Annotated in this window: 103 protein-coding genes, 2 tRNA genes and 1 pseudogene (1 of these 106 running past the window's edge); 58 read left to right on the top strand and 48 right to left on the bottom strand. The window is 64.4% G+C overall.

Annotated features, from left to right (window positions below; translation table 11 throughout):
- Nucleotides 1-237 precede the first annotated feature (237 nt).
- From AB4037_RS21240 to AB4037_RS21300, 13 genes and pseudogenes are all read left to right on the top strand, one after another.
- On the top strand, nt 238-615 hold the full coding sequence (locus AB4037_RS21240; protein ID WP_441772852.1) for a cytidine deaminase-like fold-containing protein: 378 nt from the start codon (nt 238-240) through the stop codon (nt 613-615).
- Between the two features lie 169 nt (nt 616-784).
- Nucleotides 785-1,027: pseudogene (locus AB4037_RS21245) on the top strand (DUF6911 family protein); the annotation flags it as partial.
- Nucleotides 1,028-1,514: 487 nt separating this feature from the next.
- A complete protein-coding gene (locus tag AB4037_RS21250; RefSeq protein WP_441772853.1) occupies nt 1,515-1,880 on the top strand; it encodes a Bbp19 family protein in 366 nt (121 codons plus the stop codon).
- A complete protein-coding gene (locus tag AB4037_RS21255; protein ID WP_441772854.1) occupies nt 1,880-2,695 on the top strand; it encodes a hypothetical protein in 816 nt (271 codons plus the stop codon). The genes AB4037_RS21250 and AB4037_RS21255 overlap by 1 nt, the downstream gene beginning before the upstream one ends.
- Nucleotides 2,696-2,720: 25 nt before the next feature.
- Nucleotides 2,721-3,722, top strand: a complete 1,002-nt coding sequence (locus AB4037_RS21260) for a major capsid protein (RefSeq protein ID WP_434959384.1) — start codon at nt 2,721-2,723, stop codon at nt 3,720-3,722.
- Between the two features lie 232 nt (nt 3,723-3,954).
- Nucleotides 3,955-4,395, top strand: a complete 441-nt coding sequence (locus AB4037_RS21265) for a Bbp16 family capsid cement protein (RefSeq protein ID WP_441772855.1) — start codon at nt 3,955-3,957, stop codon at nt 4,393-4,395.
- Nucleotide 4,396: 1 nt separating this feature from the next.
- A complete protein-coding gene (locus AB4037_RS21270) occupies nt 4,397-4,696 on the top strand; it encodes a hypothetical protein (RefSeq protein WP_434959382.1) in 300 nt (99 codons plus the stop codon).
- 91 nt (nt 4,697-4,787) lie between these two features.
- Complete coding sequence (locus AB4037_RS21275) at nt 4,788-5,375, top strand: hypothetical protein (RefSeq protein ID WP_441772856.1); 588 nt, start codon at nt 4,788-4,790, stop codon at nt 5,373-5,375.
- Nucleotides 5,375-7,846, top strand: a complete 2,472-nt coding sequence (locus tag AB4037_RS21280; RefSeq protein ID WP_441772857.1) for a hypothetical protein — start codon at nt 5,375-5,377, stop codon at nt 7,844-7,846. Before AB4037_RS21275 ends, AB4037_RS21280 begins: the two co-directional genes overlap by 1 nt.
- Before the next feature lie 2 nt (nt 7,847-7,848).
- Entirely contained in the window at nt 7,849-8,370 is a 522-nt protein-coding gene (locus AB4037_RS21285; protein ID WP_441772858.1) for a hypothetical protein, read from the top strand.
- Between the two features lie 350 nt (nt 8,371-8,720).
- Complete coding sequence (locus AB4037_RS21290; RefSeq protein ID WP_441772859.1) at nt 8,721-11,201, top strand: beta strand repeat-containing protein; 2,481 nt, start codon at nt 8,721-8,723, stop codon at nt 11,199-11,201.
- Nucleotides 11,201-11,485, top strand: coding sequence for a hypothetical protein (locus AB4037_RS21295; RefSeq protein ID WP_441772860.1), 285 nt, complete (start codon nt 11,201-11,203; stop codon nt 11,483-11,485). The genes AB4037_RS21290 and AB4037_RS21295 overlap by 1 nt, the downstream gene beginning before the upstream one ends.
- A gap of 4 nt (nt 11,486-11,489) precedes the next feature.
- Nucleotides 11,490-12,137 (top strand): acetyltransferase, encoded by a 648-nt coding sequence (locus AB4037_RS21300; RefSeq protein WP_441772861.1) that lies wholly within the window; start codon nt 11,490-11,492, stop codon nt 12,135-12,137.
- Here AB4037_RS21300 and AB4037_RS21305 read toward each other — a convergent pair.
- Both AB4037_RS21305 and AB4037_RS21310 read right to left on the bottom strand, forming a co-directional pair.
- Nucleotides 12,131-12,979, bottom strand: coding sequence for a glycosyltransferase family 2 protein (locus tag AB4037_RS21305; RefSeq protein WP_441772862.1), 849 nt, complete (start codon nt 12,977-12,979; stop codon nt 12,131-12,133). The two genes, AB4037_RS21300 and AB4037_RS21305, sit on opposite strands and share 7 nt — an antisense overlap.
- Before the next feature lie 112 nt (nt 12,980-13,091).
- Entirely contained in the window at nt 13,092-13,772 is a 681-nt protein-coding gene (locus tag AB4037_RS21310) for a class I SAM-dependent methyltransferase (protein ID WP_441772863.1), read from the bottom strand.
- 144 nt (nt 13,773-13,916) lie between these two features.
- Between AB4037_RS21310 and AB4037_RS21315 the strand changes: the two genes are divergently transcribed.
- Nucleotides 13,917-14,828, top strand: coding sequence for a hypothetical protein (locus tag AB4037_RS21315; RefSeq protein WP_441772864.1), 912 nt, complete (start codon nt 13,917-13,919; stop codon nt 14,826-14,828).
- A gap of 173 nt (nt 14,829-15,001) precedes the next feature.
- On the opposite strand, the gene AB4037_RS21320 is transcribed toward AB4037_RS21315, so the two are convergent.
- Nucleotides 15,002-15,765 (bottom strand): IS5 family transposase gene (locus AB4037_RS21320; protein ID WP_441772865.1). Its coding sequence is split into 2 segments (ribosomal slippage): nt 15,002-15,433 and nt 15,436-15,765, totalling 762 coding nucleotides; the frame shifts between segments, so codons are not numbered across the junction.
- 357 nt (nt 15,766-16,122) lie between these two features.
- Here AB4037_RS21320 and AB4037_RS21325 point away from each other — a divergent pair.
- Genes AB4037_RS21325 through AB4037_RS21340 form a run of 4 tightly spaced genes read left to right on the top strand, consistent with a single transcriptional unit; the run spans nt 16,123 to nt 17,621 of the window.
- Entirely contained in the window at nt 16,123-16,926 is an 804-nt protein-coding gene (locus AB4037_RS21325; RefSeq protein WP_441772866.1) for a glycoside hydrolase family 108 protein, read from the top strand.
- Entirely contained in the window at nt 16,923-17,192 is a 270-nt protein-coding gene (locus AB4037_RS21330) for a hypothetical protein (protein ID WP_441772867.1), read from the top strand. Before AB4037_RS21325 ends, AB4037_RS21330 begins: the two co-directional genes overlap by 4 nt.
- Nucleotides 17,179-17,310, top strand: a complete 132-nt coding sequence (locus AB4037_RS21335; protein WP_441772868.1) for a hypothetical protein — start codon at nt 17,179-17,181, stop codon at nt 17,308-17,310. Before AB4037_RS21330 ends, AB4037_RS21335 begins: the two co-directional genes overlap by 14 nt.
- Nucleotides 17,307-17,621, top strand: coding sequence for a hypothetical protein (locus AB4037_RS21340; protein WP_441772869.1), 315 nt, complete (start codon nt 17,307-17,309; stop codon nt 17,619-17,621). Before AB4037_RS21335 ends, AB4037_RS21340 begins: the two co-directional genes overlap by 4 nt.
- A gap of 133 nt (nt 17,622-17,754) precedes the next feature.
- Here the strand turns inward: AB4037_RS21340 and AB4037_RS21345 are convergent.
- From AB4037_RS21345 to AB4037_RS21380, 8 genes are all read right to left on the bottom strand, one after another.
- A tRNA-Arg gene (locus AB4037_RS21345) sits at nt 17,755-17,831 on the bottom strand.
- Nucleotides 17,832-17,889: 58 nt separating this feature from the next.
- The gene (locus AB4037_RS21350) at nt 17,890-18,612 is read right to left on the bottom strand and encodes a DUF2461 domain-containing protein (RefSeq protein ID WP_441772870.1); all 723 of its coding nucleotides are present in this window, start codon (nt 18,610-18,612) and stop codon (nt 17,890-17,892) included.
- A 76-nt stretch (nt 18,613-18,688) separates the two neighbouring features.
- A complete protein-coding gene (locus tag AB4037_RS21355; protein WP_441772976.1) occupies nt 18,689-20,698 on the bottom strand; it encodes an ASKHA domain-containing protein in 2,010 nt (669 codons plus the stop codon).
- 206 nt (nt 20,699-20,904) lie between these two features.
- Entirely contained in the window at nt 20,905-21,804 is a 900-nt protein-coding gene (locus tag AB4037_RS21360) for a methyltetrahydrofolate cobalamin methyltransferase (protein ID WP_434959368.1), read from the bottom strand.
- Between the two features lie 142 nt (nt 21,805-21,946).
- Nucleotides 21,947-22,876: a prephenate/arogenate dehydrogenase family protein gene (locus AB4037_RS21365; protein ID WP_434959367.1), complete on the bottom strand. Its 930-nt coding sequence runs from the start codon at nt 22,874-22,876 to the stop codon at nt 21,947-21,949.
- Between the two features lie 200 nt (nt 22,877-23,076).
- Nucleotides 23,077-23,781, bottom strand: coding sequence for a glutathione S-transferase N-terminal domain-containing protein (locus AB4037_RS21370; protein ID WP_441772871.1), 705 nt, complete (start codon nt 23,779-23,781; stop codon nt 23,077-23,079).
- Between the two features lie 65 nt (nt 23,782-23,846).
- Nucleotides 23,847-24,938, bottom strand: a complete 1,092-nt coding sequence (locus AB4037_RS21375; protein WP_434959365.1) for a pyridoxal phosphate-dependent aminotransferase — start codon at nt 24,936-24,938, stop codon at nt 23,847-23,849.
- 17 nt (nt 24,939-24,955) lie between these two features.
- Nucleotides 24,956-25,750 carry a chorismate mutase gene (locus tag AB4037_RS21380; protein ID WP_441772872.1) on the bottom strand — a complete coding sequence of 265 codons (795 nt, stop codon included), beginning with the start codon at nt 25,748-25,750 and terminating at the stop codon, nt 24,956-24,958.
- 338 nt (nt 25,751-26,088) lie between these two features.
- Here AB4037_RS21380 and AB4037_RS21385 point away from each other — a divergent pair, with 338 nt between their 5' ends.
- On the top strand, nt 26,089-26,394 hold the full coding sequence (locus AB4037_RS21385; protein WP_441772873.1) for a hypothetical protein: 306 nt from the start codon (nt 26,089-26,091) through the stop codon (nt 26,392-26,394).
- Between the two features lie 150 nt (nt 26,395-26,544).
- Here the strand turns inward: AB4037_RS21385 and AB4037_RS21390 are convergent, their stop codons facing one another.
- From AB4037_RS21390 to AB4037_RS21400, 3 genes are all read right to left on the bottom strand, one after another.
- Nucleotides 26,545-27,906, bottom strand: coding sequence for an ABC1 kinase family protein (locus AB4037_RS21390; protein ID WP_434959362.1), 1,362 nt, complete (start codon nt 27,904-27,906; stop codon nt 26,545-26,547).
- A 107-nt stretch (nt 27,907-28,013) separates the two neighbouring features.
- Nucleotides 28,014-28,472, bottom strand: coding sequence for a YaiI/YqxD family protein (locus tag AB4037_RS21395; protein ID WP_441772874.1), 459 nt, complete (start codon nt 28,470-28,472; stop codon nt 28,014-28,016).
- Between the two features lie 89 nt (nt 28,473-28,561).
- Nucleotides 28,562-29,257, bottom strand: a complete 696-nt coding sequence (locus AB4037_RS21400) for a hypothetical protein (protein WP_441772875.1) — start codon at nt 29,255-29,257, stop codon at nt 28,562-28,564.
- Nucleotides 29,258-29,405: 148 nt separating this feature from the next.
- Between AB4037_RS21400 and AB4037_RS21405 the strand changes: the two genes are divergently transcribed.
- The 3 genes from AB4037_RS21405 to AB4037_RS21415 all read left to right on the top strand — a co-directional run bounded on the left by AB4037_RS21405 (nt 29,406) and on the right by AB4037_RS21415 (nt 33,304).
- Nucleotides 29,406-30,755: an RsmB/NOP family class I SAM-dependent RNA methyltransferase gene (locus AB4037_RS21405; protein ID WP_441772876.1), complete on the top strand. Its 1,350-nt coding sequence runs from the start codon at nt 29,406-29,408 to the stop codon at nt 30,753-30,755.
- A 423-nt stretch (nt 30,756-31,178) separates the two neighbouring features.
- Complete coding sequence (locus tag AB4037_RS21410; RefSeq protein ID WP_434959358.1) at nt 31,179-32,891, top strand: heparinase II/III family protein; 1,713 nt, start codon at nt 31,179-31,181, stop codon at nt 32,889-32,891.
- A gap of 5 nt (nt 32,892-32,896) precedes the next feature.
- The gene (locus AB4037_RS21415; RefSeq protein WP_441772877.1) at nt 32,897-33,304 is read left to right on the top strand and encodes a hypothetical protein; all 408 of its coding nucleotides are present in this window, start codon (nt 32,897-32,899) and stop codon (nt 33,302-33,304) included.
- A 262-nt stretch (nt 33,305-33,566) separates the two neighbouring features.
- On the opposite strand, the gene AB4037_RS21420 is transcribed toward AB4037_RS21415, so the two are convergent.
- Both AB4037_RS21420 and AB4037_RS21425 read right to left on the bottom strand, forming a co-directional pair.
- Nucleotides 33,567-35,405, bottom strand: a complete 1,839-nt coding sequence (locus tag AB4037_RS21420) for a UvrD-helicase domain-containing protein (RefSeq protein WP_441772878.1) — start codon at nt 35,403-35,405, stop codon at nt 33,567-33,569.
- Nucleotides 35,406-35,407: 2 nt separating this feature from the next.
- Nucleotides 35,408-37,510: an ATP-dependent nuclease gene (locus AB4037_RS21425; protein ID WP_441772879.1), complete on the bottom strand. Its 2,103-nt coding sequence runs from the start codon at nt 37,508-37,510 to the stop codon at nt 35,408-35,410.
- A gap of 471 nt (nt 37,511-37,981) precedes the next feature.
- On the opposite strand from AB4037_RS21425, the gene AB4037_RS21430 reads away from it, so the two are divergent.
- A complete protein-coding gene (locus AB4037_RS21430; protein WP_441772880.1) occupies nt 37,982-38,524 on the top strand; it encodes a deoxynucleoside kinase in 543 nt (180 codons plus the stop codon).
- Nucleotides 38,525-38,597: 73 nt separating this feature from the next.
- Nucleotides 38,598-39,404 (top strand): hypothetical protein, encoded by an 807-nt coding sequence (locus tag AB4037_RS21435; protein ID WP_441772881.1) that lies wholly within the window; start codon nt 38,598-38,600, stop codon nt 39,402-39,404.
- A gap of 204 nt (nt 39,405-39,608) precedes the next feature.
- Here the strand turns inward: AB4037_RS21435 and AB4037_RS21440 are convergent, their stop codons facing one another.
- Nucleotides 39,609-40,505, bottom strand: a complete 897-nt coding sequence (locus AB4037_RS21440) for a LysR family transcriptional regulator (RefSeq protein ID WP_441772882.1) — start codon at nt 40,503-40,505, stop codon at nt 39,609-39,611.
- 130 nt (nt 40,506-40,635) lie between these two features.
- On the opposite strand from AB4037_RS21440, the gene AB4037_RS21445 reads away from it, so the two are divergent.
- The 5 genes from AB4037_RS21445 (at nt 40,636) to AB4037_RS21465 (ending at nt 45,353) form a co-directional block, all read left to right on the top strand.
- Nucleotides 40,636-41,115, top strand: a complete 480-nt coding sequence (locus tag AB4037_RS21445) for a carboxymuconolactone decarboxylase family protein (protein WP_434959351.1) — start codon at nt 40,636-40,638, stop codon at nt 41,113-41,115.
- 183 nt (nt 41,116-41,298) lie between these two features.
- Nucleotides 41,299-42,216: an MBL fold metallo-hydrolase gene (locus tag AB4037_RS21450; RefSeq protein WP_441772883.1), complete on the top strand. Its 918-nt coding sequence runs from the start codon at nt 41,299-41,301 to the stop codon at nt 42,214-42,216.
- 314 nt (nt 42,217-42,530) lie between these two features.
- On the top strand, nt 42,531-43,283 hold the full coding sequence (locus tag AB4037_RS21455) for an SDR family oxidoreductase (protein ID WP_441772884.1): 753 nt from the start codon (nt 42,531-42,533) through the stop codon (nt 43,281-43,283).
- Between the two features lie 258 nt (nt 43,284-43,541).
- On the top strand, nt 43,542-43,952 hold the full coding sequence (locus AB4037_RS21460) for a cupin domain-containing protein (protein WP_434959348.1): 411 nt from the start codon (nt 43,542-43,544) through the stop codon (nt 43,950-43,952).
- 357 nt (nt 43,953-44,309) lie between these two features.
- Nucleotides 44,310-45,353, top strand: a complete 1,044-nt coding sequence (locus AB4037_RS21465) for a mechanosensitive ion channel family protein (protein ID WP_441772885.1) — start codon at nt 44,310-44,312, stop codon at nt 45,351-45,353.
- Here AB4037_RS21465 and AB4037_RS21470 read toward each other — a convergent pair.
- Entirely contained in the window at nt 45,259-45,747 is a 489-nt protein-coding gene (locus AB4037_RS21470) for an RrF2 family transcriptional regulator (RefSeq protein ID WP_441772886.1), read from the bottom strand. The two genes, AB4037_RS21465 and AB4037_RS21470, sit on opposite strands and share 95 nt — an antisense overlap.
- A gap of 239 nt (nt 45,748-45,986) precedes the next feature.
- Between AB4037_RS21470 and purH the strand changes: the two genes are divergently transcribed.
- The 4 genes from purH to AB4037_RS21490 all read left to right on the top strand — a co-directional run bounded on the left by purH (nt 45,987) and on the right by AB4037_RS21490 (nt 49,372).
- Nucleotides 45,987-47,576: a bifunctional phosphoribosylaminoimidazolecarboxamide formyltransferase/IMP cyclohydrolase gene (gene purH, locus AB4037_RS21475; RefSeq protein ID WP_441772887.1), complete on the top strand. Its 1,590-nt coding sequence runs from the start codon at nt 45,987-45,989 to the stop codon at nt 47,574-47,576.
- Between the two features lie 354 nt (nt 47,577-47,930).
- On the top strand, nt 47,931-48,395 hold the full coding sequence (locus tag AB4037_RS21480; RefSeq protein ID WP_441772888.1) for a hypothetical protein: 465 nt from the start codon (nt 47,931-47,933) through the stop codon (nt 48,393-48,395).
- Nucleotides 48,392-49,075 carry an OmpA family protein gene (locus AB4037_RS21485; RefSeq protein WP_441772889.1) on the top strand — a complete coding sequence of 228 codons (684 nt, stop codon included), beginning with the start codon at nt 48,392-48,394 and terminating at the stop codon, nt 49,073-49,075. Before AB4037_RS21480 ends, AB4037_RS21485 begins: the two co-directional genes overlap by 4 nt.
- Before the next feature lie 57 nt (nt 49,076-49,132).
- Entirely contained in the window at nt 49,133-49,372 is a 240-nt protein-coding gene (locus AB4037_RS21490; protein ID WP_434959343.1) for a hypothetical protein, read from the top strand.
- 14 nt (nt 49,373-49,386) lie between these two features.
- Here the strand turns inward: AB4037_RS21490 and AB4037_RS21495 are convergent, their stop codons facing one another.
- The 5 genes from AB4037_RS21495 to AB4037_RS21515 form a co-directional block, all read right to left on the bottom strand.
- Nucleotides 49,387-49,773 (bottom strand): VOC family protein, encoded by a 387-nt coding sequence (locus tag AB4037_RS21495; RefSeq protein ID WP_434959342.1) that lies wholly within the window; start codon nt 49,771-49,773, stop codon nt 49,387-49,389.
- A 112-nt stretch (nt 49,774-49,885) separates the two neighbouring features.
- A complete protein-coding gene (locus AB4037_RS21500; protein ID WP_434959341.1) occupies nt 49,886-50,251 on the bottom strand; it encodes a RidA family protein in 366 nt (121 codons plus the stop codon).
- A gap of 237 nt (nt 50,252-50,488) precedes the next feature.
- Nucleotides 50,489-51,328 carry a carbohydrate ABC transporter permease gene (locus AB4037_RS21505; protein ID WP_434959340.1) on the bottom strand — a complete coding sequence of 280 codons (840 nt, stop codon included), beginning with the start codon at nt 51,326-51,328 and terminating at the stop codon, nt 50,489-50,491.
- Nucleotides 51,325-52,194 (bottom strand): carbohydrate ABC transporter permease, encoded by an 870-nt coding sequence (locus AB4037_RS21510; protein ID WP_441772890.1) that lies wholly within the window; start codon nt 52,192-52,194, stop codon nt 51,325-51,327. The genes AB4037_RS21505 and AB4037_RS21510 overlap by 4 nt, the downstream gene beginning before the upstream one ends.
- Nucleotides 52,195-52,370: 176 nt before the next feature.
- Complete coding sequence (locus AB4037_RS21515) at nt 52,371-53,606, bottom strand: ABC transporter substrate-binding protein (protein WP_441772891.1); 1,236 nt, start codon at nt 53,604-53,606, stop codon at nt 52,371-52,373.
- A gap of 269 nt (nt 53,607-53,875) precedes the next feature.
- Here AB4037_RS21515 and AB4037_RS21520 point away from each other — a divergent pair, with 269 nt between their 5' ends.
- From AB4037_RS21520 to AB4037_RS21535, 4 genes are all read left to right on the top strand, one after another.
- Nucleotides 53,876-54,670 (top strand): SDR family oxidoreductase, encoded by a 795-nt coding sequence (locus tag AB4037_RS21520; RefSeq protein ID WP_434959337.1) that lies wholly within the window; start codon nt 53,876-53,878, stop codon nt 54,668-54,670.
- Between the two features lies 1 nt (nt 54,671).
- Nucleotides 54,672-55,739, top strand: coding sequence for an ABC transporter ATP-binding protein (locus AB4037_RS21525; protein ID WP_441772892.1), 1,068 nt, complete (start codon nt 54,672-54,674; stop codon nt 55,737-55,739).
- A 244-nt stretch (nt 55,740-55,983) separates the two neighbouring features.
- Nucleotides 55,984-56,472: a hypothetical protein gene (locus tag AB4037_RS21530; RefSeq protein ID WP_441772893.1), complete on the top strand. Its 489-nt coding sequence runs from the start codon at nt 55,984-55,986 to the stop codon at nt 56,470-56,472.
- Nucleotides 56,473-56,558: 86 nt separating this feature from the next.
- The gene (locus AB4037_RS21535; protein WP_441772894.1) at nt 56,559-56,972 is read left to right on the top strand and encodes a hypothetical protein; all 414 of its coding nucleotides are present in this window, start codon (nt 56,559-56,561) and stop codon (nt 56,970-56,972) included.
- A 51-nt stretch (nt 56,973-57,023) separates the two neighbouring features.
- Here the strand turns inward: AB4037_RS21535 and AB4037_RS21540 are convergent, their stop codons facing one another.
- The 7 genes from AB4037_RS21540 to AB4037_RS21570 form a co-directional block, all read right to left on the bottom strand.
- Nucleotides 57,024-58,595 carry a GMC family oxidoreductase gene (locus tag AB4037_RS21540; protein ID WP_434959334.1) on the bottom strand — a complete coding sequence of 524 codons (1,572 nt, stop codon included), beginning with the start codon at nt 58,593-58,595 and terminating at the stop codon, nt 57,024-57,026.
- 188 nt (nt 58,596-58,783) lie between these two features.
- Complete coding sequence (locus AB4037_RS21545; protein WP_434959333.1) at nt 58,784-59,320, bottom strand: twin-arginine translocation signal domain-containing protein; 537 nt, start codon at nt 59,318-59,320, stop codon at nt 58,784-58,786.
- 94 nt (nt 59,321-59,414) lie between these two features.
- Nucleotides 59,415-59,789: a VOC family protein gene (locus tag AB4037_RS21550; RefSeq protein WP_441772895.1), complete on the bottom strand. Its 375-nt coding sequence runs from the start codon at nt 59,787-59,789 to the stop codon at nt 59,415-59,417.
- A 30-nt stretch (nt 59,790-59,819) separates the two neighbouring features.
- Nucleotides 59,820-60,200, bottom strand: a complete 381-nt coding sequence (locus AB4037_RS21555; protein WP_434959331.1) for a c-type cytochrome — start codon at nt 60,198-60,200, stop codon at nt 59,820-59,822.
- A gap of 183 nt (nt 60,201-60,383) precedes the next feature.
- Entirely contained in the window at nt 60,384-60,695 is a 312-nt protein-coding gene (locus AB4037_RS21560; protein WP_068289590.1) for a ribbon-helix-helix domain-containing protein, read from the bottom strand.
- Between the two features lie 143 nt (nt 60,696-60,838).
- A complete protein-coding gene (locus AB4037_RS21565) occupies nt 60,839-62,251 on the bottom strand; it encodes an MFS transporter (RefSeq protein WP_434959330.1) in 1,413 nt (470 codons plus the stop codon).
- 137 nt (nt 62,252-62,388) lie between these two features.
- Complete coding sequence (locus AB4037_RS21570; protein ID WP_434959329.1) at nt 62,389-63,138, bottom strand: sulfite exporter TauE/SafE family protein; 750 nt, start codon at nt 63,136-63,138, stop codon at nt 62,389-62,391.
- An 82-nt stretch (nt 63,139-63,220) separates the two neighbouring features.
- Here AB4037_RS21570 and AB4037_RS21575 point away from each other — a divergent pair, with 82 nt between their 5' ends.
- Entirely contained in the window at nt 63,221-64,126 is a 906-nt protein-coding gene (locus AB4037_RS21575; RefSeq protein ID WP_441772896.1) for a LysR family transcriptional regulator, read from the top strand.
- 3 nt (nt 64,127-64,129) lie between these two features.
- On the opposite strand, the gene AB4037_RS21580 is transcribed toward AB4037_RS21575, so the two are convergent.
- Entirely contained in the window at nt 64,130-64,900 is a 771-nt protein-coding gene (locus AB4037_RS21580; RefSeq protein WP_441772897.1) for a hypothetical protein, read from the bottom strand.
- Between the two features lie 297 nt (nt 64,901-65,197).
- On the opposite strand from AB4037_RS21580, the gene AB4037_RS21585 reads away from it, so the two are divergent.
- Entirely contained in the window at nt 65,198-65,509 is a 312-nt protein-coding gene (locus AB4037_RS21585; RefSeq protein ID WP_441772898.1) for a hypothetical protein, read from the top strand.
- 198 nt (nt 65,510-65,707) lie between these two features.
- Here the strand turns inward: AB4037_RS21585 and AB4037_RS21590 are convergent.
- Nucleotides 65,708-65,783, bottom strand: a tRNA-Ala gene (locus tag AB4037_RS21590).
- Nucleotides 65,784-65,899: 116 nt separating this feature from the next.
- Between AB4037_RS21590 and cbiB the strand changes: the two genes are divergently transcribed.
- A complete protein-coding gene (gene cbiB, locus AB4037_RS21595; RefSeq protein ID WP_441772899.1) occupies nt 65,900-66,883 on the top strand; it encodes an adenosylcobinamide-phosphate synthase CbiB in 984 nt (327 codons plus the stop codon).
- Nucleotides 66,884-66,973: 90 nt separating this feature from the next.
- Here the strand turns inward: cbiB and AB4037_RS21600 are convergent, their stop codons facing one another.
- Together AB4037_RS21600 and AB4037_RS21605 are read right to left on the bottom strand one after the other, a co-directional pair.
- Nucleotides 66,974-68,437 (bottom strand): cobyric acid synthase, encoded by a 1,464-nt coding sequence (locus AB4037_RS21600; RefSeq protein ID WP_441772900.1) that lies wholly within the window; start codon nt 68,435-68,437, stop codon nt 66,974-66,976.
- A gap of 5 nt (nt 68,438-68,442) precedes the next feature.
- A complete protein-coding gene (locus AB4037_RS21605; protein ID WP_434959323.1) occupies nt 68,443-69,213 on the bottom strand; it encodes a class I SAM-dependent methyltransferase in 771 nt (256 codons plus the stop codon).
- A 241-nt stretch (nt 69,214-69,454) separates the two neighbouring features.
- Between AB4037_RS21605 and AB4037_RS21610 the strand changes: the two genes are divergently transcribed.
- The 6 genes from AB4037_RS21610 to AB4037_RS21635 all read left to right on the top strand — a co-directional run bounded on the left by AB4037_RS21610 (nt 69,455) and on the right by AB4037_RS21635 (nt 76,245).
- Nucleotides 69,455-72,118: a TIGR02302 family protein gene (locus AB4037_RS21610; protein WP_441772901.1), complete on the top strand. Its 2,664-nt coding sequence runs from the start codon at nt 69,455-69,457 to the stop codon at nt 72,116-72,118.
- A 246-nt stretch (nt 72,119-72,364) separates the two neighbouring features.
- Nucleotides 72,365-72,964, top strand: coding sequence for a DUF2585 domain-containing protein (locus AB4037_RS21615; RefSeq protein WP_434959321.1), 600 nt, complete (start codon nt 72,365-72,367; stop codon nt 72,962-72,964).
- 160 nt (nt 72,965-73,124) lie between these two features.
- Nucleotides 73,125-74,267, top strand: coding sequence for an MGDG synthase family glycosyltransferase (locus AB4037_RS21620; protein WP_434959320.1), 1,143 nt, complete (start codon nt 73,125-73,127; stop codon nt 74,265-74,267).
- Complete coding sequence (locus AB4037_RS21625; RefSeq protein WP_434959319.1) at nt 74,264-74,794, top strand: hypothetical protein; 531 nt, start codon at nt 74,264-74,266, stop codon at nt 74,792-74,794. Before AB4037_RS21620 ends, AB4037_RS21625 begins: the two co-directional genes overlap by 4 nt.
- A gap of 51 nt (nt 74,795-74,845) precedes the next feature.
- Entirely contained in the window at nt 74,846-75,541 is a 696-nt protein-coding gene (locus AB4037_RS21630) for a hypothetical protein (RefSeq protein ID WP_434959318.1), read from the top strand.
- Nucleotides 75,542-75,555: 14 nt separating this feature from the next.
- Nucleotides 75,556-76,245: a hypothetical protein gene (locus AB4037_RS21635; protein WP_441772902.1), complete on the top strand. Its 690-nt coding sequence runs from the start codon at nt 75,556-75,558 to the stop codon at nt 76,243-76,245.
- Between the two features lie 64 nt (nt 76,246-76,309).
- Here the strand turns inward: AB4037_RS21635 and AB4037_RS21640 are convergent, their stop codons facing one another.
- A complete protein-coding gene (locus tag AB4037_RS21640) occupies nt 76,310-78,736 on the bottom strand; it encodes a GcvT family protein (RefSeq protein WP_441772903.1) in 2,427 nt (808 codons plus the stop codon).
- A gap of 151 nt (nt 78,737-78,887) precedes the next feature.
- Nucleotides 78,888-80,441, bottom strand: a complete 1,554-nt coding sequence (locus AB4037_RS21645) for a trimethylamine methyltransferase family protein (RefSeq protein ID WP_441772904.1) — start codon at nt 80,439-80,441, stop codon at nt 78,888-78,890.
- Nucleotides 80,442-80,842: 401 nt separating this feature from the next.
- Here AB4037_RS21645 and AB4037_RS21650 point away from each other — a divergent pair, with 401 nt between their 5' ends.
- The 3 genes from AB4037_RS21650 (at nt 80,843) to AB4037_RS21660 (ending at nt 84,736) form a co-directional block, all read left to right on the top strand.
- A complete protein-coding gene (locus tag AB4037_RS21650) occupies nt 80,843-82,003 on the top strand; it encodes an iron-containing alcohol dehydrogenase (RefSeq protein ID WP_434959314.1) in 1,161 nt (386 codons plus the stop codon).
- Between the two features lie 104 nt (nt 82,004-82,107).
- Entirely contained in the window at nt 82,108-83,607 is a 1,500-nt protein-coding gene (locus AB4037_RS21655) for an aldehyde dehydrogenase (RefSeq protein ID WP_434959313.1), read from the top strand.
- Nucleotides 83,608-83,626: 19 nt separating this feature from the next.
- Nucleotides 83,627-84,736, top strand: a complete 1,110-nt coding sequence (locus AB4037_RS21660) for a mandelate racemase/muconate lactonizing enzyme family protein (RefSeq protein WP_434959312.1) — start codon at nt 83,627-83,629, stop codon at nt 84,734-84,736.
- Between the two features lie 11 nt (nt 84,737-84,747).
- Here AB4037_RS21660 and AB4037_RS21665 read toward each other — a convergent pair whose 3' ends face one another.
- Nucleotides 84,748-85,161 carry a hypothetical protein gene (locus AB4037_RS21665; RefSeq protein WP_434959311.1) on the bottom strand — a complete coding sequence of 138 codons (414 nt, stop codon included), beginning with the start codon at nt 85,159-85,161 and terminating at the stop codon, nt 84,748-84,750.
- 107 nt (nt 85,162-85,268) lie between these two features.
- Here AB4037_RS21665 and AB4037_RS21670 point away from each other — a divergent pair, with 107 nt between their 5' ends.
- Nucleotides 85,269-85,592, top strand: a complete 324-nt coding sequence (locus tag AB4037_RS21670) for an MmcQ/YjbR family DNA-binding protein (protein WP_441772905.1) — start codon at nt 85,269-85,271, stop codon at nt 85,590-85,592.
- Between the two features lie 86 nt (nt 85,593-85,678).
- Nucleotides 85,679-86,512 carry a hypothetical protein gene (locus AB4037_RS21675; protein ID WP_434959309.1) on the top strand — a complete coding sequence of 278 codons (834 nt, stop codon included), beginning with the start codon at nt 85,679-85,681 and terminating at the stop codon, nt 86,510-86,512.
- A 5-nt stretch (nt 86,513-86,517) separates the two neighbouring features.
- Here AB4037_RS21675 and AB4037_RS21680 read toward each other — a convergent pair whose 3' ends face one another.
- Both AB4037_RS21680 and AB4037_RS21685 read right to left on the bottom strand, forming a co-directional pair.
- Entirely contained in the window at nt 86,518-86,898 is a 381-nt protein-coding gene (locus AB4037_RS21680; protein WP_441772906.1) for a hypothetical protein, read from the bottom strand.
- 12 nt (nt 86,899-86,910) lie between these two features.
- A complete protein-coding gene (locus AB4037_RS21685) occupies nt 86,911-87,801 on the bottom strand; it encodes a DMT family transporter (protein ID WP_434959307.1) in 891 nt (296 codons plus the stop codon).
- 498 nt (nt 87,802-88,299) lie between these two features.
- On the opposite strand from AB4037_RS21685, the gene AB4037_RS21690 reads away from it, so the two are divergent.
- Both AB4037_RS21690 and AB4037_RS21695 read left to right on the top strand, forming a co-directional pair.
- Entirely contained in the window at nt 88,300-89,238 is a 939-nt protein-coding gene (locus tag AB4037_RS21690) for a LysR substrate-binding domain-containing protein (protein WP_434959306.1), read from the top strand.
- Between the two features lie 53 nt (nt 89,239-89,291).
- Nucleotides 89,292-90,467: an MFS transporter gene (locus AB4037_RS21695; protein ID WP_441772907.1), complete on the top strand. Its 1,176-nt coding sequence runs from the start codon at nt 89,292-89,294 to the stop codon at nt 90,465-90,467.
- A 70-nt stretch (nt 90,468-90,537) separates the two neighbouring features.
- Here AB4037_RS21695 and AB4037_RS21700 read toward each other — a convergent pair whose 3' ends face one another.
- The 5 genes from AB4037_RS21700 to AB4037_RS21720 all read right to left on the bottom strand — a co-directional run bounded on the left by AB4037_RS21700 (nt 90,538) and on the right by AB4037_RS21720 (nt 95,347).
- Complete coding sequence (locus AB4037_RS21700) at nt 90,538-91,491, bottom strand: glucokinase (protein WP_441772908.1); 954 nt, start codon at nt 91,489-91,491, stop codon at nt 90,538-90,540.
- Between the two features lie 249 nt (nt 91,492-91,740).
- Nucleotides 91,741-92,370, bottom strand: a complete 630-nt coding sequence (locus AB4037_RS21705) for a glutathione S-transferase family protein (protein ID WP_441772909.1) — start codon at nt 92,368-92,370, stop codon at nt 91,741-91,743.
- A gap of 365 nt (nt 92,371-92,735) precedes the next feature.
- Nucleotides 92,736-93,023, bottom strand: coding sequence for an aa3-type cytochrome c oxidase subunit IV (locus AB4037_RS21710; protein WP_434959303.1), 288 nt, complete (start codon nt 93,021-93,023; stop codon nt 92,736-92,738).
- A 98-nt stretch (nt 93,024-93,121) separates the two neighbouring features.
- Nucleotides 93,122-94,657, bottom strand: a complete 1,536-nt coding sequence (locus tag AB4037_RS21715; protein ID WP_441772910.1) for a trimethylamine methyltransferase family protein — start codon at nt 94,655-94,657, stop codon at nt 93,122-93,124.
- Nucleotides 94,658-94,759: 102 nt separating this feature from the next.
- Nucleotides 94,760-95,347 (bottom strand): hypothetical protein, encoded by a 588-nt coding sequence (locus AB4037_RS21720; RefSeq protein WP_434959301.1) that lies wholly within the window; start codon nt 95,345-95,347, stop codon nt 94,760-94,762.
- Nucleotides 95,348-95,452: 105 nt separating this feature from the next.
- Here AB4037_RS21720 and leuD point away from each other — a divergent pair, with 105 nt between their 5' ends.
- From leuD to htpX, 3 genes are all read left to right on the top strand, one after another.
- Nucleotides 95,453-96,058, top strand: coding sequence for a 3-isopropylmalate dehydratase small subunit (leuD, locus tag AB4037_RS21725; RefSeq protein ID WP_441772911.1), 606 nt, complete (start codon nt 95,453-95,455; stop codon nt 96,056-96,058).
- 475 nt (nt 96,059-96,533) lie between these two features.
- Entirely contained in the window at nt 96,534-97,232 is a 699-nt protein-coding gene (locus AB4037_RS21730; protein ID WP_441772912.1) for a L,D-transpeptidase, read from the top strand.
- A 217-nt stretch (nt 97,233-97,449) separates the two neighbouring features.
- A complete protein-coding gene (gene htpX, locus AB4037_RS21735) occupies nt 97,450-98,412 on the top strand; it encodes a zinc metalloprotease HtpX (RefSeq protein ID WP_434959756.1) in 963 nt (320 codons plus the stop codon).
- Between the two features lie 130 nt (nt 98,413-98,542).
- Here htpX and AB4037_RS21740 read toward each other — a convergent pair whose 3' ends face one another.
- From AB4037_RS21740 to AB4037_RS21755, 4 genes are all read right to left on the bottom strand, one after another.
- Entirely contained in the window at nt 98,543-99,094 is a 552-nt protein-coding gene (locus AB4037_RS21740) for an invasion associated locus B family protein (RefSeq protein WP_441772913.1), read from the bottom strand.
- A 23-nt stretch (nt 99,095-99,117) separates the two neighbouring features.
- Complete coding sequence (locus AB4037_RS21745; RefSeq protein WP_441772914.1) at nt 99,118-110,007, bottom strand: hypothetical protein; 10,890 nt, start codon at nt 110,005-110,007, stop codon at nt 99,118-99,120.
- Nucleotides 110,008-110,605: 598 nt separating this feature from the next.
- Nucleotides 110,606-112,714, bottom strand: a complete 2,109-nt coding sequence (locus AB4037_RS21750; protein ID WP_441772915.1) for a CHASE2 domain-containing protein — start codon at nt 112,712-112,714, stop codon at nt 110,606-110,608.
- On the bottom strand, nt 112,680-113,423 hold the full coding sequence (locus AB4037_RS21755) for a Crp/Fnr family transcriptional regulator (RefSeq protein ID WP_441772916.1): 744 nt from the start codon (nt 113,421-113,423) through the stop codon (nt 112,680-112,682). The genes AB4037_RS21750 and AB4037_RS21755 overlap by 35 nt, the downstream gene beginning before the upstream one ends.
- Before the next feature lie 179 nt (nt 113,424-113,602).
- Here AB4037_RS21755 and AB4037_RS21760 point away from each other — a divergent pair, with 179 nt between their 5' ends.
- Entirely contained in the window at nt 113,603-114,373 is a 771-nt protein-coding gene (locus tag AB4037_RS21760) for a ComF family protein (RefSeq protein ID WP_434959294.1), read from the top strand.
- A 19-nt stretch (nt 114,374-114,392) separates the two neighbouring features.
- Nucleotides 114,393-115,343, top strand: partial view of a DUF1963 domain-containing protein gene (locus AB4037_RS21765; protein ID WP_441772917.1) — the 5' portion only. 153 nt of this gene lie beyond the right edge of the window; only the first 951 of its 1,104 coding nucleotides appear in the window; its start codon is at nt 114,393-114,395; the stop codon falls past the right edge of the window.

A 115,343-nucleotide genomic window follows, 5' to 3' on the forward strand; every position in this document is an offset into this window, starting at 1 on the left:
GAGAGGCTGCATTCCTCCATCGGCTACAGGCCTCCCGATGAGTTCGAGCAAACCTTGACCCGCTCATCCGATCTCGTAAAAATCCATCCACAAAACCCTGTCACTCAAATTTGAGTGTCTCACTTCAGGGGTGCACTCCAGTGCATTCTATTCCTACCCGCTCGATGTAATGGAGCGCATCCCGGAATAAGATGGAGACCAGGGGTTCATTCCACCAGGCTTGGTGTCGCCAATAAAGTGCACTGTCACCGTAACCAGACCTCTAAGCCAGAGCAGCAGGAACCAGACGCAGATACATTGGCCGCCGATTCAATTCGCAAGAGAGGCAGAAGAGTTAATTGGAATGGCCGCCGGGCCAATGAGACCAGGAAGGACGCGCACGCAGAACTTGAAATTCTTCAGGAGCTATATCGCCAGGGACGTACCGAAGGCCGCAGTTTGAAGATGGTCGTTTCAGGCGAAAAAATATGCCCCTTCTGTCGAGAGGATCTTCCCGCGGCAGCTGAAGCTGCAGGGTTCGAAGAGTGGACTATCTTTGAGGAACTGTCGGGAAACACACTTTACTGGAAACGCGGCAGCGATCATTTCGTCGAACTAGAAGGTTACCCCCAATGACAGCCTCAGCCGAAGCTAGATTTAAACTATCATGGAATCTAAATGACGACCTATACGGCCGAAAAACTATTAAAAATCCATCCTGGTCGCAGATACGTGAAAAACTAGAATTACTTTATATTCAAAAATCTGGGACTGTATGCCTTGATTTTGGAAAAACTCTCCTACTGAAAAGGAAAAAATACTGAATATTGATGGGCAAGAGGGTTATTTTCATATTCTCTTTTTTGATGTCGTTAACGGGAAGCGTATTGAACGAGAGACATTCGACGAAGCACAACCCGGCGGGATGAAGGAACTCCCGGACGAGGATTGGGATGAGCGAAGTATTTTTCGCGACTTCGATTTTGCCTATCAGGTCTTCAAAGAATTTTTCGAAACCCAGAGCGTCTCCTCGCCACGAATCGCCTAGGCGGGCTGCCAACAGAGCGTTCAAGCCCTCTCAAACGCAGACCGTTGCTGAAATTGAGTGAACTGCCCCAGCAGCGACGACAAAATTTCAGAAATTTTGCCGACTACAGGATTGACGGAATTCGACCTTTATGGCATATTGGAAGCATAGGAAATTGCGCCCGGCTCACAAGGCCGGGCGCTTTGCATTTTGAGGCTGCCGGATAGCGCCCGGGGGCTCACACCCCTGGGCTGGTTGCGATCTTCCCCCCTGCACTCAAGGCGCGAAAATCCATGGCAAGGCGGCCGATCGCATAAACCAACAGAGCCGGCGAAAGGTCGATACCACGATCGTGTAGAGCGCGACATGGCCGTCGGCAGCATGCCCTTCCGGCCCTCTGCCCATCCCGCCTGGACGACCTCAACCAGGCGCGATCCCGTGGCCGTCTTCGAGGCCGTCCCCCGCCCCGCTCCGGCGGGTTTTTTGTTGCCCACATCGGAAACCCAGCATGCCCAATCCCTCCGGCGGCCCTGCGCGCGTCGCCCTTGCGATCAACTGGCTGGCGCTCGCCAGGCTGTTCCGGCGCGCCCGTGGCGACGAGGCCACGCTCAAGCTCGCCCTCGCCTATCACAACGTCTTCGATCCCCGGAGCGAGGACGTGCAGATCGTCCTCGCCGACCTCGCCGACTACACCGGTTTCTACCAGGTGAACGGGGAAGGCATCCCACCCGACGACCGCGCGTTTTCGGATGGTAAGCGAGCCGCCTTCGGGCGGCTTTTTCGTTTTCTCAACCTGACTGACGAGGAGAAGGCCGCGCTGGTGCAAGCCGCGCGCACCGAGGCCATCGCCAGTTCCAACCAAGGCATCATCTGATGACTGACGAGGCAAACCCTGGGGCCGCCATGGCGGGAACCCCGGACGGCGCCACCGTTCCCCCGGCCAACAACGGGTCGCCGGCCGGCGGCGCGACTGACTTCCTTGCGGGCCTGCAGAATGCGGAAAGCCGGCAATGGGTCGAAAGCAAAGGCTACAAGGCGCTAGATCCGCTGGTGGAGTCGGCGCGCCACGCCGACCGCATCCAGGCCGAGTACAACGAGTTCAAGGCCAAGGCCCTCACACCGCCGGCAGCCGACGCAAAGCTCGAGGACTGGCAGGCCTTCTATGCCAGGCTCGGCCGGCCCGAGACGGCCGAAGGCTATGAATTCCGCCTGCCCCAGGGCCTGCCCGAAGGCTTCGCCTATGACGGCCAGAGCGCCAGCGCCTATCGGGGCTGGGCACATGAGGCCGGCCTCACGCCGAGGCAGGCCCAATCCCTCCACGATCGCTTCGTGCAGCACCAGGCCGGACAGCAGTCGGCCTATGTGCAGGCCATCGTGCAGCGGGGCGAGGCCGCGCAATCGGCGCTGGTCAGGGCCTGGGGCGACACGAACACCGAGGCCTTCCGCCAGAACGTCGAGTTCGCCGACCGCTTCATCCGCCAGAACGGCGGCGAGGCGCTGATGGGCGAATTGAAGTCGAGCGGCCTGATCTCCCCCGATGGCTACGTGCTTTCCCCCGCCCTGGCCCAGGCCATGGCGAGGGCCGGCAAGGCGCTCTACGCGGAAGACCAGTTCGCAACCGGCGGTATGGCGGCCCAATCGCGCTCGGCAGCCGAGACCCTCTATCCGGTCGATCCGTTCCGGCGGTGAGACCTTTTCTCAAAGGAAGCAAACCATGGCCGTGATCGGCAATTCCTATCCTACGCTGGTTGATGTCACCAAGCGGCTCGACCCCAACGGCAAGCCCGCCGTGGTGGCCGAGCTCCTGTCCCAGCTCAACGAACCGCTGCAGGACATTCCCTGGATCGAGGGCAATCTGCCCACCGGCCACAAGACCACGATCCGCACCGGCCTGCCGCAGGCGACCTGGCGGCGCCTCAATTACGGCGTGCCGCCGGCCAAGAGCACCACGGCCCAGATCACCGATGTCTGCGGCATGCTGGAAACCTATTCGGTGATCGACAAGGACCTCGCCGATCTCAACGGCAACACCGCCGCCTTCCGCTTGACCGAGGACACCGCCTTCATCGAAGCGATGAACCAGCAATTCGCCCAGGCGCTGTTCTATGAATCGGTGGGCGTCAACCCCGATCGCATCACCGGCCTGTCGCCGCGCTATTCCAGCCTCACCGCCGGCAACGGCGTCAACGTCATCGATGCCGGCAGCACCGGCGCCTCCAACACCTCGATCTGGCTGGTGGTGTGGGGGCCGAACACCCTGCACGGCATCTATCCCAAGGGCACCACGGCCGGGCTCACCCACCAGGACGTCACCACCTCGGCGCCGATCCTGGACCCCAATGGCGGGCGCTACCAAGCCTACCAGACCAAGTATCAGTGGAAGTGCGGGCTGACCGTGCGCGACTGGCGCTATGCCGTGCGCATCGCCAATATCGACACCACCACCGCGGCCGGCGGCCTGCAGTCGGCGACGCCGCCCAACCTCTACCGGCTGATGGTCAGGGCCATCAACAAGATCCCCTCGCTCAAGATGGGCAGGCCCGCCTTCTATGTGAACCGGGCGGTGAAGACCTGGGGCGACATCCAGGCCATGGAAAAGTCCACCCTCGCCTTCCAGACGGTGACGGACGCTCAGGGCCAGCCCTTCCTCAGCTTCCGCGGCATCCCGGTGCGGCTGACCGACCAGCTCCTCAACACCGAGGCCCGCGTGGTCTGAGATCCGCTGACTTTCCAGAATGAGGCGCTCAATCCTTCCCCGGCTGCGGGGAAGTCCGGAACATCTTCGCAAACGAAGATGTTCCTTCCATCGCTGCACGGCAGCGATGGAAGGGGGAGGGTGACGCCACGCTCCCCCACCCGGCCCTTCGGGCCACCCTCCCCGAAACCGGGGAGGGATTGCCGCGCTTCACGCGTCTTTCTCTTTCCTTCCCATCATTGGAGCCATGTCCATGATCCTGGACCAGCAACTTCTGCTGTCGGACAAGCAGGCGATCACCGCCAGCGCCGTCTCGACCAATACCATCGATCTCACCCAGGCCCGCGATCCCGGCCCCGGCGACAGCCTGGAACTGGTGATCCGCGTCAACACCGCGCTCACCGGCGGCACCTCCGTGCAGTTCGCCTATGTCACCTCGGCCAGTGCGGATCTGTCATCCCCCAATGTGATCGCGCAGACGCCGGCCATCCCGGCCGCCAGCCTCACCGCCGGTTCGGAATGGCTGCGCGTGCAGGTGCCGGCCCTTTCGCTCGATGCCCAGCGCCAGCGCTATCTCGGCGTGCAGTACACCGTGGCCGGCACCTTCGCCGCCGGCACGGTGACGGCAGGCCTCGTCGCCGACCGCGAGGCGATCGTCAACTACCCCTCCGGCCTGAATGTGGGGGGCTTCTGAAATGGCGCGCTATCTCGTCAAGGCCAAGGCCTATGTCGACGGCCGCATCGTCGAGGCGGATGAGGAAGTCGAGCTCGTCGGCAAGGTGCGCGAAGAGGACGAGCATCTCGAGCTCATCCCGGACAAGGCCAATGAGCGCGAGGCCAGGAACGAGGCCGAGGCGGTCGACGCCGCCATCCGGGCGGAGGCGATCAAGGCCAAGCTCGTCGACGATGCCGGCAGCGCGATCGACGAAGCGACACCGATCGAGATCGTGAACCGTCGGCTCGCCGAATACAAGCAGGCCAACGCCTTTCGGTAAGCCCCAGGCGTTCAAAACCAGACCGGGCGGCGCGCGGAGCCTCGCAGCCGCGCCGCCCGACGACACCGATTTTCGCGGCCTGGAGGCCCTCATGTCCGTCAATCTCTCGATCACCGAGATCTGCAATCTCGCGCTCGATTATCTCGACGAGGTGCCTTTGGCCTCCATCGACGACAATTCGGCCGTGGCGCGCTGGTTCCGGCGCAATTTCTGGCCGATGGCCTGGAGCCTGATGCGCCGCCACCCGTGGAATTTCGCCATGGCTCGCACCCTGCTGCCGGCATCGGCCACACCGCCCGCTTTCGGCTGGACTTTTGCCTACGACCTGCCCGTGGATTGCCTGCGGGTGATGGCGCTGACGGTCGATGGCACCGAGAACGCCAGGAGCATTCCGCACAAGGTCGAGGGCAGCCAGATCCTCACCGACGAACCGGCCCCGCGCCCCGTCCGCTATGTCAGGCGCGTCGAGAATACCGGCCAGTTCGACCAGCAATTCACCGACGTGCTTGCCATGGCCCTGGCGCAGAAGGCGGCGCATTTCATCACCGGCAAGGCCTCCTATGCCGAGTCTCTTGGGCAGAAGACGCAAGCAGCCCTTTCCGAGGCGCAGGCGATCGATGCCCTGGAAGGCACGCCGGATGACATCGAAGACGATTTCTGGATCGAGGCTCGTTCCTGATGGGCGCTTATGAACTCAAGCCGGTCTTCTCGCGTGGCGAGCTTTCCCCCAAGCTGCACAGCCGCGCCGATCTCGAGCATTTCAAGACCGGGCTGAAGGAATGCCAGAATTTCATGGTGATGCGCCAGGGCGGCCTCACCCGCCGCCCCGGCACGCAATTCGTGCAGGAGGTGAAGAATTCATCGCGTACCGCCCGCTTCATCCCGTTCATCTTCTCGGCAAGCCAGGCCTATATGCTGGTGTTCAATGCCGGTGTGTTCCGGGTCTACACGCTGGGCGGGCGTGTCGGCACAGTGGAGGTGCCCCATCCTTACGCCGATGCGGACCTGTTCCAGCTCGATTTCGACCAGACAAATGATGTGCTCGACATTACGCACAAGGGTTACGCGCCGCGGCGGGTGAAGCGGCAGAACGATACAAGTTGGGCGATCGATGTAGTGCCGGCGAAGGATGGCCCATATCTATCGGTCAATGACACGGCAACCACGTTGACGTCTTCGGCGACCGGTAACGCGGTTCCGGTGATGACCAGCAACACGGCGCCAAGTGGCGTTTGCGCAGCGTCTGATTCCTACTCGACCTACTTGCCCTGGCTGGCCTTCGATGACGACGACGGCAGCTTCTGGGACAACAAGAACAAGGCTGGCTGGCTGTCCTATACATTCCCATCTGCCAAGATCATCGTCGGCTACGGCGTCAAGGCTTCCAATTTCGTTTCTTTGGATGTGCCGAGCGGCCAAGGATATCTTTGCGCGCCGAAGTCTTGGACTTTCGAGGGCTATGACGGGACAAACTGGGTCGTCCTCGATAGCCAATTCGCACAGACTGGCTGGAGCAATAGTGAGACCCGTACGTTCCAATTCAAGAATACGACGGTTTATCTCGGCTATCGCATCAATGTCATCAGCATCAATGGCGGTCCCGAATTGATGATCGCGCGTCTTTCCATGACGGAAATCCCAGCGACCGCCCCAAACATCACCATCACGGCATCCTCGACAGTGGGCATCAACAACGATGCTGGCTACACCGCTTCCGATGTCGGCCGCTTCGTGACCTTGCTCGGATCAGATGCCGTCTATCACCCGTTCCAGATCGTCAGTGTCTCCTCGCCCACGGTGATCACCACCAAGCTGACGGGCGCCCCGCTGCCGACCGCCCGCGGCACACAACAATGGCGCCTCGGTGCCTGGGGCGAAACGCCAGGCTGGCCAGCTCACGTCGCCACATTCGAACAGCGCAAAGTCTATGCCCGCACCAACGCCCAGCCTTCCGGCATCTGGGCCACCAAGACGGGCGGCTACGGGCGAGAGCTGGATTTCTCCGTCTCCGTGCCAGTGAAAGACGATGACGCCATCTCCTTTACCCTCACCGACGTGAACGAAATCCAGTGGATCGCGGAAGGCACCGATCTCTTGATGGGCACGGCCGGCGCGGCGCGCACCATGGGCCGCGACAGCGCCAACCTGCCCTTCTCGGCCAATAATTTCCGCCAATCCCTTGCCTCCTCCTATGCCTCGCAGGCCATCCGGCCGGTGAAGGTCGGCAACTCGACAGTCTTCGTCTCGAGCTTCGGCAAGGCGCTCCGCGAGTTTGCCCAAGGTGAGAGCGGCGCCGGCTATGCCACGCCGGATATCTCCGTGCTCTCAGAACATCTGTTTGCCTCCGGCATTACTGAACTGTCTTATGCACAGGAGCCCGACAGCATCGTCTGGCTGCCAAACAGCAAGGGTGAACTGATCGGACTGACCTATGAAAAGGACCAGTCCATGGCGGGCATGCATCGCCATGTCATGGGTGGCAACGGCTTCGTCGAGAGTTGCGCCACCATGCCGGGCCAGGGCAGAAATGAAGTCTGGCTGATCGTCCGGCGCATGATTGGCGGCGTGGGCAAACGTTATGTCGAGCGCATGGCGGCGCCCTTCGAAGCGGCGACCGCCACGCCCGACAAGGCATGGTATCTCGACTGCGCCTTGCAATATGACGGCGCGCCCGCCATCGGCGTCACAGGCCTCGGCCATCTCGAGGGTCAGCGCGTCGCCATCCTGGCGGATGGCGCGCGCGAGGCCGACCAGATCGTCAGCGGCGGCGCCGTCTCACTCGCCTCGGGGCGACCAGCCAACACGATCACCGTCGGCCTGCCCTATATATCGCGTGCCCGCCTGATGCCCTCGCCCGCTTCCGCCGGCGATGGTTCGGGCCTGGGGCGGCGCAAGAAAATCGTCTTCGCCAAGATCGATTTCCTCGCCACCGGCTCCCTGCGGGTTGGCCGGGACGAAGCCACTGCCGAGGAAATCGCCCTGCGTCACACAAGCGATGATCTCGGCACCGCCGCCCCGCTCGCGGCCGGCTTTTACGATGCCCGCCCGCAGACGAGCTGGAGCGACAAGGGCGAACTCGTGCTGATCGCCGACGGCCCGCTGCCGGCGACGATCCGTTCCATCACACTCAACACCGATCCGGAGCCCTGACCATGTGCCCACCGCTTTTCGCCGCCATCGGAGCCGGCTTGGCTTCCGCCACCTCGGCCGCCGGCTCCGCCATATCCGGCATCGGGCTCGGCACGGCAGCCTCTATCGCCGGCACAGGCCTATCGGCCATTGGCGCCATCCAGCAAGGGAACGCCGCTAAGGCCCAATCCGCGGCCCAGGCCGAGGCCCATCGCCGCCAGGCCCAGATCGAGACGATGACAGGCGAATACCAGGCCAGTCGCAAGCAAGACCAGGTCGACAGCACCATCGGTACACAGACCGCACTTACCGGCGGCTCCGGCGTCAACCTCGACGGCTCGCCTTCCGACATTATCGGCTCGACCGCCAGTGAAGGTGCGCTCGACATCGCCGCCATTCGCTGGAACGCCAGGAACCAAGCCGCCAATCTAAACTACCAGGCCAGGCTCGCCAATATCGCCGGCCGAAATGCTCAGATTGGCGGCTATTTCAATGCGACCGGCAGCCTGTTCGGCGGGCTCGGGCGACTGGAGAAAATGCCTTAACCCCGTCGGTGAAGAATCCTGGCTTAAGGGGAATGAGGATAGCCTTTCCGTCCAGAGAGATCGGATGACGTCAGCCCGGAAGATCCGACGACCGGGTTTCATGACTTTGCATGTGGCAATGGCATCCGACCTTGCGCTTCCCAGCTGCCAGCGAACTTCGCCCGATCATGCCTTGGGTTTGATCCTGCTCCATGGGGTGGCGGCCGCGGGGCTTGGCGATGCCACCCACCGCCGGTTTCGATTTACTTTCCAAGCATATTCGCGTTCTGCGCCCTCTCCTTTTGCTTTCTATCCCAACCCTCGCCCCTATGCACCCCGTCCAAGGCGGGGGTTTGCTTGCCGGAGCCCCGATGACCATTCCAAGCTATGACAATCGCCGTTCCTATGCGGGCGACGGCAACACGACCGCCTTCACCTTCCCGCCCCCCTTCACGGCCAACACCGATCTCGTGGTGCAGATCCGGGCGGCAGACGGAACAACTACCACCAAAGCGCTCGGAGCGGACTATGCAATCGCCAGCGGCGGCTCTCCGGCAGGCGGCAGCGTGACCATGACAGTGGCGCCGGCGACAGGCACCACGCTGATCATCTACCGGGACGTACCACTTACCCAATCGGTCGATCTGCAGGATGGCGGCCCTTTGCCGGCAAATACAATCAATCGGGCGCTTGACCGTATCACCATGTGGGGCCAGCGCCTGAAGGAACAGATCGCCGTGCTGGGAACTCTGGCAACCCAGACGGCCGCCGGCCTGATGTCGGCGGCGGACAAGGTGAAGCTCGACGGAATCCAGCCAGGCGCTCAGGCCAACACCGTGATTTCCGTCAGTGGCTATACCGGCACGGTCGTGCTGGCGAAGGGCGATGTCGGCCTTGGCAATGCCGACAACACCGGCGACGCCAACAAACCGGTCTCGACGCTCCAGCAAACCGCCATCAATGCGAGGGCGGCCAAAGCAGCCAACTTGTCTGACCTCACCGACAAGGACACGGCGCTGGCCAATCTGGGCGGCGGCGCGACCGGCATCTCGGTCTTGAAGGCAGCCAATGCTGCGACAGCCCTTACGGCGATCGGTGCAACGGCCACCGGTTCCTCACTGGTCACGGCGGCCAATGCGAGCGCCGCCCACTCGATCCTGGGCCTTGTGCCCGGAACAGACGTACAGGCCTTCAGTGCCCGATTGGCCGATATCGCAGCGATCGCACCGTCCCAGGGTGACGTCCTCTATTACAGCAGCTCGGCTTGGACGCGTCTTGCCGCCGGCGCCTCTGGCCAGTTCCTTCGCACTGCCGGCCCCAACGCGAATCCGTCATGGGCGACCATCTCCGGCGGCGGCGACATGCTGAAGGCGAACAACCTTTCAGACGTTGCCAATGCTGCAACGGCTCTCGCCAATATCGGTGGCGTAAGCTCATCGTCACCGTCGGTGACAGGTACTGTTACGGTCTCAGGGTCTACGGCTCAAACGATCAATCTGACTGCCAGCAGCAACACGTTCCAGCTGGCGGTACAGTCCGACGGTACAGCTAATATCTCGGCTTATTCCAGCAGCAAGCCGATTAACTATTCGGCCGGGACAGGCGGGTCTCATATCTTCTATGTCGGCGGTATCGCCTACCTGGCAGCAGACGCCACAGGTGTGAATTTACCGAGCGGGGCGAGCTACAGAATTAACGGCAGCCCACTTGCATTCTCTAATCTCGCGGGATCAGCGACAACATCCCAAGGCGGCACCGGCCAGACCTCCTACACGATCGGTGACCTGCTCTACGCCTCGGGACCCGCCGCCCTTTCGAAACTGGCTGACGTCGCAACCGGCAACGCCCTCATTTCCGGCGGAGTCGGCGCTACGCCATCCTGGGGCAAGATCGGTCTCACCACCCACATCACCGGCGCACTCGCCATCACCAATGGCGGCACGAACATCACAACTTACGCGACCGGCGACACCCTCTATGCCAACGCGGCGAATACGCTCGGCAAGCTCGCGATTGGCTCGACTGGACAGGTGCTCACCGTGGCCGGAGGCGTGCCGGTTTGGGCATCGACCAGCGCAACATGGCCTCAGGGCACCGTCTACGGCCTGACGCTCTCTCAGGCGTCCCCCACAACTGTTGGCATCACAATTGGGGGGTGCGCCAATGAAGATAGTGGTACCGCCTATAACATGGTGCTCGGTTCCGCCATTACCAAAGGACTCGGGGGGTGGACGACAGGCAGTGGCAACGGTGGCCTCGACACTGGATCCATCGCGGCGAGCACCTGGTACCATGTACATCTCATCCGAAAGGACAGCGACGGCTCGATCGATGCGCTTCTGTCGCTCAGCGCCACGGCGCCGTCAATACCGGTAGGATACACGGCGCGTCGACGGCTCGGCTCCCTTCGTACCAATGCGTCGTCGCAAATCATTTCCTTCATCCAACGAGGTGATGAGTTCATCTGGTCAGTGCCAATTCTTGATCGGAACAGCAATTCAGCATCTGGCGCTTCACTGCTGACCTTGTCAGTTCCATCTGGTATCCAAGTTAAGGCACGACTACTTGGATTCACCCTTGCATCAACGGGAAACTCCGTCTCTATGGCGATCTTATCGCCCGACATCCCAAGCCAGACACCGACTGATCTTGGATCTGCTTCAACGGGAGTTGCGCCGATGCCCAATATCGCCTCAGCCTATAACGGAGGGGCATGGAGCAGTGGCTCTGCAGAAGCCAATGTTTGGACGAATACCTCTTCACAGGTGAACGTCTGCGTTCGTTCGTCAGGCACGGCCGGCGTCATTGCAATCCAAGTTAACGGCTGGATCGACACGAGAGGAAGACTGTAATGCCATTCGTCCAGCGCAATGACTACGGCTCGGTTGATGCCGCATATCCCAATTCTCAGCCGGGGCATGCTGTGGTCACCACGATCCAACAGATCGCCACTGCTTGGACCGATCCATTGATCCAGATTGCTTGGGATAAGGCGGTGGAATTTCTGAGCGGTTCTCCGATAATCCTTGCCAGCAGCCCAAGCGTCCCTCACGTCAAGCTAGCTCGACCAACTCTTCCAACTGGTGAAAAGAGTTTCGGCCTGATAATATGTTTTGTGGAAAAGGGAACGTCCTGATCCGATGACCGAGGTTGTATTGTGGGGCGGTGCCGGGCACTCCCGTGTTCTCCGCGAGCTTTCATTGAGAATAGGCTATTCGGTAGTCGCGGTTGTGGATAATCGCAATATCCAACCGCCATTCGACGGCGTCGAAACTCTTCGCGGGCTCGAGGGCCTCAAATCATGGCTGCATCGTCGCGCCAATAGTTTTGTGACGCCTAGCTATGCTCTGGCCATCGGTGGTGGGTATGGTCGGGACCGTCTTGCAATTGCGAAGGGTCTCGACGCCCTCGGGCTCAGCCATGTCTCGTTGGTGCACCCAATGGCCATGATTGCATCAGACGCAGTTCTTGCACAGGGAACACAGGTCCTCCTCGGGGCAGCGGTAGCGACATGCGTTCGAGTGGGTGCATGCTCGATCATCAACACCCGGGCCAGCGTCGACCACGATTGCATCATCGGCGATGGAGTCCACATCGGACCCGGGGCAACACTGTGCGGTCAGATCGAGGTCGGCGATGGCGTTTTCGTCGGAGCTGGTGCGACAGTTCTGCCTCGCATCAGAATCGGCAATGACGCAATGATTGGTGCAGGTGCTGTGGTGACCAAAGACGTACCAGCGGGAATTACCGTGGTGGGCGTGCCCGCGAGACGCCAACGAGATCAGTAGCGGAATAGCGTACGCTTAATGATCTTCCTCATCGGGTAGACCCTCTTGCCAACATAGAAGCGGTTAGCCGCCTTGATCACCAATTTCGTTAACAGATCGAATTGACGCTCATCGAGCATGTCGTCACAGGATTTCAAGAATACGCGTCGCAGCTCCAGAAGCTCAGGGATAGGCTGCCGCTGACCAGTTCGAGGACCATGTGCCTTCGGCGTTACCCGCTGGATAAACTTGGTGTCAGGCGCTGCGGTGACCTGCTGGTCAAGTAGCAGAGGATAAAGGGTTAGGTGATCCGAGGCCCAGGCATAAGGAAATTCTGTCCACACCTTGCCAATTAGGGGTCTCAAGGTTTCGGTTTTCCAGATGCCGTAATACCAACCGGCATGAGAGCCAAACATCAGTCTCAGGATGCCTGAAAGCCCATGCTCGGCTGGAATTGAAGGAACATAGTCCCTGGTCGATCGGCCCTTAGGGCGCTCGAACTGGATTGTCCCTGTCGCCAGCGTTGCCGTTGGCGTTCGCTTCAATGCTCCGACAAGCTTCTCGACATAGTCGAACGACGAGACATCGTCATGCGCCCGCCACATAAAATATGGCGTCTTTGCTTGCTCAAGCGGGGTGATAAAGTTCCTTACGGCGCCGACGTTCTCAGGTCTGCGAGTGTATCTGATACGGCCGTCTTGTACGGCGAATCGTTCGGCAATCGCCTGCGTGTTGTCGGTCGAGGCGTTATCAAAGACCAAGATCTCAATATTCGAGAATGTCTGCCGGACCAGACAGTCCAGACATTCCTCGAGCTGGTCCTGACCATTGTAGACTGGAACGCCAATTGTAACCTCGGCCACGCGCTCTCCTGCTCTCCGAAATCTGATCGCTCATTACCGTGTGGAATGGCGGCATCCAAGCAGATTCGTGGAAAGCAACCATCCGGACACGACGTCGGCGCCCTTACCTTCCTCAGAGTTTCCCGCGCCCCGTCGAACGATTGAAAGCCGTGGGGATCCTCTTTTTCCGCTGTAGCTGCCAGATCGAGATGCCAAATCGAATTGCGAAGTTGCGAACCAGGATAAAGTCTTTGGCCTGGATCAAGTCGTCGAAGACACGCTTGCAATCCCACACTCCCAGTGTGTCGTGCAGGACCATGTACCCGCCGACCTTCAACAGCTCTTTGGTCAGAAAGATGTCTTTGCGCAAACCATGGTAGGTATGGTCGCCGTCAACGAACGCGAAATCAATCTTATCTTCGTACCTCAGCAAGCGTTGCCGAACTTCCGGCGCGTGAGAATCGGAAATAATCTCCTCGATCAGATCACTATTCAGGTCTTTTTTGATGCGTGACCAGTGCGGAAACACGGGGTGAGTGCCGACGTCGACGACGATAGTTTTATCCGTCGAATAATAGTCACGTAGAAACTTAGTTTGCCCCCCCGAAGCTATGCCAATGTCTAAACTGTATTCCGCTGGCTTGGCCTTCGTTGCCATATAGTGGACAAACGACCCGAACTCCTCAGGATCCTGTTGAAGGTAAAGACCATTTTCGCGCGGGGGATAACCAAAGAAAGTGGCATCGGAAGAGCCGGCCTCTTCGACGGCTTGAATGATGCTTTCCCGGCTGTTTGCTGCCTTAGTCGCGCGCATAAACTTCTCCCTGATGCTACGATTTGACGCTAGCGTGCCGCCTGTTTGAACACAAGCGGGGCCCGCTTCAGCCTATGGTAGGTATGGAGCCGAAGGCACACCCGTGGTACATGAAGATAGGATGTCCCGGAATATCAGAGATCGATGACGCGCATTACCGTAATATTCTTGTGGCGAAAAATTAACGACACAAGATATTTATGCGCCTTCCTTGGAAGCCTAAAAGACAATCCGGCCGGATCCTCGTATGATTTAGTGATTGCCGCAAAAGGATATGACCCGAACGAGCCAATTCCCTATACGGATAGTTTGGCTACATTGCCGAATTTGAATATCAAAATTATGCACTTCCCTGACGAAGTGCCGCCAACAGCTGTGATCCGTCAGGCCGCTGCTGCCTGCACGACCGAGTTTATTCTCCCGTTGATTTCATGGAGCCGAATTCTCGCGCCGAACTGGTTATCTCTCTATCTCGCGGCATTTGACAGTATCCCCGATTGCGGGATCGTTGGAGCCAGTGGCGGATACGAATGCCTCAACGAAGACACGCCGTTTCCCAATGTGGGGATCCGGTCCAATGCGTTTATGGTGAGAACGGAAATCTTCAATTCGCTCGATGCCGGACCGCAGGTAACGCAATTGGACGGCAGCAGTTTTGAGGCCGGCCCAAATGGCATGACCAAACAGATCGTTGCCAAGGGTCTGAGGCCCGTCATTGTCGACCGCTTTGGGGGACACTGGTTCCCCGAGGATTGGCCAAAGAGCCAGACATTTCGGCTTGCTGAGCAAGAAGGCCTCCTAATCGCCGACAATCGCACCATCCAATATACGTGTGGTAGCCGACGAAAGCGTGCCCGTCTGGTCAAGCGGTGCTGGGGAGCAGATGCGCGCTCAGTCCCGGGGTCGCCATGGCGCAAGTTCATTGAATGGTTGAAATGGCATTACCCGCGCGGGCCCATCGATATGATTCCAGACGTTTGGGACAAGGTAATTTCGTTTGCTCGCAAGGTAATGGGAAGACCAACTAGTTCATCCAAGAAGGCCTTTCCGAGCTAACGCCGGGCTGCTGCCGTTGGTCGCTCCAGAACGGCTTGAAGGGGAATGAGCAGAAGTTCGCCAGCGACTGCCGCTCTGCGCTCAGGCTGTATCCTCGCGGATGCCTCGTCAATCCCCGCTCTTCCGCTGCGCAAGTGGTCAGTATATTCGGTTCGGCTAGGAATTGTGGACACTTATCTGATCCATAGGACTGTAGCGGCGAGGGTTATGACGGCGAGATAATTTCTGGCGGTTTTCTCGAAACGAGTAGCGACGCGTCGGAACTGCTTGAGCTTTGAGAAGCAGCACTCGATGAGGTGACGCTGGGCATAGAGGTGCTTGTCGATAGGGTATTTTCGGGCCCGCGACGGGTTGCTTGGGATGACCGCCACAGCATCTTTGTCTGCAATTGCCTGGCGCAGGCGATCGGCGTCGTAAGCGGCGTCGGCCATCACAACCTTGGCAGGTAAGCCCTCGATCAGGGCATAGGCCTGCGGGCAATCGCCTCTGTGGCCGGCGGTCAGGGTGAAGCGCACCGGGCAGCCAAGACCTCTGATGGCCATATGGATCTTGGTACTCAGGCCGCCGCGAGAACGGCCAAGGGCCTGATCTTCAGACCCCTTTTTTTGGCACCCGATGCATGTTGATGAGCGCGGATGATCGTGGAATCAACGATGAGATAGTCGAAGTCCGGATCGTCCGACATCGCAGCGAAGATCCGCCACCACACACCCTTGTGGCTCCAGCGACTGAAGCGGCGGAAGACACTGTTCCACTCGCCGAAGACCTCGGGCAGGTCACGCCAGGGCGAGTCGGTGCGCACGATCCACAACACCGCTTCTACAAACTTCCGGTTATCGTGCCCAGACGAGCCACGCGTCCGCTCGTCGCCAATAATATGCCCCGAAATTCGCTCCCATTGATCGTCGCGTAGAATCAGACGGTCCCAAACACCCATCGCTGCCTCCAAAAGACAGCTTTGAATCACAGACCTTCACTCTTGGGAATCCCAAGAGTCCACAACTCCTAGGGTTGGCGTCGAATTGATGAGGTAGAGGAGGCCCGCCCGTGTGGGCAACCGAGCTTCCGTTGCTCCCAGACACGCATAGCAAAGGGAGCGGTACCATGGTTGCCGGTCAATTATCCGGCTTCAGTTTCACATTTCTTTGGCCGCCCTCTGCCTCGCATCCTGCCTGCCGAGCCCCTAAAGGCGGCCATCTATGAGGCCGGATAGGGCCTCCGACAACGTCGCATCGACCTCTGTTAAGTCGTTACGGGCGCCCTCCGGAGCGCCTTTCTTTTTTGGAGCACTCACATGAGCGAAACACTCGCCCAAACCATCAAGCTCGTCTTTGGCTCCGAAGGCGACTATGTGAACCATTCGCGTGATCCGGGCGGCGCCACGAAATATGGGATCACGGCTGCCACCCTGGGCGCCTCGCGCCGGCTTGGCCGCAAGGCCACGCCGGATGAGGTCAAGCGTCTGACGCTGACGGAGGCAGCCCGGATCCTGGACAAGCAGTATGCACAGCCCCTGCGCTATCCGGAACTGCCGGCCGGCCTCGATTATGCGTTATTCGATTATGCCGTGAATTCCGGCCCAGCCCAGGCCGTGAAAACACTGCAGCGCCTCCTCGCTGTCGAGGCCGACGGCATAGTGGGCCTGAAGACGCTGGAGGCCATCCGCAGGCGCGATATAGCCGACCTCATCGACAAATTGCAGGACGCCCGCTTGCGGTTCCTGCGCGGCCTCAAGACCTGGCCAACCTTCGGCAAGGGTTGGAGCACCCGAGTTGCGCATGTGCGGGAAAGTGCTCTCCGCCTGGCCGATGGCGTCGCCACCGCCATTCCTCCGTCTCCTGTCGGCCTGGAGACCGCCACGCCCGCAGATGCCAAGGTCTCCTCGACCATCGCCGGCAAGGGCACCATCGTGGCCACGATCGGCACGGCCGGCGCCACCATCGGCGCCGCCAAGGACACGCTGCAGCCGATCACCGGCAATGGCGGCGTGGTCGACATCGTCTTTGCCCTGCTGGTCGCCGGCGGCAGCATCGCGGCGATCGCGGGCCTCGCCATTATCGCTTATCGGCAGGCGAAACATCGGGAGGCAGCAGCATGATCGCCACCGCGCTCGCCTTGTTTCGCCTTATCCCACCGCCCCTGTTGCTGCGAGCGCTGGCAGTTGCCGCCGCCTTGGTAGCGCTCTGGCTTTTCATCCAAGATCGCGAGCGAGCCGCAACGGAGCGAGCCGCCGCCAACATCGAAAGGGCAAATCATGCAGCCAAGGAACGCTTCGTCGATGCCAGCGGTGCGGTCAATCGCTGCTACAGCACTGGTGGCGACTGGGATCGCTTTGAGCGGGTGTGCAAGCATGGCCCCCGTTGATCGCCCCTGCGGCGTGATTACCGACAGCCTGCGGGACGTGCAGGCCATCTCGCGCGAGAGCAATCGCCGCCTGGCCGTTCACTACGAAGGTGGCCGGGCAGCGGGGTGTTGGCCATGAGCGAGAGAGAACATTGGAGTGTGGACAAGAAGATCCCACTCGCCCTGGTAATCACCTTGTTGATCCAGACTGGAGGTGTCGTTTGGTGGTCGAGCCAGCTCAACAGCCGTGTCGCCGTTGTCGAGGAGCGCAACCTCAAGCTCGAGGTAGAAATAGGCAAGCTCAAGGATGGCAGTTTCGAAGTTCGCGAGCGCTTCGCAAGGGCCGAAACCACGATGCAGGCCTTCGTCGAAACGACACGCCGCATCGAGGCCAAGCTCGATCGCCTCATCGACGACAAACAGCCGTCGAGAACCGCCAGTCCTCGTTGATCGATTGGCATCTTTTCGGCAAGCATGCCTCTTGCGGTCTTCGATGGTGGAAACTTTTGGTTTCGGATAGCGCAGACCATAGCTCGGGAACCCGGCGCGCGACCGAAGAATACAGAAAAATCAAGAGCTTGCGTGGCGTCCCGGAAGGGATTCGAACCCCTGACCTACGGTTTAGGAAACCGTTGCTCTATCCTGCTGAGCTACCGGGACAGCCTTGGCGCCACGAAAACCCGTTTGCGGCGCAAAGGTCAAGCCCTTTCCGTGTCATTCAACCGCGTTCCGGCTCCAGCACCGCCAGGGCTGCCCAGCCGAAGTCGAGCAGCGGCAAGGCATCTTCGATGAGGCCGGTGCAGGCATCGACGAGCTTGGGGCTGCGAATCAACGTGTCCGGCAGGGGCCGCTTCACCACGATCGATTTCAGCTTCAGGGCGGCGATGAGATCGGCATCCTCGATGCCGGTGGCTTCACGTGGCGGGCGCTTCAGGCTCCATTGCGGATCGAAGGCGAGCCCCGCAGCGCCAAGCTTGGCATTCATGGCACGGAAACGTCCGGGGGCGCCGACGATCGCCTGGCGAAAGGCGGCGAGTTGCTTCGGCTCGAGATCATAGAAACCGACGGCGGCAAAGCAGCCTTCGGGCGAGACGTGAAAATAAGTGAGGCCAGGGTCATTCTTGGCGCCTGAACGCGTCATCACCGCACCGGCGTGGGTCTTGTAGGGGCGCTTGTCCTTGGCGAAGCGTACGTCGCGATGGATGCGGAAGAGTGCGCTCCTCGGCGTGCCGCGCATCGGCAGGCCCTTGGCGATGCAGGTCGCGTTGACGGCTTCGATCAGGGCCGAAAAGGGCGCCAGCACGTCGCTGTCATACAGGCCCCGATTCTCCTGGAACCAGTCGCGGTTCATATGGAATTCGAGCGCCTTGAAGAAGGGCAATGCCTTCTCGCCGAAGCCGGTGAAGGAAGCGGGCATGGGCAATCCTTGGAGTGCTGACATCACCCCTTCCTATCGCGGAAGGCCTGATGTTTCCAAGAGAGGGGCTGATATCACGACATGAGGCATGTCACTGCCATCAGCCCCTTCGGCGCCGACGCTCACGGCCCCCGCCCCCCTCGCCATCGCCGCTGCCACGCTTGAAGGTGACGCCGAGCGCCGCCTCCAGATAGGGGAACGGGTCGGATTTGTGCGGGATCGCCATGGCGCCGACGAAATGGGCCTGGAAGGAAGGCTCGATCGCGGTCTCCACCTTCTCGATACGGCGCACCACATCCTCGATCTCCGTGCGGGCCGAGGCATTGAGCAAAGCGATGCGGGCTCCGGTGCCGGCGGCATTGCCGGCAGACCCGACCTTGTCGAGTTCGCAATCGGGCACCAGGCCGAGGATCATGGCGTGCTTGACGTCGATATGGCTGCCAAAGGCACCGGCCAGAGTGATGCGGTCGACGGCGGTGACGCCGTAGCGGTCCATAAGCAGGCGCACGCCGGCATAGAGCGCCGCCTTGCCCAGTTGAATGGCACGCACGTCGTTCTGGGTGATGGCGATGCGCGGCTCGCCCTCGCGGATGAGATATTTGAAGGTGCGCCCATCTTCCTCGACACGCGGCGAGCGGGCCTCCATGGCGCCGTCAACGACGCCATCGGGCGTGATCAGGCCCGCAAGCAGCATCTCGGCGATCGCCTCGATGACGCCTGAACCGCAAATGCCGGTGACGCCGGTACGCACCACCGCCTTGTCGAAGCCCGGCTCGTCCGACCACAGATCCGAGCCGATCACCTTGTAGCGCGGTTCCAGCGTGGCGGGATCGATGCGCACGCGCTCGATGGCGCCGGGCGCAGCACGCTGGCCCGACGAGATCTGGCCGCCCTCGAAGGCCGGGCCCGTGGGCGAGGAGCAGGCGAGCAGGCGCTCGCGATTGCCCAGCACGATCTCCGCATTGGTGCCGACATCGACCACCAGCGACACTTCCGGCCTGAGATAGGGCCCTTCCGAAAGCACGACGCCGGCGGTGTCGGCCCCGACATGGCCGGCGATGCAGGGCAGCACATAGACATAGGCGCCGCTGGAGAGCGGCAGGTTGAGATGAGCCGCCCGCGTCTGGTAGGCGCCATCGATGGTGAGCGCAAAGGGTGCGCCGCCGAGCTCGGTCGGGTCGAGGCCGAGGAAGAGATGGTGCATGATCGGATTGGCGACCACCGTCATCTCCAGAATGTCGTTGGAGTTGAGGCCGACCTCCTTGGTGACCGACACGGCGAGCTCAGCGATCGCCTCGCGCACCGCCGTGGTCAGCTCGACATCGCCGCCCGGGTTCATCATCACATAGGAGACGCGGCTCATCACGTCTTCGCCGAAGCGAATCTGCGGGTTCATGATGCCGGAAGAAGAGAGCACCTCGCCGCTGGCGAGATCGCATAGATGCGCCGCGATGGTGGTGGAGCCGATATCGACGGCCAGCCCCACCCCCTGCTCATGCAGGCCGGGCCAGATCCCAACGATCTCCCGCTTGTGCCTGATAGCCACCGTCACCGACCACTGCCCCTGGCGCAGCGACCATTGCAGCAGACGCAGCGATTCCAGCGGCGCCGTGACGTCCTTGAGTCCCCATTGCTGCTCCAGAGCCTCCTGCAGGCGGCGGAAATCACTGGAAGGCTCGTGCATGTCGGGCTCGCGTACCTCGACATAGTGCAGCGCCACGACCGGCTCGATGGCGATGTCGCGGATCGCCGCACTCTTGCGCACGACCTGGCGATGCACCTGGCTGTCGGGCGGTACGTCGATGACGACGTCGCTGCATAGTTTGGTCTGGCAGCCGAGGCGCCGGCCCTCGGCGAGCGGCCCACGCTTGGAAACGTAGCGCTCCTCCACCGCGTTCCATTCGGTGACGTGCTCGGGTGCCGAAACGATGCCGAGCTTGGGGAATTTGCCGTCACCGACCTCGATCTGGCAGCGCCCGCAAATGCCGCGCCCGCCGCAGACCGAATCGAGGTCGACGCCAAGCTTGCGAGCCGCTTCGAGGACGGAGGTACCTTCGGGAAAACGGCCGCGCTTGCCGGAGGGTGCGAAGAAGACGAGCGGATTGGTCATCGGCGGGGCCTTGAATGTCTGCCGCAACGGCCGATCCTCCTTCTCCCCTTGCGAGAGAAGGTGGCCGAGCGAAGCGAGGTCGGATGAGGGGAGCTTCGCGACCTTCTAATCTGGCTCTTCGTTTCTTGGCAACAAACCGATAGGTACGTCCACCCCTCATCCGCCCCTATCGCGGCCCCTCCCCACAAGGAGGGAGGGTGAGATCGTCAGCCGCGCGCGCGACGTCGTTCGCGGCGGCCGGCGCCTTCGGCGGCTTCCGGCTGCGGCTCGCGGAACTTCTTGATCCAGCTCATGCAGTTAGGATCATGGCCCATCACGACGTCGGCGCCGAGAATGGCCTGGATGTCTTCAAGATGCAGCGGATTCATGATCGCCGAGGTCATGCCGGCGCCGATCATCATCGGCAGGAAGGAGGCGTTGAGGCCGCGGCGGTTCGGCAGGCCAAAGGAGAAATTGGAGGCGCCGCAGGTGGTGTTGACCTTCAGTTCTGTCTGCAGGCGGCGCAAGAGATGCATCAGCTTGCGGCCGGCATCGTTGATGGCGCCCACCGGCATCACCAAGGGATCGACCACGATGTCCTCGCGCGGGATGCCGTAATCGGCGGCGCGCTCGACGATCTTCTTGGCAACCTCATAGCGCACATCGGGATCTTCGGAGATGCCGGTCTCGTCATTCGAGATAGCAACGACGGCGGCATTGTATTTCTTCACCAGCGGCAGCACGCGCTCCAGGCGCTCTTCCTCGCCGGTGACGGAATTGACCAGCGGCTTGCCCTTGTAAACGGAAAGACCGGCTTCCAGCGCCTCGACGATGGACGAGTCGATCGAGAGCGGCACCGGCACGGTGTCCTGCACCAGCTTGATGCATTCGGCCAGGATCTTCGGCTCGTCGGCAAGCGGGATGCCGGCATTGACGTCCAGCATCTGGGCGCCGGCCTCGACCTGGGCGATCGCGTCGGAGACGACACGCGAATAGTCGCCGGCCGCCATCTCGGCGGCGAGCAGCTTACGGCCCGTCGGATTGATGCGTTCGCCGATCATGACGAAGCGCTTGTCGAAGCCCAGCACGACCTTTTGCTTTTCCGAAGTAATAACCGTTTCGGTCATGGTCTTTCCGTTCCGCCTTGGAGAGAAGTCACCTGTTAATTAAGGTCGCAACCGGGCCAGCCGCTAGCCTGCAAACGACAGGATTTGGCGGCGTTGACGAGGCTGATGGCGGCCGTGCGACAGGCCTCATTGGCGACAGGCTTCATTGCTTGCCATGCGGACGACCGAAATCGGGAGCGGCCGTCTCCTGGCCCTGGTCGATGATCGAGCGGCGCACGGCGCGGGTGCGGGTGAACAGGTCGAACAACTTGTCGCCTTCCCCCCAGCGGATCGCCCGCTGCAGATAGGCCAGGTCCTCCGAGAAGCGGCCGAGCACTTCCAGCACGGCCTTCTTGTTGTTGAGGAAGACGTCGCGCCACATGGTGGGATCGGAGGCGGCGATACGCGTGAAGTCGCGGAAGCCGCCGGCTGAGAACTTGATCACCTCCGACTGCGTCACCGCCTCCAGATCGTCCGCGGTGCCGACAATGTTGTAGGCGATGAGATGCGGGACATGGCTGGTGACGGCGAGCACGAGGTCGTGATGCTCCGGCGTCATGCATTCCACCTTGGAACCGAGTCTTTCCCAGAACGCGCGATAGCGCGCCAGGGCCTCGGCGTCGATGTTCTCGGCCGGCGTGAAGATGCACCAGCGATTCTCGAACAGTTCGGCAAAGCCGGCATCGGGACCTGAATGCTCGGTGCCGGCCACCGGATGGGCCGGGATGAAATGCACACCCGCGGGCAGGAAGGGCGACATCTGCGCCACCACGGCGCCCTTGACCGAGCCGGTATCCGAGATGATGGCGTCGGGCTTGAGATGCGGAGCGATGATCTCCGTCACCACGCCGAAAGCGCCCGAGGGCACGCAGAGGATGACACAGTCCGCGTCCACCACGGCGGCGCCGAAATCCGTGGTGGCGACATCGGCGATGCCGAGCTCTTCAACGCGACCAACTACATTCGGCGAAAGGTCCGCCGCCACCAGCGTCCGGGCAAGCCTATAGCTGCGTGCCGCTCGCAGGATGGAGGAGCCGATCAGGCCGATCCCGATCACGCAGAGCCGGTCAAAGAGAAAGGGAGCGTCAGACATGGGAACCCTGGAATTTTCGCCTTCTGTGCACGATGAGACGGGGGAAGGCAAATCCTCCGCAAGAGCGCGGAGGATTTGCCTTCCCCCGAACCTTAACGTCTCGAATGAAAAGCGACGCGGCTGTCTTTAGCCGCGTCGCTTTTTTTTTCTGTATCAATAAAGGTTGAAGAGACGGCAGGAGGCCGGTTGTCCCGGGAGCGTCAGTCCCGTTTCGGGATCTCCAGCCCGCGCTGTACCGCCGGGCGGGCGAGGCCGCGCTCGAGCCAGGCCGGCACGCGCTCTAGGCTGGCATAATCAACCAGTTCGCCGGCGCCGTAGAAGCCGACGAGGTTGCGCACCCAGCCAAGCGTGGCGATGTCGGCGATGGTATAGTCGGCACCCATCAGCCAGTCGCGGCTCTCCAGGCGTGTTTCGAGCACGCCAAGCAGGCGCTTGGATTCGGCTCGGTAGCGTTCGAGCGGACGCTTGTCCTCGATCTCCCGGCCGGCGAATTTGTGGAAAAAGCCGACCTGGCCGAACATCGGTCCGATTGCCGCCATCTGGAAGAACACCCATTGGATGGTCTCGTAGCGGGCAGCGGCATCAGCCGGCAGGAACTTGCCGGTCTTCTCGGCGAGATAGAGCAGGATGGCGCCGGATTCGAACAGGCCGAGTGGCTTACCGCCCGGGCCATCGGGATCGATGATAGCCGGGATCTTGCCATTGGGATTGAGCGAGAGGAATTCGGGACCCCAGGTCTCGTTCTTGCCGATGTCGATGAGATGCGGCTCATAGGCGAGCCCGGTCTCCTCCAGCATGATCGATACCTTCACACCATTGGGCGTGGGCAGCGAATAGAGCTGGATGCGGTCGGGATGCTGGGCGGGCCAGCGCTTGGTGATCGGGAAGGTGGAAAGATCGGACATGAAGGCTCCAGACTGGCTCCCTTTTCCCAGCTCGGGAAAGGGGTTGGGGTGAAGAGGAATCCGCTTTACTGGCCCAGAAACGCCCGCAGCGTTTCGACCACTAGCCGATTGGCTTCCTCCGGGCCGATGGTCAGGCGCAGGGCGTCGGGCAGGCCATAGGCGTCGACGCGCCGCAGGATCAGGCCGCGTTCGGTCAGGAAGGCGTCGGCGTCCCTGGCACTCTTGCCGGCTTCCTTCGGGAAATGCACCAGCAGGAAATTGCCGACCGAGGGCGTCACGCCCAGGCCGAGGCCGGTGAGCTCGCTGGTCAGCCAGGCCAGCCACTCGTCGTTATGGGCAATGGCGGCTGTGACATGGGCTTGGTCTTCGATGGCGGCGATGCCAGCCGCCATGGCTGGGCCGGAGACGTTGAAGGGACCACGGATGCGGTTGACCGCATCGATCACCGCGAGCGGGCCTACCATCCAGCCCAGGCGCAGATTGGCGAGGCCGTAGATCTTCGAGAAGGTGCGGGCCATCACCACATTGGCGCTGGTCGCCACCAGCTCGAGGCCGGACTCATAATCGTTCGCCCGCACATATTCGGCATAGGCGGCATCGAGCACCAGGAGGATGTCGGAACGCAGGCCGGCATGCAGGCGCTTGACCTCGTCGAAGGGCAGATAGGTACCGGTGGGATTGTTGGGATTGGCGAGGAAGACGATCTTCGTCTTCGCGGTCACCCGCGCGAGCAGGGCATCGACATCGGCCGTGTAGTTCTTCTCGGGCGCTACCACCGGCGTGGCGCCAGCCGCAAGGGTCGCGATCTTGTAGACGAGGAAGCCATGCTCGCTATAGACGGCCTCGTCGCCCGGGCCGAGATAGGTATAGGCCAGCAGCGAGAGAAGTTCGTCCGAGCCGGCGCCGCAGATCAGGCGGGCAGGATCGAGGCCGTAGCGTCCGGCAATCGCGGCCCGCAGGGCGGAGGAAGCGCCGTCGGGATAGAGTTCGAGCTTCTCGCTCGCGGCGGCATAGGCTGCCTTGGCCTGGGCGCTCGGACCGAGCGGCGTCTCGTTGGACGACAATTTCCAGAGCCTGACGCCAGCAGGCGCAGCGGACTTGCCGGGCACATAGGCATCGATGTCGAGGATGCCCTTGCGGGGAACGGGACCGTTCATATTTGGGGATTCCAAGATTACTTGAGAGGCAGGACGAAAGCCGGCGCGTGAGAGCCGACCGGCTCGAAACTGGTGCCCATCGGCAGGGCTTCGGCGAGCGCGACGACGGTCTGGCCAGGATGCAGGGCGACGAGCAGCGCCGCACCGGCATGAGCTGGAATGCTCCACCCCTGCGGCAGCTTGGGCAGGGCAGCCGGCAGCACGGCTGAGACCAGCCTGATATCGCTGGTCGAAGGAGGCTCGTCGATCGGCTTGGACAGCACATAGGTCGGTAACGCGGCCGGATGATCGGCCCGCTCGACGAAGGGGAGCCTGGCGATGATTTTGGGCGCTGTCTCCCCTTCAAGGGCACGCCACCAGGCACCAGGCGCCGCTACCGGCACCAGGCCGAGATCGCCGCGCGAATGGCTCAGAGCGTGAATGACGTCGCCGGCATCGTCATGCGTCTCGTAGGGCACGACGAAACCGAAATGGAAGCGGGCGACGTCGCGCATCGCCGCATTGCCGAGCGAGATGTCGCCATGCACCGTATAGGGCGCCTGCACATGGGTGAAGGTGGCGATGATCACCCGCCAGATCGATTCGACGATGTCGACCGGCAGGATGCCGTGATGGCGCCCGACGATCTCGCGCATCATCGAGGCTTCGCGTCCCGGCCGGAAAGCGGAGCCCGAGGCCTGGGAGCGCTTGATAGCGATGAGCTGGTCAATGATCTCCCCACGCTCCATCAGAAGCCCATGCATGGCGGCGTCGATGCGATCGATTTCTTGGCGGAGATCGGCAAGGCTGGCAGCCGGTTGCGTCGGGGTCATGGCGGAATCGGAGCATCGAGGGTGGGAAGCCTGTCATAGGCGGATGGGCCGGGGATGGCAACCGCCTGCCCGATCGGTGGACTTCCCCCCACAGACATGGCCATCGCCAATACGTTGAATCCTCCGTCATCGCACAACCATAAATAGTTTTCGATCTTCAATGAAAAGTTGCAACCAAAAAACCAAACAATCATTGATAAATATCTTAGCAACACTGCAGAAACAAATTTCAAAACTTCGCGAACACTATGTTGATGCCTTACTTATGGCAAAGCTAGGCTCTACTTCTGACATCGCGATGACACGAGAGCACCGCAATATTCCAAAGGGTAAACACGATGAGAATTTTGATCACTTCCGTCTTGGCCGCATGTGGACTGGCAGCGGCAGCGTCCTGCGCCCAGGCCGATGGCATCACCGACTTCTATTCGATCCAGCGCGGCTTCGGTTATGACGAAGCCAAGACACCTGTCGCGCCGGCGGCCATGCCTTTGTGGAACGCCAATGCCGGACAGGGCGTCGATCCAGCGGTGGAGGCGGCGCCCGGCGTGGAAGCGCCCACTGCCCCGATGACGACGCGCCGGGTGCATCACGCCGCCATGCGGCATCCGCTGCATCACCGGAGCGAAGCCCCAGCTTCCTGAATAAGGGGGCAGGAGCGTCACAATGGAGGCTCCTGAGACCTGACTAACCTCCCGTCATTGCGAGCCCAATCGATCCTGAGGATCGATTGGGCGAGACAACTCGGGAGTGGCAGGCTTCACGCTCGGTGACACCTGAAGCCGGTTTCGGCTTTACAAACCAACCTCGGCGAGCGCGGCCTGTTGCCGGGCTGCCACGGTCTCGATCGAAAAGTCCTCGATCGCCGCCTCGAACAGGCGGTGGAAGTTCAGTTCCGCGCGCAAATGCAGGAACACGCCGCCGAGCCCGATCGCGGCGCGATCCATGAACACGAATTCGCGCGGCACCGTCACCGGGCCTTTCTGCTTGAGTGCCTGATGCACGGCATAGGCTTCCCTTCGGCCATATTCGGACGGGGCCACGCCATCGGCGATGGTGCGCACCCGATCGTCGAGCAGCGGGCCGAAGATGAAGCGTGCCCACAGGTTCAGCGTCTCGATCAGGTCCTTGCTCAGTTTTTTGAAGCCCCAGCTCTCATAGGCATGCACCACGCGCTCGGCCTCGCCGTGCAGGAGGCCGCGATAGAGTTCGACCACACCGCCCACGAAGGCCGGCGGGAAGATGCGGATGCAGCCATAATCGAGCAGGTTGATGCCTGCAGGCTCGCCCCCCTCGCTGAACACGGTGTAATTGCCCAGATGCGGGTCGCCGTGGATGATGCCGATATGGGCATAGGGCTGCCACCAGGCCGCGAACATCGCCGCCGCCAGCCGGTTGCGCACGGCAAGGTCCTCCTCCTTGAAGGCGAGGATACGCTCACCCGTGAGCCAGTCCATGGTGAGCAGCCGGCCAGTGGAAAGCTCGGGCCATACCCGCGGCGCCCGCACGTCGCTGATGCCGAGCGAGGCGAAGGCGTTGCGGTAGAGCGCGGTATGCTTGGCCTCGCGGCGATAGTCGAGCTCCTCGCGCACCCGCTCGCCGATCTCCTGGTAGATTTCGCGCGTGTCGATGGCCGGATCGAAGCGCCGGTGCAGGGCGAACAGCACCTGCAACTGGGAAAGATCGGCCTCCACGGCCGACTGCATGTCGGCATATTGCAGCTTGCAGGCCAGCGCGGTGCCGTCCTTGGCGGTGGCGCGATGGACCTGGCCGAGCGAGGCGGCCGCCGCCGGTTCGTGCTCGAAGCTGGCGAAGCGTCCGGCCCAGTCCGGCCCGAGCTCGGCCATCATGCGCCGCTTGACGAAGGCCCAGCCCATGGGCGGTGCCTGGCTCTGCAGCTTGGAGAGTTCGGCGGCATAATCAGGCGGCAGCGCATCGGGAATGGTGGAGAGCAACTGGCCGACCTTCATCAGCGGCCCCTTCAGCCCGCCGAGCGCCTTGGCCAGCGCTGCGGCATTGGAGCTCGAGGAAGCCCCGCCGCCCATCAACCGCGACCCGGCCATGCGGGCCGCCACGCCGCCGACATTGACGCCGACCCGGGCATAACGCCTCGCTCTGGCCGAAAGCCGGTTCGCCTCGTCGTCATGCTCGGACATGAAAATCTCCTGGCTGCCCCACTCTAGATAGGCGCACGCCGCCGAAGCGCCAAGCGACAGGGTGGCGCAGGGAATGCGGGAGCCCTTCTCCCCACCGGACGGAGCCGTTACCCGCCCGCCCGCTTCAGCCGCATGATCGCCGTGTCCAGGGCCTGCAGGAAGGCCGAGCGGTCCTTGGCGGCAAAGGGCCTCGGGCCGCCGGTCATCTCGCCGGTGGAGCGCAGATGCTCCATCAGGTTCCGGGTGGCGAGCGCCATGCCGATGGAGGCTTCGGTGAAGGGCTTGCCGGTGGTGCCTATCACCTGGGCGCCGACCGCGATGCAGCGGCTGGCGAGCGGGATGTCGTTGGTGATGACCACGGCCTGCGGCGTCGCGCGCGCCGCAATCCAGTCATCCGCAGCGTCAGGGCCGGCCTGCACCAGCACGAATTCGATCAGGGGATCGCGCGGCACGCGCATGAAGCTGTTGGCGACGACATGGGTCTTGAGCCCGTGCCTGATGGACACGCGGAATACCTCGTCCTTGACGGGGCAGGCATCGGCGTCGACGAAGATCTCGATGGGCATGGTGAGGCGATAACGCCTTTTCGACCTCAGGGCAAAGCGCGTTTTGGCGAAGAGCCCGTTTTGCCCTCACGCCTCATTTCGGCGCGTCTTCAGGTGCCATGGCCCGAAGACGGGTCGTCCTCGTGCCCGAGGGATCCCAGCCCCAGACCCATTCCTCCTCCCATGCCGCCGCCACCGCTCCCACCTTGGCGGCCCTCCTCCTTGCCGCGCTCCCCCTTGCCGCCGCCGCCCGAGGCGGAGGGGCGTGCAGGCCCCTGCGCCGGCAGCTCGATATCGGCGGGGATCGGGGCGAGGTCGAGGGCCTCGCGGATGAAGGCGCGCAGGGAGATCACCAGTTCCTGGGTGTGGACGGGATGGCCGGCGACCAGTTCGCGCGCCGCGCGGCTGGCGAGGCGCACATGCTCCTCGGTTCCGAGCAGGACGATGTCCGACAAGGCCGCCTCGACCGCGTCGCGGATGCGGCGGGCCCTGTCGGAGCGCGCGACCTTGTCGGCGCTGAGGTCGAGCACGTCCGCCGCTCCTTCAGGCGGCGCAGAGGGCCGGCGCAGGTCGCGCAGATGCATCGGATCGACGGTAAGGTCGCCGGTAAAGGAGCCGCCGAGCGTGCGATAGGCCGCGATCAGCGTACGTACCCGCTCGTTGATCTGCCGGTTCAGGCGTTCGCGCCGCTGCTGGATGGTGACCATCGCCAGCAGGCGAATGCCGACGCCGATGAGCGTGAAGAGCGCGAGGCCGATCACCGTTGCCAGCAGGTTCTGCCAGGAGGTGAAATCAATGTTGCGCAAAAGCTCCTCCTCGCCCGCCCGGCATGCCGCTGCTTTTGATGATACGGATTGCAGGATGAGGCAAGGCGCGCGGCCGGCCATAGCCTGACAGGGGTTCCGCCTTGCGGCCAAATCCTCTATTGAGGCGGCAAATCGGATTGATAGCCCCTTGAACAAGCCCCCCTTTCCCGCCCGCCGCCCCTCCTCCGGGCCCGGCGTTCCCGGCCTTGCCGCCCGCGCTCTCGCGATGAAGGCCGTGGAAGGCGTCCTCGGCCATGACCTTGCCCTGGAAGATGCCTTCGACGACGCCTCGCTGGACGCGCGTGATCTGGGGCTCGCCCGCATGATCGCCGGCGTCTCGATGCGGCGCTACGGCACCATCGGCACCATCCTCAGCGACCTGCTCGCCAAGGGCATGCCGCGCAAATCCGGCCCGCTGGAAGCCATCCTGATCACGGCGGCCGCCCAGATCCTCTTCCTCGACGTGCCCGACCGCGCCGCCGTGGACCTCGCCGTGCGCCTCGCCCGCGGGGATGATCGCGCCCAGGCCTTTTCCGGCCTCGCCAATGCCGTGCTGCGCAAGATCTCGGCCGGCAAGGAAGAGCTGCTCGCCGCCCTCCCGCCCGAGGCGGATACCCCCTCCTGGCTCTACAAGCGCTGGTCGGCCCAGTATGGCGAGGCGACCGCCGCGGCCATCGCGGCGGCCCAGCGCGTCGAGCCCTCGCTCGACCTCTCGGTGAAGGCGGACGCCGCCGGCTGGGCCGACAGGCTCGGTGGCCGGGTGCTGCCCACCGGCTCGGTACGCACGGCCCATAACGGCCCCGTCCGGGCACTGGAGGGCTTCGAGGCCGGGCAATGGTGGGTGCAGGATGCCGCCGCCGCCCTGCCCGCTCGCCTGCTCGGCGATGTCGCGGGGCTCCGGGTCGCCGATCTCTGCGCCGCCCCCGGCGGCAAGACCGCCCAGGTCGCCGCCGCCGGCGCCAGGGTCACCGCGGTCGACCGCTCAGCGGCGCGGCTGCAGCGCCTCACCGAAAACCTCAAGCGCCTCGATCTCAAGGCCGATGTGGTGACGGCCGACATCCTGGCCATTGACTTGCAGGCTTGGAAGGCCGAGCCCTTCGACGCCGTCATCCTCGACGCCCCCTGCAGCGCCACCGGCACCATCCGCCGCCATCCCGACGTCGCCTGGAGCAAATCCGCCCGCGACATCGGCGCGGTGGCCGATCTGCAGCGCCGCATGCTCGGCCGCATGGCCGGCCTGGTGAAGCCCGGCGGGCTCCTCGTCTACTGCACCTGCTCGCTGGAGCGGGAGGAGGGCGAAGAGCAGATCGCCCGCTTCCTGGAGGGCAACCAGGATTTCACCCTGGAGCCGGTGCGGCCGGATGACATCGGCGGCATCGAAGGCGCCATCACGCCTGAGGGCTTCCTGCGCACGCTGCCGAGCCTCCTGCCCGATCCCGATCCGGTGATGGCCGGCATGGACGGCTTCTTCGCCGCGCGCATGCCGCGGAAGGGGTAGCGGAACGGGCACCGAATAAGGCACGAAAGCCCTCTCCACGGAGTGGGGAGGTCGCGAACACAGTTTGTGTGCGCTGGCCCGACGAAGTCGGGTCGGGTGGGGTGTGGCGAGCAATGCGCGCCCTCTCGGAAACTTGCACGACCGTCGTGCCATCCTCTCTTGCATTGCGCACTGCCCTCCACACCCCATCCGGCATTTCTTCGAAACGCCACCTTCCCCACTTCGTGGAGAAGGCACCCGCGCCCTTCCGGGGAAGCTCCAAGATATTCCCCTCGTTTAAAACTGGGGCCATGTCGCTGAAAACACCGGCCCGAGGCTTGCGCGAAGCTCACGCAATGGCCACAAGGAGCCTATCGCCGACGTCGGCATGCCCGCTCCGGGCGCCCGTCCCTTCGTTCCCTTCTCTGGAGGTCCGCGTCAGGAATGAGCCGAGGCACTCTGGGCCCCAAGCTCCGTCTCTCCCTCACTGCTGCCGGCCAATCCGGCCGCGCCGTGCTGACGCGCCTTTACCTCCTGCCCTTCATGCGCTGGCGCTTCGGCCGCGGCGATCCCGAAAAGCTGGTGCTGGCCCCGCAGGATTTGAGGGCCGCCGACCCCACCCGCGCCGCCGAGCTGGTGGACGGCCGCTTCACCTTCGTCGCCAAGACGATCGTGCTCAACGAGGTCTCCCCCTTCGCCATCGCCCCGCCGTCGCCGGCCTGGCGCGAGACCCTGCTCGGCTTCACCTGGCTGAGGCATCTCAGGGCCGCCGACGGCAGCGCCGGCAAGCAGGTGGCGCGCCGCCTCGTCGGCGATTTCGTGCGCTCGAACCTGCGCTTCCAGCCCGAGGCGCTCGACCCGCTGCTGACCGCGCGGCGCCTGCTCGCCTGGGTCTCGATGGCGCCCATGGTGCTCGACGGCGCCGATCGCGGCTTCTACCGCGCCTTCCTGCGCTCGGTCGCCTGGCAGACCAGCTATCTCCTGCATGCCGGCCGCTCCACCACCGACGGCATGCCGCGCCTGCTCTGCGCCATCGCGGTGATGCAGGTGAGCCTCTGCCTCTCCAACAAGGCGGGCCTGCGCCGCCCCGCCCAGCGCTGGCTCACGGCTGAGCTCAACCGCCAGATCCTGGCCGACGGCATCCATATCTCCCGCAACCCGCAGGCCAATATCGAGCTGCTGCTCGATCTTCTGCCGCTGCGCCAATCCTTCGCCGCGCGCAATGCCGTCGCCCCGCCCGAACTGATCGGCGCCATCGACCGCATGATGCCGATGCTGCGCTTCTTCCGCCATGCCGACGGCGCCTTCGCCGCCTTCAACGGCATGGGCTACACCCAGAGCCATTTGATCGCGACGCTGCTCGCCTATGACGATGCCCGCGGCAAGCCGGTGCAGAACGCCCCCCATGGCGGCTATCAGCGCCTGGAGGCCAATGGCGCCGTGCTGCTGGTCGACACCGGCAAGCCGCCGCCGGTGAACGTCTCGCAGGAAGCCCATGCCGGCACGCTCGCCTTCGAGTTCTCGGCCGACAATTTCCGCATCGTGGTCAATTGCGGCGCGCCCGCGCCGGGCCGCGAGAACTGGCGGCATCTCGCCCGTTCCACCGGCGCCCATTCCACCGCCATCGTGGCCGACGCCTCCTCCAGCCATTTCGCCGGCGGCACGCGGAAGCCAGGCGCGACCGCGCCGAGCCTGGGCGGCCGGGCCATCCTCTCCGGCCCCAAGCATGTGCCGGTGCAGCGCGAGAACTCGCCGGCGGCCAGCACCATCACCGCCTCCCATGACGGCTACCGCCACGATTTCGGCCTGATCCACCAGCGCGAGCTGACGCTGAGCCAAATCACCGGCGCGCTGGAGGGCCGCGACAGCTTCCTCGACCACAAGGCCGAGCCCTGGAAGGGCAAGGAGCCGGTGCTGCTGCGCTTCCACCTCCACCCCGCCGTCGCCGCCCGGCCCGCCAATGGCGACACCCAGATCGTCATCACCCTGCCGAGCGGCAAGGAATGGCTGTTCCTGGCCGACGTGCCGTTCACGCTGGCCGAGACCGCCCATCTCGCCAACCCCGAGGGGCCGCGCCGCAGCGTGCAGATCGTGATGACCCTGCCGGAGGGCGAGCACACGATGAGCTGGGCCTTCCTGCCGGCCGATCCGGTGTGACGGCGGTGAGATCCATCCTCGCCGCCGCGCTGGCGACCCTGCTGGCCGGCCCGGCGATGGCCCAGGACCGGCCGGATGAGTACATGACCTTCTCCTGCACCCATCTTCCCGCGATGAAGGTCACCCAGCAATTGGTGGCGCTCTATGGCGACAAGGGGGACAAGCTCGTCGTCGCCTCGGATCTCGAGAATTATCTGGCGCTCGTCTCGCTGGATAATGTCGCCAGACTCCGGAAGGACGGAAAGGCCTATGAGAAGTTCTTTCCGGCCCGGAAGGTCGGCGGCAAACGCGAGGCGCCTATTACGCTGCAGTATCATCTTGAAAAAGACGAGACGAGCGGGAAGCAGCGCCTGAAGGTCACGAATTCCGTCAATGGCACGAAGGTGATGGACTGCACGCCGGTCCAGAAATGAACCGGCGCTGATCGCATGGGCCGGAATTGCTGGAAAGGCTGGGTCCCACGCTCGGCATCCAGTTCACGCCGTCAACGTCGGCGCCATGTCCGCTTAGGGGCCGTTAGCAGACTGACTGGTTCAAGAAGATAGGACTAACAAAACAGACATCGCGTGCAGGCAGCGTTTGAACGCCGGTAGGTCCCGTAACTCTTGCATGACACGCCGAGGTAGAAACTCCTAGGCTTGAGATTGAATTCGATCACACGCCCGAGCAATTCCATCACGCGACCACCGATATCTGAGCCGGCTCAAGTAGCTCGCGTTCAAGGAGCTCTGCCCGAGCGGCCGCGGGGTTAGGTGTGAACAACAACACGCGTAGATCGTCCAGCGCTCGGGAGAACGACACATAAGCGAGCTTTCGTCCGCGCTCTCTCTGACCATCGGTAGGCTCCCCGGCGGTCGCGGGGGTGAGGATCTTGCTGAAATTGTAGTTGTTCCAGTTTGCCTCGACATCATCATAGACGACCAGAACCTTCGGATACTCCTCGCCTTTCACGCCATGCTGTGTGCTGAAGGCCGTGTTTCGGGAAATGAAGGTCGCGTAAGGCGCGATTTGGTCCACGCCCATCTTGAAAAAGGTATCGGCGAGCCAGTCACCCTTGTCGAGACCATGCGTATCGGCGTCATACTCTTCGGCACGCGGAGCACGGGCGAGATGCTCGTGCAACTTATCGGACCTTCGGATAATTTGCCTATCGTGACAGAAGCGCAGAAGGTCTCCAAGCGTCCCCGTCGCCCAAAGATCAGCAAGCTGTCCAACCAACGCATTTGATGTATCGATCATCATTTTTAGCGTATTCGCCGCGTTCGGCCCATCCGCCGCGAACGCGGGGCTATCTCGTCGCAAAATGTCAATGACTGCGCGGCTGTCACCGCCCGCTTGCGCTGTGATCAATGGCAGGATCGTATTCGTCAGGGGAACGAGCAGAAAATGCTCGCCGGCTTCAAAATCGTCTTCGGCGCGCGATGAGGCATAGGGCCCGTTGAACAATCGATTGAGATCGGCAAACCCCATCCGGCGCGCGATCATCTGCCGAACCAGGAACAGCTTGATAACATCGTCGCGATCCTGCCAGCCCCAGTCCGCAACCGCCGCGTCCATCCGCCCCAGGGCACGTTCGATCTGGGCGTCAGAATATCGGCTCCTAGGAAGCTCGGGCACTTCGGATTGGACAAGTCTGAACTCGACACTGCCTTCGCGACCTTTATTGTCCCCCGCGGCATATTGCTTAACGTCACCGCGATATGCGTTGAGGAGCCGGATGACGCTCTCGGAGCACCGAAAGTTCTCGGTTTTCGTGATCGTCTCGGCGCCTTCGGGCGGCGCGAAGGCATATGCGCTTTCGTCGTGGATTTGCTGCCACGGGTCGCCGAAATAGCCGACGATCGGTAGGCCTTTGCCCACACCCACGAGATTGAGACCCGTGACGATGCCTTCGAACGTATCCTGGGCTTCGTCGACGAAGATGTAGGGGAATCTGAGACCGGTGATGCGCCGAAAAGTGGCATTCTGGGCCAGAAAATACGACGCAATCGCGATCACATCATCGTGGCTCAGGCGGCCCTTGGGGTAGTCGCTGAACCGGACATCGCCATACTGAAATTCCTTCACCTCAACGAGGCCAGCAAGCTCCTGCTCCAACCGCTCAGCCTTGGCGCGCGCATCGCGCGCGGCCCGGCTGTTGCCGCCATTGTCCTTTTCACGCTCCTTCTGAATCAATGTTGGCAGCCGATCCAGACGCAACGCGTCCCGAATCTCGTCCTGGAAACGCCCGATCTGTTCCCAAAGAAAGCCGTGGACCGTGGAGACGAGATAGAGATCGTCGAATCCCAACCGCGACTTGATCACTTCGACCGCGCGCTTCGTAAACGTGATGCAGGCGATGCGCTGGCCATTCTGCCGCAACGCACGGCCTTCACGATCACGGACGCGATCCAACGCTTCGACCAACGAGCTCGTCTTGCCGGAGCCCGCACCTGCGATCAGCGCGAAACTGCGATGACCATCGAGGCAATCGCGCACTTTGGCGTCGGCTTCGCTTTCCACCCATTTCGCCATCGTTAGGCCCCCGCTTCAGCTCCCAATGGTGCGATTGGTGCCGACGCGGGTCCGCAGAGGCGCGTCTCAAGCCAGCACAATCCTTCCCTGATATAGAGCGGTACCTTCCAAGCCGCGGCGCCGGCCAGTAGGCTCATCGCAAAATCAGTCTTCTTGAAATTGTCCGAGCGGATGCGATCGTAAATAGCCTCATAGGCATCGGGGAGTGAAGCAGGGATATCAATACCGACGGACAGCGTCCCCGCCCGCAGCAACGCAAAGTTCTCGTAAGCTATTGCCTCTTCAAGCGTTCTGGGGCGCAACGACTGCTGCGCGGCGCCGTCGATCACGGTTATATCCGTCTGAAAGGCAATGCAGCGATCCTTCAAGACATCGATCTTGTCGACGGGTGCCATCCCCATAAGGCCACCGATGGTCGTCTGCGCGCAGAGCTTCTTTAGCGTCGCGTTCGACGTTCTGGCATTAGGCACGTCAGCCCTGCAGGCGCTTGGGTAACCAGCGGGCGTGACGGAATCAATGTCCGTCACGACTAGATACGGGATCCGCAAAAACGCCAGCAGACCCTCGAAGCGGTGCGCATACGCGCCACCCACCTCAAGGACCGTCAGGTACGTCGACCGCAGTCGGGATGCCGATACTTCAATCATCGACGGCATGAGCAATTTCTCGACGGTGCCTTCTACCAGAATGGCCGCATCCGCAAAGAAAAGGTCACAATGTGTCAGCCGGAGGTAACGTTTCAGGAATGCGAGCGATTCCACGGGCGACACGAGGATACCGTCGATGACCTCCGCATCCGGCTGAAAGGCTCGCAGACTTCGAACGGCCGAAGCGTTGCGAATGCCGTCATTGGCGACCTCCCCGCTCAGGTGGCAACGTTGGAAATAGCGAACTTTCTCGAAATCGACTGCGTCTAGAATGTGGGACGAGTGCGTTGTGATCACCAGCTGCGGCACCAGGCCCGCCTGACCCGCCGCCTTCGCGGACTGATTGATCACGCTCCAAACATTCGTGATGAAGGTCTGCTGGACCTGCGCGTGGAGATGCACCTCGGGCTCCTCAATGAAGATGAGGTGGCACAGCGGACGATTTTCCGCAGTGAGGAGCCACTGGGAGTGAAAGTGTCTAGCCTGAATGGCCATATAGATGAGATTCTTGAACCCTAGCCCGTTATAGAGCTCCGGCAGCTCATGTGCCCGGCCAGGATCGACGTAGAGCAGTTCGGTGTTGCCGCGCAGCGCGGTTTCTGGACTGAGCGACGATATGATGCGCAGTTCCCGATCGTTTATCGATGGTACGCCAAGATCCTTGATCAGGTTGATTAGCGGATCAAACTGTTTCGCGTAATGCTCGGTGAGCTTCTGATTGTTCTCGTCAATGACCCGGTGCGCTTCCGCAGCATGGTCGGTCTGCTCCAGATTCTTTCGGTAATAAGAAGCGAAGGCTGAGGAGAGACGGTTGCTGCGGCTGCTGTCATCGTCGTTGATGTTCCGCTGTGCGTCGACAAAATCGACCCGGACGAGATTTTTGAGTAGGCGCCGCCCTTCTTCGGGTTCGAGCGGGTTGGGAAGGACCTCCAGCCCGCCGCCTTCGACGGCCTTTTCCTCCAGCGATGCGTATCGCACGATGGAGGACCGGCTCAGGTTGTTGTCAGTCGATAGATATTGGGAGAGCGTCTTCGCCCGATTGCCGTCGGCGTCAGCAGGATAAGCGGCGATATATTGTTCTCGCAGCTTTTTCGGCTCCTCGACACCGTAGGACAGCCGAATGCCGACACGGGTGAAGTCGGAGAGTTTCGGAAGCAATGTGAAGACGCGCCCAAAGGCGATAGTGCTGGGATCGATCGTAAACCAGAGATCGAGAGATATTTCCGGCAATGCCGCTGCCTCGGCGTCGGCCCCGAAGGCATCGAAATCAGCCATCCGAGCGACCGCAAAGTCGTGAATCTTGAAATCACGTTCGCCAAGGAAAGAGCGAAAGATCGCTGTCGCCGATGTCTTCCCGCTATTGTTAGGTCCGACGAAGATGGTTTCCTTGTCTTCGATATCGATCGAGACGGCTTCCAGGCGCCGAAAATTACGTATCGCAACACCGCTTAGCTTCATAATTCCCCGAGCATTCAACGCTCGATACGAACTAAATCCCCGTCTCTTAAACAGCGATCGTTCGCATCGGCACAGTACCCCGAAGGTCGCATGCTTGTCGCCGCTCGACAAGGATAACGCGGTTCAAAAACGGCCGTTTTTGAACGATTTGAGGGTGGAGGATCCGACGTCTCATAACCTCGCTTTGGACTACTGATAATTTGCCGATCAGCGCCACCCTACAGGCGATAAGTGCAGCCTGTACTGTCGCCGAAGCAAATCCAAGGCCCCTTAGAAGTGCACAAAGCGGCTGCTTTGGGGATCCAGCGTGTGCTGGTCGAATGACGTCCATGGGGCGCGTTGCGACTTGCGGCCTCGTCGGTGGAAGCCGCCTGTCTGTAACGAGAATGCGGCAAGCAGACTTCCCATGGTTCGGCGTTTGCACGGCCATTCGAGACACACTACCTAAGAGCCTCCATTCTGGAGGTTAATTTGATAATTTGGCTCTCGGGGCCGACAGGCGCCGGCAAGACAACAATGGCTGGATTGCTCGCAACGGTTGGGTACAGCGTGGTCCGTGAGTCTGCGCCTTCTCAGCTTTTCGCTGATTTCGTGAAGTACCCAGGACGATACTGCTCGCAGGTACAAGAAGCGCTTATGCGCTCCAGGCACTCTCAATGGCAGGCTTTGCCTGACCGGAAAAAGGTGGTGTTTGACCGCAGTATTGACGAGGATTTTTCGATCTTTTGCCGGATGCATGGCATGTGTGGCCTTATTGACGACGAAACGCTTCAGAGGCTAAAGGCACTTAGTCGTGAGCTGAAAGAAGATATGCCTGTTCCCGACCTGGTCCTATACCTCTCCGCCGACATGGAAACGCTTGCGGGTCGTATTGAAGGTCACCCCAGAGTAATCCGGGACCATCTAGGCACGCAGTTGAAATTGTACGATGAATGGATTTTGGGTCGTCCCGAGAACCTTGTAAGACTCGATAATTCGAAATGTCGGCTTGAGATCCTAATTAACGCCTTTTAGTGAGTATTCGATGTTAAGCCCAATCCAACGTTGGATTATCTTCAGTGTGTTTTGCCTCGCGACTGTGGGCTTTATGTCCCTCGAAGCGTGTCTTGTCTGGGCGATGATCGACAAGGGTTTTTCGGGAGGTAGCACGGTAGCTGCCCTCATGAACACTACAGTGCTGGGTGGTATAGGATTCCTATTCAAGAAACTGGTCGAGGATACCTTCGTAAAACCTGAACTCCTTCCCATGGGCAGGTTGCACCGCCTTGCAACGGACCGAAGCGGAATTATCGAGGATGGTCGCCGCAGCAATCGGGAGGTTTTCGAAACGCGCAAGGCATTGGTGACCGGTACGCTGCGATTTGTCGAAGAAACGCTTCAGGGTTGGGTTCCCGGCTCTCACTTCGAGCTTTGCGTGTTCGTCGATGCAAAAGAACCACTGCTGTTCAGCTACTTCGACTCTAACCATGATACAGTGGCGCGCAGCATGGCTCTTCGGGAACAGAACCCAAAATTCTATCTCGAGAAGGGATACGAGGTGACTAAGGTCTTGTCGACCCCCACCTCGCAGCCGCGCGTGATCGGCGATACCCACGACACCAAGGCAAGCTACTCGTTCACGACGGACGAACAACGCAAGCAGATCAGGTCGTCGGTACTTCTTAGCTTGGATTTGGGACGGCCGTTCGCGCTTGTTGTGTCCAGCAATGTAAAAGGCGCATTCAAGGAGAGCGACGCCAAACTAATGTCATTCGTCCGTTATGCCGGAGAACTCATACGTTCGGACCTGCTCGACGACGGGTTCGTTGACGAAATCCGCGCGATGAAGCCCGCATTGTTCCCGGCTAGCGTGCCGATGGTCGAACATAACGCGGCTGCGAAGATCAGTGCATGAAGGCTGACATTTTCTAAGTCTCAGTCGGGTTCCCTCCCACCTCGATGGCCGGTACCAAATGTCCGCTTTTCGGAAATAAAAGTTGGTATCCGGAAGCCAGCTAAGGGGCGCTAAGCAGTCATCTGCTGCGAAGCGCCAGGAAGACCGCGAAGGGTCAAAGCGAAACCTTTGCCAGAGAAATCCTCGTCAGGCTCGCATCCCCCCTCACCCCATCATCGCATCCGCCCTCACCGCATCCACGACGAACTCCATCACCGCCTTCACCCTTTGCGGCAGGTTCCGCCGTGAAGGATAGACCAGCGTGATCGGCAGCCTGGCCGGAGGGAAGTCCGGTATCAGGCTGATCAGGCGGCCCGCCGCGATGTCGGGGCCGGCGAGGATGTGGGAGAGGATGGCAAGGCCCCCGCCGGCCAGAGTGGCGCGATGGATGGCGACGGCGCTGTCGGCCGTCAGCCGCGGGGTGATGCGCAGGCGCGTCTCGTCGGCACCGTCGGAGAAGGACCATTGGCGCCCGTCGCCGGCGCGGGCGTAGCAGATGCAGTCATGGAGCGGCACCTCCTCCGGCCGCACCGGGGCGGGACGCCTTGAGAGATAGCAGGGCGCGGCCACCAGATAGGCCGTGGTCCAGCCGATGCGCCGGCCCGTCAGGCTGGAATCCTCGACGGCGCCGAGCCGCACTTCGAGATCGATGCCCTCGCCGACGAGATCGGAGGGCGCCTCGCGCAAGAGGAGATCGACGCTGAGGCCGGGATGGCGGGCAAGCAGCTCCGGCAGGCGCTCGGCGAGGGCAAGGCCGAGCGGGGCAGGCAGGGAGAGCCGCACCTTGCCGGCGACAGCCGCTTCGCCGGTGCCCGCGCTCTCGCCCAGCGCCTCCACCGCCTCGATCACGCGCAGGGCCATCGGGATCAGCCGCTCGCCCTCGGCCGTCAGCGCCAGGGCCACCGTGGTGCGGTGGAGCAGGCGCAGGCCGAGCCGCGCCTCCAGTGCCGAGACCTGGCGCGACACTGCCGGCTGGGTGAGATCGAGATCGGCAGCCGCCGCGGTGAAGGAGCCGGTCTGCGCCACGCGCAGGAAGGTCCGCAAGGCGCCAACGATGTCCATTCCCCTGCCCCCATACTTTTGCGCATAGGCCTTATGCCGGGAACTTAGGCTGGTAAGGCTTTACTGTCCAGCCATTACGGATATTTTGTATCCATAAGGATATTAGATATCCTTAATAAGGGAAACGGACATGAGCCAGCGCCTGAACTACGCCCAGCAATCCCCGGAACTCTTCAAGAAGCTCTCGGATCTCAGCATGGTCCTGAAGGGCAGCGTGATCGAGGAGAAGATCCGCGATCTCGTCAACATCCGCGCCTCCCAGCTCAATGGCTGCGCCTTCTGCCTCGACATGCATGTGAAGGAGGCCAAGATCCACGGAGAGAGCGAGCTGAGGCTCTACCACGTCGCGATCTGGCGCGAATCCAACCTGTTCGTGCCGCGCGAGCGCGCGGCCCTCGCCTGGACCGAGGCGGTGACGAAGCTGCCGGAAGGCGGCATTCCCGACGAGCTCTATGAGCGCGTGCGCGGCCAGCTTTCGGAGAAGGAGGTTTCCGACCTCACCTTCGCGATCGCCATCATCAACACCTGGAACCGCGCCTCCATCGCCTTCAAGGCGGTGCCGGGCTCGGCCGACAAGCTCTACGGGCTGGATAAGGCCGGGCTGAGCTGAGGACGGAGCGCGGAGTCTCCTGGGATCGCAGGCGTCCTCGCCTGCATCTTCCTTCCTGAAAGCGCAGCGCTTCCAAGAGCAGGCGAGGACGCCTGCGATCCCAGGGAAGAAAACCTCATCCCCGATCATCACCAGCGGCACGCGCCTCACCGGCGCCATGGCCGCGCACAACAGGAGGCCAGCATGAGCCTGAACGACACCTTGACGCCCGCCAGGGCCAAACCCGACGAGCTCGTACCGTCGCGCTATGCGGTGCAGATCGGCGAGATCGACGTGCTGATCGTCAGCGACGGCGTGCTGCCGCTGCCGACCCAGATGCTGGGCCACAATGCCGACCCGGCCCAGCGCGCGGCCTGGCTCGACGACATGTTCCTGCCGCAGGACGCCTTCGACTGGGCGCTGAACGTGGTGGTGGTGCGCAGCGGCGCGCAGACCATCCTCATCGACGCCGGGCTGGGGCTCGACCCCGACCTCAACCTGCCGCGGGCCGGCCAGCTGATCAAGCGGCTGGAGGCCGCCGGCATCGATCTTGGCGCCGTGACCGACGTGGTGCTCACCCATATGCATATGGACCATGTCGGCGGCCTGCTGGTCGACGGGGTGAAGGAGCGGCTGCGGCCGGACCTCAAGATCCATGTGGCTGAAGCCGAGGCCAAGTTCTGGGAAGCACCTGATTTCTCCCATGTCGCCATGCCGGAGGGCTTCCCGGACGCGCTGCGGGCGACCGCCACGCGCTTCGCCAAGGAATATGCCAGCCAGTTGCGGCTATTCGAGGAGGAGCATGAGGTGGCGCCCGGCGTGGTCGTCTCCCGCACCGGCGGCCATACGCCGGGGCACAGCGTGGTTCGCCTCGCCTCCGGCGGCGACAAGCTGATGTTCGCCGGCGACGCCATGTTCGCGGTCGGCTTCGAGCATCCCGACTGGTTCAACGGTTTCGAGCACGACCCCGAGGAAGCGGCCCGCGTGCGCGTCCGGCTGCTGCGGGAGCTGGCGGGGAGCAACGAACTCCTGGTCGCCACCCACTTGCCCTTCCCCTCGGTCGGCCGCGTGGCCGTCGACGGCGACGCCTTCCGCTGGGTGCCGGTGTTCTGGGACTACTGAGCGCTTTGCCCTGGTAGCGCAGCGCCTCCGAGTGCGGACAACCCATCATACGCGCCAAGATGCGGTGAAAGGTGCAACGCCAGCCACTCCTTCGCCCCGTTCTGACGGGGAGAAGGTAAGGATGAGGGGCAGCGAGGGGCTCACAAGACAAAGCGTGGCGCGGCCCCTCACCTCCATCCTCTCCCCGTAAGAACGGGGCGAGGGGGCACACACATCGAGCCCTGTCGGTATCCGGTCATCTCGCCCGCCCCTTCGTCTCGCGTGCGTATAGGCGAGACGTCCGCGCTCCCGGAACCATCACAAAGGAAATTCCCATGAAAATCGTCATCATCGGCGGCACCGGCCTGATCGGCTCCAAGACCGTCACCCGCCTCGTCGCCAAGGGCCATGAGGTGATCGCCGCCTCGCCCAACACCGGCATCAACACCATCACCGGCGAGGGCCTGGCTGAGGCGCTCAAAGGGGCGCAAGTGGTGATCGACCTCGCCAATTCGCCCTCCTTCGAGGACAAGGCCGTGCTGGCGTTCTTCGAGACCTCCGGCCGCAACCTGATCGCGGCGGAGAAGGCGGCCGGCGTCGGGCATCACATCGCCCTCTCGGTCGTCGGCACCGAGCGCCTGCAGGACAGCGGCTATTTCCGTGCCAAGCTCGCCCAGGAAAAGCTGATCAAGGCCGCCGGCATCCCCTTCACCATCGTGCACTCCACCCAGTTCATGGAGTTCCTCGGCAGCATCGCCCAGTCAGGCGCGGTGGATGGCAGCGTGCATCTGTCGCCCGCCTTCGTGCAGCCGATCGCCTCCGACGACGTCGCCGACGCCATGGCCGAGGTGGCGCTGGCCGCGCCGGTCAACGGCACGGTGGAGATCGCCGGCCCGGAGCGCTCGCGCCTCAGCGATCTCGTCGCCCGCTATCTCAAGGCCAGCGGCGATCCCCGCACGGTGGTTGTAGACCGCGAGGCCCGCTATTTCGGCGCCCGCCTCGAGGACGGCTCGCTGGTCAGCGACGACAATCCTCGCCTCGGCCGCATCGGCTTCGAGGAGTGGTTCGCCAAGAATCCGAGGAAGTGAGCAGCGGCACCTCGCCGCGAAGAACGCAGGTAGCCTTCTCCACGCAGTGGGGAAGGTGTCGGTGCGAAGCACTGACGGATGGGGTGTGGCGGGCAACACGCAGCGCTTGACCAGATGGCGCGACGGTTGCGCGAGCTTCCGAGAAGACATCGCACTGCTCGCCACACCCCATCCGACCCGACTTCGTCGGGCCACCTTCCCCACTACGTGGAGAAGGCTTCCCGCGCCAGATCATCCCCCCAACCAGGAACCCCAGCCATGATCCGCCCGCTTCTCGCCGCCTTCGCAATCTCCGCCCTGCTCACCGCCCCGGCCGCCGCCGACGGCAAGGCCGCCAAGGTCTCGCTCGTCTATGAGCATGAGCTGCCCAATGTCCCCGGCAAGAGCCTGAAGGGCGTGCTGGTCGAATACGGCCCCGGCGGCTTTTCCGAGGGCCACACCCATCCCGCCTCGGCCTTCATCTACGCCACCGTGCTGGAAGGGGCGATCAAGAGCCAGGTCAATGACGGGCCGGTGAAGGTCTACCGCGCCGGCCAGAACTTCTCCGAAATGCCGGGCGACCGCCACGGCGTCAGCGCCAATGCCAGCAAGACCCGGCCCGCCAAGCTGCTGGCAGTGTTCGTGGTCGACACCGCCCAGAAGGAACTGACCTTCCCGCTGCAGAAATAAGGCGTTGCGGCTGGGCTTGGCGCAGCACGAAAAGCCCTCTCCACGCAGTGGCCGATGCACACATCTCCGCATTGCCGATCCATGGCGGCGGAAATCCTTCCCCGACTTCGGGGAAGGTGTCATTTCGCAGAAATGACGGAAGGGGGAGAGTGGCACCAATAGGCCGGAAAATGGTGAGATTACGCCACTCTCCCCACCCGAGCCTGCTTTACCGGCCCGGCGCGCACAAACTGTGCGCGCGACCTCCCCGAAACCGGGGAGGGATTCCCGCGCTTTACCTGTCCTGGTCGAGGGCTTTTTCGAGCCGTTCTCGACACGGCCGAGATACCCGCATTTCCCCCCACCGAGCCCTCAGCCATGGTCGATGATCCCGCTTTCCTGCCCCTCGTGCTGATCGACCTGCTCGGGCTAGCCGGCATCATCGTCTGGCATCTCCAGGGGCGCCGGCGCCCGCGGGCGCGCCTGATCGTGCAGATCCTGTTCTTCGCGGCGATGACGGCCCTCGTCGCGCTCAACGGCATCTGGCCGCATCAGCTCGGCGCCAACGAAACCACCGGCCTTGCCGCCTTCGTCGCCAAATCGGCGCGGGTGCTGTGGTGGACGCATCTGGCCTGGGCCGTCATCGGCGTGATGCACATCTATATCGCCATCGACCGCCGGCCCCGCGAGGCCCATCTCCTGCAGGATCTGTTCGTGGCCCTCGCCTATCTCGGCGTCGCCCTCTCGATCTTGGGCTTCGTGTTCGGTGCGCCGGTCGGCACGCTGGTGGCGACCTCCGGCGTGGTCGCCGTCATTCTCGGCCTCGCTTTGCAGAACACGCTCGGCGACGTCTTCTCCGGCATCGCGCTGACCTTGGGGCGCTCCTATGCCATCGGCGACTGGATCGTGCTGAGCGACGGCACCGAGGGGCGCGTGGTCGAGACCAATTGGCGCGCCACCAACCTGGTCACCGGCGCCCATAACCTCGTGGTGCTGCCCAACAGCCTGCTGGCCAAGCTCAGCCTGACCAATCTCAGCCGCCCCGACGAGACCCACTGGATCAGCCAGAGCGTACGGATCGCGGCCAGCCACAACCCGCACGACAGCATCGAGACGCTCAGGGCCGTGCTGCGGGCCTGCGACGAGATCCTCAGGGATCCCGCGCCGATCGTGGCGCTCAAGACGATCGATGCGCTGGCGATCGAGGCCGAGCTGCAGTTCTGCGTGGCCAGTCCGGCGCGCCGCACCCCGGCGCGAAACGAAGTGCTCGACCGGCTCTACCGGACCTATGGCGCGGATGGCCTGGCCTTCGCGCCGGCGGTGGGCCTCATCCAGCCCGCGACAGCACCCAATCGAAGCTATCCTTCCACAGCTGCTCGGGAATCTCCTGCGACAGGATGCCGACCAGATCGGACAGCCTGACGCTGCGCAGCTTCTCGCGCCAGGCCTCGTCCGCCTCCCACATGATGCGCGCCACGGCGCAGGGCCCGCTCTCGCAATAGCCCTTGGGGCGACAGGGATTGTTGGCGCGGATATTGCTGCACACGAAGGTGCGCGCGGGCCCTTCAACCGCCTCGACGATGTCGAGGAAGGTCAGCTCGGCCGGGGGGCGCGCCAGCCGGTAGCCGCCGGAGGGACCGAGCGTGGTATCGACCAGCCCGGCCTGCGACAAATGCTGCAGGGCCTTGGAGAGATATTCCTTCGGCACGCCGTGGAACTCGGCCAGCGCCTTGGTCGAGAGGTAGCGCCCCGCCGGCAGGCCGGCGAGGATCGCACAGCAATGCAGCGCCCATTCGACTTGGCTTTTCAGGATCATGCGTTCATTCCGCAGCGGCAGTACGCGCCGATAATTACGGATATACGATATCCCTATTGATGCAGCGTGTAAATGCGGGGTGTCCCGGGTGCTCGGACGTCTCGTCCGCTCTTCCTTTCTTTCCTTCCTGCCTGCACAGCGTTTCCAAGAGCGGACTGGAAGTCCGCGCTCCAAAAATCTCCCCCTTCCCCTCATCTTGCGCTATCAAGCGGCCAAACCCTGCCTCGGAGATTTCAACCTTGACCGCTGCCGCCCCCATCGCCCGCGCTTTGCTGTCCGTTTCGGACAAATCAGGCCTGATCGACTTCGCCAAAGGCCTCGCCGCCCATGGCGTCGAGCTGGTCTCGACCGGGGGCACGCGCAAGGCGCTGGAGGAGGCCGGCCTCGCCGTCAAGGATGTCTCCGACCTCACCGGCTTTCCCGAGATGATGGACGGCCGCGTCAAGACGCTGCATCCCAAGGTGCATGGCGGCCTGCTCGCCATCCGCGGCAACCAGGAGCACCGCGCCGCCATGGCCGCGCACGGCATCGGCCCGATCGACCTCCTCGTCGTCAATCTCTACCCTTTCGAGGCGACGCTGGCCCGCGGCGGCAGCTTCGAGGACCTGATCGAGAACATCGACATCGGCGGTCCCGCCATGATCCGCGCCGCCGCCAAGAACCATGACGACGTCACCGTCATCGTCGACGTCGCCGACTACGACGACGTGCTGGCCGAGCTTGCCGAGAACGAAGGGGCGACCAGCCTCGCCTTCCGCCGCCGCATGGCCGCCAAGGCCTATGCCCGCACCGGCGCCTATGACGCCGCCATCTCCAACTGGTTTGCCGCCACGCTGGAGGAGGATACCCCCACCTTCCGCGCCTTCGGCGGCACGCTGGCCGAGGCATTGCGCTATGGCGAGAACCCGCATCAGAGCGCGGCCTTCTACCTCACCCCCGAAAAGCGCCCGGGCGTTGCCACCGCCCGCCAGCTCCAGGGCAAGGCGTTGTCCTACAACAACCTCAACGACACCGACGCCGCCTTCGAATGCGTGGCCGAGTTCGACCCGGCCAAATCGGCGGCGGTGGTGATCGTCAAGCACGCCAATCCCTGCGGTGTCGCCGAGGCGCCGACGCTGCTCGAAGCCTATGAGAAGGCCTTTGCCTGCGACCCCGTCTCGGCCTTCGGCGGCATCATCGCGGTGAACCGCACGCTCGATGCCGACACGGCCCGCAAGATCGTCGAGATCTTCACCGAAGTGATTGTCGCCCCCGACGCCAGCGAGGACGCCATCGCCATCATCTCGGCCAAGCGGAACCTGCGCCTGCTCGTCACCGGTGCCCTGCCCGATCCGCGCGCGGAGGGCCTTACCGCCAAGACGCTGGCGGGCGGCCTGCTCGTGCAGTCGCGCGACAATGCCGTGGTCGACGACATGACGCTGAAGGTGGTGACCAAGCGCGCACCCACGCCCGAGGAAATGGCCGACCTTACCTTCGCCTTCCGCATCGCCAAGCATGTGAAGTCCAACGCCATCGTCTATGTGAAGGACGGCGCCAGCGTCGGCATCGGCGCCGGCCAGATGAGCCGCGTCGATTCGGCCCGCATCGCCGCCGCCAAGGCAGTCGACGCCGCCAAGCTGGCCGGCCTGCCGGAAACCCTGACCAAGGGCTCGGTGGTGGCGTCGGACGCCTTCTTCCCCTTCGCGGACGGCCTGGAGGCCGCGGTGGCGGCCGGTGCCACGGCCGTGATCCAGCCGGGCGGCTCGCAGCGCGACGCCGAGGTGATCGCCGCCGCCGACGCGGCCGGCCTTGCCATGGTGTTCACCGGCACGCGCCACTTCCGGCATTAAGGCCCACCGAACGGGGCGCAAACGGCCTTCTCCGCACGGTGGGAAGGCTGTTTGCTCTTTATGCGTGGTGGCAATAGGCAAAGCGGCGGCTGACCAGCTCGCGCCGCCGACGTCTCCTGCCTGTTCCCACAGGTATAGCTGCCCGGCCTCGCAATGACGCATCCAGGCTGTCGTAATGCCCTGGCCCTGTCGCAGCCTCAACCCTTCTGTCCACAGCCTATAGCTGTAGATGATCCCACAGTTGAACTGCCGACAGGCCCGGTGATAGTTTCGCTCTGAAATCCATAAGCTTGCAGCAATCTTTTGGATTTCATTGGGGTACTGAGGAGACTTGGGGTGCCGGAAAAGTTTGGAATGAAGCCATTTTTTGCGCGCGTGGTCGCGGCCGCCGGCTTGGCGTTGGCGATGGCTGCCCCATCGGTAGCCGAGGAGGCAGCCCGGGTGGTGCATCAGGGCAGCGTGCAGACCAGCGTTCCGGCCGGCGTCACGGTGATCGTCAAGAAGATCACGCTGGGCGATGACGCCACGGTGGTCAGCCTCGTCGCCTCCTTCGACAGCCGGCAGACCAATCGCGTCAATCTCAACGACGTCAACGCCTTCCTCGACATCGGCAACGACCAGAAGCTCAGCCTGCGTCAGCCCGAGGACAATCCCTATCTGATGATCCAGAACGGCCAGAGTATGGATGGCGAACTGGTGTTTCCCGGCCGCATTCCGGCCGATGCCGGCGAGGTCCGGCTGGTCTTCAACGACGGCAATGCGGGCGATGACCTCAACGCCCCCGGCCTGACGCTCAAGATCCCGGTCAAGGCGCAATGAGGCGCCTCGGCGCCGCCGCGGCGCTGCTGGGCCTGGCTCTTCCGGCGCTGCCGGCCTCGGCCCTCATTATCGAGCATCGCCGCGAGCCGATCGGCGGGCAGCCGACCGCGTTTCGCCCCAGCGATATCGGCGCGAGCCGCTGGGACCCCTATGCCTTGCCATCCACGCGCTTTACGCCGCAGGCTCCGGCAAGCCGGCTCGGCCCGGCCGGCAGGGCGACCAGCCTGCGCCTCAGGGAGGTGCCGGCCAAGCTGCGCAGCCGCACGCAGGCGTTGCTCGAGCAGTTCGGTGCCCGCGAGAGCGAGGGCAAGATCCTGATCAGCCTGCCCGGCGACGTGCTGTTCGACTTCGACAAGACCGCCATCCGCGCCGATGCCAAGCCCGTGCTGGCACGGCTCATCGAGGTGCTCAAGGCCTTCCCCAAGGCGCCTGTAGAGATCGGTGGCCATACCGACGCCAAGGGCGAGGACGACTACAATCTCGCTTTGTCCGAACGCCGGGCCGCCTCGGTCAAAGCCTATCTCGCCCGCGGCAAGATCGGTCCCGCGCGCCTGGCCATCAAGGGCTATGGCGAGACTCGCCCCATCGCGCCCAACCAAAAGGCCGGCGGCGCCGACGATGCCGAGGGCCGCCAGCGCAACCGCCGGGTCGAGTTCGAGATCGGCAAGCCGCCCGAATAACGGGCGCTTGCGTCCCGGCGACCAAGCAACCATCACGATCAAGCGAAAGGCGACACCATGGCATTGATTCCCTGCCCTGCCTGTACCCAGCGCGTCTCGGAACAGGCGCTCGCCTGCCCATCCTGCGGGCATCCGATAGCCGCCGTCGGCGAGGGCAAGCAGACGGCCATCCGCGTGCTGGGCGGCGTCGCCGGCACCTATGTGTCGGCCAACGCCCTGGTGCAACTCGTGCTCGGCGTGGTGTTCTGCATCAGCGTGGCCGCGGTGATCATGACGGTCATCATCGTCAACGGCTGAACCGCGGCACCGGCTCAGACCGCCACCTTGGTGCAGATTTCGACCAGGCAACCATTGTTGTCGCGCACATAGGCGACGATCTGGCCCCAGGGCTTCTGCGCCGGCGGCGATACCGCCTGCGCTCCCGCGAACAGGGCCTTCTTGCAGGCGAGTTCGACATCGTCGACCACCAGCGCGATCTCGATGCCCGCCGGCGGCGCATCCGGCCGGTTGGGCTGGAAGGGGCCGGTCATGTCAGTGACGAAGCGCTCATCGGCAAAGCACAGCGAGGTCTCGCCGGTAACGAGTTCGGCGAACTGCCCCTCGGCGATGAAGCGTGTCTCCAGCCCGAAGGCCTGCTTGTAGAAGGCCGAGGTCTCGACGACGTCACGGACATAATGGACGACATAACCGAGCTTCATGGACATGTTCCCTGTTTGTTCACTTAAGCGATAAAACAAAGAGCCAGTTTTGTCCAGTCCGAGAAGCGGGATTTTGGGGTGAGTCGAGAGGCACTCCCTCACCCCTGGCCTTTCACAGCGGCTTGTAGGCGATCGCCTCGATCTCGATCTTGATGTCGATCATCAGCCGGGCCTCCAGCGTGGTGCGTGCCGGCGGGTTGGCGGGGAAGTAGCTGCCATAGACCTTGTTGAAGGCACCGAAATCGCGGGCATCGGCCAGAATCACGGTGGTCTTGACCACGTCCTCCAGCCCGGCCCCGGCCAGAGCCAGAGCCTTGCCGAGATTCTCCATCACCTGGCGGGTCTGCGCCTCGATGCCACCCGGCACCACCGAACCGTCCGGCAGGGTCGGCACCTGGCCGGAAATGTGAATGCTGTCACCCGCCCGCACGGCCGGGGACAGGGGGACATGGGAGGTGCCGAAATGCTGCTTGGTCATGGGAATTCCTTCAGAGCGATCAAAGACACGGCACTTGCCGCCCCCTCGCCCCGCCTGCGGGGAGAGGGTAAGGGTGAGGGGCAGCATGGATGTCTGCCAAAACAAACGCTGAGCCGCCCCTCACCTCTATCCTCTCCCCGTAAATACGGGGAGAGGAGGCGCAAGCGTCGCGCTCATTTGTCACTCTTATCCTCTCGCCCCACCGCTACGAGGCAGCAACACACGCGGATCGCTGTCTTACTTCACCGCACCTAGCGCCAGGCCGCGCATCAGATAGCGCTGCAGCCAGGTGAACAGGATCGCGATCGGGATGGTCGCCGCCAGGGCGGCCGCCATCACATAGTTCCATTCCACCGTGTAGCGCCCGGCCACCAGGTTCACCACCTGCAAAGGCAGCGTATAGGCCTCCTGCTTGCGCAGCATGGTGAGGGCGATGACATATTCGTTCCAGGCATTGATGAAGGTGAAGATCGCCGTCACCGCCATCGCCGGCAGCGCCAGCGGCAGGAATACCTTGACCAGCGTGGCGAAGGGACCGGCGCCCTCGATCCAGGCCGCCTCCTCCAGATCCTTGGGGATGGTGGAGAAATAGCTCTGCAGCATCCACACCGCGAAGGCGAGGTTGAAGGCGATGTAGATGAAGGTCACGCCGCTCAGGCTGTCGATCAGCTGAAAACCGAGGCGGTTGCCGAGTTCCACCAGGAGACGGAACAGGCCGAAGACCAGCACGATAGGTGACAGCATCTGCGAGATCAGCAGGAACTGGCGGAAGGCCCCGCGCGCGGCGAAGCGGTAGCGGCTGAGCGCATAGGCGGCGGGAATGGCGACGAGCACCGTCAGCACGGTGGTGACCAGCGACACGATCAGCGAATTGACGAGCGCCGGCCCGAAGGCGGTCTCGGTATACATGGTGATGAAATTGCTCCAGACCGGCCGGCTCGGCCACCAGGAGGAGGACAACATCTCCTCCGTCGGCTTGAGCGCAGTCACCAACATCACGGCGAAGGGAAAGAGCGTGAGGACGACCAAAGGCGCCAGCAAGACCCAGTAGAGGATGGAGCGTTTGAGCTTGCTCATGCCTGTTCCTCCTCGCGCATGGCCAGCCGCACATAGATGATGGCGAAGACGAGCAGCAGCCCGAACATGATGATCGACACCGCTGCCGCCTCGCCGAACTTACCCAGGCGGAAGGCGAGCTTATAGAGATAGGTCACCAGGATGTCGGTGGAATTGGCCGGGCCGCCCTGCGTGGTCACCCAGATGATCGGGAAGGAATTGAACACGTTGATGGTGTTCATCACCAAGGCGATGTTGATGAAGGGCTTCAGCAGGGGCAGCGTGATGTGGGTGAATTGCTGCCAGCGGCTTGCTCCCTCCACCGCGCCGGCATCGTAGAGATCGTCGGGCACCGAGGAGAGGCCGCCGAGGAAGATCGTCACGGTGAAGGGAATCGAGACCAGGATGCCGATCAGGATCTGCATCGGGAAGGCGGTGGAGGCGTCCGCCAGCCATTCGATATTGCCGTTGATCAGCCCCAGGCCTCGCAGCCCGGAATTGAGCATGCCGCTCTCGCCGTTGAGCGCCCAGCGCCAGACCACCGCCGTCATGGCGAGCGACACTGCCCAGGGCAGCATGATGATGACGCGGGCCAGGCTCCGCCCGTAGAAATCATCGTTGAGGATGAGGGCGATCGGCACAGAGACGATCAGCGTGCCGGCCACCACGCCCACAGTCCAGACCAGCGTGCGCCACAGCGCCGCGAGAAAATCGGGATCGGCGAACAGGGCCTGGAAATTGGCGAGGCCCGAAAACTCCCTGAGCATGCCGAAACGGTTGACGTCATGCAGCGAAATCTGGCCGATCTGGTAGAGCGGCCAGAAGATGATGAAGGCCGCCATCAGGAAGCTCGGCAGGATCAGAAGATAGGGTGTCGCACGCCCCATGCGGTGGGTGTCTCCTGGTCGGATGGTTTTCCGGCTACGGTGGGGCGGGTAAGCGGCACCGCGTCGCCCCTTCATGCGAGACGCCGTGCCTGCTGGCAAGTGCATGATGGCAAAGTTCCCCTCTCCCTGAATGGAGAGGGGTTGTGGGTGAGGGTTACAGCCCCACCGTCATCCCGTTACTTCTTGGCGAGGATGCCGTTGACCTTGGCAGCTGCCTCCTTGAGCGTCGGTTCGATCTCGCCCTTGCCCAGATAGATGGTCTGGATCGCATTGGAGGTGGTCTGGGCAATGTCTTCCCAGCCGGGGATCACCGGCGCGAAGATGGCGCCGGACAGGAGGGAAGCGAACACCTTCAGGTCCGGATCGTCGGCGAAATGGGGATCCTGGGCTTCCTTGGCGTTCACCGGCAGGAAGCCTTCGTTCTTGTCGAAGGCGGTGCGCTGTTCGGTGGAGAACAGGAAGACGAGGAATTTGAAGGCCTCGTCCTTCACCTTGGAGTTCTCGAACAGCACGATCGAATCGGTCACGCCATAGGTAAAGGGCTTGCCTTCAGGCCCGACCGGGATCGGCGCCACGCCATATTTCAAATTGGGCGCTTCCTTCTTGATCTGGCCGGAGAGGAAGGGCGCGGTGATCACGGTGGCGACCTTGCCCTGCTTGAACAGGTTCTGCACGTCCTCACGGGCATAGGAGGTCACACCCGGCTCGGTGAGGCCGCCGTCGATGAAGCCCTTATAGAGCTTGGCGGCATCAATAGCCGCCTGGCTGTCGAGGCCGGACTTGCCGTCCTTGACGATCGTCCCGCCATTGGCCCACAGCCCGTAGTAGAAATAGACGTCCGTCTCGATTTCCTTGCCCTGCAGGCCGAAGGGAGCCACGTCAGGCGAAGACGCCTTGATCTTGGCGGCGGCAGCCTGGAAATCGGTCCAGGTCTTGGGGAACTCGGTCACGCCGGCTTTGGCGAAGACGTCCTTGTTGTAATACATGCCGCGGGCGGAAGCCGCGATCGGCAGACCGTAGGTCTTGCCGTCCATCACCGAAGGCGACAGGAAGGTCGGGATGAAGCTGCCCTTGAACTCGGGCGTGATGTAGCTGTCGAGCGGAGCGACCACACCCTGCGAGACATAATCGAGCAGCCAGCGCGTGCCGATGATCGAAAGATCGGCATTGGTGCCGGCCGAAATGTCGGTGGTCAGCTTCTGCTGGAGATTGTCCCACGGCACCACTTCGATCTCGACCTTGGTGTCGGGATTGGCTTTCTGGAACGCCTCCGCGGCTTCCTTGAAATAGGGGCCGGTCGCCTTCGAATATTCGGCGATGGTCACGCGCACCGTGCCCGCCTGTGCCGTGGCGGCGCAGGCCAGGAGACTGGCGCCTGCGAGCAGCATCGCCATCCGTCCGATCATTGTCATGAAACGTCCCCGTCCTTGTCATTGCTGCGGTCGTTGCCGCGCCCCCGCGCGCCTCGCCGCAAGAGGGCGCTAATGTTCCCCGTAATCGAAAACCGCGCAAGCAGATTTGACCAGTCGGCACACAGCCGACGTGGAATTGTCAGTCCCATCGCATTACCCCCAATTTCACTGGCGGGAGGCGGCATGCGGCTTTGCCTTCGCGCCATCGGCATGCATAGATGGCGCCCGTTTTCGTTCGCAAAGAACCATCCGTTCTCACGAGTTTTCCGATGTCCGATCCTGCCAGCCACCCCGATCCCTTCGGCCTCTCGGGGCGCCATGTCCTGGTCACCGGCGCCGGCGGGGGCATAGGGCGGGCGATGATCGAAGCCTTCCGCCACGCCGGCGCCATGGTCTCCGGCGCAGACCGGGATGCGTCCCTTCTGGAAAGCCTGCCTCTGCAGCACCGACTCGTTTTCGATCTCACTGACGCCAAGGCCTGCACCGATGCGATCACCGGATTGGTGGCACAGGGCAACACGCCTGACATCCTGGTCAACAATGCCGGTTTCACCCGCGCCGAGACGCTGGATGACGTCGACGACGCGGTCTGGGACAGTGAGTTGGCCATCAACCTCACCGGCGCTTTCCATGTCACCCGGCCCGTGATGGAAGCGATGGTGGCGCGCGGCGGCGGCTCGGTCGTCTTCGTCGCCTCGGTCAACGGGCTCGGCCATTACGGCAACCCGGCCTATTCGGCCGCCAAGGCCGGGCTGATCGCCTATGCCAAGTCGATCGCGGTGGAGGCCGGCCGGAACGGCATCCGCGCCAATGTGGTCTGCCCCGGCTCGGTGCGCACGCCGGCCTGGGACCATCGCCTTGCCAAGGATCCGACGATCCTCGAAGATGTCGTCTCCCATTACCCTCTCGGGCGGATGGTGCGCCCCGAGGACGTCGCCAATGCCGCCGTCTTCCTGGCCTCCCCGCTCGCCGCCGGCGTGACGGGGGCGGTCCTGCCGGTCGATGGCGGCCTGACCGCCGGCAATCTGCGCTTCGTGCGCGACATCATCGAGAGGAGGTCGTGACATGGCGGGCCTGCAGGTCAAGGCGCTGCAAAAGCGATATGGCTCGGCCGTGATCCTCAAGGGCATCGACCTCGATGTCCGCGACGGCGAATTCGTGGTGCTGGTCGGCCCCTCCGGCTGCGGCAAGTCCACGCTGCTGCGCATGATCGCCGGTCTCGACGAGATTTCGGACGGCGAATTGTGGATCGGCTCGAAGCTTGCCAACAAGCTGTCGCCGCAGCAGCGCAACATCTCCATGGTGTTCCAGAGCTACGCTCTGTTTCCGCACATGACGACGCGCGCCAATATCGGCTTTGGCCCGCGCATGCGCGGCGAGAGCGCCCAATCGATCGAGCCGCGCGTCAAGAAGGCCGCCGGCGTGCTCAATCTCCACGACTATCTCGACCGCTATCCCCGCCAGCTCTCCGGCGGCCAGCGCCAGCGCGTTGCCATGGGCCGCACCATCGTGCGCCAGCCCGAGTTGTTCCTGTTCGACGAGCCGCTCTCCAATCTCGACGCCAAGCTGCGCGTGCAGATGCGCACCGAGATCAAGGCGCTGCACCAGGACCTGAAGACCACCATCGTCTATGTCACGCATGACCAGATCGAGGCTATGACCATGGCCGACCGCATCGTGGTGATGAATGCCGGTCATATCGAGCAGGTCGGCACGCCGCTCGAACTCTACGACCGGCCGGCCAACCGCTTCGTGGCGAGCTTCCTCGGCTCGCCCTCGATGGGCTTCATTCCCGGCACGGTCGAGAAGGGCGACGGCATACCCCGTTTGCGAACGCAGAACGGCCTCTCGCTGCCGATGGGCGACAGCACCGCTACCTCCGGCCAGGCCGTCGAGGTCGGTATCCGCCCTGAGCATTTCCTGCTCGGCAATGAACAGAACGGCTTTCCCTTCGTGGTCGGCGTGGTCGAGCCCACCGGGGCGGAGACCCATCTGTTCGGTACCATCGACGGCATCGCGATGCGCGCCGTGTTCCGCGAGCGCCTGTCGCCCCAGCCGGGCGAGACACTCCACCTCAATGTCGACCGTGCGAATGTCCACGTCTTCGATCCGCAGAGCGGTGCGCGGCTGTAAGGCGGGAGGCTAAGGATTTCGTGCCTCTGGTCTCGCTGAGGGTCGTGCGAGACGGGGTGGTCAATGAAGAGACTCGACGCTCGCGCCCCCTCGCCCCGCTTCTTGCGGGGAGAGGTAAGGTGAGGGGCAGCGATAAGTCCGCACATACTGCACAGCCCCTCACCTCTGCCCTCTCCCGTAAACGGGGCGAGGGGGTGTCAGTGTCGCGCCAGCTATTCAAACCGGTTTCCTTTCAGGACCTTGCATGCCCTTCGACACCAATCCCTTCCCCGACGATCCCGAACGCCACGCCCTGTGGGAGATGCTGGTCCGCCGCGACATCGAGGCCTATCTCAAGGCGGACTGGCCAGCGGTGGAGGGTGATTTCCTCGCCGAAAGCTTCTTCGGCCTGAGCGGCCTTAAATCCGCCAATCCGGACGAATGGCGCATGATCTTTCCGCGCCTCGATGATTACCGCGACCGCTGGCTGAGCCAGGCCAGGCTCTCGGCCGCCACCGCCTATGCCGAGCCCCGCCGCGAAGCGCTCTATCGCATCACTTCGCTGCGAGAGATCGACATCAACGGCGAGCGGGCGGTGGCACACAAGAAATTCGACGGCACCATCGCCAAGGCCGACGGCAGCATCGATGCCATCAGCTGGCAGACCCTCTATCTGTGCAACCGGGTCGACGGAAGCTGGAAGATCGCCGGCTTCGTCGGTTACCTGCCCAATCCGATGGGGACAGCAAGCTGAGCAGGGCGGGCTGACATCGACGCTATTGCCGCCCCGTGCCATGGTTTGGGCTGAAGCCTTCGACAACAACGAAAAGATGGCCGAGAATGCGCGTCAATCATGAAAGTCAGTCCCTCCGACGCAAGCTGCCCTTCCCTATCGCCCTCCTCTTCGTTGCAGGCAGCGGCATCGCCCTGGCAGCCTGCGCATCGGGAAGCGGCATCGACAAGCGGCAGGTCCGTCAGGACGCCGCCGCTAGATGCGCCAGTGCCCAGGACAAGACCGGTTGCCAGCAAGCCCAGAGCCGACGGCTTGTCGACGAGGGGTACACCTCGATCTGCCGCGCCAAGGGGCTGGCGGACCATTCCCCGGCGATGAAACGCTGCAGGGGCGAACTGGCCTATGCCGACTGCGTCCGCACCATCAGCGATTATCAGGGCTACACCGCCCAGATGAATCCGCGCGGCCCCTGGGAAGCCCCACCCAGCGCCGTCTGCAAGAGCCATCTGGTTGCGGATTGAGCAGGATTTTACGGTGCGGGAGACTCACTCGGCGCCTCCCGCGCCTCGTCCCTACAGCTCCCCCTTCTTCAGACTGGAAGCGATGAAGTCGGCCTGCCGGATGGCGAGCGCCACGATGGTCAATGTGGGATTCTCCGCGCCTCCGCTGGTGAACTGGCTGCCATCCGAGACGAACAGATTCTTGATGTCGTGCGTCTGGCCGTGCTTGTTGACCACGCCATCGGAAGCCTTGGCACTCATGCGGTTGGTGCCGAGATTGTGGGTGGAGGGATAGGGCGGCGTCGGGAAGGTCCTGACGGCGCCCACAGCCTCATAGATCGCCCGCCCCTGCCGATAGGCATGGTTGCGCATGGCGGTGTCGTTCTCGTGGTCGTCGAAATGCACATTGGCGACCGGCATGCCCGCCTTGTCCTTGGCGCTTGCATGCAGGGTGATGCGGTTGGCCTCGCTCGGCATGTCCTCGCCGACGATCCACATGCCGGCCATGTGGTCGTAACTGTCGAGGGCGGAGGTGAAGGATCGCCCCCAGGCGCCGGGATCGAGGAAGGCTGCCATGAAGGGCAGGCCGAGCGACAGCGTCTCCAGCTCATAGCCGCCGGCGAAGCCGCGCTTGGGGTCGTGGCGCGCCTCGTCCCGCACGATGCCGGCCATGGTAGTGCCGCGATACATGTGCACCGGCTTTTCGAAAACGCCGTAGACCGAGCCGGTGGTATGGCGCATGTAGTTGCGGCCGACCTGGCCGGAGCTGTTGGCCAAGCCGTCCGGGAACAGGTTCGAGGCCGAGTTGAGCAGCAGACGCGGGCTCTCGATGGAATTGCCGGCAACCGCGACGACGCGCGCCTTCTGGCGCTGCGTCTTGCCGTCCTTGTCGAGATAGACCACGCCGGTGACCTTGCCCTTCGCATCATGCTCGATCTTGACGGCCTGGCTGTTCGGCCGAACCTCGAGATTGCCGGTCTCCTCGCCCTTCGGGATCTCGGCATAGAGGGTCGACCATTTCGCGCCCGATTTGCAGCCCTGGAAACAGAAGCCGATCTGCTGGCAGGAGCCGCGCCCGTCGCGCGGCTGGCTGTTGATCGCCATGCGCCCGGTATGCACTTCCTTGTAGCCGAGCTTCTTGGCGCCGGCTTCCAGCACCTTGTAGTTGTTGTTGCCGGGCAGGCCGGGAATGTTGTTGGTGCGTGTCACCCCCATCTTGTCCTCGGCCTTGGCATAATAGGGCTCGAGTTCGGCGAGGGTGATCGGCCAATCCAGAAGATTGGCGCCCGGCAGGCTGCCATAGGTGGAACGGATCTTGAACTCGTGTTCCTGGAGGCGCAGCGAGGCGCCGGCCCAGTGCACGCTCGATCCGCCGACCGCCTTGACGATCCAGGCCGGCAAATTGGGGAAGTCCTTGTGCACGCGCCAGCTTCCGGAAGTGGTGCGCATGTCCTTCCAGGCGAGTTGGCCGAAGCTCTCCCACTCGTCGTTGACGAAGTCTTCGATCTCGTAGCGGCCGCCTGCTTCCAGGATCACGACCTTCACGCCCTTGAGGGCCAGTTCGGTGCCCAGCGTGCCGCCGCCGGCGCCGGAGCCGACGATCACCACGACGGAATCGTCGTTCAGATCAAAAGGAGCTGCCATGGTTCCGTCTCCTCCAAAGCATCCTGCGCAAAGACGGGCTCGTCTCAGGCCGCAAGGACGCGTCGAACCAAAGAATGAGAGTAAAAATGCGTTCTCGCTGAAACGCGCTTTGCTCGGGAATGGGTGCCGCCGGCAGGAAGACCCGGCCGGTCAGAATGATCGAGGGAATCCGGTTTCTGCAGGCCGGGTCAGAGCCACTCGATGTCGGAGAAGCCACGGTTGATGTAGCCGCCCTTGTCGGCGGAGGAGCCCTCATAGCCGAAGAGCGGCCAGACCTCCTTCTGGTTGTAGAGGCCGACCACGAGGCCTGAGCGCACGGCACCGAAGAAGGGCGATGCCTCGACCTTTCGAAGGATCGCAAGCCTCTCCTCTTCCCAGCCGAGATCGGCGTAGCGCTTGCCCCCTGCTGCGGCGGCCAGCCCGTCCAGCGTGGTCACGCCATCTTCGAACAGCGCCTTGCTGGCCGCATCCTTGCCCGCCTTGGCATCGAAGTCCTTGACGGCAATGGCGTAATAGCGATCGGGCAGCCGGTCGTGGGGATAGATGTCGCGCGACATCCGGATCAGCGTTTCCAGCGTCTCCGGCTTCAGCGTGGTGGCGTCCAGCGCCCAGGCCTCCCGCGGGCAATAGAGCGCGCCGCCGGAGACCACCAGCGCAACGCCGGTCGCAGCCGAGACGATAAAACCGCGACGGGACAGTTCACCCGCCTGCCTGGCTTTCTTCATGTTGTCCTCCCTGCATGTTGCGCCGGGGCTGCCATCGGCGCCCCGGTCTGCCGTTCTTGTGACGCCGAGCGGCCGCCTACAGGCGGCCGTTGGGCTATTTGTAGCGCCCGCCCCGCTGCAGCACCTCGATCTTGTAGCCGTCCGGATCCTGGATGAAGAAGAAGCGAGCGGCTCCCGAGCCATCCGGGAAGGACAGGGTCTTCAAATCGCCGGGTGCGAGGCCGAGGGCCGAGAGCTTCGCATGCGTCGCAGCAAGGTCCGGCACGGAGATCGCCAGGTGGCCATAGCCGTCCCCGAGCTGATAGGGCTCGGTACGACCCTTGTTGACCGTCAGTTCCAGCTCGAAGCCGGTCTCGTCGCTAAGATAGATCAGGGTGAAGCTCTCGAAGGCGAAGCGGCCGGCGACATCCAGCCCAAAGGCCTTGCGATAGAAATCGACCGAACGCTCCTCGTCGAGAACGCGGATCATGCTGTGAATCATGCCCATGGGAACTGGCCTCTACTTTTGAACGCTGAGTGACTTGAGATAGGCAATGATCCGCGCCCGCTTGGCGGGATCGGCCTGGCGATAGGGCATGGTGGTGCCCGGCTTAAAGGCCTGGGCATTGGTGATCCACTTGTCGAGGCTGTCGCCATCCCAGGCGAAGCCGGCATTGGCGAGGGCCGCCGAATATTTGTAACCCGGATAGGTTCCCGCCTTGCGGCCGACGATCTCGGCCAGGTTCGGCCCCTGGCGTGGACCCGCCTTGGGATCGACGACATGACAGGTGCCGCAGCTGGTGACGAACTGCTTCTGGGCGGCGACGAGATCGTCGTCCGCCTGGGCGGTGGAGATGCCGAGCAGCCAGGCTCCCGCCATGACGGCAAGCGCCTTGCCCATCCCTCCTTGCGTCCCACCCATCATGACCGCCTGTTTGGTTTGCGACTATGGACAGGAGGTTAGGTGCCGGCTTCAGACACCGGGTAGTAATATTGCATTACACGTCGAGAATTCGGAAAATAGGTTGTCTTCAGCCAAAGCAGCGCGAAGCCCTGGCAGAACCGAGAGCAACGGCTGCCGGCCCTACTCCGCGGCGACGAGATCGAAGGCGGCAGGCCGGCGCGAAGCGGCCGGTCGCAGCTCGGCGACATATTTCAGGCAGCAGCAGCGCAGGAGCGAGGTAAAGTTGCGGACGTCGCCGTGAAGGTCCAGCACTTCGTCATGCAGGCGGGTGACGAAACGGCCGAGCGACATGCCCTGGTCGACCGCAAGCTCCTCCAGAATGTCCCAATAGACGGCTTCGAGGCGAATCGAGGTCGCGTGCCCGCCGATACGCACCGAACGCGTATGCGTCTCATAGGTCTCCGGCGGCTGGGAGGCGAACAGATGGCACATGGCATTCCCCCGATCGGTGCGTCCTTGCAATGCCTGCCGATTGCGGCACGTCGCAAAACGCTTTGCTTTCTTTGACTCTTTCCAAAGAGAGCGGGTCTGTCAATCGATGAACGTCGCGCCCGGGCGTTGCTGGTATCGGGATGCTATTTCGCGCCTGCTCGCCGAACCCTGAGCTCGTTGCCGGCCTTGGCATCGAGGCCGATCATGTCGAGGATGGCGATGAAGGCGATCAATCCGATCACCGCGAAGGCGATCTGGAAATCGATCAGCGGCAGCGAGCCGTTCGTGCCCGGGAACCACAGCTCGGCAAGGCGCAGTGCTGCGGCAGCCACGCCGACGCCCAGGCCCATCGACATCTGTTGGGCGACGTTGAAGAGGGTGTTCGCCCCGCTCATGCGCGCTTCCGGCACGTCGGCGAAGGCGATGGTATTGAGGGCGGTGAACTGCATCGACCGCGTCAGGCCACTGGCGAACAGCAAGGCGCAGATCAGCGGGAAGGGCGTCGCCGGTGTCAGCAGCGCATAGGAAGAGATCAGCACGGCGTTGGCGAGGCCGTTGCCGAGCAGCACCTGGCGGAAGCTGAAGCGCCGCAGCACCGGCGTGGTGAAGGGCTTCATCACGATATTGCCGGCAAACACCCACAGCACCAGCAGGCCGGCCTGGTAGGCATCGAGCCCGAAGGCGAGCTGGAACATCAGGGGCGCCAGGAAGGGCACCGCGCCGATGGCGACGCGGAACACTGAGCCGCCCAAGATGGTGATGGAGAAGCTGCGGATGCGCAGGGCCCAGGGATCGACCAGGGGATGCTCAGCCCGCCTTGCATGGAGAACGGCGACTGTCGTGACCACGGCGCTCGCCGCCAGCCAGATCGCCGCCAGGGACATCGAGCTGTCCTGTCGCGAGATCAGGTCGAGGCCGTACATCAGGCCGAAGCAGGCAACGCCGATCAAGACGAAGCCGGTCCAGTCGAACGGCTTGGCGCCATCCGGCTTGCCGGCGGGGATCAGCTTCATGGTGAGGATGAAGCCGATGATGCCGAGCGGCACGTTGAGGAAGAAGATCCAGTGCCAGGTCGCATAGGTGGCGAGGAAGCCGCCGATGGGCGGGCCGAGCACGGGCGCCGCCAGGCCCGGCCAGGTGATGGTGGCGATCGCCCGCATCAGGTCCTGCTTGGCGGTATTGCGCAGCACGATCAGCCGCCCCACCGGCACCATCAGGGCGCCGCCGACGCCCTGCAGGATCCGCGCCGCCGTGAAGACCGGCAGGCTGGAACTGAGGCCGCACAGGATCGAGGCCACGGTGAAGATTACGATGGCCCAGCCGAACACGGCACGCGGGCCATATCTATCGGCGACCCAGCCGCTCGCCGGGATCAGCACGGCCAGAGTGAGCAGATAGGCAGAGATGCCGATATTGAGGTCGATCGGCTGCACGCCGAAGGATTCGGCCATCTGTGGCAGGGCGCTGACCACCACCGTGCCGTCCAGCATCTCCATGAAATAGGCGCCTGCGACGAGAAAGGCCAGGATGGAACTGCTCGCCGGCTTGGATGTCATGAAAGTCGGTTCCGAAGGCTGAAGGCGGCGGAAAGTTTCTGCCGCGCCATTGGTCGGACCATAGAAAAAGAAGACGAGACTGGAAAGGAAAAGCTGAAGATGGACCTAAAAGAGAACGATCGTTTCCAAATTCATTTTCACGCATAGGCCCTGACGAAGAAGGCTACGGTCATGCCGATCGCGATCACCAACGTAGCGAGGCGCACGGCGGCGGATGGCAGACGGCGGCCCGCCTGGGCACCGAGATAGCCGCCCGCGAGCGCCCCGCCTCCCACCATCAGCGTCTGCGTCCATTCCACCGCCCCGGCGAGCGCGAAGCAGAGGACGGCGGCGCTATTGGCGGCGGTGACCATCAGCGTGCGCGCTGGGTTCAGCGCCTTGAAGTCGGCTCCATCGAGCAGGCTCCAGGCCGCGATCATCATCAGCCCGACGGCGCCGCCGAAATAGCCGCCATAAAGGCCGAGCAGGACCTGGATCGCCAGCACCACGGCAGGTCCCGCCGTCAGCCGCGCCCGCAACACAGCGCCGAGCCGAGGCCCGGCCGCCAGCATGAGGGTGGCGACCAGCAAGAGCCAGGGAAGCAGCTGGTCGAACATCGAGGTCGGCGTCCACAAGAGCAGCAGCGCGCCTGCCAAGCCGCCGGCCAGCGTAACCGCGAGCATCCATCCAGCCGGCGCGCCGCAGATCGGGTCAAAGCCGCTGCGATAGACATAAGCGCTGGCCGCGCCGCCGGGATAGAGCGCCACCGTACTCGAAGCATTCGCCGCAACCGAAGGCACGCCCGCAGCGATCAGGGCCGGCAGCGTCACGAAGGAACCGCCGCCCGCCATGGCGTTCATCGCGCCAGCAAGCAGCCCGGCACCAGCAAGCAGGAGAAAATCGGACATGCAGGCTTCCTGACATTCGGCCGTCTGCTTGACAATCGGGAAGATCCGATCCCTTCCTTCGGATAAAACGAAGGAAAGGATCATGCGTTTCGATCTCACGGATTTGCGCCTGTTCGAGGCAGCGGTACGGGCTGGCAGCATTTCCGGCGGAGCCGAGCGCATGCATATGGCACTTGCCTCCGCCAGCGCCCGGGTGAGCGGCATGGAGGCCGCGCTCGGCACCGCCCTCCTCACCCGAAGCCGCCGCGGCGTCGAGCCGACCGCCGCCGGGCGGGCGCTCCTGCATCACGCCCGCACCATCACCGCCCAGGTCGAGCAGATGCGCGGCGAGCTGCTGTCCTTTTCCTCCGGCCTCAAGGGCGAGATCCGCATGTTGTCGAACACCGCCGGGCTGGTCGAGCTGGTGCCGGCGGCACTGCGCGTCTTCCTGGCCAGCCATCCCGGCGTCGATATCGATCTGGAGGAAAGAACCAGCGCCGAGATCGTCGAGGCTGTCAGCGCCGGCACGGCCGAATTCGGCGTGATCGCTGCTACCGCCGATCTGGCCGAACTGGAAACACGCGCCCTCGGCGTTGATCGCCTGGTGGCCGTAACGGCCAGCGCCAGCGCTCTCGCGGCCCGGCCGGAGATCGGCTTTGCCGAACTGATCGGCGAGCCTTTCGTCGGCCTCGCCGGGGGCGCCCTCACCGACCATCTCGCCCGCCAGGCCGGCCGCCTGGGACGGCGCATCGCCTACCGCGTCAGGCTGCGCAGCTTCGATGCCGTCGCTCGCCTGGTCGAGGCCGGCATCGGCGTCGGCGTACTGCCGCTCGCCGCCGTCGAGCGCTATGGCAGCCCGCACCTTGCCACGCTGCGCCTCAGCGACGGCTGGGCCGACCGGCACCTGGTGGTCTGCGCCAAATCCCTCGCCGGCCTGTCGATGCATGCCCGCCTGCTCATCGACGAACTCGAGCGGCAGGGGGCGTCTCCGCGAGATTTGACTGGCTAGATCTCAGGCAAACACCACCTCGACCGTGCCGAGTTCTCCGAAATCGGCAGTGAAGGCCTGGCCGGCCACCGCCTGCAGGATCAGCGGTCCCCCGCCGATGGCGATGAGGTTGCCCGGCGGCACCTGCCGGCTGCGGCGCGCCAGATAGAGCGAAAGATCCGCGATGGCTGCCCTGACATCGGCCATTACACCTTCGCCATGGCTGCGGCCAACCACGGCGCCGTTCATGCTGGCGACGACCTCCATTCCCTTGAGATCGGCCAGGTGCCGGTCGTAGACGGGCACGCCCCTGGAGGTCGCGACATGCAGGCCGAAATCGGCCGTCGCTGTCCAGGAATTGAGCGGCACCGCGCCCTTCACCCGTCGGCCGAGGATCGTGATCATCGGCACGCAGCCGATGATGGCCTCCTCGATCTGCGCCGATGTCACCGGATGGTGCGGATCGGGATAGGAATCCCCCATCAGCAGGCCGAGGCTCCATTCGGCGCCCAGGACACCCGGCGGCAGGCGCAAGAGGGTGTGACTGGGCAGCATGCTCGCACCGAGCAGCGGCCCGAACACCGGACCGTCGCATTGCAGGACGCGCCGGGTGGCCGGGATCGTCGCCGTTGCAAAGTAGCCCACGACATTGTCGTCCATGGCGGCAAGCGCCGCATCCTGGACCTCCTCCGCCATCTGCTCCGATGAAATCAGGTGAAGCGGAAGATCGCCGATGCCGCTGCCTGAGCGATTGGAAGCCAGCGCCTCACCGAGTTCGGCAACCGACGCTCTCATTCTCATCCTCGATCGGTTCAAAGCCCTGCCCAGCAGCGCATTATACGGCTTTCCAAAGCTGGCCTTCAAATCAAGAGAGCATAATATTCCGCCCGCGTTTCATAAACGCCGCATAAGGAAAATGGATCGAGCGAAGACGATCGCCTGCGTGGGTGCCGTCCCTGCGGACAATGATACTTGCGAACGATACCCTGTTCGCCGGGGAACACTTGTCTGCCGCCAGGTCTGCTTTGATTGCTCCGGCACCTCAGGGCAATCCGCGTTGTGGCGAAAATACACTGGGCGCCGGTGGATCGAATGAACATGCGCGCCTTCCTATCCGTCGCCCTCCTCGCCAATCTGGCAGCGGCCTGCACCTACGGTCCGGCTTCGATCGAGACCGTCAAACCCTTCACCGGAAACGTACCGAGAATTCCCGGTAATTACGCCACTGAAGCCAGGCTGCCGAAGCCGGCGCGGGATCTGCCCACCATCGGCGTGCGAAGCACCCCGGAGTACCCGAGCGCATCGAACGACTATCAAAGCTGCGTGAATGGAGCGACCCGGCACGAAGTCAACAATGTTGCCGGTGTCGAAGCCTGCAACGGGGCCTATGCCTACGCACAATGAGCCGAAATCGCACCCGGCCAGCCTGAACGCGGCGGGACGATGGCGCGGGCGGGAACGGTGACGCCGCTCGACCTATGCCATTAAGTAAACTTAATGTGAGTCAGATCGCCTGCCGGAATGCGATTGCGGGTGCACAAAAGGCGAAGACTTTACCGGGTATTTAAGGTTTCCCTGCCACGCATGGAGCGCGAAGCGGGATGGTGGAGCTGATGAGATTCGAACTCACGACCTCTGCAGTGCGATTGCAGCGCTCTCCCAACTGAGCTACAGCCCCGGCTGCCCGGAAGCGTCGCCATTTAGTGTTCGCGCCTCCCTCCTGTCAAGCGGCCTTGCCACGCATGCTCGTTCGGAGCGGGGTCGGAATCGATCAAGTTTGGTTTTGCCGTATCGATGGATGTTTTCTCTAGAATTCTCAGTCTGGCGATCGCCTGGGCTTTCGAAATGGTCTTCGGCTATCCGCGCTGGCTTTATGCGCGGATCGGCCACCCTGTCACCTGGATGGGCACCCTCATCGGCTGGCTCGACCGGCGGCTGAACTTCGCGGAGGACGCCCCTTCCACCCGCCGGGGCGCCGGCATCGTCGCCACCGGCATCCTGGTGCTGATCGCCGGGCTCGGCGGCTACATCGTGGAGCGGCTCTGCCTTTCCGTCACCTACGGCTTCATTCCGCTCGGCCTGATCGCCTCCTCGCTGATCGCCTCCAAAAGCCTGGGCGACCATGTCGAGGATGTCGCGCACGGGCTGGAGGTCGGTGGCCTGGCCGGCGGACGCAAGGCGGTCTCGATGATCGTCGGGCGCAATCCCGAGACCCTGGACGAGCCGGGCGTGTGCCGTGCCGCGATCGAGAGCCTGGCCGAGAATTTCTCCGACGGCGTGGTGGCGCCGGTGTTCTGGTATGCCCTGTTCGGCCTGCCCGGCATCGCCGTCTACAAGATCATCAACACGGCCGATTCGATGATTGGCCACCGTACCCCGCGCTACCAGGCCTTCGGCTGGGCCGCCGCGCGGCTCGACGACTGGCTGAACCTCATCCCCGCCCGCCTGACCGCCCTGATCATCAGCGCGGCCGCCTTCATCAGCCATCGCCGGGGGCGGGCCGCCATCGCCGCCGTGCGGCGCGACGCCGGCAAGCATCGCTCGCCCAATGCCGGCTGGCCCGAGGCGGCCATGGCCGGCGCACTCGACCTGCGCCTCGCCGGCCCGCGCATCTATGGCGAGACCCTGGTGGAAGACGCCTATATGGGCAATGGCCGGGCCGATGCCGGCGCGACCGATATACGCCGCGCCCTCGATCTCTACCACATGGCCTGCGTGATCCTGTCGGCCGTGATCGGCCTGCTGACCTTCTACCTGATCTACAAGCAGTATCAGTGAGCGCATCCCCTCTCCCGGGTGGAGGGAGGGGTTGGCGTGAGGGCTTGCCGGCGCACGTGCACCCGCGATGAGCGATTTGGCGCCTCCGCCCTACAGCCCGGCAATCCGCGCGATCGCCGCCATGTCGAGATGGCCGGCGAGATGGGCGGCGAAGACGTCCAGCGTCTCTTCCACCACGGCTTCATAGGCCAGCGTACTGCCCTGCCCGCCGAGGCGGGTGAGCCAGGCGGCGCGCTGGCGGTCGTCGGCGAACAGGCCATGCACATAGCAGCCGGCGATACGGCCATCCGCCGAGGCAGCCCCATCGGCGCTGCCGTCGTCGAAACGCAGCAGCGGGCGAGCGAGCGCCGGCCCCTCGGTGACACCGACATGCATCTCATAGCCCGAGAAGGGTGCATCGTCCGCGCAGCTCTTCCCGCTTACCGCCACCAGACGCTTGTCGCCGCCGAGGCGCGTGACGGCGTCGAGGAGACCGAGGCCGTCGACCTCGCCCGGCGGCCCCTCGATGCCGTCGGGATCGGCAATGCGCCTGCCGAGCATCTGGTAGCCGCCGCACAGGCCGAGGACATGGCCGCCGCGCCGGACATGGGCGGATATGTCGATGTCCCAGCCCTCACCGCGCAGGAAGGCGAGGTCGGCGATGGTCGCCTTCGAACCGGGCAGGATGACGAGATCGGCCACCGGCAGGGGCTGGCCGGGCTTCACCATGACGAGATCGACCTCCGCCTCCTGGGCTAGCGGATCGAGATCGTCGAAATTGGAGATGCGCGGCATCATCGGCACCGCAATGGTCAGCTTGGCACCGGCACGACGGGAACCGTAGGAGCCGAGCGCCAGCGCATCCTCGGCCGGCAAGCGAGCGGCCTGCGGAAAATGCGGCACCAGGCCGAGGGCCGGCCAGCCCGAGCGCTCAGCGATGAAGGCCATGCCGTCGGCGAACAGGCTGGCATCGCCGCGCATCTTGTTGACGATGAAGCCCCGGATCAGGGCGGCATCCTCCGGATCGATAGCCGCCTGGGTGCCGAGGATCTGCGCGATCACACCGCCGCGGTCGATGTCGCCGGCCAGCAGCACGGGCGCGTTCACCGCGCGGGCAAAGCCCATATTGGCGATGTCGCCGGCGCGCAGGTTGACCTCCGAGGCCGAACCCGCTCCCTCGACGAGCACGAGATCGGCTTCGGCCCTCAGACGCTCGAAGCTGTCGAGCACATCAGCCATCAGCGCGGGCTTGAGCGCCTGGTAGTCACGCGCGCGAGCCGAGCCGCGCATGCGGCCCTGCACGATGATCTGGGCGCCGATCTCCGATTGCGGCTTCAGCAGCACCGGGTTCATGTGCACGCTGAGCGCGACCCGCGCCGCCCGGGCCTGGAGCGCCTGCGCCCGGCCAATCTCGCCGCCATCCTCGGTGACGGCGGCGTTGTTCGACATGTTCTGCGGCTTGAAGGGACGGACCCTCAGGCCTTGGTCGGCGAAATGGCGGCAGAGCCCCGCCACCAGCAGCGACTTGCCGACATCCGAGCCCGTGCCCTGGATCATGAGGATTTTGGCGGTCATCGGCGTCACGAACTCCTGCGCAGCCGCCCCAAGGGAATGAAGTCCGGCGACGTCGGCGTACAGGGCCGGCGCTCCCAGTCACCATACCAGGCCTCCACCTCCAGGCCCGCTTCGTCCAGCGCCTGTTCCAGCTCGGAACGCGAGGCAAAGGCAATACGCGAATGGGACGACAGCATCCGCCCCTCAGCAAGGATGCGATAGTGGGTGCCGTAGGTCACGATATCGGTGGCGGGGTCATGCGCGACGTCGTTCCAGGCCTCCACGGGCCCGAAACGTGGATGCTCGATCCGCCGGCTCGACTGCTCCGGCGTCCATTCGCGCCATTCGGCCACGGCCGGGTTGCGGCTATCGAAGATGAAGCGCCCCTCGGGCTCCAGATGTGCCGCGATCGTGCGCAGGGCGGCGATACGATCCTCCGGCGTGAGGAAGACCTGGAAGGCATGGCCGGTCATCACGATGAGGTCGAAGCGGCGGCCGAGACGCACGGTCCGGCCGTCGCCCTGCACCCAAGTCACCCTATCGCCCCCCGGGCGGCGGCGGGCAATATCGAGCATGGCAGTGGCGGGATCGACGCCAAATACGGTGCACTCAGGCTGAAGCGCCACTTCCGCCGCAAGATCGCCCGTGCCGCAGCCGAGATCGAGCACCGAAGCGCAGGCCGCCGCCAGAGACGCGCAGCATGCGCGATCGGCGCTCCACTCGTTCTCGACGTCATAGAAGCTGGCGATATCCGGATCCTCATAGAGCCGGTCGGGGCGGGCATTGTCGTGGTTCACGGGCTTGTCGATCCTGCTCAGCTCACGGGAGGAATTGCCTGCCTATCACCCCTATCCGGTGCCGCAAAGTCCGCCGATTCGCGACGCGTATTGCAACACCCTGTGCCCGACTGAACAGGCTTTGGTGCCAAACACGCATTTGGACATGGATTCGCCACGCACAGGCTTATGATGGGCGGGTACTGGAATCACCCGGCTGGGCTGTTTATCCTGCCGCCGATCGAGATATTTGGATGATGGCATGGCTGATCCCAAGGCAGGCATGAGCGAGGAAGCGGCCCGCGACGCGCGTGCCTTCGATACGCTCGTGCTGCGTGCAAGGCTTGCCCTATTCTGGGAACGAACCTGGCCGCGCCTGGCCGTGCCGCTGGGCATCGCCGGCCTGTTCGTGGCGCTGAGCTGGTTCGATCTGTTCGCCGTGCTGGCGGGCCTGCCGCGACTTCTCCTCTTCCTGGTCTTCCTTGCCGGTCTCCTCGCCTCGCTCTGGCCGCTCACCCGCTTGCGGCTTCCCAATCGGGATGCGGCGCTGCAGCGCATCGACCAGGCTATCGGCCTGCCGCATCGGCCGGCCACCACCCGTCAGGACAGGATGGTGCAAGGAGGCGGGGACCCGCTCGCCGAAGCGCTATGGCGCCGGCATCTGCGCCTCGCCTTGGAGGCGAGCCGCCGCGTGCGCCTCGGCCTTCCCTCGCCGGGCCTGCCGCAGCTCGATCGCTATGGCCTGCGCGTCGGTGCCATCCTGGCCCTGTTCGTCGGCTTCTTCTATGCCGGGGCCGAACGCCTGCCGCGCCTCCTCGACGCTCTTGCCTCCCCCAGACACGACATCGCCGCGCTGTTCTCAGGCGAAAACGGCGAACAGCCTGGCATGCGCATGGACGCCTGGGTGACGCCGCCGCCCTATACGCGCCGCGCGCCCCAGGTCCTCTCGCAGGCCAATCAGGGCGCGCCGATCCCGGTGCCGCAGGGCTCCGTCCTGGTCGTGCGCCTTGCCGGCGACAAAGGCGCGACAATCTCGGGCACCGAGATCGCGGCACAGGCCGGCACCGAGGACGTCCCCTCTTCGGCGGCGACGGATCAGGAAGCGGCCGTCGTCGAAAAACGCCTCAAGCTGATGGCCGATACCGGCGTCGATATCAGGCATGGCGACGGCAGCCTGACGCGCTTTGTCTTCACCGTCATCCCCGACAGGCCGCCCACCATCGCCTTCGAGGGGCCGGTGAAGCCCGACGGCAAGGGCGGCATGATCTTCAGCTACAAGATCGACGATGACTACGGCGCCACCGCCGTCGAAAGCCAAGGCACGCTGTTGACGGATGGCCATCCGCTCTATCAGCCGCCGAAGATCGCCCTCTCCGCGCCGGCAGGCCATGCCCGCTCCGGCACGGTGACGGCGACGCGCAATCTTTCGGCCGATCCGCTGGCTGGCGCAACCGTCAAGATGACGCTGGTGGTGCGTGACGATGCCGGCAATGAAGGTCGCAGCGAGCCGCAGGACGTCACCCTGCCCCAGCGCGAGTTCCAAAATCCGCTCGCCCGCGCCCTGGTGGAGCAGCGCCTCAACCTGGCCGTCGATGCCAACCAGGCCCGCGAGATCAAATACGCGCTGGAAGCGCTGATGATCGCGCCGGAGGACTTCACCAAGGACGCCGGCCTCTATCTCGGCCTGCGGACCGTGCGCGACCGGCTCGACCGCGCCAATTCCGATGACGCCTATCGCGACGCCGCCGACTATCTCTGGCAGATCGCGCTCGCCATCGAGGAGGGCGACGGCACGCTCGCCGAACGCCAACTCAAGGCCGCGCGCGAAAAGCTGAAGGAAGCGCTGGAACGCGGTGCCTCGCCAGAGGAGATCGAAAAGCTCACCCAGGAATTGCGACAGGCCCTCAACGATTTCCTGCAGGACTATGCCAAGCGCCAGCAGCAGGCCCTCAAGCACAATCAGAAGCCCGGCGACAAGCCCGCGCGCAACATCACCCCGGAGGAATTGAACAAGCTGCTCGACCAGCTCGAGAATTCGGCCAAGAACGGCAAGAAGGACGATGCGCAGAAGCTGCTCTCGCAGCTCGACGACATCCTCAACAACCTGGCCAATCCCGAGGACAGCGTCGGCCAGGGCGATCCCTCGATGCAGCAGATGCAGCAATCGCTCAACGACATGGGCAAGATGATCCTGCGCCAGCAGCGCCTGCGCGACCAGACCTATCGCCAGAACCAGCCCTTCGGTCAGGGACAGGAGGGCCAGGGACAGGACGGACAAGGGCAAAACGGACAGGGCCAGGAGGGCCAAGGTCAGAGCGATCAAGGCCCGGGTGATCAAGGCCAAGGCGGACAGGGTCAGGGCGGACAGGGTCAGGGGCCGTCTGGCCAGGGGCAGCAAGGCCAAAACGGGCAAGGGCAGCAGGGCAACCCGGATCAAGGCGGCCAGGGCGAGGCTTCCCCCTCCCTCGACCAGCTGAAGGAGCGCCAGCAGGCGCTGCGCCAGCAATTGGAGAAGATGCAGAAGAATCTGCGCGAGAGCGGCGCGGAGACACCCGGCTCCCTGGGTGAGGCCGGGCAGGCCATGCGCGATGCCGAAAACCAGCTCGGCGAGCAGGATGGTGAAAACGCCGTCAATTCGCAGGGGCGGGCGATCGAAGCCATGCGCAAGGCGGCAAAGGGGCTCGCCGAGCAGATGGCGCAGGCCCGCAAGAACGGCAAGGGCCCGCAGCAGGGCAACAACCGTGGTGGTCGCGATCCTCTCGGCCGGCAACTCAACGGCCCCGACCCCGGTGCGGACGGATCGACCGAAGCCTCCCCCTCGAGGCGCGCCGGTGAAGTGCTGAACGAACTGCGCCGCCGCCTCGCCGATCCCAACCGCCCCAAGGCGGAGACGGATTACCTGGAGCGCCTGCTCAACAAGCAGTGAACGATCACTCGAAAGCAGGCGGAGCGCCTGCGTTCGCCCTTAACACTGGCTTGCTCCTGGGACGGCTTCGAAGGCGGGAAGGAAGACACCTGCCAAGGGCCTATTCGGCTCGGCCGAGCCTGGCGCAAACCTTCAATGCCACGGCGCCTCAATGCATGGCGATGCCCGTTGCGCGCGCCGGCGCCACCTTGCCAAAGTCGGTCAATGGTGGGACACACGCCCGGTCATAAAGGAACCGGCCGCGCCATGAATCCCTCCTCCGAAACGGTCGCAGGAAGCGCCAATTCTACCTCGGCGCTGCGCTACTGGCTGGCCGGCGCGGGCCTGATCGCCCTCGCGGCGCTGATTCTCTTCGCCATGGGCCGCAATCCGATCTGCACCTGCGGCACGGTGAAGCTCTGGGTCGGCGATCCCAACACCGCCGACAATTCCCAGCACATCGCCGACTGGTACACGCTCTCGCACGTCATCCACGGCTTCCTGTTCTTTGGCCTGTTCTGGCTGGTGGCGCGGGGTCGCCCGCTGGGCTTTCGGGCCCTCTTGGCTCTGGTGGTCGAGGCGGGCTGGGAGATCCTCGAAAACAGCCCGCTGATCATCAACCGCTATCGCGAGGGCACCATCGCGCTGGGCTATGAGGGCGACAGCATCCTGAACTCGGTGAGCGACATCCTGTTCATGCTGGTGGGCTTCCTCATCGCCTCGCGCCTGCCCGTCTGGGTGACGGTGGCGCTCGCCATCTTCTTCGAGCTGCTCGCGCTCTATGCCATCCGCGACAATCTCACCCTCAACGTCCTCATGCTGGTCTACCCGATCGCCGGCATCAAAGCTTGGCAGGGCGGACTGTAAGGCTTCCCGGCCGGTTGACAAATCGGCCTCTCCCTCCCCAAGTCGCAGCATTGCGAAGGGAACCGACCGCCTCGGCCAAAGCGTTTTACGATTTGACGTAATCGGCAAGAATCGCAAAGACGCGTTGAAGTGATGAGCTAGAATAATAGGGTCTTCGGTCATGAACGCGCTTTGCTCCGGCGCACGCCGCATCCTCTTCCTCAGCGTCTCCGCTGGAGCCGGCCATATGCGGGCAGCCGAAGCGCTGAAGGAAGCCACGCTCTTGCTGGCGCCCGATGCCAAGGCGATGCATCTGGACGTGATGGACTATGTGCCGTCGACCTTCCGCAAGATCTACACCGATTATTACATCAAGCTCGTCACCAAGCATCCGGCCCTGTGGGGCATGCTCTACCAGGCGAGTTCGGAAGCCCAGCCCGACGCGGTCTCCCAGAAATTGCGGCGGGCGGTGGAACGCCTCTCGACCCGGCCGCTGCGCAGCGCCATCGACGATTTCGCGCCCGACGCCATCGTCTGCACCCATTTCCTGCCGGCCGAACTCCTGATGCGCGAGATCGGCAAGGGGCGGCTCGACGTGCCGGTCTTCGTGCAGATCACCGATTTCGACCTCCACCGCATGTGGGTGATCCCGCGCATGTCCGGCTTCTTCGCCGGCAATGAGGAGGTCGCGTTCCGGCTGCGTGCCCATGGCATCGAGGCAGACCATATCCACGTTACCGGCATTCCGATCATGCCGGCCTTCGCGCAGAATCATGACCGCGCCGCCTGTGCCGCCGCCTTCGGGCTCGATCCCGCCAAGCGCACCTATCTGTTGATGGGCGGCGGTGCCGGCCTCGGCGTCGGGCCGGTGGCCAAGCGCCTCATCGCCGCCGATCCCGAGCTCCAGCTCGTGGTGCTGGCCGGCAAGAACAAGAAGACGCTGGAGGAACTCGAGGCCCTGGCCGCGAGCCAGCCCGGCCGGCTCTTTCCGCTCGGCTTCACCAATGAGGTGCCACGCCTGATGGCGGCGGCGGATCTCGTCATCACCAAGCCCGGGGGCCTGTCCACCTCCGAATGCCTGGCGATGGGCGTGCCGATGCTGCTCAGTTCCCCCATCCCAGGGCAGGAGGAGCGCAACGCCGATTATCTCATGGAGAACGGCGCGGCCATGAAGGCCATCGACGAGATCGGACTCGAGTACCATGTCGCCCTGCTGAAGGCCGAGCCGGGGCGCCTGGAAACCATGCGCCGCCAGGCCGGCACCCTCGGCCGCCCCGAGGCCGGGCGGGACGCCATGCGCATCGTGCTGGAGGCTCTGGCGTGACCGGCCTCGACCTTCCGCACGCCCCGGCCGTAGCGCGGCGCGGCGGCCTCGCCCAACCGCTGGCGCTCGTCGTCCTGGTGCTCGTGCTCGCCTTCTTCTTCGCCAATGTCGAGATCCAGATCGAAGGCGGTCATGGTTGGGCTACCAGCCTGCCGACCTGGCGCATCGAGCATCACTGGCTGCTCGACATCTTCTGGGGCGGCCGGCCCATGACCGGCTATCACGCCTGGGTGTTCCCGTTCATGGCGATCTTCTTCCATTTTCCTCTGGTGTTCGCCTGGGCCTGGTCCTGGCGGCTGGAAGCGCGCGTGATCGCCTGCATCATGATCTTCTGGCTGAGCGAGGACTTCCTGTGGTTCGTCCTGAACCCCGCCTTTGGCCTCGCCCGCTTCAGCCCCGAATTCGTGCCCTGGCACATCCACTGGTTCTGGGTGGCGCCGGTGGACTACTGGACGATGTCGACTGCAGGCATCGTACTGCTTATCTGGTCTTATCGGGGCTGGGAACGCCTGTTTCCGAAGGCATAGACGAAACCGCGAAAATCGGCTCCAAGGACGATGTTCCTTCAGGGTTGCACGATGATTCGCCGCTCACTGTCCTTTGCATTGCTTTGCGTTTTACTTGCCGCCTCGCCCGCCCTTGCCCGAGACGCCGGCATCTGCCGCGGCTTCAATATCGAGGACGATCCGCTCGGCGTCGATCTCTACGAAGTCACCGCGCCGGGCCGGACCTATTTCGTCAAGAGCGCCTCTTCGGACGGCGAGGATTGCCCCTCGACCTCGGCCGAATGCCAGGCCCGCAGCTTCCTGATCACCGGCGACCGCGTGGTGGTGAACCGCACTTCCGGCGGCTTTGCCTGCGCGAGCTATCTCAACCGCAAGGGTTCGGACGTGGCGCTGTGGCTGCCCCTCTCGGCCCTGCGCAAGAGCAATGTCCAGCCCGATTGGAAAGGCAATTGGCGCAACGCCGAAGGCAACGCCATCCTCGATATCAAGGAAATCAAGGGCGGTGACATCTCGGTGAACGGCTCGGCCTCCTATAACAACGGCCAGAGCGTCAATACCGGCGAATTCAACGTCTTCGGCGAGGCGCGGGAGTCGACGCTCACCTTCGCCTATGACGGCGAAAAACAAGGGCGCATCGAAGATGCCCGCAGCGGCGACGGCACCTGCACCGTGCGCATGGCCCAGCTCGGCCCCTATATCGCGGTGGTCGACAACAATGCCTGCGGCGGGTTGAACGTCACCTTCACCGGCCTTTATTTCAGGCAATGATCAGAGAAAGAGACATGTTCCGTTCCAGTCTGGGCGCCGTAGTGCTGCTCGCCGCCGCCACCGGTTCCGCCTTCGCCGCCAACGGCGTCTGCCGCGGCTTCAACTTCCAGAACGACCTTTCCGCCATCGGCCTCTACGAGGTTGCCGAGAGCGGACGCACCTTCTTCATCAAGGGACCGACCAGCCAGCGTGAAAGCTGCCCGTCCCTCTCGCCGGCCTGCCGGCAGCGTTCCTTCCTGGTCGAGGGCGACAAGGTGGTGGTGAACGAGATCGAGGGCGATTTCGCCTGCGCCAACTATGTCGACCGCAAGGGCACGGACATTGCGAGCTGGCTGCCCTTGTCATCCCTCTCGCGGGTCCAGGTCCAGCCGCGCTGGGACGGCCGCTGGAGCACCTATGACGGGCGCTCGGTCATCACCATCAAGACGACCGGCAACGGCCGCATGTTCGTGCGCGGCAACGCCACCTACGATGCCGGTACCTATGTCAACACAGGCGAATTCGAGGTCGAGGGCGACGCCAACGAGCAGGACTTCGCCTTCGGCTATTATGGCGGCCAGCAGATGGGCTATGAGGAGGCCAATGCGGGCCCCAAGCGTTGCGCGGCCCGCATGGTCCAGCTCGGGCCCTATATCGCGGTGATCGACAACGATGCCTGCGGCGGCGAGAACGTGCGCTTCACGGGGCTTTATTCGCGGCAGTGATTGAAGCGCGAACATCTCAGCAACATGAATGCATGTCGCTGAGATGTCCGCGCACCAAATTTGCCTACCCCCGCATCCTCAGCCCTTTGGGATCGAACAGCGGCTCGGGCGCCACCCTGGCCGGGCGGCGGTCACCGATGATCTCGATCTCATAGGGCGCCGAGGCGTCGAAGGCCGCCGCCTCGACATAGCCGAGCGCCACCGAGGCCTTGGCGTGATGGGCATAGCCGCCCGAGGTGACCCAGCCCACCACCTTGCCATCGAGCCAGATCGGCTCGTCGCCGATGACGTCGGCATGAAGGGCGTCGACCACGAAGGTGGCGAGGCGGCGCCTCGGGCCTTCATCGCGGGCGCGCAGCAATGCATCGCGTCCGATATAATCGTTCTTCTGGGTCGAGACGAAGCGCTCGAGCCCAGCCTCCCAGGGCGTATATACAGGCCGGTATTCGCGCGACCAGGAGCCGAAGCTCTTTTCCAGGCGCAGCGAGTTGAGGGCGCGCCCGCCGAACAGCCTGATGCCAAGACCGGCGCCTTCCTTCATCAGCAGATCGAACAGCGCGCGCTGGTGCTCGGGCTTGACCCAGATTTCATAGCCGAGATCGCCCGTATAGGTGACGCGCCCGATCAGGGCGGGCAGGATGCCGACATTGAAGCGGCCGACCGCCATGAACGGGAAGGCGTCCTTCGAGAGATCGGCGTCAACGAGGCGGGCGAGGAGTTCGCGCGACTTCGGGCCGGCGATCTGCAAGCCGACGAGGTCGAGGCCATGGGCGCGCAAATTGACGCCGGCCTCGGGCAGGCGGGCCTGGAACCAGCGCATGTGATATTGCTCAGCAAGCCCCGAGCCGAAGATCATGAAGCGGTCGTCGGCCTCGCGAGCCAACGTGAAATCGCCGATCAGCATGCCGTTTTCGTTCAGCATGGGCGTGAGCACCATGCGCCCCCTCGCCGGCAGGCGGTTGGGCAGGATGGTATCGAGCCAGGCTTCCGCCCCCTTGCCTGAGATCTCGTATTTGGCGAAGTTCGAGATCTCGAGCAGGCCGACGCCCTCGCGCACCGCGGCACTCTCGGCGGCGACATGCGGGAAGTCATTGGCGCGGCGGAAGGAGAAATCGTCCTTGGCCTCTTCCTTGGAGGGCGCGAACCAGAGCGCGTGTTCCAGGCCGTTCATGTCGCCGAACACGGCGTTGTGGCTCTCCAACCGGTCATAGACAGGCGTGGTGCGAAAGGGACGCGCCGCCAGCAGTTCCTCGTTGGGGAAGCGTATCCGGAAGCGGCGGGCGTAGTTCTCGCGCACCTTGGCGTTGGTGTGGGAGAGCGTGGTCCAGTCGCCATAGCGGGCGACATCCATGCCCCAGACGTCGAAGCCGGGATCGCCATGCACCATCCAGTTGGACAAGGCGAGGCCGACGCCGCCACCCTGGGAGAAGCCGGCCATGACGCCGCAGGCCACCCAGTAATTGCGCAGGCCCCTGATCGGGCCGACCAGCGGGTTGCCATCCGGCGCGAAGGTGAAGGGTCCGTTGATGACGCGGCGGATGCCGGCATTCTCGAAGGCCGGGAAGTGACGGAAGCCGACTTCCAGCGACGGGGCGATGCGGTCGAGATCGGGTTCGAGCAGGTTTTGGCCGAAATCCCAGGGCGTGGTCTTCTCCGACCAGGGCTTGCAGGCCTGCTCATAGGTGCCGAGCAGCATGCCGCCGCGCTCCTGGCGCATATAGATCTCGCCCTCGAAATCGAGCGCGGTGATCACCTCCTTGCCGGTGGAGGCGTTGATCTCGGCGACCTCGGGCATGTCCTCGGTGAGGAAGTACATATGCTCCATGGCGAGCACGGGCAGCTCGAGGCCGACCATGCGGCCGCATTCGCGCGCCCACAGCCCGCCGCAGTTCACCACATGCTCGGCGTGGATATTACCCTGCTCGGTGACGACGTCCCAGCTGCCGTCCTCGCGCTGGGCCATGTCGACGACGCGGTTGCGCAGCACGATCTCGGCGCCGAGGATCTTCGCCGATTTCGCATAGGCGTGGGTGGTGCCGTAGGGGTCGAGATGGCCCTCCAGTGGATCGTACATCGCACCGGCGAACTGCTTTTCGTCGATCAGCGGCATCAGCTTCTTGGCTTCGGCGGCCGAGATGATCTCGGTGTGCATGCCCAGATACCGGCCCTTGGCATGGGCCATCTTCAGCCAGTCCATGCGTTCCTTGGTGCCGGCCAGCATGACGCCACCGGTGAGATGCAGGCCGCAGGACTGGCCGGACAGTTCTTCGATCTCCCGGTATAGCTCCACGGTATATTGCTGCAGCTTGGCGACATTGGGATCGCCGTTAAGCGTGTGGAAGCCCCCCGCGGCGTGCCAGGTCGAACCCGCCGTCAGCTCCGCGCGCTCGATCAAGGTGATGTCCGTCCAGCCGGCCTTGGCGAGATGGTAGAGCACCGAGCAACCGACGACGCCACCGCCGATGACGAGGACACGGGTGTGGGATTTCATGGGGGAGTTCCTTGGTGTGGGATTCCCATCTCCCAGGTTGGGAAAGGGGCCAGGGGTGAGGGTTGGGACCAACGCCTATCCCCTCACCCCCAGCCCCCAGGCCATTCCAAGTGGAATGGCCGATACCGACTCGGGAGAGGGGAGTAACGTTTCAAAAATCCGTGGGCGCGCCGCCCTCTTCCTTGCGCTTCGCCACGAAGGCCGCGAGCTCCTCGCGGATGGTCGGATCCATCGGCGGTTCCTCATAGGCAGCGAGGCGTTCCTTGTAGATCCGGTTGGCGCGGTCATAGCCGGTGGGCGATCCCGCCTCCTGCCAGGTCTCGTAATTGCGCCAGTCGGAGATCATCGGAGCGAAGAAGGCATTGCGATAGCGTGCCTGGGTGTGGGCGCAGCCGAAGAAATGGCCGCCGGGCCCGACCTCGCGGATCGCCTCCAGCGCCAGTTCGTCGTCATCGACCTGGAAGGGCATCAGGAAATGCGTGATCATGTCGAGAAGGTCGGCATCAACAACCATCTTCTCGAAGCTCGCATGCAGGCCACCTTCCATCCAGCCGGCGCCATGCATCAGCAGGTTGACCCCGCCCATCACCGCGCCCCACAGCGAGAACACGCTTTCATAGGCGGCCTGTACGTCAATGGTGTTGGCCGCGCAGGTGTTAGAGGAACGGTAGGGCAGGCCGTAGCGGCGGGCGAGCTGGCCGCCCACCAGCGCCGCCTTCATCTGCTCGGGCGTACCGAAGGCGGGCGCGCCGGTCTTCATGTCAACATTGGAAGTGAAGCCGCCATAGGCGAAGGGCGAGCCCGGCCGCACCGACTGGGCCAGCACCAGCCCGGCCAGCGCCTCGGCATTCTGCTGGGCCACGGCGCCGGCGATCGTCACCGGCGCCATGGCGCCCGCCAGGGTGAAGGGCGTCAGCACAGTAACCTGGTTGCGGCGCGCCATCTGGATCACGCCCTCCATCATTGGCGTATCCAGGCGCAACGGCGAGGAGGAGTTGATGATGGTGAAGAGCGAGGGTTCGCGCTCCAGCGTCTCCTGGTCGATGCCGCGGGCGATGCGCGCCATCTCGATGGCGTCGAGATTGCGCTCGCGGCCCAGCGAATAAGCGTGGATCGGCTTGTCCGACAGGGTCAGCATGTCCGAGAGCGCATCGAGATGGCGCACGGAGGCATGGATGTCGGCCGGCTCGACCGGATAGCCGCCCCACAGATGGATGGTGTCGAGCGTTTGCCCAAGCCGGATGAGGTTCTGGTAGTCCTTGCGATTGCCAGGCCGGCGGCCGCCCTCGCGGTCGGCCACATTGGGGGCGCTCGCCACCGAGCAGAAGGCGAGATGATCGCCGCCGAGCACAACGTTGCGGGCCGGATTGCGCGCATGCAGCGTGAAGCTTTCAGGTGCGAGGCCAATCTTGGCCTCCACCAGACCGTGGGGAAAGCGCACCCTGTCGGAACCCGGATCAACCTCGGCGCCTTCGGCCTTGAGAATGGCCTTGGCCTCGGCATGCAGCACGTCGAGGCCGATCTCTTCCAGGATCTGCAGCGCGGCGAGATGGATGGCCTCGAGCTGGTCGTCCGAGACGGCCTTCACCGCCGGAAACGGGCGCCGGGGCTGGGGCTTGCGAGCCGGGGCCGCACCACCGGCACGCTGGCGCTCCTCGCGGCCACGGCGGCGCGGCCGCTCCGAGGTTTCGAGCGAAAGTTCCATCGGAGTTTCCATGGCGTGCCATTCCCCTGTCCGAAGAGCACGGGCCTGTCATCCCCGGCCGAGCCCTTTATGGGCGAGTGGAAGGGGATCCAGGGGCCACGAGGCATTTTGGGCTCCTGGATCCCCTTCCCGAGGCCTGCGGCCTCGCCGGGGATGACAGCACTCTTCGATTCACGAATTCGAAGAGAGCCTAGCGCGCACCTGGACCTGCCGCCACGGCGAAACGGCGCTATCGTTTTTTTGGATCGGGCCATCGAATAAAGGCGCACACGGCGCGCAGGGAGCGGAGATAGAGTTGGTGTGCCGGTCTGCTCAGCTCCATCGAAATCGATGGAGCGGGACCGGCATCTTCCGGCCTCCCATGCCGGTCTGAAGACCGGCACACCGAAACAGAGTTCCCCATGTCCCGCTACCAGCTTTCCCATCTGCCACGCATCACCGGAGGGCCGGGGGCCCGGGAACTCGCCGGTGAGCTTGCATCCGCCAGGCTCGGCAAGGGGGCGCAGGTGCTGCTGGTCGCCGATCCCGGCCTGAAGGCGACCGGCCTGATCGACGATGTCGAGGCGTCGCTGCGCAAGGCCGGGCTCGGCGTCTCCGTCTTCACCGAATTCGGTGGCGATCCCACCATTGCCTCGGCCGATGCCGCAGCCGCCCAGGCACGGCGCACCAAGGCCAAGGCTGTGATCTCGCTCGGCGGAGGCTCCGCTCTCGACCTCGGCAAGGTGGTAGCCGCCGTCGCGACCACGGCCGCCACGGCCCGACGCTCCGCGCAGGACTACGAATTGTGCAAGCGCCCCTTTCCACGCAAGCGCCTGGTCTCATTGGTCATCCCCACTACCTCCGGCACGGGCTCCGAATGCACCCGCACCGCCATCCTCACCCGCTCGGACAAGGCCAAGGTCTGGCTCTGGGGCGAGGAGCTCAAGCCCGACGAGGTGATCCTCGATCCGGAAACCACGCTCTCTTTGCCGCCTGTGCTGACGGCCTGGACCGGCATCGACGCCCTCGTCCACGCGCTGGAGGCCACCACCAACGGCAACGCCACGCCGGCCAACAACGTCTATGCACATGAGGCCATCCGCCTCGCCGTCGCCAACCTGCCCGATGCCGTCGGCAAGGGCAGCGACCTCGCCGCCCGCGAGGGGCTGCAGCGCGCCGCGGCGCTGGGGGGCATCGCCATCGACAATTGCGGCACCGCCGTCGCCCATAATATCGGCCATGCGCTGGGCTCGCTCCGCCCGGTCCAGCATGGCCGCTCGGTGGCGCTCGGCATGATCGCCACGCTCGATTGGAACATCGAAGGCGATGACGGGCGCTTCGCCGCCGCCGCGCGGGCGATGGGGCTCGCATCATCAGCCGCCTTGCCCGCCGCCTTCGAGAAGCTGGTGCGCGCCATCGGTATCAAGGTCTCGCTTGCCGACGAATTCGCCGGCATCACCTCGACGCGCCTCGCCGAGCAGATGGCCCGGCCCGAAAATGCCGCGATGCGCACGTCCAACCGTCGCACGATCGAGGAGGCCGACCTGATCCGCTTCGCCGAACGCGTGCTGACGCAGGCCTAGGAGCGCAGTGCCTCCAAGAGGCGGACGTCCCGTCCGCTCTTCCTATCGACACGCCCTTCGTTTTCAAAAGCCGGCTTAAAGCCGGCGGTCCCAGGAAGGCCCCCATGCTCACCACCCCCCTCACCCGCTCCGACTGGGAAGCCAAGGCCGCAGCCCTCAAGCCGGAAGGCCGCGCCTTCATCGGCGGCCGCTACGTTCCCGCTCTTTCCGGCAAGACATTCACGAAGACCTCACCCATCGACGGCCGGACGATTGCCGAGGTCGCCGATTGCGGCGCAGAGGACATCGAGGCGGCCGTGACATCAGCCCGCGCCGCCTTCGAGGATGGGCGCTGGCGCCTGAAGCCGCCAGCCGAGAAGAAACGCATCCTGCTACGCTTCGCCGAGCTGATCCGGGCCGATCTCGAGCATCTGGCTTTGCTTGAAACCCTCGACGTCGGCAAGGTCATTGGCAACTCGCTCGCCGTCGACGTGCCCTTCTGCGCCGACTGCATCCAGTATTACGCCGAGTTCGCCGACAAGAGCTTCGACGAGGTTGCGCCAACCGGACCCAACGATCTCGCCATTGTCAGGCGCGAACCGCTCGGGGTGATCGGCGCCATCGTGCCCTGGAACTACCCGCTGATCATCACCGCCTGGAAGATCGGCCCTGCCTTGGTCGCCGGCAACTGCGTGGTGCTGAAGCCGGCGGAGCAGTCGCCACTCTCGGCGCTGCGTCTGGGCGAACTCGCCCGACAGGCCGGCCTGCCGGACGGCGTGCTCAACGTTGTGCCCGGTTTCGGCGAGAAAGCCGGCAAGCCCCTGGCACTGCATCCTGACGTCGACATGATCTCCTTCACCGGCTCTACCGAAGTGGGCAAGCTGATGCTGCGCTATGCCGGCGAGAGCAACATGAAGCGCGTGGCGCTGGAATGCGGCGGCAAGAGCCCGCATGTCGTGCTTGGTGACGCCGATCTCGACGCCGCCGCTTCCGGCATCGCCTGGGGCATCTTCTATAATCAGGGCGAGACTTGCCACGCCGGCTCGCGCGTGATCGCCCATGCCTCGATCAAGGACGAACTGGTCCGGAAGATCGGTGAGGTCGCCAAGAGCCAGATCCCACTCGGCCATCCGCTCGATCCAACAGCCCAGATGGGCGCCCTGGTCGAAAAGGGCCATATGGAGCGCGTGCTCAGCTATATCGACATCGGCACACGCGAAGGCGCGACGGTGGCCCATGGCGGCAGCCAGGCGATGGCAGGGAGCGGCGGCTACTATGTCGAGGCCACCATCCTCGACGGTGTCGAGCCGCAGCACCGCGTGGCTCGCGAAGAAATCTTCGGCCCGGTCGTGGTCGTCAGCACCTTCACCGACGAGAGCGAAGCGCTGCGCATGGCCAATGATTCCATCTACGGCCTCGCTGCCGCGGTGTGGACCGGCAATATGAACGCCGCGCACCGCTTCACCTCGGGCATTCGCGCCGGCACGGTGTGGGTGAACTGCTTCGACCGCTCTTCGCTCGCCACGCCTTTCGGCGGCTTCCGGCAATCGGGCTTCGGCCGCGACCGCTCCCCCCACGCCATCGAGAAGTACATGGATTTCAAGACAGTGTGGACAGCGTACTGATTTGGAGCGCGGACATCCCATGAAAATCACCAGCATCGAGATTACCCATCACCGCCTGCCCCTCGACCCGCCCTTCCATGCGAGCTGGGATTCGAAGCCGCGCACCGCCTTCGACGCTACCATCGTGCGGGTGACCACCGATGAGGGCCTCACCGGCTATGGCTCCGGCGACACCATGACCGGCTTCGAGGGCCATGAGCGCTTCTTCATCGGCCAAGATCCGATGGCGATCGAACGCCATTACCGCATCCTCTCCAACATCCAGTTCCATTACGGCCGTTGCTGGCCGCTGGACCTGGCATTGTGGGACCTCGCCGGCAAGATCACCGGCCAGCCGGTGTGGAAGCTGCTCGGCGGCCTTTCGAACAAGGTGGCCGCCTATGCCTCCTCGGGCACGCTGCGCAAGCCCGAGGAACTCGCCGACGCGGCCGAGGCCTATCTCGGCCAGGGCTTCAAGGCACTGAAGATCCGCTTCCATCGCGGCGACTGGCGGGCCGACATCAAGGCGTTGGAGGCGGTGCGGGCCCGTATCGGCAACCGGCTCGACCTGATGGTCGACTGCAACCAGGGCTGGCGCATGTCCTGGGACGCCTATGCGCCGTGGACGCTCAAGGAGGCGATCCCTGTCGCCCGCGAACTCGAACGGCTCGGCGTCTACTGGATGGAGGAGCCACTGCACCGCTCCGACCGGGAAGGCATGCGGCGCCTGCGCGAAATGGTCGACATCCGCATCGCCGGCGGCGAGATGACGCGCGAGCTCTACGAGTTTCGCGACCTCATCCGCGATGGCTGCCTGGACGTGCTGCAGCCCGACGCCGCCTTGGTCGGGGGCATCACCGGCCTGCGCCGCGTCGCTGCGATGGCGCAGGAGAACAATCTCACCTTCACGCCGCATACCTGGACCAATGGCATGGGCGTCGCCGCCAACTGCCACCTGACCGCGGGCCTCGCCGACGCGCCCTTCATCGAATTTCCCTACGACCCGCCGGAATGGAGCCTGCCGCGCCGCGACTTCATGATGACCGAGCCCCTGGCGGTCGACGGCGAGGGCATGATCACGCTGAGCGAAACGCCCGGCATGGGCTACGCACTGGACGAGAAGATGCTGGCGAAGACGCGGATCGGCTGAGGTTTTCGCTCCTATCGTCCCCGATGCCGCGACAGCACGAGCGTGGCGCGCGCCCTGATACCGGGAAAGCGGGTGTTCACCCCGCTCCAGCGCCAGAACAGCCGATTGCCTCGCCGCCAGGCCGTCACCATGCCGCCGTCGACGCAGGTGCCGCGGCCGTAGCGGATATGCTCGCGGTAACGCACGATGGCGCCGTGCTGGCTGCGCCGGATCAGTACCCCGCCGCAATGCAGGCTGGGATAGTCGATGCGGGCGTTGCCGTTGATGTCGAAGACGAGATGGATGCGCCAGCGGCTCGGCGGCGCGCCGCGCTCGCTCTGCACGCCGGTACCGACCCAGGCGAGATGGCGCTTGGCCGGCAGCGTGGCGGCAAGCGCCGGAACCGTCGCGGCGACGAACAGGAAAGTGAGGACGAGACGGAGCATGGTCTTCATCCCCTTTGCCTAGCCAGAGCCACGGGCCTTGGCAAGACGATGTCACTCACGGTTGCGAAGAGGTAAGCTCGCCTTCGAAATAGCGGGGAAAACGCATCATGGCCGATGCCGGTGATTTCAGGCGGATCGCCCTGTCGCTCGCGGGCACCAGCGAGGCGCCGCATTTCGAGCGCACCGCCTTCAAGGCCGTGCGCATCTACGCCACCCTCGCCCCCGACGGCCTGAGCGCCAATCTGCGCTTCACGCCGGAAGAGCAGGAATTCAAATGCCTGCTTGCCCCTGATGTTTTCCGCCCTGTTACCAATGCCTGGGGCCGGCAGGGCTGGACCACGCTCACCCTCTCAGCCGCGAGCGAAGCGGAATTGCAGGACGCGCTCGCGATGGCGTGGAGGCACGGTGCACCGGCGAAGAAAAAGCGATGAGTTCATTCCATGCCGCCTCGGCGTGCCTTGTTTCGATTCCGGTCCCGTGGGAGAGAATCGGAAACGGAAGCAGAAAAAGGGTTGGAATGACCGAGCATATTGCAATCGGGGCTGTCTACGCCCGAGCTTGGGTCCTGTTCCGGCAACGTTTCATCTGGCTGATATTGCTCAATGTTCTACAGACTGTGGGCGTGTCGATCGGCTTGTTCCTGCGAGAATTCTTCCTGGCGGCGTCTGTGTCTCCCAATGCGCCCTCTTACTATGTTCTCGCCATCCATCCGGCCGGTGCCTACGGCCTGCCGGTTGCAGCCGGTGCTCTGTTCCTGTTTGCCAGCATGGGCATGGTGCTGGTGATGGATGAGGGGCGCACCACAAGGACCAGCAGCGCCTGGGGTTCCCTGCTGCGGCGCTTCGTGCCGGTTCTGCTTGCCGTCGTCCTGTGTTTCGCCGCGCTCGGCTTCATCCTTTATGGTTGGGTCACCCTCATGGAGAGCCTGTCGCGCTATTTCGCCAGCCGTATCCTCCTGCTCGGCCTCAGCCTCGCGACCTTGGTCCTTCTGATCACCGTCTCCGCCCTGCTCTTCGCCACGCTGCCGGCGGCCGTGCTGGAACGCGGCGGCCCGTTCAAAGCCATCCGTCGCAGTTTCTCCCTTACCGCAGGGCAGCGCTGGCGGATCGCCGCCATCATCATGTTGCTGCTTCTGGGGCTGGTCATCGCCTTCATGATCATGCGGATAATCGCGCCCCCTCTTGGCGCCACGCTGGGCCTCTCCAGCAGCACCACCGTGGCAATCGCGATCTGGCTTGCCTACGACCTGTTCCTGTTGATGCTCAGCTTGCTGGTCATGGCGGCCTATCAGCAGATGGTCCGCCTCAAGGACGGTATTTCGGCCGAGGATGCCGGCAAGGTCTTTGAATAAGGCCCTCAGCGGGCCCCGGCTCGCGCCGCCACGCGTGCCCGCCCCTCCGCCACCGTCTGCACATCGGAGAGTTCGTCGATACGCAGGGGCACGCCGAACCAATGCACCGCCAGGGCGATGGCCAGAAGGCCTGCCACGGCCAGCATGGCGCCAATCGGCGCGGCATCAGGATCAATGCTCGCCAGGGCCAGCCGGAGCAGGATGAGGAACGCCAGCGCGAGCAACAGGAGCCAGATCGCCGCCATCGAGACTACGGCGGGGCCGAAGGCGACACCGACCTTGCAGTCGCAGGCAAGGCAGCGCGCCGAGCCCGTCGGCCCCAGCGTCAGCTTGCGCCGGACGGACAGGCAGGGCGCTTCCCCGCAATGGGGGCAGATATTGGCCATGGCAGGCTCCGCTCAGGCCGTCCGCAGCCGCGCCGCCCGTGCCTCCCACCAGACCAGGCCGAGGCTGGCGACGACGATCAGGGCAGCACCCGCGAAGACGTGGGGCTTGGGAACATCCTGCCACAGGAGGTAGCCATAGATGAAGGCCCAGACCAGACCGGTATATTCCACCGGCGCCAGGGCCGAGGCCGGAGCGTAGCGATAGCCCTCATAGAGCAGGTACTGGGCGACGCCCGACACCAGGCCGAGGCCGAGCATCAAGCCCCACCCCATGGCATCCGGCGTCTTCCAGATGAAGGGCAGCGCCGCCCCGCACACCAGCACGAACAGGCCGGATGTGGCGATCATCTGGTTGGCGGTGCTTTCGGAGCGGTTGATCAGGCGGATCAGCACGGTGCCCCAGGCCCAGCAGAAGGCGGCGAACAGCACCATCGCCGCCGGCAGGAAGTCGGGCCGGCCCGAGGGATCGGCCGCCACGATCACGCCGAGGAAGCCGGCAAGCACGGCAAGCCAGCGCGCGACGCTGACCTTCTCCTTCAGGATCAGGATGGAGAGCACCACCGCCATCACCGGCGCGCCGAAATACATGGTGGTGAGATCGGCGAGGCCCAGATAGCGCGAAGCGTTGTAGAAGCTGAGCCAGGCCACCAGCAAAAGCAGGCCGCGCGAGGTCAGCGCCCATTTGTTGCGGCTCTGCCAGATCGGCGGCTGGCCCTGGCGCCAGGCGATCGCCATGCCCACGACCAGGATGACGACCGAGCGCAGGAACAGGATCTGCGGCACCTCATAGCTCGCCACCAGCCATTTGACGGCGGCATCCTGGATGGCGAACAGGCAATAGCCGACCGAGGCCAGCGCGATGCCGGTCAAAGGGCGTGAATCGGGGGGAGAAAGGGGAGGCATGAAGGGGTACGCGAGGCAGCAAAACGGAGCTGATGGACTGGCTATACCATCGTCCCCGGCCCGACGCGAGCGAGAGCCCTGTGCTCAGATGTCGCGACTAGCCTTCTCCCTAATACCAATCCGCAGAATACATGACCCATCATCCCCGGCCGAGCGCAGCGAGGGGAAGGGGATCCAGGGGCTAGCGAGCGTAGACCCCGGCCCTGGATTCCCTTCCCGCCTCCTTCGGCGGCGCCGGGAATGACAGCGTTCTATCCACACGCACCGGTCACGATTCATGAAGGTTGGTATAAGTGGCTCGGAGCCCTCCCGCCGGCATCGCTCGCGAGCCGAAACGTCGAGACCGACAGACTGCCCCCTTCCTTTGGCGCCCCTAACCTCCATGCGTCATCATGCCCCTCGTCCAGGTCGCGCAGGGAACATTGAGTTTGGCCGAACCGGATGATGTAAGAGGATGCGATTTTCTCCCGATCGCCGCGATCAACGGGGTTCGACATCATGGACAGGCGCTGGCTGCCGCTGAACGCTTTGCGGGCCTTCGAGGCGGTGGGGCGGCAGGGGAGTTTCACCGGCGCAGCCCAAAGCCTGCTGGTCTCCCAAAGCGCCGTCAGCCGCCATGTCATCGGCCTGGAAGATTTCCTCGGCGTGCCCCTGTTCGATCGCAAGCCGTCGCAGCCGGCCCTGACCGAGGCCGGCAAGCGCCTCCTGCCTGTCGTCGAAAAGGCCTTCGAGCGCATCGACACCACGCTGGAGGAGATCATGCGCGAGCGGGGCGAGCCGCAGCGCTCTCTCAGGGTGCTGCTGCCGACGACCTTCGCCCAGCGCCTCGCCGTGCCGATCCTGCGCCATTTCCGGGCCGAATTCCCGGATCTCCGGCTCGACATCGATTCCCGCCCCGTGCCTGGCAATGCCGAGCGAGAGGCCGACGTCGCTGTGATCTACACGCCGCCGCGGGTAGCGCCGCAGGTACTCGACCTCCTCTGGATGGTGAAGCTGACCATCCTGTGCCATCCCGACGTCGCCGCGCGAGCCGATAGCACCGACATCGCCGGCTTCCTGGCCGCCAACGATCTCCTCCACGTCAAGCTCGACAGCCGTCCTCCAGCCTTCCTGTGGCAGAATTTCGCCAGGGCCGCCCATGTCGCACCGGGATCGCTCGATCGCGGCCTCGTCTTCGATACCGCCCAGCTCGCGGTGCAATATGCGCTATCGGGCGAAGGCCTGGCGCTGGTCGATCCCGTGCTGTTCGAGGACGAGATCCGGGCCGGCCGCCTGGTACGCCCCTACGACATCCATGTCGATGACGGCTATGGCTATTACCTCTCCATCCACCCCGATGACCTCGACCGCCCGGAGATCGCTTTGTTCCGTTCCTGGCTGATCCGCCGTTTTTCGCGACCGCCCTTCCTTCAGGAAAGCACGGCGCCGGCCGTCTGAGCTGCCTTCTCCACACCCCCTTCCACCCGCTCTCCTGCCACGAGTTCGCTGCCTTGCGTTCCTCCTACGCTTCCATCGCCGCCCTGCTGGTCGCCGTCGCCGGCGTGCTGGCCGGCAATGGCGTTCTCACCACGCTTTTGCCGGTGCGCGCCGAGCTCGAGCATTTTCCGGCGCTGGCCATCAGCCTGATGGGCTCGGCCTATTTCGGCGGCATGCTCGCCGGCGCCTTCCTGACCCCGCGCCTCGTCCAGCGCTTCGGCCATATCAAGGCCTTCGGCCTGTCCTCGATCTGCGGCGCGGCGATGATCTTGGTCGCCGGCACCCTGGTCGAACCGCACGCCTGGGTGATCATCGGCTTCCTGCGCGGCTTCTTCTTGGCCGGCATCTACGCCATCGTGGAAAGCTATCTGCAGGGCAGGGCTGAGAACCGCATCCGCGGGCGCCTGCTCGGCCTCTACTCGATCACCCAATATGGCGGCTGGGCCATCGGCAACCAGTTCATGCGGCTGGGCGATCCGGCCGCCTTCACCATTTTCGGTATCGCTGCGGCGGTGGTGATCGTCTGCCTGGCGCCCTTGCTGCTGATCGAGGACGGCCCGCCACCCAGGGACGGCCGTCGTCCCGGCATGCGTCTCCTCTGGCTCCTGCGCACCACGCCGGTCGGCTTCGTCTGCGCCACGCTGATCGGCTTTGCCAACGGCCCGTTCTGGTCGCTGACGCCTGTCTACGCCACCAAGCTCGGCATGGACGGCGTACAGACCGGCACGCTGATCTCGGCCATCACCTTGGGCTCGGCCGCCTTCCAATTTCCGGTCGGCCGGCTCTCCGACGCCTTCGACCGGCGCAAGGTGCTGATCGGCCTCACCCTCGTCACAGCTCTGGTCGAGATCGGCATCTACTGGTCCGGCAAGCTCCTGGTCGGCTGGCCCTTCGTGATCACCGGCTTCGTGCTGGGCGGCATCATCTCGACGCAATATTATGCAAGCTCGGCCTATACCAACGACATCACCGGCCGCGACAATGCCGTCGGCGTCGCTGCTGCCCTGCTGTTCCTCTATTGCATCGGCGCCGTGCTCGGTCCGATCACCGCCTACTCCATCATGCAATGGCTCGGCGATCCCGGCCTCTACCTCCACAATGCCGGCATTCACGCCGCCATGGCGGTGTTCATCCTGCTGCGCGTGCTGAGGAGCCCCGGTCCCGACAAGGCTGGCACGACCACAATCTGATCAGCCATCTCACAAGGATCTTCTTCTCCCCTCGCGGGAGACGGCTTGTCGCGCCCCCAATTTGCCATCCCTACCAATGCGCCGCCACTGCCGCGCAGCCGATCAGGCCCGGCGTTGGATGGGTGATCAGCCGGATCGGGATCTCGCGCAGGAACTTCTCCAGCGGGCTCTTGGCCTCGAAGGCAGCGCGGAAGGCGTCCTCATCCATCAGCGGCGAGAGCTTCTGCACCACGCCGCCATAGAGGAAGACGCCGCCCTTGGCCGCGAACATCAGGCCGACGTCGCCGGAAAAGCGGGCGAGATAGTCGAAGAACAGATGCGTGGCCTCCACCGCCACCGGATCGCTGGCCGCCACCGCCGCCGTGCCGATCTCGGCGGCACTGCGCTCGGCGGGATGGCCGGCAAGGGCCGCGAGCGCGGCGTCGATGCGCTGCAGTCCCGGCCCCGACAGCACATGCTCGCCCGAGACGCGGCCGATCCTGCTGCGGATGAGCTCATGCGCCTTGCCCCAGTCCCCGGCCGGCGCGCCGATCTCAGCATGCCCACCCTCGGAAGGCACCGCGATCCAGCGCGAGCCACCACGCACCAGGGCACCGACGCCCAACCCGGTACCGGGCCCGAGCACCGCCATATTGCCGCCGGCCGCGCTGGCGGTGACATTGCCGATCACCGTGGTGTCGGCCTGCGCCAAATGCGGCAAGGCGTGGGCGACGGCCTCGAAATCATTGATCACGTCGAGACGCGCAAAGCGCAATTCCGCCGCCAGGGTCGGCGGATTGAACAGCCAGCTCTGCCGGTTGGTCGGCCCGACCATCTCGCCTGCCACCGGTCCGGCAATGGCGACGACCCCGGCATTGGGCCGCTCGCCGACATCGGCGATGTAGGCTTCGATCGCATCCCGGAAGGTGGGAAATTGCTTGTTCTCGTAATGCCGCTCGCTGCGATAATCGGTGCGGCCCTGAACGACGAGGGCAAACCGGCTGTTGGTGCCGCCGATATCGCCCAGCAAGGTCAGGTTCGTCATGAGAATCTCGTCTCCCCGAGCAGCGCGTTCACGGCTGAACGCTTGTTTGCTCTAACTTCTTGTTTCCAGCCAATCCAACGAACTGGCTAAAGCGTCTCTGCGATTCTCGACGATTCCGTCAAATCGCGAAACGCTGTTGATTGTTACCGGTGAGGCTGACAGTTGCGGATGAGATTTTCAAGCCTGCCCGCATCAAGATGTAGCGCCTGCATTCCCCCCGTCAAAGCCCTTTGAAGAACCGAACACGGATCAATCCGGCCGTCCTTCGTGCTGCCGCCAGGCCGGCCCGATCACCGGATGGGCCATCAGGGCCTTGTACAGCGCCCGGAAAGCCGGCAGGGCACGCGCCTGCTCGTGCCAGCCGGCGATCATGGCGGCATAGACATCGACGATGGTGACATTGTCACCCAGCAGGAAGGGCCCGGCGATCTCGTTGGCGAGCAGGGTGAAGATGCGGTCGGAATCCTGCCGGGCCGCTTCGGCGACCGCCGCCCGCGCCGCCTCGCTGGCATCGGTGGTGAAGCGATCGGCGTAATAGGTTCGCAATGCGGCCGGATAAGCATTGGTCGCCAGGAACATCAGCCAGCGCAGCGAAACGGCCCGCGCCGTAGAGCCGGCGGCCGGCAGCAGACCGGCCCCGGCGGAAGCCTCGTCGATGGTGAGAAGGATCGCCGCCGTCTCCGTCAGCACGGTGCCGCTGGGCAGGATCACCACGGGGACCTGTGCAGCGGGATTGACGGCGAGGAAGTCGGGCGCCTGCTGCTCGCCCTTGTCAGTATCGATCAGGATGCGCTCGGGCGTGATTCCCGCCCAGGCAAAGGCAACGTCGACGACCAGGGAGCCGGTGCCGGGACACCAATAGTGCCGCCACTGCCGCATCGCATGTTCCTCCCGAGCATTACCATTGCCGTTTTATTGTTAGGCCGGATTCCGCCTCATTGCGAGCCGGATGATCAATGCGGACGAGACGCCATGGACTGCTTAGGACAGCGGGATGGATCGGGAAGGCCCATATCGGTCTTGCCAGACTAATGGCCGCCGATGGCGAAGGCACAGCCCCTATAGTGCCTCTTACACGGGAAAGTGCCGGGCTCGCGCCGGCTCGTACCTGGTTGCAGGCAAGCCAGAAGGCCCGCACCTTGCGGACCACGATCATTCATCGAGAGGCAAGGCGGGAAGGGCATCCCGATATCGCATGCCGGCACCGAAGGTCGGGACGTCCCCGCCCTTCGGCAGCGGCCACCTCAGTGGGAGAGAAGCAGCAGAATGAGGAGTCCCAGGATCAGCACGAGAGCGCCGGGCTTCCAGCTCCAGCTCTTCACCGCCATGCCGAACACGGTGGCGATGGTCGACAGGATCGCGATGATCGAGCAGATGCCCCAGCGTCCGCTGGTGCCACCGATGGCCAGCGCAACCACGATGCCCAGAGTCCAGGCCATTCCGATCGCGGAAAAACGCAGGAACCCCTCATAGGTGTTCTTGTGATCGGAAAAGTCGTGCGAGGTCATCGTGTCGTGATGTGCTTCGGCCATTTTCATCCCCAGAATTGGACAAGGGCCTTTAACCCGAAGAGCCGCTTTATGCAATGCGGCGCTTTGGTGGCAGGCCCCAGCCAACGGCGAAGCTGGCATCAATACCAGGCATCGGACATGGCTGCCTTACGCTCGGCCACGAAAGCCTCCAGAGCCTCGCGCTTGCCCGCATCGAGCGGCGGCGGCGCGTAGGCTTCCAGCATCGCCTTCCATTTGCGGTTGGCACGCTGGACGATGTCTTGGCTACCCTCCTCGCTCCATTGCTCGAAGGAATTGTTGTCCGAGAGCGGGAAATCGTAAAAGGCGGTTTCATAGTTGCGCATGGTATGGGCGCTGCCGAGGAAATGCTTGCCCGGCCCGACCTCGTGAAAGCCGTCGAGGGCGAAGGCGTTGTCGTCGACCGGCATGCCTTGCGCAAAAGTGTGGAAGGCACCGAGTTGGTCCGCGTCGATCACGAATTTCTCATAGGACATCGCCAGGGCGCCTTCGGCCCAGCCGGCCGCATGCAGGATGAAATGGGCACCGGCCAGAAAGGCCGGCCACATCGAATTGGCGCTCTCATAAGCGGCCTGGGCGTCGGGGATCTTGGAGGCGCACAGATTGCCGCCGCAACGCAGTGGCACGCCGAGCCGGCGCGCCAGCGCGCCGATGCCGAGATAGCCGAGCGCCGGCTCCGGGGTGCCGAAAGTGGGAGCGCCGGATTTCAGCGACATCGAGGACAGGAAATTGCCGAGGATGGCCGGCGCTCCCGGCCGTTCGAGCTGGGTGAGCGCCACGCACATCATGGCCTCGGCAAAGCACTGCGCCAGCGCCCCCGCCGTGGTCACCGGCCCCATGGCTCCCCCGAGGATGAAGGGCACGCACACGGCCGCCTGATTGGCCCTGGCATAGGTGCGGATGACGCGGGATGCCTCGCCGTCCAGCACCAAAGGTGAATTGGTGTTGACGTTGCCGAGGATGACGCAATTGGCGTCGACGAACTCGGCCCCGAACAGCACCCGGCACATCTCGATGGAATCGGCGGCTCGCGGCGCCGTGGTCACCGACCCCATGAACGCTTTGTCCGACAGGGTCATATGCGCCAGCACCATGTCGAAATGCCGCTTGTTGACGGGCACGTCGACCGGCTCGCACACCGTGCCGCCGGAATGGTGCAGCCAGGGCGTCAGATAGGCCAGCCGCACGAAATTGCCAAAATCCTCCAGCGTGCCGTAGCGCCGGCCGCGATCGGCATCGGAAACGAAGGGCGAGCCATAGGCCGGCGAGAACACCGTATTGGGCCCACCGATCACCACCGAACGCTCGGGATTGCGGGCGTGCTGGACGAAACTCGCCGGGCAGCTCGCCTGGATGATCGAACGGATCAGGCCGCGCGGCGGGCGGATGCGCCAGCCATCGGTGTCGGCACCGGCCAGGCGGAAGAGGTCGACGGCTTCCTGGTCGCCGCGGATCTCGAAGCCGATCTCCTCGAGGATGCGGTCGGCGTGCTCCTCGATACGGACGAGGGCTTCCTCCGACAGGATCTCGTAGGGCGGAATCCGGCGCGTGATATAGGCGGGTGCCGCCGGCCCGCTGCGCACCCCGCGCCGTCCCGAACGGGACCGCCTCGTCTCGGCCGCTACTTCCGCCCTCATCGTGCCACTCCTGAGTTGGACAGAGTGATGCTAGCTGGACGAAAATGTCTCAAAGACTGAAACCGGACATTCCCTGTTCTGCAGGCGACAGTTTCTGGCCGTTCAGTGCACGGGGGAGATGATGGTGACGGAATGATCAAGCGAAAGCCGCCGGATGGCGAGTTCCGCCGCCATGACATTGTCGAGCCCGGTCAAGGTCGTTTCGGCCTCGTCGCCCTTCGCCTCATGGCGGATTTCCAGCGTGCCGAAGCCGCGTTCGATGCTTTTGCGCTCGACGCCCAGAATGGCTCTGCCGGAAAGGACTTCCTCGATGCCGCTGCGGATGGAGATCAGCACCAGGCGCCGATCCGTGATCAGCACCACCCGATCCTTGGCGCGCCGGTAGGCGGCCCAGGGCGCGCAGGTGAGGTAAAGCCCGAACAGGAAGGCCGGCACGGCGAGGAGGCTGAACAGGGCCGGCAGGATCAGCGAGCCGCCACTGTGGACGGCCTGCCAGACGGCCACGAGGCAGGCCCAGGCGATCGGCAGGCTGAGAACCGCGAGAAGGACGCCGGCGCCGAGGGTCGGCAAAGCGTTGCGCGCGGCCTCGCGCGGATCCGGCGCAGTGACGTAGACGATCGGCTCGGCGGGCGCCAAAGCCTTCACCGTCGCGCGTCGCGCCGCCTCGCTCAGCGTCAACAAGCCAGACATGGTTCCTTCCGGTCCAATTCACTGTCACCCAATTTGCTTGTCACTTGCGCCGTCTAGCCATAAAAGACCGGGCAACAGAGCCTTATCTCACACGGTTTGAACACAATGGACAAGTTCGTCACGCTCACGGGCGTCGCTGCGCCGCTGGAAATCATGAACGTAGACACGGACATGATCATCCCCAAGCAATATCTCAAGACCATCAAGCGCACGGGCCTCGGCGCGGGACTGTTTTCCGAGATGCGCTTCAACGATGACGGCAGCGAAAATCCGGATTTCATGTTGAACAAGCCCGCCTATCGCCAGGCCAAGATCCTGGTCGCCGGCGACAATTTCGGCTGTGGTTCCTCGCGTGAGCATGCCCCCTGGGCGCTGCTCGATTTCGGCATACGCTGTGTGATCTCCACCTCCTTCGCCGACATTTTCTACAACAACTGCTTCAATAACGGCATCCTGCCGATCGTCGTCTCCGAGTCCGATCTCGAAAAATTGTTCGACGATGCCCGGCGCGGCGCCAATGCCACGCTGACGGTGGATCTCGAAGCCCAGGAAATCCACGGCCCGGATGGCGGCAGCGTCAAGTTCGACATCGACCCGGCCCGCAAGAACAAGCTGCTCAAGGGCCTCGACGACATCGGCGAGACCATGGAGAAGACCCCCTCGATCGCCACCTTCGAGCAGAAGACGGCGGCGTCGCGCCCCTGGATCTGACCTCGCGGCCCTGAAGCCTGTCTCCGCCCCTTCGCGCCCCCCGCGGCGGCGCTGTTCAATTGGGAAAGGACGACACCGAACGAGGCCCGGCAATCTCTTCTCGAAACCGGGAGGGACTGCCGGGCTTTCTCTTGAAAGCGCAAGATGTCTGAAGGTCGGCCGCTTGCGGGCCTTCACAACGCCGTAGGCTTTGCTCGGGGGCTCAGGGCGAGAATGAGGGCTGCATTTCAGCCGCCGGCAACCGGGCGGCTGCGCACCTTCATGCACTTGCCATGCCTGGTTGCAAAGCACGCCTGAGACTTGCTTCGATATCGCCAACTCTTGCGCATTACCAGGGGTGACGTTGGGAAATGACCGCTGGAGCATGATTTGCGCCAGCCTTACTGTGCCGAATAATGAAGAATTAACGATGATCAGCTTGTAGTAGGCGCGCGATTCGCATGCTCATTCTGATTCCCGGTTTGGAAGGTCCGTGATGCCCCAATTGTCCCGCCGCCTGTTCATGCTCGGCGCACCGCTCCTTCTCGCCGGCTGCGCCTCTTCGAAGCGCCTGTCAGCCGACTCGATCTTCGATGGCTGGGGCGGCAGCGATTATGACTATGGCGAAATCTATGCGGGCTTCGAGGACAACGGCAATCCGGTCCCGGCGATCGATCTGCGGCGGATCGATTCAGCCTTCCTGCGCCGGGAAGTCTCGGACCCGACCGGCGAGGCGCCGGGTACCGTGGTCGTCGACCCGGCCAATCACTATCTCTACCACGTGCATGAAGGCGGCAACGCTACGCGCTATGGCGTGGGCGTCGGCCGCGAGGGCTTCGCCTGGAACGGCCGCGCGACGATCAAGCGCAAGGCGGTATGGCCGCGCTGGACGCCGCCCTCCGACATGGTGAAGCGCGACAGCGAAGCGGCCAAATGGGCTGGCGGTATGCCTGGCGGACCGGGAAATCCCTTGGGCGCACGGGCTTTGTATCTGTTCCAGGGCGATCGCGACACGCTCTACCGCCTGCACGGCACCATCGACCCCTCCTCGATCGGCAAGTCGATGTCGTCGGGCTGCATCCGCCTGCTCAACCAGGACATCATCCACCTCTACAACAACACCCCCGTCGGCTCCCGCGTGGTGGTGCTCGGCAGCGGCGGCGGGGACGTCGACGACCAGGAAGCGGCGATGTAATATCGATGCCTTGCGAGCGGAGTGAAGCCGTCCAGCATTGCGCCGAATATATCGATTGCCGGGCCGCTTTGGCGTCCTCGTAACGACGTCCTCGCCAGTCAAACCTATCGCTGACTGACATTACAGCTTCCACGTGACGAAATTTTCATGCGCAACCCTCTTGCGCATGGACCATCGCAGACCCGATTTTCAGGCCATGACGAACGGGTTCCTTCCGATGCATTACGCGCGCACCGCCCTGCTCCTCGCCGGCATGACGGCCCTGTTCATGGTGATCGGGCTCATGCTGGGCGGCAAGGGCGGCATGATGATCGCCCTTCTGGTGGCCGTGGGCACCAACCTGTTCGCCTATTGGCGCTCGGGCGACATGGTGCTGTCGATGTATGGAGCCCGCGAGGTCAGTCCCGCCAGCGAGCCGGGGCTCTACAAGCTCACGGCCGGGCTTGCCCGCAATGCCGGCCTGCCGATGCCCAAGCTCTATCTGATCGACGATCCGCAGCCCAATGCCTTCGCCACCGGGCGCGATCCCGCCAATGCAGCCGTTGCCATCAATACCGGCCTGCTGCAGTCGCTGTCGCGCGACGAGGTCGCGGGCGTGATCGCCCATGAGCTTGCCCATATCAAGCATCGCGACACGCTGCTGATGACCGTTACGGCCACGCTGGCCGGCGCCATTTCGATGGTGGCCAATTTCGGCATGTTCTTTTCCGGCAATCGCGAGCGCAATTCGCTCGGCCCAATCGGCAGCATCCTGCTCGCCGTGCTGGCGCCGCTGGCTGCCATGGTGGTGCAGATGGCGATCTCGCGCTCACGCGAATATGAGGCCGACCGCCTGGGCGCCGAGATCAGCGGCAACCCGCTGGCGCTCGCCTCGGGCCTGGCGCGCATCCAGAATGCCGCCCATGCCATTCCCAACGAGCAGGCCGAGGCCCATCCCGCCACGGCGCACATGTTCATCATCAATCCGCTGTCGGGACGGCCGATGGACAATCTGTTCTCGACCCATCCCGACACCCAGAACCGCATCGCCGCGCTGGAAGAACAGGCCCGGCGCATGGGCGCGGGACGACAACCGCCCCGTCAGGGCGGTTTCGTCGAGGGCGTCAATCTCGACGACCTCGGCCCTCGCGGCCCGCAAAGCCCGAAAGGCCCGGAGAATCCGAAAGGCCCGTGGGGCTGAGCCGACGTACCAGGAAGCATTGAAAATGCCTCATGGATCCGTCCCGCGGTTTTCGCCGGATCCTTGATCCGGTGCCGGAAATCGCGGGGTGTTCAAGTCTCGGATGCATCGGCATCGTCGAGCCTCGATATCACTGGATCTTGGCGTAGCTCTCGGCAAAGCCCGTAAGCGGCAACTGCACGCTGACATCGTTGCGCTGCAGGTTCTGGAAGGTCGTCTTGAGCTGCTTGCCCGTCTTCATCCGGGCCAGCAGCCCGGCATCGAGCGGCGTGCCGACATAGCAGCCCGCGCCGTCGCAGGTCTGCAGGGGATAGCTCACCGGCTGGCCGTCATCGACCTGCAGCTTGAGGCCGGCTGGCAGATAAAGCCCGAGCGGCAGGCGCACCAGCACCACGGGAGCGCGGGTGTCGCTGGGAACGCGTACCGAGAAGCCGACCACGAGTTGGCCGGTATTGTTCATCACCGCATTCTCCTCGACCACGCAGTCGAGCGGCCCCTGCCGAGCGTCCGCGGTGCAGCGCGTCACCCAGCCGGGTGCCGCGGGAGCCGGTGCCGCGGAAGGCGCCGCAGCTGCCGCCTTGGGCGCCTCGGGGGCGGCAGGCTTCTTGGCCTGCGCCTGTGCGCTGCCCGCCAAGAGGCAGGCCAGCCCCGCAGCCACCGTCATTTCAACCACACGATGCATCGTCGCCTATCCGTCCTTCGATCTTACCAGCTGTAGCGAAGCCCGCCCGACCCGGTAAGATCGTGCGAGGATTTGGAGAAATTGCCGCTGAACTTGCCGTAAACCGACAGGCCCGAGGCCGAGACCAGGTTCACGCCCGCTTCCACCAGGGCTGAATCCCGCGGCGCCGAAGCGCCGTAGACCACGAAATTATAGCCGGGCGCTGCGGTGAAGCCAGCCTCGACCGAACGCCGGTTCGCGAACTCATGCACCCATGAGGCGCGCAGGAAGGGTTCGAGATAGGTCGTCTCGCCGAAATAGAAGCGGGTATCGATCTGCGCGCCCAGGAAGGATGGGAACGAGTTGATGGTCCGCCCGGCATAATTGAGGGCGAGCCCGCCATCGGTGCCCTGGGCGTGCTCGGTCGAGCCGTCCAGATGCAGGGAAGAGAACTGCAGCGCCGCGAACGGCGTGACGTTCACGCCGGAGAAATTGGCCTTGTAGCCTCCCTCCAGACGCCCGCTGATGGCGCGGCCATCGAAGCTGTTACCGAGCGCGTCATAGGCGCCCGCCACCGGATTGACCGGGGCATCCGTGCCCTGGATCATAGCGTAGCGCTGGATGGTGGCGTGCATCACATCGAAGCCGAGCAAGCCGTTGGCGTAGAAATTGCCGTATTTGGCCGCCCCGTACAGCGCGAAATGGCCGGCATCCACCTTGCCGGTGGTGGCGCGCTGCTCCACCCCGAAGCTCGAATGGCCTCCGCCGACCGACAGGCCGATCAGATAGTTGGGATCGAGCTGGTAATCGATGCCCGCCGCGAGGCCCTGGTTGTGGGTCTTCAGATTGCCCGAGCCAACGACGGTGTTGCCGTCGAAGGAGGAACTGCCGCCATAACCGGTGACCCAGGCACGCCACAGGCGGATGTCGCAGAAGGAAGCGCCCTTTTCGGTCTTCCCACCGACATCGGCGCTGCAGCCGCCGACGGTCTTGCCGGTAAGATCGACCGCATTGGCGTTGCGCCAGAAATCGGCCTGCTGCATCACCGAGCGCATGAAGGCCCCGCTGTCGGAGAACAGCGTCTGCTGCACGCCGGCCGTGCCTTCGCCGTCGATGGAGTCGTAGGTCTTCTGCAGGGAGGCCAGGTCCGGCTGGAAGAAGATGGCGGCCGCCAGCGGCACGAATTTGGGCGAAGTCTGGTCGGTCTGGATCGCATTGATCGCATTGCCGACGGCATGCCCGTTCCTCGTCAGGCCATCTGCCGAGAAGTCGATCTTGGTGCGCAGGATCGCATCATAATCGGTGAAGATCAGGCTGTACTTCGCCACCGCCGTGGGGATGGCGTCGATGGTCATGCCGTTGTCGCTGACACCCTTTTCGGTATGCACGATGACATGGTCGCTGGTGCCCGGCGTCGCCTTGCCGGGATTGAGGAGGTTGATCGAGACCTTGCCGGCGAGATCGGCCGCACCCGAGACGTTCACCAGATCGGTGAAGCCGGGATTGCTCAGATCCGGCACGGCCGCCACCAGCGTTGTCGCCGACGACGACGTCGTGCTCCAATTGGCGTTCCGGTCGAGATCGAAGTCCAGCATATAGGTGCCGTCGGCCTTCTGGGAGAAATAGCCGGTCTCGTTGGTGGTGAAGACCCGGTTGATGCCGCCCACCGCCATGAAGCCGGAATTGCTGAACAGATGCGCCGCGGTATCGCCAAGCTGGATGGTGTCGCCGGTAACGAACCAGGCGCCGTTCTTGTTGTCGAAGCTGTTGAGGCCGGCGCCGAGCTTGACCGAGCCGGTGACCAGGTTGGTGTTGGTCACCGCCTCGTTGCCGGCCGTGCCATAGATGGCGAGGCCATCGATCCAACCGGTCCCGATCAGCTTCCTGTCCTTGTCGAGGGCGAGACCGACGGTCTTGCCGAGGTCGGCGATCAGGCCGGCATTGCTCAGCGTATTGGTCGCGCCGTCGAGGAAGCCGACGCCGGCGCCCATGCCGGTGCCGCCGATGATGGTGCTGGCGGCATTGACGGTGATGGCGATGTTGCCATTGGTCTTGCCCGCGCTCTGGGCCAGGATGGCGAAGGAACCGGAGCCTGCCGTCGTGATGTCCCCGGTCTGGTTGATGGTGACATCGCCCGCCTTGCCGTCGCCGCCGGCAGAGCCGGCAAAGCCGATGCCGACGCTCTTGCCGTCGAGCAGGTTGGTCACCACGCCCTGCGCGGTTTCCGGCAAGGCATCGATGAAGGGCTTGGGCACCGTGAGGCCGCCCAGCGAATTGACCACGCCGCCGCCACCGCCGATCGACTGGGCGAAGATGCCGTGTGCATTGGTGCCATTGGTCGCGATCAGTTCGGCCGTGTTGGTGACGCTGACGTCACCGCCATTCCCGCCGCCGCCGGCATCCGCGCCCCAGGCGCCGAGCCCGGTCGCAGCGGCAGCATAGCCGCCGCCACCGCCAACCGACTGGGCGAAGATGGCCGTGGAATTCTGGCCGAAGGTCAGCAGCGAACCGGCATTGGTGACCTTGACCGTGCCGCCATCGCTGCCGGCCGCCGCGCCGCGCTCGAAGGAGACGAGGCCGTAGGTTTCGCCGGACGAACCACCGCCACCGCCGACTGATTGGGCCATGATGGCATTGGACTGGTCACCGGTGGTGATGATGCTGACGGTGATCGGCTTGACACTGGGGTCATTGGAAAGCTTGACCTGCTTGCCGCCCGCGGCATTGCTGACGGTCACGTCGCCGCCCTTGCCGCCAGCGCCTGACTTGCCGCCGATCGCTACCGCACCGAGGCCGCCGCCGCCGATGCCGCCGCCGCCGCCGACCGACTGGGCGAACAGGCCGTTGGAGAAGTCTCCCTTGGTCTGCACGAAGCCGGCATTGGCGATGCCGACGCTGCCACCATCGCCCGAGGCGCCACCGCTGCCGCCGACCTGCACGAGATTGACGCTGCCGACCAGGCTGCCGATGCCCTGCTTGTCATAGAGGAAGCCGCCGCCGGTGCCGCCACCACCGCCGATCGACTGGGCGGTGACACCATTGGATTCGCGGCCTTCCGTGAAGATCTCGCCGGCATTGGCGACCGCAACCGTGCCGCCATTGCCCGCGGCGCCGCCGGCACCGCCGATGGCGAGAGCGCTGAGGGAGCCGCCACCGCCCGTGCCACCGCCGCCACCGACCGACTGGGCAGTGATGCCAGTGGAGAACAGGCCCTTGGTGCCGAGATAGGCGTAATTGTTGACCGTGACGGCACCGCCATTGCCCGCCGCCCCACCATCGCCGCCGATATCGATCAGGCCGGAGCCTGCGCCGCCCTGACCGCCGCCGCCGCCGATCGACTGGGCGAAGATGGCGCCGGAGGAGATGATGCCGTTGGCCTGGATGGCGCCGACACTGACGTCACCCGACTTGCCGTTGGTCACCGTGACGATGCCGCCATCACCGGCCGAGCCACTGTCGACGCCGAGGAGATTGGCGAGCGCACCGCCGCCGAGGCCGATCGTGCCGGTCAGGCCCGCGACGGCATTGCCGCTGTTGCCGCCACCACCACCAACCGACTGGGCGAAGATGCCCCAGGAATAGATACCCTGGGTCAGGATCTGCCCCTGATTGTCGATCGAGACCGTATTGCCATTGCCGGCCGAGCCGCCATAGCCACCGACGGCGACCACGTAGTTCTTGGCGATGCCGACGGCACCGAAGGGCATGGCCGCGAGCGTGGCGTAATTGTAGGGACTAGGCACCACGTCCTGCAGGCCGATGATGGCGCTGCCGCCCTGGCCGCCGCCGCCGCCGATCGATTGGGCGAAGATACCGCTGGAGGCATCGCCCTTGGTGATGATCACGCCGTCATTGCCGACGGTGACCGTGCCGGCATCGTTGCCGGTGCCGCCGAAGCCGCCCACCGTCGCCTGGAAGGAGAAGTTGTTCTTGGTCTCCTCTGGCGCCGTGCAGACGACCGGCAGGGTGCAGGCCTTGGTCAGGAGCAGGGCCAGAGAATTGGCCTGGCCGCCATTGCCGCCACCGCCGCCGATCGACTGGGCCTGGATGCCATGTGAGCCATTGCCATCCGTCTGGATCGAGCCGGACTGGTCGACGGTGACATTGCCGGCGGTATTGCCGTCGCCGCCGAGGCCGCCCACGGAGAAGCTGACATTGATCGTGCGGCCCTGGCTGGCGCCGCCGACGCCGAGCACCCCCGAGAGGCTCGAGCCGCCATTACCGCCACCGCCACCGATCGACTGGGCGAGGATGCCTTGCGCCGCATCGCCCTGCGTCTGCAGATTGCCGTTGCTGGTGACCTTGACATCACCGCCGGTACCGCCGCTGCCGCCCTTGCCGCCGACGGCCGCCCCGAAGTTCAGATTGGTGTTTTCGCCGCCGACGCCGAACACGGCCGAGCCCGCAAGCCCGCCATTGCCGCCACCGCCGCCGATCGACTGGGCGAGAATCGCCTGCGAGCCGATGCCCTTAGTGCCGATATCGCCGACATTGCCGATGGTGACGAGGCCAGCACCGGTGCCGGCACCGCCGAAACCACCAAGCGAAGCGCTGATGTTCTTGGAACTGGTGCCACCGAAGGCGCCGGTGATCGACAGGCCGCCATTGCCGCCGCCGCCGCCGATCGACTGGCCGGCCAGGCCGATCGAATAATCGCCCGCCGTGGTGATCGTACCGTTGCGCGTAACGCTGACATTGCCGCCCGTGCCGGCCGCGCCTCCGAAACCACCCACGCTCAGGGCAACGTCGACGGCATTCTGGCTGACGCCGACCGCACCGGCAAAGCTCATGCCGCCATTGCCGCCGCCACCGCCGATCGACTGGGCCAGCACGCCATAGGCATGGTCGCCGAGGGTGGTGATCAGGCCCTTGGAGTTGATGTTGACGGCACCGGCATTGCCGGCAGCGCCGCCAAAGCCGCCGAGCGAAGCGGAAACGCCGGCTTGCGTACTGCCGGAAGCGCCGCCAGTGATGGTCGCCGCGCCACTGAAGCCGCCATCGCCACCACCACCGCCGATCGATTGCGCCAGGACACCGTTGGAGCCGTCACCCTTGGTCAGGATATTGTCGACGCTGGTGACATTGACCGTGCCGGCATGGTTGCCGGTGCCGCCGAAGCCGCCGACGGAGAGGCCCAAGCCGGCGGTCGCGCCCTGGCTGAAGGTCAGCGACAGCGCACCGGAGAAGCCGCCCGAACCGCCGCCGCCGCCGATCGACTGGGCATAGATGGCATTGGAACCATCTCCATCCGTCTCGATGGTGGCGCTGTTGTCGGTCGGCAGGACCTTGCCAATGTTCGACTTTATGGTGACGTCGCCGCCGGTGCTGCCCGAACCGCCGCCGCCACCGACGCTGACGGACGCGCTGCCGCCCGTGCCGGTGCTGACATTCAGGTTGCCGGCGACCGAAAAGCCGCCATTGCCGCCACCGCCACCGATCGACTGGGCCGCAAGGCCGTGGGCGAGAGCCCCCTTGGTGTAGATCAGACCGGTGCTGTCGACCTCGGCCGACCCGGCCTTGGCGCCATCGCCACCGAAGCCGCCGACGGAAACCGCCAGGCTGACATTCTGCTCGCCGACGCCGATGGCACCCGCCACGCTGGCACCGCCATTGCCGCCATTGCCACCGATCGACTGGGCCAGGATGGCCGTCGAGCCAGCCCCGAGCGTCGCTATATTGCCGATATTGCTGGCCTTGGCGTTGCCGGCCGTGGCGCCGCCGCCGCCGAAACCGCCCACCGAAACGCCCAGGGCAACGCCCTCGCCGATGGTCGCGCTGAGGCTGCCGGCAAAACCACCATTGCCGCCGCCGCCCCCGATCGATTGCGCCAGGAGGCCGAGCGACAGGTCACCCTTGGTCTGCATATTGCCGGTATGGCTGACATTGACGCTGCCGGCCTTGCCGCCATCGCCGCCGAAGCCGCCGATACTGGCATTCAGGCTGCCGCCCTGCCCGATCTGTAGCGAACCGGCAACCGAGAAGCCACCATTGCCGCCGCTACCACCGATCGACTGGCCGACGACGCCACTGGACAGGATGCCATCGGTCGAGACATCACCGTTGACGGTGACTTCGACCGCATCGGCCTTGGCGCCGTCGCCCCCCGAACCACCGACGCTGGCGCCCAAAGCGACGCCATTGCCGATATTGGCCGAGAGCGTGCCGGCAAAGCCGCCATTGCCGCCGCCGCCGCCGATCGATTGGGCCAGCACACCGGTCGACTGATCGCCTTCGGTCGCGACAGCGCCGGTCTGCAAGACCGAGACCTTGCCGGCCGTGCCGCCATTGCCACCGGCGCCGCCGACCGCAACCGCGATGCTCGCGCCGCCCTCGGGCGACACCGTGATGGCGCCCGCGGCGGCAAAGCCGCCATTACCGCCACCGCCCCCCAGCGATTGCGCCAGGATGCCGGTGGACGAGGTGCCGAAGGTTGCCACGATGCCCTTGTTGGTCACGCCGACATTGCCTGCCGTCGCGCCGCTGCCGGCAGAACCGCCGACCGCCACGGCCGCGCTGCCACCGCCTTCGGGCGCGAGGGCGATGCTGCCGGACACCGCAAAGCCGCCATTGCCGCCACCGCCACCGATCGATTGGGCCGCGATACCGGCAGAGAAATTGCCGAAGGTGACGATGTCGCCCGTGCTGCCGACGGTAACCGCACCGGCCGTGTTGCCGGAACCGCCATTGCCGCCGACGGAGGCCGAGAGGGAAACGACGCCCGAACCGGACACGCCGATGCCGAAGCCGCCATTGCCGCCGCCGCCGCCGATCGACTGCGCTGTAATGCCAGCCGAGAGATCGCCGAGCGTGGTGATGTTGCTGGCCTGCTGCGTGCCGTTCTGGACGTTCACCGTGCCGGCCGTACCGCCATCGCCACCGCTGCCGCCGAGCGACAGGGATAGGGCGCCGGCGCCACCGAGAGCCAGCGAGCCACTGAAGCCGCCATTGCCGCCGCCACCGCCGATCGACTGGGCCAGAATGCCGCCGCCATTGGCGGTGGTAGCCTTGTAGCTGCCGTCGGAAACGCTGCCCGTGCCGGCCCCGTTGACGATCTCGCCATTGCTGGTGACGTTGACCGCGGACGCGGTGCCGCCGCTGCCCCCGCTGCGGCCGACGGCGACCGACAGGCCGGCCGATCCGCCCAGGGTCGCAGCGATGCTGGAGCCGCCATTGCCGCCGCCACCGCCGATCGACTGGGCAAGCACACCGGCGGCATTGGTGCCGGTAACCTGGACCGCGCCCTGGTTGGTCAGGCTGACGCCGCCGCCATTGCCGCCATTGCCACCGGTGCCCCCCACGGCAACACCGATGGAAACGCTGGTCGACAGCGAGGCGGAACCCGAGAAACCACCATTGCCGCCGCCGCCGCCGATCGACTGGGCGACGAGGCCGTTGGAAGCCTCGCCCTTGGTGAGGATCGGGCCGGTGCTCTTTACCGTCACGAGGGAGGCATCGGCACCCGCGCCACCGCTACCGCCGATGGCAACGGAGGCAGCCCCGACGCCGCCGACATTGAAGGAACCGGAGAGCCCGAAACCGCCATTGCCACCACCACCGCCGATCGACTGCGCCAGCACGGCGTCGGAACGATCGCCCTCGGTCTGGATCGCGCCATTGCTGGTGACGGAAACCGTGCCGGCATTGTTGCCGGCGCCACCCTTGCCGCCCAGCGACACCGCCGCCGAACCGGAGACGCCGACCAGGGGAACGCTGCCGCTCAAGGTAGCCGCAAAGCCGCCATTACCGCCGCCACCGCCGATCGATTGCGCCAGGATGCCGGCCGAATTGTCGCCCTTGGCCAGGATGTTGTGGTTCTGGTCGACCAGGACGGAAGCGCCGCTGCCGCCGCTGCCACCGCCACCGCCGAGGGAAATTCCGGCGGAAACGCCGCCCGAAAGCGCGAGCGCGCCGGCAAAGCCGCCATTGCCACCGCCGCCGCCGATCGACTGCGCCAGGATGCCGGCCGAATTGTCACCGTCGGTCTCGAGCGTGGCCGTATTGCCCGTCGCGCCCGCCGGCTTATAGACCTTGACCGTTACGGCGCCGCCATTGCCGCCACCGCCTGCCGTCCCGCCGAGGCCGACATTGACATTGCCGGCGACCGAGAGCTGGCCAGCCACCGTGGAGCCGCCATTGCCGCCGCCGCCGCCCACCGACTGGGCCAGGATGGCCGCCGAATTGTCCTCCTTGGTCAGGAGGTTGCCGGTCGAGGTCACCGATACGGTATCGCCATGCCCCGCTTGCGCACCGCTGCCGCCGAGGCTCACCGACGCACCGACCCCGCTGATCCCCGCGCCGACGGCCAGGCCGCCATTGCCGCCACCCCCGCCGATCGACTGGGCCAGGATGGCGGAAGAGTTCTTGCCGCCGGTTGCGATGTCACCGTTGCTGTCGACGGTGACGCTCTTGCCCGATCCGCCCTTCTCGCCGCTGCCGCCGAGACCGACATTGGCACTGGCAAGGCCGAGGCCAGCCGCAACCGTCACGCCGCCATTGCCGCCGCCGCCGCCCACCGACTGGGCCAGGATGCCACTGGCATTGTCGCCTGCCGTCGTAATCACGGAGAGGTTGGAGACATTGACCGTGCCGGCATCGCCGCCCTTGCCGCCGCCGCCGCCGAGCGCGATCGAGGCCTGGACGAGCCCTGCGGAACCGGCCACCGCCAGGCCGCCATTGCCGCCGCCGCCACCCACCGATTGGGCGAAGATGCCGGTCGAGCCACTGCCATGCGTCTGGATGCTGCCCTTGGTGTCGACCTGGACATTGCCGGCGCCACCGCCGTCGCCGCCGCTGCCGCCCAACGCAACACTGGCGCTGATCAGTCCGCCATTGGCGCTGATGCCGAAGCCGCCATTGCCGCCGCCGCCGCCCACCGACTGGGCAAAGATACCGGCCGAGCGGTCACCCCAGGTGATGATCGAGGCGCTGCTGGCCTGAGAGGGATCGGCATTGTCACGAAGGACGCTGACATTCGCGCCCGTACCGCCGACGCCGCCCTTGCCACCCAAAGCCACCGTGATGCCGGTACCGACGGCCAGGGCATTGCCGCCATTGCCGCCGCCGCCACCGACGGACTGGGCAAAAATGGCGGCCGAATCGGTGACAAGGCTCGAATTGTTCTTGGCATTCACGCCCGTTTCGATGAGGCCGGCGCTGGTGACCGTGACGGTACCGCCATTGCCGCCCGAGCCACCCTGGCCGCCCACGGTGAAGAGGCCGCCTGAGGAGCCGCCATTGCCGCCGCCACCGCCGACTGATTGCGCGAAAATGCCTTGCGAGAAGGACTGGTAGGTCGTGATTGACCCGCCGGCCGCATTGGTGACGTTGACCGATCCGGCATTGCTGGTGGTCGAGCCTTTGCCGCCGATCGCCACGAGACCGCCGGAGGAACCGCCGTCACCGCCGCCGCCGCCGATCGACTGAGCGAAGATGCCGGTGGAATTGAACCCCTTGGTGGTGATGCTGCCGCCATTGACCGCGGTGACATTGCCGCCCGCGCCACCGGCTGCACCATCAGCCCCGAGCACGACGAGGCCTCCGCCACCCGAGCCCGAACCACCGCCGCCACCGATCGATTGGGCCAGGATGCCGAAAGAGTGGGTGCCGCTGGTGGTGACATCGCCAAAATTGCGCGCATCGACGGTACCGGCGTCGCCGCCTGTGCCACCCTGGCCACCAATGGCGCCGAGACCACCGGCGCTGCCGCTGCTGCCGCCGCTGCCGCCGATCGATTGGGCGAGCAAGCCATGCGAATTGGCGCCATGGGTGACGATGGTCAAGCCTTCCAGCGCCGTGACCGAGGCCGAGCCGCCGCGGCCCGCGCCCGATGCGTCGCCGCTGGAGGCGACGATGCCGCCGGCGCTGCCGCCCGCACCGCCCCTGCCACCCTGGCTGATAGCCCCCAGACCGCCGGAATTATCGCCATAGGTGGTGATCGTGCCTTCGCCCGCGGTCACGCTCGCCGCGCCCGCGGCGCCGCCCTTGCCGCCCTCGCCGCCGCTGCCGACCACCGTATAGGAGCCGCCGCCATGGCCGCCGCTACCACCGATGGACTGCGCCATCACGCCATAGCCATTGGTGACGGTGATATTGCCCTTGCTGGTCACGGTGGCGCTGCCACCGGCGCCACCGCTGCCGCCGCGCGCGCCGCCGCCACCGAGATAATAGTCACCGCCATCGCCGCCGTCGCCGCCCCGGCTGATGGCGATCACCCCAGGCTGTCCCGAGGTCGTCAGCGTCTGGCCCGTGCCGGCATAGTTGAGATTGAGACCGCCGCCCGTGAGGCTGCCGCCACCGGCGCCCGGCTTGATGGTCATCGTGCCGGCATCGCCATTGGTGCCGAGCGAGATGGTGATGGAACCATCGGCATCGTTGGGGGTGATGGCGGCGGGAATATCGACGGAGGTTGTGTCGTAACCGCCACCGCTCTTGGGTGTCTGAGTCTGTTTCGTATAGACGTTGCCCGATCCAGCCTTCGGCGTCAGCGTGATGATGGAACCGTCGCTGTAATTGATGACGGCGACGCCCGTGGTCTGGTTGAAACTCTGGCCGGTGACGGTCGGCGCACTGCCGCCGCCCGAACCGCCGCCGCCACCCGATGCCGGCGGCACGAACAGCGCGCCGTCATGGCCGTTGCCGCCATCCCCGCCATTCTGCTGCAGGCGGACCTGCCCGTTCACGGGCCCGCTCAAGGTGTTGACGTTGAGGGTGGTCGGGCCCGCATTCACCTGCACACCCCCGGATAGGTCTCCGGTACAGGTCTGCGTCGAACCACTGGTGGAGCAAGCCGCGAGAGCGGGCGTCGCCGCGCCGATGGCCGCCAGAGAGACGCCTAGCAGGCTGGACTTGAGTGCCCATATCCATCTCGGCGACGCCCCGTGCAAGATCTTGCCCTGCTCGGCAACGCAACTCAGGTCACGACGATGACGCGTCATTCGAAATCCCCACCCACTCAGACATCGGCGGGGATCTACGGCATGCTGATACCGCCTGGCCGCGACGCAGGACGTCGATGCCGGCTGGTGGTTCCAACAAGTTGAGATAACGAACCCCGCCGCGGGGATACTGCCTCCGCCCCCTCACCAGACCCGGCACATCTTACCCCCCGGTAAGGCCGAATCGGCTTAGGCGCGGATTTTTGGTCCCCGCGGACAAAAACTAACCCAACAATCTTTTCCATTCTATACGGCGAATGTCGTATTTTTAGGTTTTTACTTCACATTTCACGCTCAAGTCACGACTATATAAAATTAATCTCTAAAATGTATAGATATATACTTACACAGATGGAGGACCTCTATAAAGTTTTAATATTTAAATTACCTATACATAAATAGAAACAGATTAAAAATAATATGCGAGCAATATGAAACATAAACTAAAGTTAAAACGTATCATTTACTTTGTTTTTTAATTCAAACTAATCAAAAACCCGATAATGCCGCAAGTATCTGACGCTCATCTCGGCAAACGCCATGAGGGGTATTTTATTACTCCGCGCGACGCTGCACCGGAGGCGGCATTCACCCAATCTCAGGCGAGCGTCCTGACCCAATAGGCCACCGCCGGATCCTCGGGCCAGGTCGATGCGAGAGCCTGGAACAAACCTCTGGCCTCTGCCGGCTCGGAGGCCATCCGGTCATAGGCAGCCATATAGGCCTGACGTCGCTCGGATGTCGCGTCATCGGGCCAAGGGCTGAAGATCGCCGTCTGCGCCGCGCGGCCGCGTAGCACGACATTGCCGAGAGGCCGCAGCCGCTCCGGCTCGCCGATGGCGGCCGCTGCACGCGCCCCGAGGCAGACCGTGGTGCCGAACTGCTTGTTGAGGGCTTCCAGCCGCGCCGCCGAGTTCACCGCATCGCCATGGGCGGTGTAATCGAGATGGCCGAGACCACCGACATCGCCCACGATCACCGGCCCGGTATCGAGCCCGATACGGGTGCGCCCGAAGCCGAGGCGCTTGGCATCCTCGCGCTGGCGGAATTCGGTGGTGAAGCGGCCGATCTCTATGGCGCAGTCGAGCGCCGCCCTGGCATGCCCTTCCACGTTGAGCGGCGCGTTGAACAGCCCGTGCACGGCATCGCCGACGATCTTGTCGACCATGCCGCCATGGCGGATGACGATGGCACAGACCCCATCGAAATAGGCATCGAGGGCGCCCACCAACGTACGCGGCTCGGCGTTCTCGGACATGGTGGTGAAGCCTTCAATGTCCGAAAACAGGGCCGTGACCTCGCGCAGTTCACCCTCGATCTTCAACTCTTCCGGGGCCGCGGTAAGCCGGCGAACGATCTCGGGCGAGAGGTAGCGCCCGAACTTGCGCTCGATCGCCCCGCGCAGCTTGCGGGTATGGGCGAACATCACCACCAGGGCCGAATTGGCGGCGGCGATCGCCGGGATCAGCGGGCCGGCCGGATCGATCAACAGGCGCGTGCTGGCAAACAGGCCGGCACTGAAGCCGATCCAGCCCAGCATCAGCACCGCCAGCACCGAGCTTGCGGCCAAGGGGCCGAGCCACAACGCAGCCGCCAGGGCCACGAGGCCGATGGCGGAGGCGGCGAGCGGCTCGATCAGCCGCGGATTATGGATGCGCTGCGGGATATCGCCCGACCGCAGGCCCTCGATCGCCTCGGCCTGGACCTGCACGGTCGGTGTCAAGGGGCCCACCGCAGTGGGAAGAAGTGCGCCCGCCTCCGGAGCGCTGGCACCGATCAGCACGACGCGCCCGGCAAAGCGTTCGGCCGGCACCTTGTCATCAAGCACATCGGCAGCCGAAACGGTCCGCGCGCGCCAATTCGAGGGAGCGGTGAGATGGAGCCGCACGGCAGCCCCCTCACGCAACGGAATGTGCGTGTCTCCCACCGATGCGGAAGTGCCGTCGGGATCGAGCAGGAAAGCGGATGCGTGCTGCGCGCTCCGGAAGACCTCCATGGCAAAACCCGCATAGATCTCGCTACCACCTCGCACGAATACCGGCACATGGCGCACTTTCGTGCCGGTCACAGGCGCGAGGGACAAGGCGCCGATTGCGACGGCTCCATCCACGAGCGCGGTGGATGGCGCAACGACGCCGGCAGCCTTCTGCGACAAGTCCTGCTGCGGCGCCGGAATGATCGGAGGCGGAAAAGGCAGGGCATCCTTGCCGGCCTCGTCAGGCAGCAGGCCAAGCACGACATCTGAACGGGCGATCGCTTCGGCGAGCTGCTTGTTCTCATCGGGCAGGCTGTCGGCCACCGTCGCCAGTTCCGTCCGGCCGGTCGATTTGGCGTAGACCCTCAGCATCGGCCCCGGCGAACGCCGGTCCGGGCCATCCAGCAGGATATCGACGCCGATGACCTGCGCTTGGGCGTCCTGCAATTTGGTGACCAGATCCGTCAGCCCCCCTCCTCGCCGCCAGGGCCAGGCTCCTTTGGCGGCGAGGCTGGGCCTGTCGATGTCAACAACCACGACGCCGCCCGGCAGGCGCTTGGGCGGGATCACGCTCTCGATGAAGTCGAAGGCTTCTTCGCGCAGGGAGTTGGCGGCCCCGCCGGGATTGTAGACAAGAAAGCAGAGACCAAGGATGAAGGCCGCCAGGCCTGTGGCAATCGCAGGCTTGAAGGCCGGATCAGCCACGCGCACCATCCAGGCCGGCGCTGCCATGCGCCTCCCCGGGCGCCGTCTCGGCCTGAGCCAGTTGGGTGAGCGCGGCGACGTGGCAATGCACGATGGCACCGCGCCGCTCGATCGCACCGCGCTCCTCGAAGGCTGCGAGCAGCCGGTTGACCTTGGGACGGCTGGCGCCGACGAAGCTGGCGATGGCACTTTGCGAGATCGTCAAAGGTGCGCTGCGGGCACCATCGGCGCGGGTGCGCCCGTACCGCTTGACATGCCAGAGCAGGAAGCGCGCCAGGCGGGCCTCGAGCGGATAGAGCGCGATCGATTCGAGCTGGTCGGTGGTGTCGCGCAGCCGGGCGCACAGCACCTGCAAAATCGGCATCTGCAGCGCCGGACGCGTGGCCAGCAGCCGCACGAAAGAAGCCTGCGCAATGAAGCCTGCCACCACCGGCCCGACCGCGGTGGCGTCAGCCGTGCGCCGGCCGCTGTCCAGCACCGCGATCTCGCCGATCACGTCGCCGGGAGCCGCTTCACGCAGGATCAGCTCGCGTCCCTCGACCGAAACGATGGAAAGCCGGATGGTGCCCTGCAGCACGATCAGCATGCCCTCGCCCGGCGCCCCCCGCGAGAAGATCGATTCGCCGTCGCGAAAACGCTGTTCGACGGCGAGATTTGCGACCGCGTCGATGTCCTCCGGGCTGGCGCCGGCAAACAGGTCAAGGCGGGAAATAGCGTTACGGAGCGGGACGGACATTGACGCAACTATTCCGATCTGGGGCATAAATATGGCGGGTATAATGGCGATGTCGAGCCCGCTCGGCAAATCTGGTTGCGTGGCGTTCTCATAATACCGCCACGACTTCCATAATATCAGCTGGACTTCAACCGTAATGTCCTGATGACAGGCTCGGCAATCTTTGTCACTTTGCCGGCATGTCCGCTTCCGCCACCGCCTCCTCTTCCCTGTCGCGCCTGCTCCTGCGGGCGGGAGGCCGGCTGGCGGACATCATCCTGCCGCCGCGCTGCCTGAGCTGCCGGGAGACCACCGCCAGCCACGCCAATCTGTGCGTGGCCTGCTGGCAGCAATTGTCCCTGATCGAACGTCCCTATTGCGAGAGACTCGGCATTCCCTTCGTCTATGATCACGGCGAGGGCATGGTTTCGGCTCAGGCGATCGCCGACCCGCCCGCCTATGGCCGGGCCAGGGCCGCGGCCCGCTATGATGGCGCCGCCATCGAGCTGGTGCACCGGCTCAAATATGGCGACCGCGTCGAGATCGCGCCTTTCATGGGCCGGCTGATGGTCCAGGCCGGGCAGGATGTGCTCGCCGGCGCCGACATGCTGGTGCCGATACCGCTGCATCGCCTGCGCCTGTGGCGCCGGCGCTTCAACCAGGCCGCCTTGCTGGCGCGCGAGATCAGCACCCGCAGCAGCGTGGCCTATGAGCCCCTGCTGCTCGGCCGTTCCAGGCGCACGGCCCATCAGGTCGGCCTTAGCCGCAAGGAACGGGCCCGCAACGTGCAGGGTGCCTTTACGGTCTCGCCGGGCGCCCGGCCGGCGATAAAGGGCAAGCGCATCGTGCTGATCGACGATGTGCTCACCTCGGGCGCCACGGGCGAGGCGGCGGCGCGCACCTTGCTGCGGGCCGGCGCTGCCACTGTCGACATGCTGGTGTTCGCCCGGGTGGCGACGCCGATCGAGTAACCGAACGGGACTACCTGTCTTGAATCCGATACCGCAATCGCCCCCTCTCGCCTGGCCCGACAGCCGCGAGACCCTGCAGAGTTCCCTGCTCGAAGCCGGCCTCGCTCCAGCGAGTATCGCCCGGCTCGCCGAACAGGCCCGGCCGGCGCTGGTGCTGGAGACCACGCCTTGCGACGAAAGCCGGATTCCGCTCGGCGCCAGCAAGATCGGCGGTCTGCCCGACCTGCCTGACGGCATGGCCTGGCCAGAACGCCCGCCCTATGGCGATGCTGTCGAACGTGCCCAGATCCATCTCACCGAGGCCGATCGTCGGGCCAGCGAGGCCACGCGGCCGGGCTCGTCGCTGACGGCCGAGCACGCCCGCGAGGCCAGTCGCGAGCAGAGCGATCTTGCAGCGGCGGTCACATCGGCCTTTCCCCTGGCTTTCATCGCCCAGCTCGATCTGGCTTCCCTGTCGCTGACCCCCGGTTTTCCCGCGGCACTGCCACATCATGGTCGCCTGCTGCTGTTCTGCGACTATTGGGCGAAGCCGAAATCCTATGACCCCCATGCCGCGGCCGGGCTGCGCCTGATCTGGGACAAGACACCGCTCGAGCGTCTGGAGCGCAAGGCCGAACCCGCCGCCCTGGCGGCTCTGGCGCAGGAGCGATGGAGCAGCCGCTTCAAGCCGGCCGCCGTGGCGGCGCGCCCGGTCGTCACCGCCATCCCGCCGAGCGACAAGGGTTTCGACGCCTTCCCACATGGCGAGGAGGCTTCGACTTTCTGGGACGAGGACAGCGAGGAGATCCGCTACGAGACCTGGCTCGGCCGCTATGGCACGCCGGATGGCAGGGAGGGCGCCAATCACCAGCTCGGCGGCTGGCCGCGCCCCCTGCAGAACGGCATGCAGGCCCAAGCCCAACTGGCCTCGCACGGTATTTTCTGCGGCACGGGCGAAGCCTTTGCCAGCGCCGAGGCTCGCAGGCTGCTG

The organism is Labrys sp. KB_33_2, from assembly GCF_052114505.1.
In the GTDB taxonomy this organism is placed as follows: Bacteria; Pseudomonadota; Alphaproteobacteria; order Rhizobiales; family Labraceae; genus Labrys.

Coding starts and splice junctions, on each gene's coding strand:
- AB4037_RS21250 (WP_441772853.1), top strand. CDS start 1,515: ATGCCCAATCCCTCCGGCGGCCCTGCGCGCGTCGCCCTTGCGATCAAC.
- AB4037_RS21255 (WP_441772854.1), top strand. CDS start 1,880: ATGACTGACGAGGCAAACCCTGGGGCCGCCATGGCGGGAACCCCGGAC.
- AB4037_RS21260 (WP_434959384.1), top strand. CDS start 2,721: ATGGCCGTGATCGGCAATTCCTATCCTACGCTGGTTGATGTCACCAAG.
- AB4037_RS21265 (WP_441772855.1), top strand. CDS start 3,955: ATGATCCTGGACCAGCAACTTCTGCTGTCGGACAAGCAGGCGATCACC.
- AB4037_RS21270 (WP_434959382.1), top strand. CDS start 4,397: ATGGCGCGCTATCTCGTCAAGGCCAAGGCCTATGTCGACGGCCGCATC.
- AB4037_RS21275 (WP_441772856.1), top strand. CDS start 4,788: ATGTCCGTCAATCTCTCGATCACCGAGATCTGCAATCTCGCGCTCGAT.
- AB4037_RS21280 (WP_441772857.1), top strand. CDS start 5,375: ATGGGCGCTTATGAACTCAAGCCGGTCTTCTCGCGTGGCGAGCTTTCC.
- AB4037_RS21285 (WP_441772858.1), top strand. CDS start 7,849: ATGTGCCCACCGCTTTTCGCCGCCATCGGAGCCGGCTTGGCTTCCGCC.
- AB4037_RS21290 (WP_441772859.1), top strand. CDS start 8,721: ATGACCATTCCAAGCTATGACAATCGCCGTTCCTATGCGGGCGACGGC.
- AB4037_RS21295 (WP_441772860.1), top strand. CDS start 11,201: ATGCCATTCGTCCAGCGCAATGACTACGGCTCGGTTGATGCCGCATAT.
- AB4037_RS21300 (WP_441772861.1), top strand. CDS start 11,490: ATGACCGAGGTTGTATTGTGGGGCGGTGCCGGGCACTCCCGTGTTCTC.
- AB4037_RS21310 (WP_441772863.1), bottom strand. CDS start 13,772: ATGCGCGCGACTAAGGCAGCAAACAGCCGGGAAAGCATCATTCAAGCC.
- AB4037_RS21315 (WP_441772864.1), top strand. CDS start 13,917: ATGACGCGCATTACCGTAATATTCTTGTGGCGAAAAATTAACGACACA.
- AB4037_RS21325 (WP_441772866.1), top strand. CDS start 16,123: ATGAGCGAAACACTCGCCCAAACCATCAAGCTCGTCTTTGGCTCCGAA.
- AB4037_RS21330 (WP_441772867.1), top strand. CDS start 16,923: ATGATCGCCACCGCGCTCGCCTTGTTTCGCCTTATCCCACCGCCCCTG.
- AB4037_RS21335 (WP_441772868.1), top strand. CDS start 17,179: ATGGCCCCCGTTGATCGCCCCTGCGGCGTGATTACCGACAGCCTGCGG.
- AB4037_RS21340 (WP_441772869.1), top strand. CDS start 17,307: ATGAGCGAGAGAGAACATTGGAGTGTGGACAAGAAGATCCCACTCGCC.
- AB4037_RS21350 (WP_441772870.1), bottom strand. CDS start 18,612: ATGTCAGCACTCCAAGGATTGCCCATGCCCGCTTCCTTCACCGGCTTC.
- AB4037_RS21355 (WP_441772976.1), bottom strand. CDS start 20,698: ATGACCAATCCGCTCGTCTTCTTCGCACCCTCCGGCAAGCGCGGCCGT.
- AB4037_RS21360 (WP_434959368.1), bottom strand. CDS start 21,804: ATGACCGAAACGGTTATTACTTCGGAAAAGCAAAAGGTCGTGCTGGGC.
- AB4037_RS21365 (WP_434959367.1), bottom strand. CDS start 22,876: ATGTCTGACGCTCCCTTTCTCTTTGACCGGCTCTGCGTGATCGGGATC.
- AB4037_RS21370 (WP_441772871.1), bottom strand. CDS start 23,781: ATGTCCGATCTTTCCACCTTCCCGATCACCAAGCGCTGGCCCGCCCAG.
- AB4037_RS21375 (WP_434959365.1), bottom strand. CDS start 24,938: ATGAACGGTCCCGTTCCCCGCAAGGGCATCCTCGACATCGATGCCTAT.
- AB4037_RS21380 (WP_441772872.1), bottom strand. CDS start 25,750: ATGACCCCGACGCAACCGGCTGCCAGCCTTGCCGATCTCCGCCAAGAA.
- AB4037_RS21385 (WP_441772873.1), top strand. CDS start 26,089: ATGAGAATTTTGATCACTTCCGTCTTGGCCGCATGTGGACTGGCAGCG.
- AB4037_RS21390 (WP_434959362.1), bottom strand. CDS start 27,906: ATGTCCGAGCATGACGACGAGGCGAACCGGCTTTCGGCCAGAGCGAGG.
- AB4037_RS21395 (WP_441772874.1), bottom strand. CDS start 28,472: ATGCCCATCGAGATCTTCGTCGACGCCGATGCCTGCCCCGTCAAGGAC.
- AB4037_RS21410 (WP_434959358.1), top strand. CDS start 31,179: ATGAGCCGAGGCACTCTGGGCCCCAAGCTCCGTCTCTCCCTCACTGCT.
- AB4037_RS21420 (WP_441772878.1), bottom strand. CDS start 35,405: ATGGCGAAATGGGTGGAAAGCGAAGCCGACGCCAAAGTGCGCGATTGC.
- AB4037_RS21425 (WP_441772879.1), bottom strand. CDS start 37,510: ATGAAGCTAAGCGGTGTTGCGATACGTAATTTTCGGCGCCTGGAAGCC.
- AB4037_RS21435 (WP_441772881.1), top strand. CDS start 38,598: ATGTCCCTCGAAGCGTGTCTTGTCTGGGCGATGATCGACAAGGGTTTT.
- AB4037_RS21440 (WP_441772882.1), bottom strand. CDS start 40,505: ATGGACATCGTTGGCGCCTTGCGGACCTTCCTGCGCGTGGCGCAGACC.
- AB4037_RS21445 (WP_434959351.1), top strand. CDS start 40,636: ATGAGCCAGCGCCTGAACTACGCCCAGCAATCCCCGGAACTCTTCAAG.
- AB4037_RS21450 (WP_441772883.1), top strand. CDS start 41,299: ATGAGCCTGAACGACACCTTGACGCCCGCCAGGGCCAAACCCGACGAG.
- AB4037_RS21455 (WP_441772884.1), top strand. CDS start 42,531: ATGAAAATCGTCATCATCGGCGGCACCGGCCTGATCGGCTCCAAGACC.
- AB4037_RS21460 (WP_434959348.1), top strand. CDS start 43,542: ATGATCCGCCCGCTTCTCGCCGCCTTCGCAATCTCCGCCCTGCTCACC.
- AB4037_RS21465 (WP_441772885.1), top strand. CDS start 44,310: ATGGTCGATGATCCCGCTTTCCTGCCCCTCGTGCTGATCGACCTGCTC.
- AB4037_RS21470 (WP_441772886.1), bottom strand. CDS start 45,747: ATGATCCTGAAAAGCCAAGTCGAATGGGCGCTGCATTGCTGTGCGATC.
- AB4037_RS21480 (WP_441772888.1), top strand. CDS start 47,931: ATGAAGCCATTTTTTGCGCGCGTGGTCGCGGCCGCCGGCTTGGCGTTG.
- AB4037_RS21485 (WP_441772889.1), top strand. CDS start 48,392: ATGAGGCGCCTCGGCGCCGCCGCGGCGCTGCTGGGCCTGGCTCTTCCG.
- AB4037_RS21490 (WP_434959343.1), top strand. CDS start 49,133: ATGGCATTGATTCCCTGCCCTGCCTGTACCCAGCGCGTCTCGGAACAG.
- AB4037_RS21495 (WP_434959342.1), bottom strand. CDS start 49,773: ATGAAGCTCGGTTATGTCGTCCATTATGTCCGTGACGTCGTCGAGACC.
- AB4037_RS21500 (WP_434959341.1), bottom strand. CDS start 50,251: ATGACCAAGCAGCATTTCGGCACCTCCCATGTCCCCCTGTCCCCGGCC.
- AB4037_RS21505 (WP_434959340.1), bottom strand. CDS start 51,328: ATGAGCAAGCTCAAACGCTCCATCCTCTACTGGGTCTTGCTGGCGCCT.
- AB4037_RS21510 (WP_441772890.1), bottom strand. CDS start 52,194: ATGGGGCGTGCGACACCCTATCTTCTGATCCTGCCGAGCTTCCTGATG.
- AB4037_RS21515 (WP_441772891.1), bottom strand. CDS start 53,606: ATGACAATGATCGGACGGATGGCGATGCTGCTCGCAGGCGCCAGTCTC.
- AB4037_RS21520 (WP_434959337.1), top strand. CDS start 53,876: ATGTCCGATCCTGCCAGCCACCCCGATCCCTTCGGCCTCTCGGGGCGC.
- AB4037_RS21525 (WP_441772892.1), top strand. CDS start 54,672: ATGGCGGGCCTGCAGGTCAAGGCGCTGCAAAAGCGATATGGCTCGGCC.
- AB4037_RS21530 (WP_441772893.1), top strand. CDS start 55,984: ATGCCCTTCGACACCAATCCCTTCCCCGACGATCCCGAACGCCACGCC.
- AB4037_RS21535 (WP_441772894.1), top strand. CDS start 56,559: ATGCGCGTCAATCATGAAAGTCAGTCCCTCCGACGCAAGCTGCCCTTC.
- AB4037_RS21540 (WP_434959334.1), bottom strand. CDS start 58,595: ATGGCAGCTCCTTTTGATCTGAACGACGATTCCGTCGTGGTGATCGTC.
- AB4037_RS21545 (WP_434959333.1), bottom strand. CDS start 59,320: ATGAAGAAAGCCAGGCAGGCGGGTGAACTGTCCCGTCGCGGTTTTATC.
- AB4037_RS21550 (WP_441772895.1), bottom strand. CDS start 59,789: ATGATCCGCGTTCTCGACGAGGAGCGTTCGGTCGATTTCTATCGCAAG.
- AB4037_RS21555 (WP_434959331.1), bottom strand. CDS start 60,200: ATGGGCAAGGCGCTTGCCGTCATGGCGGGAGCCTGGCTGCTCGGCATC.
- AB4037_RS21560 (WP_068289590.1), bottom strand. CDS start 60,695: ATGTGCCATCTGTTCGCCTCCCAGCCGCCGGAGACCTATGAGACGCAT.
- AB4037_RS21565 (WP_434959330.1), bottom strand. CDS start 62,251: ATGACATCCAAGCCGGCGAGCAGTTCCATCCTGGCCTTTCTCGTCGCA.
- AB4037_RS21570 (WP_434959329.1), bottom strand. CDS start 63,138: ATGTCCGATTTTCTCCTGCTTGCTGGTGCCGGGCTGCTTGCTGGCGCG.
- AB4037_RS21575 (WP_441772896.1), top strand. CDS start 63,221: ATGCGTTTCGATCTCACGGATTTGCGCCTGTTCGAGGCAGCGGTACGG.
- AB4037_RS21580 (WP_441772897.1), bottom strand. CDS start 64,900: ATGAGAGCGTCGGTTGCCGAACTCGGTGAGGCGCTGGCTTCCAATCGC.
- AB4037_RS21585 (WP_441772898.1), top strand. CDS start 65,198: ATGAACATGCGCGCCTTCCTATCCGTCGCCCTCCTCGCCAATCTGGCA.
- cbiB (WP_441772899.1), top strand. CDS start 65,900: ATGGATGTTTTCTCTAGAATTCTCAGTCTGGCGATCGCCTGGGCTTTC.
- AB4037_RS21600 (WP_441772900.1), bottom strand. CDS start 68,437: ATGACCGCCAAAATCCTCATGATCCAGGGCACGGGCTCGGATGTCGGC.
- AB4037_RS21610 (WP_441772901.1), top strand. CDS start 69,455: ATGGCTGATCCCAAGGCAGGCATGAGCGAGGAAGCGGCCCGCGACGCG.
- AB4037_RS21615 (WP_434959321.1), top strand. CDS start 72,365: ATGAATCCCTCCTCCGAAACGGTCGCAGGAAGCGCCAATTCTACCTCG.
- AB4037_RS21620 (WP_434959320.1), top strand. CDS start 73,125: ATGAACGCGCTTTGCTCCGGCGCACGCCGCATCCTCTTCCTCAGCGTC.
- AB4037_RS21630 (WP_434959318.1), top strand. CDS start 74,846: ATGATTCGCCGCTCACTGTCCTTTGCATTGCTTTGCGTTTTACTTGCC.
- AB4037_RS21635 (WP_441772902.1), top strand. CDS start 75,556: ATGTTCCGTTCCAGTCTGGGCGCCGTAGTGCTGCTCGCCGCCGCCACC.
- AB4037_RS21640 (WP_441772903.1), bottom strand. CDS start 78,736: ATGAAATCCCACACCCGTGTCCTCGTCATCGGCGGTGGCGTCGTCGGT.
- AB4037_RS21645 (WP_441772904.1), bottom strand. CDS start 80,441: ATGGAACTTTCGCTCGAAACCTCGGAGCGGCCGCGCCGCCGTGGCCGC.
- AB4037_RS21650 (WP_434959314.1), top strand. CDS start 80,843: ATGTCCCGCTACCAGCTTTCCCATCTGCCACGCATCACCGGAGGGCCG.
- AB4037_RS21655 (WP_434959313.1), top strand. CDS start 82,108: ATGCTCACCACCCCCCTCACCCGCTCCGACTGGGAAGCCAAGGCCGCA.
- AB4037_RS21660 (WP_434959312.1), top strand. CDS start 83,627: ATGAAAATCACCAGCATCGAGATTACCCATCACCGCCTGCCCCTCGAC.
- AB4037_RS21665 (WP_434959311.1), bottom strand. CDS start 85,161: ATGCTCCGTCTCGTCCTCACTTTCCTGTTCGTCGCCGCGACGGTTCCG.
- AB4037_RS21670 (WP_441772905.1), top strand. CDS start 85,269: ATGGCCGATGCCGGTGATTTCAGGCGGATCGCCCTGTCGCTCGCGGGC.
- AB4037_RS21675 (WP_434959309.1), top strand. CDS start 85,679: ATGACCGAGCATATTGCAATCGGGGCTGTCTACGCCCGAGCTTGGGTC.
- AB4037_RS21680 (WP_441772906.1), bottom strand. CDS start 86,898: ATGGCCAATATCTGCCCCCATTGCGGGGAAGCGCCCTGCCTGTCCGTC.
- AB4037_RS21685 (WP_434959307.1), bottom strand. CDS start 87,801: ATGCCTCCCCTTTCTCCCCCCGATTCACGCCCTTTGACCGGCATCGCG.
- AB4037_RS21690 (WP_434959306.1), top strand. CDS start 88,300: ATGGACAGGCGCTGGCTGCCGCTGAACGCTTTGCGGGCCTTCGAGGCG.
- AB4037_RS21700 (WP_441772908.1), bottom strand. CDS start 91,491: ATGACGAACCTGACCTTGCTGGGCGATATCGGCGGCACCAACAGCCGG.
- AB4037_RS21705 (WP_441772909.1), bottom strand. CDS start 92,370: ATGCGGCAGTGGCGGCACTATTGGTGTCCCGGCACCGGCTCCCTGGTC.
- AB4037_RS21710 (WP_434959303.1), bottom strand. CDS start 93,023: ATGGCCGAAGCACATCACGACACGATGACCTCGCACGACTTTTCCGAT.
- AB4037_RS21715 (WP_441772910.1), bottom strand. CDS start 94,657: ATGAGGGCGGAAGTAGCGGCCGAGACGAGGCGGTCCCGTTCGGGACGG.
- AB4037_RS21720 (WP_434959301.1), bottom strand. CDS start 95,347: ATGTCTGGCTTGTTGACGCTGAGCGAGGCGGCGCGACGCGCGACGGTG.
- leuD (WP_441772911.1), top strand. CDS start 95,453: ATGGACAAGTTCGTCACGCTCACGGGCGTCGCTGCGCCGCTGGAAATC.
- AB4037_RS21730 (WP_441772912.1), top strand. CDS start 96,534: ATGCCCCAATTGTCCCGCCGCCTGTTCATGCTCGGCGCACCGCTCCTT.
- htpX (WP_434959756.1), top strand. CDS start 97,450: ATGCATTACGCGCGCACCGCCCTGCTCCTCGCCGGCATGACGGCCCTG.
- AB4037_RS21740 (WP_441772913.1), bottom strand. CDS start 99,094: ATGCATCGTGTGGTTGAAATGACGGTGGCTGCGGGGCTGGCCTGCCTC.
- AB4037_RS21745 (WP_441772914.1), bottom strand. CDS start 110,007: ATGACGCGTCATCGTCGTGACCTGAGTTGCGTTGCCGAGCAGGGCAAG.
- AB4037_RS21750 (WP_441772915.1), bottom strand. CDS start 112,714: ATGGCAGCGCCGGCCTGGATGGTGCGCGTGGCTGATCCGGCCTTCAAG.
- AB4037_RS21755 (WP_441772916.1), bottom strand. CDS start 113,423: ATGTCCGTCCCGCTCCGTAACGCTATTTCCCGCCTTGACCTGTTTGCC.
- AB4037_RS21760 (WP_434959294.1), top strand. CDS start 113,603: ATGTCCGCTTCCGCCACCGCCTCCTCTTCCCTGTCGCGCCTGCTCCTG.